Annotated in this window: 98 protein-coding genes and 1 pseudogene (2 of these 99 running past the window's edge); 42 read left to right on the top strand and 57 right to left on the bottom strand. The window is 71.3% G+C overall.

Translation table 11 applies throughout. From position 1 onward, the window contains the following. The 3 genes from hmgA to ACWGIH_RS15820 form a co-directional block, all read left to right on the top strand. Positions 1–435 carry the 3' portion of a homogentisate 1,2-dioxygenase gene (gene hmgA / locus ACWGIH_RS15810; protein WP_453445103.1) on the top strand. Its footprint begins 912 nt before the window's first position, so only the last 435 of its 1,347 coding nucleotides appear in the window; its start codon lies off the left edge, out of view; the stop codon is at positions 433–435. Positions 436–504: 69 nt separating this feature from the next. Next, positions 505–1,254: a GntR family transcriptional regulator gene (locus ACWGIH_RS15815; protein WP_453445105.1), complete on the top strand. Its 750-nt coding sequence runs from the start codon at positions 505–507 to the stop codon at positions 1,252–1,254. Between the two features lie 15 nt (positions 1,255–1,269). Continuing rightward, positions 1,270–2,478: a type ISP restriction/modification enzyme gene (locus ACWGIH_RS15820; protein ID WP_453445106.1), complete on the top strand. Its 1,209-nt coding sequence runs from the start codon at positions 1,270–1,272 to the stop codon at positions 2,476–2,478. 13 nt (positions 2,479–2,491) lie between these two features. Here the strand turns inward: ACWGIH_RS15820 and ACWGIH_RS15825 are convergent, their stop codons facing one another. After that, positions 2,492–3,883, bottom strand: coding sequence for an MFS transporter (locus ACWGIH_RS15825; RefSeq protein ID WP_453445107.1), 1,392 nt, complete (start codon positions 3,881–3,883; stop codon positions 2,492–2,494). A gap of 209 nt (positions 3,884–4,092) precedes the next feature. Between ACWGIH_RS15825 and ACWGIH_RS15830 the strand changes: the two genes are divergently transcribed. The 3 genes from ACWGIH_RS15830 (at position 4,093) to ACWGIH_RS15840 (ending at position 8,892) form a co-directional block, all read left to right on the top strand. Further along, complete coding sequence (locus ACWGIH_RS15830) at positions 4,093–5,076, top strand: zinc-binding dehydrogenase (protein ID WP_453445109.1); 984 nt, start codon at positions 4,093–4,095, stop codon at positions 5,074–5,076. Positions 5,077–5,111: 35 nt separating this feature from the next. Further along, entirely contained in the window at positions 5,112–6,044 is a 933-nt protein-coding gene (locus ACWGIH_RS15835; protein WP_453445111.1) for an NADP-dependent oxidoreductase, read from the top strand. Between the two features lie 85 nt (positions 6,045–6,129). Continuing rightward, positions 6,130–8,892, top strand: a complete 2,763-nt coding sequence (locus tag ACWGIH_RS15840) for a helix-turn-helix transcriptional regulator (RefSeq protein ID WP_453445112.1) — start codon at positions 6,130–6,132, stop codon at positions 8,890–8,892. A gap of 13 nt (positions 8,893–8,905) precedes the next feature. Here the strand turns inward: ACWGIH_RS15840 and ACWGIH_RS15845 are convergent, their stop codons facing one another. After that, positions 8,906–9,616: a TetR/AcrR family transcriptional regulator gene (locus ACWGIH_RS15845; RefSeq protein WP_453445114.1), complete on the bottom strand. Its 711-nt coding sequence runs from the start codon at positions 9,614–9,616 to the stop codon at positions 8,906–8,908. Between the two features lie 63 nt (positions 9,617–9,679). On the opposite strand from ACWGIH_RS15845, the gene ACWGIH_RS15850 reads away from it, so the two are divergent. Together ACWGIH_RS15850 and ACWGIH_RS15855 are read left to right on the top strand one after the other, a co-directional pair. Continuing rightward, on the top strand, positions 9,680–10,612 hold the full coding sequence (locus ACWGIH_RS15850; protein ID WP_453445115.1) for an ATP-binding cassette domain-containing protein: 933 nt from the start codon (positions 9,680–9,682) through the stop codon (positions 10,610–10,612). Between the two features lie 69 nt (positions 10,613–10,681). Continuing rightward, a complete protein-coding gene (locus ACWGIH_RS15855; protein WP_453445117.1) occupies positions 10,682–11,476 on the top strand; it encodes an ABC transporter permease in 795 nt (264 codons plus the stop codon). Positions 11,477–11,491: 15 nt separating this feature from the next. Here the strand turns inward: ACWGIH_RS15855 and ACWGIH_RS15860 are convergent, their stop codons facing one another. From ACWGIH_RS15860 to sigK, 4 genes are all read right to left on the bottom strand, one after another. Next, positions 11,492–13,219, bottom strand: coding sequence for an amidohydrolase (locus ACWGIH_RS15860; RefSeq protein WP_453445118.1), 1,728 nt, complete (start codon positions 13,217–13,219; stop codon positions 11,492–11,494). A gap of 196 nt (positions 13,220–13,415) precedes the next feature. Then, entirely contained in the window at positions 13,416–13,682 is a 267-nt protein-coding gene (locus tag ACWGIH_RS15865; protein ID WP_453445119.1) for a hypothetical protein, read from the bottom strand. A gap of 116 nt (positions 13,683–13,798) precedes the next feature. After that, positions 13,799–13,993, bottom strand: coding sequence for an anti-sigma factor domain-containing protein (locus ACWGIH_RS15870; RefSeq protein WP_453445221.1), 195 nt, complete (start codon positions 13,991–13,993; stop codon positions 13,799–13,801). 216 nt (positions 13,994–14,209) lie between these two features. Continuing rightward, complete coding sequence (sigK, locus tag ACWGIH_RS15875) at positions 14,210–14,752, bottom strand: ECF RNA polymerase sigma factor SigK (RefSeq protein WP_453445120.1); 543 nt, start codon at positions 14,750–14,752, stop codon at positions 14,210–14,212. A 209-nt stretch (positions 14,753–14,961) separates the two neighbouring features. Between sigK and ACWGIH_RS15880 the strand changes: the two genes are divergently transcribed. From ACWGIH_RS15880 to ACWGIH_RS15895, 4 genes are all read left to right on the top strand, one after another. Further along, positions 14,962–16,518, top strand: coding sequence for a DUF4331 domain-containing protein (locus ACWGIH_RS15880; RefSeq protein WP_453445122.1), 1,557 nt, complete (start codon positions 14,962–14,964; stop codon positions 16,516–16,518). A 97-nt stretch (positions 16,519–16,615) separates the two neighbouring features. Continuing rightward, positions 16,616–17,926 carry a tetratricopeptide repeat protein gene (locus ACWGIH_RS15885; protein WP_453445124.1) on the top strand — a complete coding sequence of 437 codons (1,311 nt, stop codon included), beginning with the start codon at positions 16,616–16,618 and terminating at the stop codon, positions 17,924–17,926. After that, a complete protein-coding gene (locus tag ACWGIH_RS15890; RefSeq protein ID WP_453445126.1) occupies positions 17,923–19,335 on the top strand; it encodes an urease accessory protein UreH domain-containing protein in 1,413 nt (470 codons plus the stop codon). Before ACWGIH_RS15885 ends, ACWGIH_RS15890 begins: the two co-directional genes overlap by 4 nt. Positions 19,336–19,445: 110 nt before the next feature. Continuing rightward, positions 19,446–21,062, top strand: a complete 1,617-nt coding sequence (locus tag ACWGIH_RS15895) for a serine/threonine-protein kinase (protein ID WP_453445223.1) — start codon at positions 19,446–19,448, stop codon at positions 21,060–21,062. Positions 21,063–21,108: 46 nt separating this feature from the next. Here ACWGIH_RS15895 and ACWGIH_RS15900 read toward each other — a convergent pair whose 3' ends face one another. Continuing rightward, the gene (locus tag ACWGIH_RS15900; RefSeq protein WP_453445128.1) at positions 21,109–21,933 is read right to left on the bottom strand and encodes an SGNH/GDSL hydrolase family protein; all 825 of its coding nucleotides are present in this window, start codon (positions 21,931–21,933) and stop codon (positions 21,109–21,111) included. Positions 21,934–22,167: 234 nt separating this feature from the next. Between ACWGIH_RS15900 and ACWGIH_RS15905 the strand changes: the two genes are divergently transcribed. The 6 genes from ACWGIH_RS15905 (at position 22,168) to ACWGIH_RS15930 (ending at position 30,770) form a co-directional block, all read left to right on the top strand. Continuing rightward, positions 22,168–22,599, top strand: a complete 432-nt coding sequence (locus ACWGIH_RS15905; protein ID WP_453445130.1) for a hypothetical protein — start codon at positions 22,168–22,170, stop codon at positions 22,597–22,599. A gap of 1 nt (position 22,600) precedes the next feature. Beyond that, positions 22,601–23,701 carry a GNAT family N-acetyltransferase gene (locus tag ACWGIH_RS15910; RefSeq protein WP_453445131.1) on the top strand — a complete coding sequence of 367 codons (1,101 nt, stop codon included), beginning with the start codon at positions 22,601–22,603 and terminating at the stop codon, positions 23,699–23,701. Between the two features lie 378 nt (positions 23,702–24,079). Next, positions 24,080–24,913, top strand: a complete 834-nt coding sequence (locus ACWGIH_RS15915) for a glycosyltransferase family 2 protein (RefSeq protein WP_453445133.1) — start codon at positions 24,080–24,082, stop codon at positions 24,911–24,913. Beyond that, a complete protein-coding gene (locus ACWGIH_RS15920; RefSeq protein ID WP_453445134.1) occupies positions 24,910–25,941 on the top strand; it encodes a glycosyltransferase family 2 protein in 1,032 nt (343 codons plus the stop codon). The genes ACWGIH_RS15915 and ACWGIH_RS15920 overlap by 4 nt, the downstream gene beginning before the upstream one ends. Before the next feature lie 31 nt (positions 25,942–25,972). Continuing rightward, complete coding sequence (locus ACWGIH_RS15925) at positions 25,973–26,773, top strand: polysaccharide deacetylase family protein (protein ID WP_453445135.1); 801 nt, start codon at positions 25,973–25,975, stop codon at positions 26,771–26,773. After that, positions 26,766–30,770: a lipopolysaccharide biosynthesis protein gene (locus ACWGIH_RS15930; protein WP_453445136.1), complete on the top strand. Its 4,005-nt coding sequence runs from the start codon at positions 26,766–26,768 to the stop codon at positions 30,768–30,770. Before ACWGIH_RS15925 ends, ACWGIH_RS15930 begins: the two co-directional genes overlap by 8 nt. A 36-nt stretch (positions 30,771–30,806) precedes the next feature. On the opposite strand, the gene ACWGIH_RS15935 is transcribed toward ACWGIH_RS15930, so the two are convergent. Then, positions 30,807–32,231, bottom strand: a complete 1,425-nt coding sequence (locus ACWGIH_RS15935) for a GH39 family glycosyl hydrolase (RefSeq protein WP_453445137.1) — start codon at positions 32,229–32,231, stop codon at positions 30,807–30,809. A gap of 183 nt (positions 32,232–32,414) precedes the next feature. Here ACWGIH_RS15935 and ACWGIH_RS15940 point away from each other — a divergent pair, with 183 nt between their 5' ends. Further along, positions 32,415–33,509, top strand: a complete 1,095-nt coding sequence (locus ACWGIH_RS15940) for a DUF5925 domain-containing protein (protein WP_453445139.1) — start codon at positions 32,415–32,417, stop codon at positions 33,507–33,509. Positions 33,510–33,596: 87 nt separating this feature from the next. Here ACWGIH_RS15940 and ACWGIH_RS15945 read toward each other — a convergent pair whose 3' ends face one another. Continuing rightward, positions 33,597–33,983 carry a GntR family transcriptional regulator gene (locus ACWGIH_RS15945; protein WP_453445140.1) on the bottom strand — a complete coding sequence of 129 codons (387 nt, stop codon included), beginning with the start codon at positions 33,981–33,983 and terminating at the stop codon, positions 33,597–33,599. A gap of 70 nt (positions 33,984–34,053) precedes the next feature. On the opposite strand from ACWGIH_RS15945, the gene ACWGIH_RS15950 reads away from it, so the two are divergent. Further along, positions 34,054–34,983, top strand: a complete 930-nt coding sequence (locus ACWGIH_RS15950; RefSeq protein ID WP_453445142.1) for an N-acetyltransferase family protein — start codon at positions 34,054–34,056, stop codon at positions 34,981–34,983. Then, on the top strand, positions 34,964–35,539 hold the full coding sequence (locus tag ACWGIH_RS15955; protein ID WP_453445144.1) for a DUF402 domain-containing protein: 576 nt from the start codon (positions 34,964–34,966) through the stop codon (positions 35,537–35,539). Before ACWGIH_RS15950 ends, ACWGIH_RS15955 begins: the two co-directional genes overlap by 20 nt. Here the strand turns inward: ACWGIH_RS15955 and ACWGIH_RS15960 are convergent. Continuing rightward, a complete protein-coding gene (locus ACWGIH_RS15960; RefSeq protein WP_453445146.1) occupies positions 35,488–36,972 on the bottom strand; it encodes a methyltransferase domain-containing protein in 1,485 nt (494 codons plus the stop codon). The two genes, ACWGIH_RS15955 and ACWGIH_RS15960, sit on opposite strands and share 52 nt — an antisense overlap. Before the next feature lie 108 nt (positions 36,973–37,080). Between ACWGIH_RS15960 and ACWGIH_RS15965 the strand changes: the two genes are divergently transcribed. Then, positions 37,081–37,221 (top strand): hypothetical protein, encoded by a 141-nt coding sequence (locus ACWGIH_RS15965; protein ID WP_453445147.1) that lies wholly within the window; start codon positions 37,081–37,083, stop codon positions 37,219–37,221. 21 nt (positions 37,222–37,242) lie between these two features. Here ACWGIH_RS15965 and ACWGIH_RS15970 read toward each other — a convergent pair whose 3' ends face one another. From ACWGIH_RS15970 to ACWGIH_RS15985, 4 genes are read right to left on the bottom strand one after another with little or no spacing between them, the layout of a single operon-like run. Continuing rightward, a complete protein-coding gene (locus ACWGIH_RS15970; protein WP_453445149.1) occupies positions 37,243–37,716 on the bottom strand; it encodes a GNAT family N-acetyltransferase in 474 nt (157 codons plus the stop codon). Beyond that, positions 37,713–39,221 carry a tripartite tricarboxylate transporter permease gene (locus tag ACWGIH_RS15975; RefSeq protein ID WP_453445150.1) on the bottom strand — a complete coding sequence of 503 codons (1,509 nt, stop codon included), beginning with the start codon at positions 39,219–39,221 and terminating at the stop codon, positions 37,713–37,715. Before ACWGIH_RS15975 ends, ACWGIH_RS15970 begins: the two co-directional genes overlap by 4 nt. Position 39,222: 1 nt before the next feature. Continuing rightward, complete coding sequence (locus ACWGIH_RS15980) at positions 39,223–39,777, bottom strand: tripartite tricarboxylate transporter TctB family protein (protein ID WP_453445151.1); 555 nt, start codon at positions 39,775–39,777, stop codon at positions 39,223–39,225. Beyond that, positions 39,774–40,757 carry a Bug family tripartite tricarboxylate transporter substrate binding protein gene (locus ACWGIH_RS15985; RefSeq protein ID WP_453445225.1) on the bottom strand — a complete coding sequence of 328 codons (984 nt, stop codon included), beginning with the start codon at positions 40,755–40,757 and terminating at the stop codon, positions 39,774–39,776. Before ACWGIH_RS15985 ends, ACWGIH_RS15980 begins: the two co-directional genes overlap by 4 nt. A gap of 216 nt (positions 40,758–40,973) precedes the next feature. On the opposite strand from ACWGIH_RS15985, the gene ACWGIH_RS15990 reads away from it, so the two are divergent. Together ACWGIH_RS15990 and ACWGIH_RS15995 are read left to right on the top strand one after the other, a co-directional pair. Continuing rightward, positions 40,974–41,660 (top strand): response regulator, encoded by a 687-nt coding sequence (locus ACWGIH_RS15990; protein ID WP_453445153.1) that lies wholly within the window; start codon positions 40,974–40,976, stop codon positions 41,658–41,660. Between the two features lie 255 nt (positions 41,661–41,915). Continuing rightward, positions 41,916–42,929 (top strand): lytic polysaccharide monooxygenase, encoded by a 1,014-nt coding sequence (locus tag ACWGIH_RS15995; RefSeq protein WP_453445154.1) that lies wholly within the window; start codon positions 41,916–41,918, stop codon positions 42,927–42,929. An 80-nt stretch (positions 42,930–43,009) separates the two neighbouring features. Here ACWGIH_RS15995 and ACWGIH_RS16000 read toward each other — a convergent pair whose 3' ends face one another. The 5 genes from ACWGIH_RS16000 to ACWGIH_RS16020 form a co-directional block, all read right to left on the bottom strand. After that, the gene (locus tag ACWGIH_RS16000; protein ID WP_453445156.1) at positions 43,010–43,882 is read right to left on the bottom strand and encodes an esterase/lipase family protein; all 873 of its coding nucleotides are present in this window, start codon (positions 43,880–43,882) and stop codon (positions 43,010–43,012) included. A gap of 185 nt (positions 43,883–44,067) precedes the next feature. Beyond that, positions 44,068–44,736 (bottom strand): response regulator, encoded by a 669-nt coding sequence (locus ACWGIH_RS16005; protein WP_453445158.1) that lies wholly within the window; start codon positions 44,734–44,736, stop codon positions 44,068–44,070. After that, positions 44,733–46,013 (bottom strand): sensor histidine kinase, encoded by a 1,281-nt coding sequence (locus ACWGIH_RS16010; protein WP_453445160.1) that lies wholly within the window; start codon positions 46,011–46,013, stop codon positions 44,733–44,735. The genes ACWGIH_RS16005 and ACWGIH_RS16010 overlap by 4 nt, the downstream gene beginning before the upstream one ends. An 87-nt stretch (positions 46,014–46,100) precedes the next feature. Further along, on the bottom strand, positions 46,101–47,075 hold the full coding sequence (locus ACWGIH_RS16015; RefSeq protein ID WP_453445162.1) for a DNA polymerase Y family protein: 975 nt from the start codon (positions 47,073–47,075) through the stop codon (positions 46,101–46,103). Continuing rightward, complete coding sequence (locus ACWGIH_RS16020; RefSeq protein ID WP_453445164.1) at positions 47,072–50,557, bottom strand: DNA polymerase III subunit alpha; 3,486 nt, start codon at positions 50,555–50,557, stop codon at positions 47,072–47,074. Before ACWGIH_RS16020 ends, ACWGIH_RS16015 begins: the two co-directional genes overlap by 4 nt. Before the next feature lie 163 nt (positions 50,558–50,720). Here ACWGIH_RS16020 and ACWGIH_RS16025 point away from each other — a divergent pair, with 163 nt between their 5' ends. Beyond that, positions 50,721–51,767: a DUF3533 domain-containing protein gene (locus ACWGIH_RS16025; protein WP_453445166.1), complete on the top strand. Its 1,047-nt coding sequence runs from the start codon at positions 50,721–50,723 to the stop codon at positions 51,765–51,767. 52 nt (positions 51,768–51,819) lie between these two features. Continuing rightward, the gene (locus tag ACWGIH_RS16030) at positions 51,820–52,962 is read left to right on the top strand and encodes an AAA family ATPase (RefSeq protein ID WP_453445167.1); all 1,143 of its coding nucleotides are present in this window, start codon (positions 51,820–51,822) and stop codon (positions 52,960–52,962) included. A gap of 30 nt (positions 52,963–52,992) precedes the next feature. On the opposite strand, the gene adhE is transcribed toward ACWGIH_RS16030, so the two are convergent. The 9 genes from adhE to ACWGIH_RS16075 all read right to left on the bottom strand — a co-directional run bounded on the left by adhE (position 52,993) and on the right by ACWGIH_RS16075 (position 63,924). Next, complete coding sequence (adhE, locus tag ACWGIH_RS16035; protein WP_453445169.1) at positions 52,993–55,599, bottom strand: bifunctional acetaldehyde-CoA/alcohol dehydrogenase; 2,607 nt, start codon at positions 55,597–55,599, stop codon at positions 52,993–52,995. A gap of 202 nt (positions 55,600–55,801) precedes the next feature. Next, entirely contained in the window at positions 55,802–56,887 is a 1,086-nt protein-coding gene (locus tag ACWGIH_RS16040) for a S1 family peptidase (protein WP_453691654.1), read from the bottom strand. Positions 56,888–57,162: 275 nt separating this feature from the next. Further along, a complete protein-coding gene (locus tag ACWGIH_RS16045) occupies positions 57,163–58,086 on the bottom strand; it encodes a slipin family protein (protein ID WP_453445170.1) in 924 nt (307 codons plus the stop codon). 240 nt (positions 58,087–58,326) lie between these two features. Beyond that, on the bottom strand, positions 58,327–59,226 hold the full coding sequence (locus tag ACWGIH_RS16050) for a S1 family peptidase (protein WP_453445171.1): 900 nt from the start codon (positions 59,224–59,226) through the stop codon (positions 58,327–58,329). A 255-nt stretch (positions 59,227–59,481) separates the two neighbouring features. Continuing rightward, entirely contained in the window at positions 59,482–60,360 is an 879-nt protein-coding gene (locus ACWGIH_RS16055) for a DUF1684 domain-containing protein (protein ID WP_453445173.1), read from the bottom strand. A 63-nt stretch (positions 60,361–60,423) separates the two neighbouring features. Next, positions 60,424–61,398, bottom strand: coding sequence for an ABC transporter substrate-binding protein (locus ACWGIH_RS16060; protein ID WP_453445174.1), 975 nt, complete (start codon positions 61,396–61,398; stop codon positions 60,424–60,426). 38 nt (positions 61,399–61,436) lie between these two features. Continuing rightward, positions 61,437–62,198 carry an amino acid ABC transporter ATP-binding protein gene (locus ACWGIH_RS16065; protein ID WP_453445176.1) on the bottom strand — a complete coding sequence of 254 codons (762 nt, stop codon included), beginning with the start codon at positions 62,196–62,198 and terminating at the stop codon, positions 61,437–61,439. Beyond that, positions 62,195–63,070, bottom strand: a complete 876-nt coding sequence (locus ACWGIH_RS16070) for an amino acid ABC transporter permease (RefSeq protein ID WP_453445178.1) — start codon at positions 63,068–63,070, stop codon at positions 62,195–62,197. The genes ACWGIH_RS16065 and ACWGIH_RS16070 overlap by 4 nt, the downstream gene beginning before the upstream one ends. After that, positions 63,067–63,924: an amino acid ABC transporter permease gene (locus ACWGIH_RS16075; RefSeq protein WP_453445180.1), complete on the bottom strand. Its 858-nt coding sequence runs from the start codon at positions 63,922–63,924 to the stop codon at positions 63,067–63,069. The genes ACWGIH_RS16070 and ACWGIH_RS16075 overlap by 4 nt, the downstream gene beginning before the upstream one ends. A gap of 448 nt (positions 63,925–64,372) precedes the next feature. Here ACWGIH_RS16075 and ACWGIH_RS16080 point away from each other — a divergent pair, with 448 nt between their 5' ends. After that, positions 64,373–65,332 (top strand): transporter substrate-binding domain-containing protein, encoded by a 960-nt coding sequence (locus tag ACWGIH_RS16080; protein ID WP_453445181.1) that lies wholly within the window; start codon positions 64,373–64,375, stop codon positions 65,330–65,332. Positions 65,333–65,421: 89 nt separating this feature from the next. On the opposite strand, the gene ACWGIH_RS16085 is transcribed toward ACWGIH_RS16080, so the two are convergent. Next, entirely contained in the window at positions 65,422–66,687 is a 1,266-nt protein-coding gene (locus ACWGIH_RS16085; RefSeq protein ID WP_453445183.1) for a DUF5685 family protein, read from the bottom strand. Positions 66,688–66,977: 290 nt separating this feature from the next. On the opposite strand from ACWGIH_RS16085, the gene ACWGIH_RS16090 reads away from it, so the two are divergent. Beyond that, entirely contained in the window at positions 66,978–67,421 is a 444-nt protein-coding gene (locus tag ACWGIH_RS16090) for a cell division protein SepF (RefSeq protein ID WP_453445185.1), read from the top strand. Positions 67,422–67,434: 13 nt separating this feature from the next. Here ACWGIH_RS16090 and ACWGIH_RS16095 read toward each other — a convergent pair whose 3' ends face one another. Next, a complete protein-coding gene (locus ACWGIH_RS16095) occupies positions 67,435–68,631 on the bottom strand; it encodes an acyl-CoA dehydrogenase family protein (RefSeq protein WP_453445187.1) in 1,197 nt (398 codons plus the stop codon). A gap of 131 nt (positions 68,632–68,762) precedes the next feature. Beyond that, positions 68,763–70,433 carry an MFS transporter gene (locus ACWGIH_RS16100; RefSeq protein WP_453445189.1) on the bottom strand — a complete coding sequence of 557 codons (1,671 nt, stop codon included), beginning with the start codon at positions 70,431–70,433 and terminating at the stop codon, positions 68,763–68,765. Between the two features lie 230 nt (positions 70,434–70,663). Here ACWGIH_RS16100 and ACWGIH_RS16105 point away from each other — a divergent pair, with 230 nt between their 5' ends. Both ACWGIH_RS16105 and ACWGIH_RS16110 read left to right on the top strand, forming a co-directional pair. Next, on the top strand, positions 70,664–71,824 hold the full coding sequence (locus ACWGIH_RS16105; RefSeq protein WP_453445191.1) for a glycosyltransferase family 39 protein: 1,161 nt from the start codon (positions 70,664–70,666) through the stop codon (positions 71,822–71,824). 236 nt (positions 71,825–72,060) lie between these two features. Beyond that, the gene (locus tag ACWGIH_RS16110; RefSeq protein WP_453445192.1) at positions 72,061–73,077 is read left to right on the top strand and encodes a phosphatase PAP2 family protein; all 1,017 of its coding nucleotides are present in this window, start codon (positions 72,061–72,063) and stop codon (positions 73,075–73,077) included. A 114-nt stretch (positions 73,078–73,191) separates the two neighbouring features. Here ACWGIH_RS16110 and ACWGIH_RS16115 read toward each other — a convergent pair whose 3' ends face one another. Then, positions 73,192–73,407, bottom strand: a complete 216-nt coding sequence (locus tag ACWGIH_RS16115) for an I78 family peptidase inhibitor (RefSeq protein WP_453445193.1) — start codon at positions 73,405–73,407, stop codon at positions 73,192–73,194. Between the two features lie 417 nt (positions 73,408–73,824). On the opposite strand from ACWGIH_RS16115, the pseudogene ctaD reads away from it, so the two are divergent. Then, positions 73,825–75,396, top strand: a pseudogene (ctaD, locus tag ACWGIH_RS16120) (aa3-type cytochrome oxidase subunit I); the annotation flags it as partial. Between the two features lies 1 nt (position 75,397). Here ctaD and ACWGIH_RS16125 read toward each other — a convergent pair. The 5 genes from ACWGIH_RS16125 to ACWGIH_RS16145 all read right to left on the bottom strand — a co-directional run bounded on the left by ACWGIH_RS16125 (position 75,398) and on the right by ACWGIH_RS16145 (position 80,717). Next, positions 75,398–76,468 (bottom strand): helix-turn-helix transcriptional regulator, encoded by a 1,071-nt coding sequence (locus ACWGIH_RS16125; RefSeq protein ID WP_453445195.1) that lies wholly within the window; start codon positions 76,466–76,468, stop codon positions 75,398–75,400. A gap of 74 nt (positions 76,469–76,542) precedes the next feature. Further along, positions 76,543–77,418, bottom strand: coding sequence for a hypothetical protein (locus tag ACWGIH_RS16130; RefSeq protein WP_453445196.1), 876 nt, complete (start codon positions 77,416–77,418; stop codon positions 76,543–76,545). After that, a complete protein-coding gene (locus ACWGIH_RS16135; RefSeq protein ID WP_453445197.1) occupies positions 77,415–78,695 on the bottom strand; it encodes a glycosyltransferase family 4 protein in 1,281 nt (426 codons plus the stop codon). Before ACWGIH_RS16135 ends, ACWGIH_RS16130 begins: the two co-directional genes overlap by 4 nt. A 164-nt stretch (positions 78,696–78,859) precedes the next feature. Continuing rightward, positions 78,860–80,140 carry an ABC transporter substrate-binding protein gene (locus ACWGIH_RS16140; RefSeq protein WP_453445198.1) on the bottom strand — a complete coding sequence of 427 codons (1,281 nt, stop codon included), beginning with the start codon at positions 80,138–80,140 and terminating at the stop codon, positions 78,860–78,862. After that, positions 80,115–80,717 carry a hypothetical protein gene (locus ACWGIH_RS16145; RefSeq protein ID WP_453445227.1) on the bottom strand — a complete coding sequence of 201 codons (603 nt, stop codon included), beginning with the start codon at positions 80,715–80,717 and terminating at the stop codon, positions 80,115–80,117. Before ACWGIH_RS16145 ends, ACWGIH_RS16140 begins: the two co-directional genes overlap by 26 nt. A 123-nt stretch (positions 80,718–80,840) precedes the next feature. Here ACWGIH_RS16145 and ACWGIH_RS16150 point away from each other — a divergent pair, with 123 nt between their 5' ends. Genes ACWGIH_RS16150 through ACWGIH_RS16160 form a run of 3 tightly spaced genes read left to right on the top strand, consistent with a single transcriptional unit; the run spans position 80,841 to position 85,286 of the window. Then, positions 80,841–81,353 carry a hypothetical protein gene (locus ACWGIH_RS16150; RefSeq protein WP_453445229.1) on the top strand — a complete coding sequence of 171 codons (513 nt, stop codon included), beginning with the start codon at positions 80,841–80,843 and terminating at the stop codon, positions 81,351–81,353. A 4-nt stretch (positions 81,354–81,357) separates the two neighbouring features. Further along, positions 81,358–84,600 carry an ABC transporter permease subunit gene (locus ACWGIH_RS16155; protein WP_453445200.1) on the top strand — a complete coding sequence of 1,081 codons (3,243 nt, stop codon included), beginning with the start codon at positions 81,358–81,360 and terminating at the stop codon, positions 84,598–84,600. After that, the gene (locus ACWGIH_RS16160) at positions 84,597–85,286 is read left to right on the top strand and encodes an ATP-binding cassette domain-containing protein (RefSeq protein ID WP_453445202.1); all 690 of its coding nucleotides are present in this window, start codon (positions 84,597–84,599) and stop codon (positions 85,284–85,286) included. Before ACWGIH_RS16155 ends, ACWGIH_RS16160 begins: the two co-directional genes overlap by 4 nt. Here ACWGIH_RS16160 and ACWGIH_RS16165 read toward each other — a convergent pair. Next, on the bottom strand, positions 85,264–86,178 hold the full coding sequence (locus ACWGIH_RS16165; RefSeq protein ID WP_453445204.1) for a transglycosylase family protein: 915 nt from the start codon (positions 86,176–86,178) through the stop codon (positions 85,264–85,266). The two genes, ACWGIH_RS16160 and ACWGIH_RS16165, sit on opposite strands and share 23 nt — an antisense overlap. A 111-nt stretch (positions 86,179–86,289) precedes the next feature. After that, positions 86,290–86,943 (bottom strand): LysM peptidoglycan-binding domain-containing protein, encoded by a 654-nt coding sequence (locus ACWGIH_RS16170; protein WP_453445206.1) that lies wholly within the window; start codon positions 86,941–86,943, stop codon positions 86,290–86,292. A 526-nt stretch (positions 86,944–87,469) separates the two neighbouring features. Here ACWGIH_RS16170 and ACWGIH_RS16175 point away from each other — a divergent pair. Continuing rightward, complete coding sequence (locus ACWGIH_RS16175) at positions 87,470–88,276, top strand: hypothetical protein (protein WP_453445208.1); 807 nt, start codon at positions 87,470–87,472, stop codon at positions 88,274–88,276. Positions 88,277–88,454: 178 nt separating this feature from the next. Then, complete coding sequence (locus tag ACWGIH_RS16180; RefSeq protein WP_453445210.1) at positions 88,455–88,754, top strand: hypothetical protein; 300 nt, start codon at positions 88,455–88,457, stop codon at positions 88,752–88,754. A gap of 89 nt (positions 88,755–88,843) precedes the next feature. Here the strand turns inward: ACWGIH_RS16180 and der are convergent, their stop codons facing one another. From der to ACWGIH_RS16210, 6 genes are all read right to left on the bottom strand, one after another. Continuing rightward, positions 88,844–90,316, bottom strand: a complete 1,473-nt coding sequence (gene der / locus ACWGIH_RS16185; protein WP_453451845.1) for a ribosome biogenesis GTPase Der — start codon at positions 90,314–90,316, stop codon at positions 88,844–88,846. 70 nt (positions 90,317–90,386) lie between these two features. Beyond that, positions 90,387–91,073: a lysophospholipid acyltransferase family protein gene (locus ACWGIH_RS16190; protein ID WP_453451846.1), complete on the bottom strand. Its 687-nt coding sequence runs from the start codon at positions 91,071–91,073 to the stop codon at positions 90,387–90,389. Continuing rightward, positions 91,031–91,714 (bottom strand): (d)CMP kinase, encoded by a 684-nt coding sequence (gene cmk / locus ACWGIH_RS16195; protein WP_453451879.1) that lies wholly within the window; start codon positions 91,712–91,714, stop codon positions 91,031–91,033. Before cmk ends, ACWGIH_RS16190 begins: the two co-directional genes overlap by 43 nt. Before the next feature lie 180 nt (positions 91,715–91,894). After that, a complete protein-coding gene (locus ACWGIH_RS16200; RefSeq protein ID WP_453451847.1) occupies positions 91,895–92,980 on the bottom strand; it encodes a prephenate dehydrogenase in 1,086 nt (361 codons plus the stop codon). Beyond that, entirely contained in the window at positions 92,977–93,339 is a 363-nt protein-coding gene (gene aroH, locus ACWGIH_RS16205) for a chorismate mutase (protein WP_453451848.1), read from the bottom strand. Before aroH ends, ACWGIH_RS16200 begins: the two co-directional genes overlap by 4 nt. Positions 93,340–93,459: 120 nt before the next feature. Further along, positions 93,460–93,912, bottom strand: a complete 453-nt coding sequence (locus tag ACWGIH_RS16210) for a YidB family protein (RefSeq protein WP_453451849.1) — start codon at positions 93,910–93,912, stop codon at positions 93,460–93,462. Positions 93,913–94,100: 188 nt separating this feature from the next. On the opposite strand from ACWGIH_RS16210, the gene ACWGIH_RS16215 reads away from it, so the two are divergent. Genes ACWGIH_RS16215 through ACWGIH_RS16230 form a run of 4 tightly spaced genes read left to right on the top strand, consistent with a single transcriptional unit; the run spans position 94,101 to position 96,601 of the window. Then, positions 94,101–94,778 carry a hypothetical protein gene (locus ACWGIH_RS16215; protein WP_453451850.1) on the top strand — a complete coding sequence of 226 codons (678 nt, stop codon included), beginning with the start codon at positions 94,101–94,103 and terminating at the stop codon, positions 94,776–94,778. A gap of 50 nt (positions 94,779–94,828) precedes the next feature. Continuing rightward, positions 94,829–95,422 carry a DUF6529 family protein gene (locus ACWGIH_RS16220; protein WP_453451851.1) on the top strand — a complete coding sequence of 198 codons (594 nt, stop codon included), beginning with the start codon at positions 94,829–94,831 and terminating at the stop codon, positions 95,420–95,422. Beyond that, positions 95,419–95,880, top strand: a complete 462-nt coding sequence (locus ACWGIH_RS16225) for a Rieske (2Fe-2S) protein (protein WP_453451852.1) — start codon at positions 95,419–95,421, stop codon at positions 95,878–95,880. The genes ACWGIH_RS16220 and ACWGIH_RS16225 overlap by 4 nt, the downstream gene beginning before the upstream one ends. 22 nt (positions 95,881–95,902) lie before the next feature. Continuing rightward, positions 95,903–96,601: a nucleotidyltransferase domain-containing protein gene (locus ACWGIH_RS16230; RefSeq protein ID WP_453451853.1), complete on the top strand. Its 699-nt coding sequence runs from the start codon at positions 95,903–95,905 to the stop codon at positions 96,599–96,601. Here the strand turns inward: ACWGIH_RS16230 and ACWGIH_RS16235 are convergent. The 11 genes from ACWGIH_RS16235 to ACWGIH_RS16285 form a co-directional block, all read right to left on the bottom strand. Next, on the bottom strand, positions 96,598–97,614 hold the full coding sequence (locus ACWGIH_RS16235; RefSeq protein WP_453451854.1) for an ADP-ribosylglycohydrolase family protein: 1,017 nt from the start codon (positions 97,612–97,614) through the stop codon (positions 96,598–96,600). The genes ACWGIH_RS16230 and ACWGIH_RS16235 overlap by 4 nt on opposite strands. Beyond that, a complete protein-coding gene (locus ACWGIH_RS16240) occupies positions 97,611–98,339 on the bottom strand; it encodes an NUDIX hydrolase (RefSeq protein ID WP_453451855.1) in 729 nt (242 codons plus the stop codon). Before ACWGIH_RS16240 ends, ACWGIH_RS16235 begins: the two co-directional genes overlap by 4 nt. A 123-nt stretch (positions 98,340–98,462) precedes the next feature. Next, positions 98,463–99,686 carry a pseudouridine synthase gene (locus ACWGIH_RS16245; RefSeq protein ID WP_453451856.1) on the bottom strand — a complete coding sequence of 408 codons (1,224 nt, stop codon included), beginning with the start codon at positions 99,684–99,686 and terminating at the stop codon, positions 98,463–98,465. A gap of 10 nt (positions 99,687–99,696) precedes the next feature. Continuing rightward, on the bottom strand, positions 99,697–100,362 hold the full coding sequence (scpB, locus tag ACWGIH_RS16250; protein ID WP_453451857.1) for an SMC-Scp complex subunit ScpB: 666 nt from the start codon (positions 100,360–100,362) through the stop codon (positions 99,697–99,699). Then, positions 100,359–101,336 carry a segregation and condensation protein A gene (locus tag ACWGIH_RS16255; protein ID WP_453451858.1) on the bottom strand — a complete coding sequence of 326 codons (978 nt, stop codon included), beginning with the start codon at positions 101,334–101,336 and terminating at the stop codon, positions 100,359–100,361. Before ACWGIH_RS16255 ends, scpB begins: the two co-directional genes overlap by 4 nt. Before the next feature lie 17 nt (positions 101,337–101,353). Continuing rightward, on the bottom strand, positions 101,354–101,941 hold the full coding sequence (locus ACWGIH_RS16260; protein ID WP_453451859.1) for a hypothetical protein: 588 nt from the start codon (positions 101,939–101,941) through the stop codon (positions 101,354–101,356). Then, positions 101,926–103,128: a ParA family protein gene (locus ACWGIH_RS16265; protein WP_453451860.1), complete on the bottom strand. Its 1,203-nt coding sequence runs from the start codon at positions 103,126–103,128 to the stop codon at positions 101,926–101,928. The genes ACWGIH_RS16260 and ACWGIH_RS16265 overlap by 16 nt, the downstream gene beginning before the upstream one ends. Positions 103,129–103,452: 324 nt before the next feature. Next, complete coding sequence (gene ald / locus ACWGIH_RS16270; RefSeq protein WP_453451880.1) at positions 103,453–104,568, bottom strand: alanine dehydrogenase; 1,116 nt, start codon at positions 104,566–104,568, stop codon at positions 103,453–103,455. Between the two features lie 144 nt (positions 104,569–104,712). After that, positions 104,713–106,812, bottom strand: a complete 2,100-nt coding sequence (locus ACWGIH_RS16275) for a tetratricopeptide repeat protein (RefSeq protein ID WP_453451861.1) — start codon at positions 106,810–106,812, stop codon at positions 104,713–104,715. 171 nt (positions 106,813–106,983) lie between these two features. After that, positions 106,984–107,610 carry an NUDIX hydrolase gene (locus tag ACWGIH_RS16280; RefSeq protein ID WP_365820718.1) on the bottom strand — a complete coding sequence of 209 codons (627 nt, stop codon included), beginning with the start codon at positions 107,608–107,610 and terminating at the stop codon, positions 106,984–106,986. A gap of 86 nt (positions 107,611–107,696) precedes the next feature. Beyond that, a complete protein-coding gene (locus ACWGIH_RS16285) occupies positions 107,697–109,370 on the bottom strand; it encodes a CTP synthase (RefSeq protein ID WP_453451862.1) in 1,674 nt (557 codons plus the stop codon). 409 nt (positions 109,371–109,779) lie between these two features. Between ACWGIH_RS16285 and ACWGIH_RS16290 the strand changes: the two genes are divergently transcribed. Both ACWGIH_RS16290 and ACWGIH_RS16295 read left to right on the top strand, forming a co-directional pair. After that, on the top strand, positions 109,780–111,591 hold the full coding sequence (locus ACWGIH_RS16290) for a glycoside hydrolase family 15 protein (RefSeq protein WP_453451863.1): 1,812 nt from the start codon (positions 109,780–109,782) through the stop codon (positions 111,589–111,591). A gap of 209 nt (positions 111,592–111,800) precedes the next feature. Continuing rightward, a complete protein-coding gene (locus ACWGIH_RS16295; RefSeq protein WP_453451864.1) occupies positions 111,801–113,444 on the top strand; it encodes a PucR family transcriptional regulator in 1,644 nt (547 codons plus the stop codon). Positions 113,445–113,489: 45 nt separating this feature from the next. On the opposite strand, the gene ACWGIH_RS16300 is transcribed toward ACWGIH_RS16295, so the two are convergent. Continuing rightward, positions 113,490–114,149, bottom strand: the 3' portion of a protein-coding gene (locus tag ACWGIH_RS16300) for a glycosyltransferase family 4 protein (RefSeq protein WP_453451865.1). Its footprint extends 486 nt past the window's final position; the window shows 660 of its 1,146 coding nt (coding positions 487–1,146); its start codon lies off the right edge, out of view; the stop codon is at positions 113,490–113,492.

A 114,149-nucleotide genomic window follows, 5' to 3' on the forward strand; every position in this document is an offset into this window, starting at 1 on the left:
GACCACCCGGACCCGTCGATCTTCACGGTGCTCACCTCACCGTCGGACACCCCGGGCCTCGCGGGTGTCGACTTCGTGGTCTTCGCGCCGCGCTGGCTGGTCGGCGAGAACACCTTCCGGCCGCCGTACTTCCACCGGAACGTGATGAGCGAGTACATGGGCCTGATCGAGGGCGCGTACGACGCGAAAGCAGAGGGTTTCGTGCCCGGCGGTGGCTCGCTGCACAACATGATGTCGGCGCACGGTCCCGACCGCGACACCTTCGAGAAGGCATCGGCCGCCGAGCTGAAGCCGCAGAAGATCGACGACGGGCTTGCCTTCATGTTCGAGACGCGGTGGCCGGTGACGGCGACCGAACAGGCAGCTCAGGCCGCCCATCTGCAGCGCGGATACGACGATGTGTGGGAGGGTCTGGAGCGCCATTTTCGAAACTGATCGGCACCCGATCGGCAACTGATCCCGTTTCGATGCCGCTGCGGACTGATTGACTGATTCGGAGAGACCGTGACCGCTTTCGCCCCGGACTCGATCGTCCTGAATCGTAAACTGCCGCTCTGGTATCAGGTGTCGCAGTCCCTGCGCGCCTCGATACTCGGCCGTACGCCCGATGCCCCGCTCCGGCTGCCCACCGAGGAGCAGCTGGCGGGGCACTACGGCGTGAGCGTCCTGACCATGCGCCAGGCGCTCAAGGAGCTGGAGGACGAGGGTCTGATCACCCGGCACCGGCGGCGCGGCACGTTCATCGAGCCCAGCGCCCAGCGCGGCTCACCGGTCCGGCTGCTCGGCTCGGTCGACGCGATCGTGGCCCAGCAGTCGGGCATGAGCACGCACCTGCTCGCGCACGGCACGGCACCGGTCTCCGGCGAACTCGCCGAGCATTTCCCCGACCTGACCGAGGTGGCGACCTACCACCGGCTGCGCAGCGACGAGAAGACGGGCGAACCGACCAATCACGCCCACAACTACATACGTCCCGAACTCGCGGACCGCGTCGACCTCGACGACCTGGCGCGCTGGCCCATGACGAAGGTGCTCCGCGACGTCGTGGGCGTCCGCATCAGCCGCATCACCGACACCGTAGAGGCCACGCTCGCCGACCCGGAGACGGCCCGCCTCCTCGAAGTGCCGCTGCTCAGCCCGATCCTGCACTACACGGGCATCACGTACGACGAGGACGGCCGTGCCCTGGACGTGGCGCGCATCCACTACCGCGGGGACCGCTTCTCCTTCACGGTCACCCTCGACGCGACGTAAGGGTCTCGACGTACGATGCCGGGCGTGACGCACGACGAAGCGCCGCTGCTCGCGGACCTCATGCCGTGGTCCGTCGCACCGCTCCGGCCGGGCCGCGGGTGGCCGATGGGACCGGACGCCGCATCCCTCAGAGCCCGTTGGGCCGCGTTCGTCCGGGCGGACCCGGCGGAACGCGAGAAGCTCCTCTCCCCCTCGCGCTCGCGCACGCTGCACACGGCGGTCGCCCAACTCCCGGGCCACCCGGGCGGCACGGTCCCGCTGGCCGCCGAGTCCGGCCCCTGCCCCGAGCCGGTGCGCGTCCTGCACGGCCCCTTCGACGAGCAGTGGCTGATCCCGGACCACCGGCTCATCGACGCCGCGCGCCCGGAGCTGTGGCGGGTCGCGGGCGAGGGTCAGCTGTTCCTCGTCGAGCAGGGGTACGTCACCGGTTCCGCGGGCCCCGCGGTCCTCGCCTCGGCCGTGCTGCCGGACGGGCGCTCCCCCGCCGGGCGGCCGGGGCGGATCCGCCCGCTGTTCCGCCGCCCCGGAGGCGTCGAACCCAATGCGGCGCCCGGCCTGCTCGCCCACCTCTCCGAGTCACTCGGCACGGACATCGGCGCCGGTGACCTCCTCGCCTGGACGCTGGCCGTCGCGCGGGCAGCACCGGCCGGGTGCCGGGTACCGCTGACGTCCGACGCCGGGCTCTGGGCGCGGGGCACGGAGCTGGGGCGCCGCATGCTCGTGCTCCAGGCCCGCGGTGACGGCGCGCGACCGAAGCTTCCCGGTGGCCAGCGGCCCTACGTCCGGGCGCCGCTGCCCGCCCGCCCCGCCGAGGTCTCGTACGACGCCGATGAGGAGGCCCTGTGCGTGGACGAGGGCCGCATCTCACCGGTGCCGCGGGAGGCGTGGGACTTCGAGGTGAGCGGTGTTCGTGTCCTCGAGCTGTGGTTCGCGCGGCGCACGGAGCCGGGTGAGGCGGGCTCCCTGGCGGCGATCCGTCCGAAGGAATGGCCACAGACCTGGACGTCCGAGCTCCTCGAGCTGATCACGGCACTCGCGCTGCTGTCGGAACTCCGGCCGCTCCAGGACGCATTGACGCGTTCGCTCGAGTCGGCCGGCCCCGGCATCTCCGCGGACGTGCTGCACCGGGCCGGCGTACTCCCCGCCCCCGACACGGCCCGCCGCCCGGCATCGGTCCTCGATCACCACGAGGAAGGACCGGGCGGCCAGTTCGCCCTCATCTGACGTCGGCCAGGGGTCACTCGGCCCGCTCCTCGCGCGGGCCACCGCCGGAGGCGAGCAACGCCACCAAACCGGCCACCTGCAGCACGGTCAGAGCGGCGACCCCGGCCCGGAAACCACCCGCCCCTCCGCCGCCCAGGCCGTACGCGAGGGCCGCCACCGCCGGGCCGATGGTGAAGCCCAGGGTGCGGAACGTGTTGCCGACGCCTCCACTCGTGCCCACCAGGCCGGGGGGTGCCGCGGCCAGGATCGAGGCGTTCACCGGTGTGCCGAACAGCGCCTGGCCCACGCCGATCACGGCCAGCCGCCAGCCGATGTCGAGCAGCCCGGAGCCGGGTCCGAGGGTCAGCGTGCTCAGCAGGCCGCCGATGACCAGGAGCAGTCCCGCGGTCCCGAGGAACCTGCCGGGCAGCCGGTCGGCGAGCTGACCGCTGAGCGGCGAGCACACGGCCACGGCGCCGATGAAGAAGACCATCGCGAGGCCGGTCATGGCGGCGCTCCCGTGCAGGACGTCGGCGACGTAGAACGGCAGCAGGAAGTAGGAGAGCCCCACGAACGTGCCGGTCAGCAGGAGCGAGAGGACCGGAAGGCCGACGGCCCTGCGCCGCAGGAGACCGATCACCGGGCTCGCCGACCGCAGCCGCGTCCACCACAGCGAAAGCGCGGCCGCGGCCACCGCGAACAGCGAGGCGACGACCGGCTGTTCGGCGTCCACCCGGTCGAAGGCCACCAGGAGTGCGGTCACCGAGCCGCCCAGGACCAGTCCGTCTCCCACCAGTGACCGGTCGGGCCGGGAGAGCCCGCCGCCGGTCGAGGGGATGTGCCGCGCCCCCAGCCAGATCACGAGGATCAGGACCGGCACCTTCATCAGCATCACGGGCCGCCAGCCGTACGCGTCCGCGACGATCCCGCCGAGGGACGAGCCGCCCATCGAGCCGATCGGCATGATCGTGGCGATGTAGCCCATCGCGCGGCCCCGCTGCTCCGGCCGTACGACGGCGGCGACCACCGGCAGGTAGACCGCGACGGCGAGCGCGCCCGCGACACCCTGGAGAACGCGGGCGGCAAGCAGCACCGGAAGGTTCGGCGCGGCCGCCGCGAGCACGCTGGTGAGCCCGATGGCCGGGACGGAGAAGAGGAACACCGCGCGGAGGTCGACGCGGTCGGCCCACCGCCCCGCGGGGATCGCGAGGGCGGCCGTCGGCAGGGCGTAGGCGAGGAGCACCCACTGGGTCGCGGAGGTACCGACCCCGAGGTCGGCGCCGATCGCGGGCAGCGTCACGGAGGAGAGGCTCAGCTCCAGGGTGACCATCAGCATGGCGAGCGCCATGACGGCGACCGGCGTCCAGCGGGTCTTGGTGAGGGCGGTCCCGGCAGGGGGCGTGGTGTCACGGGTCGCGTGCGTCATGGGGTCGACGCTAGGAACCGGGGCCCGTGCGCCGCCTCTGTCGTACGACTGGGGTGACCGGCCGGGGCCACCCCGGTCATCACCCGGTCAGGGCCCGGTCATGAACCCGGTCACTCGACGGAGGCCCCGTCGCATGGCCGCTCCGTAGCTTTCTCGGTGCCGGCGGACCATCCGCCGCCGCAGCCGCGTACGACGAAAGCGAGTTGACCATGCGAGCGATCCGACTGCATGCCTTCGGCGGGCCCGAGAACCTGCTGTACGAGGAGGTCGCCGACCCGGAGCCCGGCCCCGGACAGGTCCGTGTCGCCGTGAAGGCCGCCGGAGTCCATCTCCTGGACACCGCGCTCCAGAAGGGTGCGGCCGACGAACTCCCCTTCCCGATGCCGGAGCTGCCGATGACCCCCGGCCGGGAGGTGGCAGGCGTCGTCGACGCCCTGGGCGAAGGAGCGGACGAGGAGTGGCTCGGCAGGCGGGTGGTGACTCATCTGGGCCTGGTCAACGCGGGCTACGCGGAGCTGGCCGTGCGGGAGACGGACGCACTGTTCCCTCTGCCCGACCGGCTCTCCTACGAAGCCGCGATCGCCATGGTCGGCACCGGCCGGATGGCGCTGGGCGTCCTGCACGTCGCCGCGCTCGAACCGGACGACGTGGCCCTGGTGACGTCCGCCGCGGGCGGCATCGGCACGCTGCTCGTGCAGGCCGCGAGGAACGCGGGCGTGACCGTGGTGGGCGCGGCGGGAGGCCCCGCGAAGACCGCGCGGGTCCGGGAGCTCGGCGCGGACGTGGCCGTCGACTACAACGAGCCCGACTGGCCCCAGAAGGTGCGCGCGGCGCTCGGCGGCCGCGAGGTGAGCGTCGCCTTCGACGGCGTGGGCGGCGACGCGGGGCGGGCCGCGCTCGAACTCCTGGGCTTCGGGGGGCGGTTCGTGATGTACGGCTGGTCGTCGGGCGCGCCCACGGAACTGGGCACGAAGGACCTTCAGAGCAGGCTCCTGACGGCGACGTACGCGCTTGGCCCCCGGATCGCGCGGATTCCCGGCGGCCTGCGGGGCCTTCAGGAGCGGGCGCTCGACGAGGCGGCACGCGGCACGCTCGTACCCGCGGTGACGACGTTCCCGCTGCGGGACGCGGGGGCGGCGCATGCGGCGCTGCTGGGGCGGGAGACGGTGGGAAAGGTGGTGCTCACGCCGTGAGCACCGGACGACACGGAACCCCGAGGGGAACTCTCATGAACGCTGACACGGCGAAGACGATGCGAGCCGCCGCGTTCGCGGCCCACGGCCCGGCGGAGGTGCTGCGCCCCCTCGCTCTGCCCGTCCCCGAGCCCGGCCCTGGCGAGGTCCGGGTGCGGGTGCGGGCGGCCGGTGTGATGCCCTTCGACATCGGGCTGCGGAAGGGCGAGATCCGGCCGCCGGGGGCCGTGTTCCCCGTCGTGCCGGGCAACGAGTTCGCGGGCACCGTCGACGCGACAGGCTCCGGGGTGACCGGTTTCGGACCCGGTGATCCGGTGCTCGGCTTCTCCTTGCTCGGCTCGTACGCGGAGTACGTCGTCGTCCCGCAGGAGAACCTGGTCGCCAAGCCGGACGCGATGGAGTGGGCGGTGGCGGGCGGCTTCTCGGGCAACGCGCAGGGCGCGCACATGGCGCTGAGCGCGATGCGGGTGGGCGCGGGCGACACGGTCCTGATCAACGCGGCGGCGGGCGGACTCGGCACGCTGGCGGTGCAGTTGGCGCGGGCGTGGGGTGCGACGACGGTGATCGGCACGGCGAGCGAGGCCAACCACGACCATCTGCGGTCGCTGGGCGCGATCCCCGTGACCTACGGCGAAGGCCTGGAGGAGCGGGTGCGCGCGATCGCCCCTGAGGGTGTGGACGCGGCGCTCGACGGGGCGGGAGGACAAGCGCTGCGTGCGTCCGCGGCGGTGGCGAGAGACCCCGAGCGCGTGATCACGATGGTGGACACGGAGGAGGCCCGGCGCCTCGGCCTGCCCGAACTGACCGGCACGAGAACGGCGTCCCGCCTCGCGGAGATGACGGCCCTGTACGCGAAGGGCGCGCTGCGGGTCCACATCCGCGCCCAGTATCCACTGGAGCGGGCGGCGGACGCGCAGAGAGAGGTGGAGCGTGGACACGGGCGGGGCAAGGTGGTTCTGACGGGGTGAGGGGTGTGGGAGCCGGGGCGGGTGGCGTGTGGTTCTGGGGCCGGATTCGCGGGGCAGGGGCGAAGGCTCCCGTTAGGGTCAAGTCATGCTCTACGGACGCGGCAGTGAAATCGCCCGGCTGGACGCCCTGTTGGACCAGGCCCGGCAGGGACACAGCGCTGCCCTCGTCGTGCGAGGAGAGGCCGGGATCGGCAAGTCCGCGCTCCTCGCGCACGCCGCGGCCACCGCCAGGAGCCACCGCACCCGCCTGCTGCAGGCAACCGGGATCGAGGCCGAGAGCGAACTCCCCTTCGCCGGGCTGCACTTGCTCCTGCACCGCGTGACCGACCGGATCGACGCCCTGCCGGAGCCGCAGGCCAAGGCGTTGCGCGCGGCACTCGGTCTCGCCCCGAGCGCGCAGGCCGACCGCTTCCTCATCGGCCTGGCCGTACTGACCCTCCTCGCGGACCTCTCCGACGAGGCAGGCTCCCTCCTCTGCCTCATCGACGACGCCCAGTGGCTCGACCAGGCCTCCGCGGACGCCCTCCTCTTCGCCGCCCGGCGCCTTTCCGCCGACGGTGTGGTGATGGTGTTCGCCGCGCGCGACGCCCACGCACCGCCCTTCCCCGCGCAGGGCCTGCCCGAGCTGCGGCTCACCGGGCTCGACGACGCGACCGCCGGGGATCTGCTCGCCGAGCACGCCGGCGATCTCCCCCGCTACGTACGCGAGCAGATCCGCGCCGAGTCCGGCGGCAACCCGCTCGCCCTGCGCGAGCTGCCCGCGGCCCAGCGCGAGGGACACATATCCGTCTACGGCCACCACGTGAGCTCGCTGCCGAGCCACTCCCGCCTCCTGCGGACCTTCGCGGACCGGATGTCGGCGCTGCCCCGGGCCACCCGCACCCTGCTCGTGATCGCGGCGGCGGAAGGCACCGGCGACCTGACCGTGACGGCGGCCGCGGCGAGCCGGCTCGGCGCCACCGTCACCGACCTGGAGCCCGCCGAGCGCAAGGAACTGCTCAGCCTGGACGGCGGGCGCCTCACCTTCCGGCACCCCCTGATCCGCGCCGCCGCCTACCAGAGCGCCCCGGTCGGCGACCGGATCGCCGCACATCGCGCACTGGCCGACGCGCTGCCCTGTGTGGGCAACGTGGACCGCCGCGCCTGGCATCTGGCGGCCGCCACGACGGAGCCCGACGAGTACGTCGCCGGTGTCCTGGAGCAGACCGCCGAGCACGCGAGATCCCGCGGCGGTTACGCGGCCGTCGCCGCCGCCTGCGAGCGCGCCGCCCAGCTCAGCCCGGACGGCGCGCACCGTGCCCGGCGCCTCGCGCTCGCCGCGTCGGCCGCCGCTGACGCGGGCCACAACGAACGCGCCGCCGAACTGGCCCTGCGCGCCGCCCCGCACCTGACCGACCCGGCCGTCCTCGCGCAGCTGGCGCAGGTGCGCGCCGCCGTGGCCCGCGAGCAGGGCCGCCTGGAGGCCTCGTACTCGGTGCTCCTGGACACGGCCGCCGACATCGCCCCGCACGCCCCTCAGACGGCGGCGTTCATGGCGTACGAGGCGATGACCGCCGCCTGGCTCTCCGGGCACCGGCAGTCGATCGACGAGATGAGCCACCGGATCGGCGGACTCGACCTCAAGACTCCCCCGCACGCCCTGCCCTATCTGCCGGCCGCCGAGGGTCTCGCCCGGCTCGCGGCGGGCGATCCGGGCAGCGGACTCCCGCCGCTGCGCGCGCTGTTCGACAGCCTGCGGGCCGAGCGGCACGACCGCGGGCACACCTTGCGCGAACGCGTCTCGATCGCCTCCTGGTTCTCGCCGCTCGGCGCGCTGGAGGCCGGCAACGACCTCGCCGCCGAGCTGGACCGCGAGTGCCGTGAGCAGGGCGCTCTGGGCCCGCTGCCGCTCGTGCTCCTCCTGCGCACCCGGGCGCGGATCTTCCTGGGTCGCCACAGTTGTGCCCTGATGGGCGCGACCGAGGGCCTGCGGATCGCCCAGGACACCGGACAGCCGCACTACGTGGCCCAGTTGACGGGCGTCCTCGCCTATCTCGCCGCGCTCGACGGTGACGAGGAGCGCTGCCGCGAGCTCGCGGCCAAGGGTGATCTGCGGCAGGTGATGCCCGGGCAGGTGTGGGGCGGGGCCGCGGTCGCCATGCTGGAGCTCGGCCTCGGCCACCACGAGGCCGCGCTGCGGGCGTACGAGGACGTGGCGGCGAGCCCGTCCGGCCACACGATCGTCGTCCTGTACTGCGTGCCGGACCGGGTCGAGGCCGCCGTACGGACCGGGAAGGCCGATTCCGTACGGGAGCCGGCGAGGACGTTCGGCGAGTGGGCCGACCACACGGGTGCGGCCTGGGCGCGGGCGCTGGCCGCCCGCTGCCGTGCGCTGCTCGCCCCCGAACCGGAGGCGCAGGCCGCGTACGAGGAAGCCCTCGCGCTGCACACCGACGACGGCCGCCCCTTCGAACGGGCCCGCACGGAGCTGCTCTTCGGGGAGTGGCTGCGCCGCGCGGGCCGCCGGAGCGAGGCCCGTGCGCCGCTGCGCTCGGCCCTCGACACCTTCGAGCTGCTGGCGTCGCCGCCGTGGGCCGAGCGGGCCCGCGCCGAGCTGCGGGCCACCGGCGAGAGCAGGGCGCGGCACGTCGCCGACGAGTCGCCCCTGGAACGGCTCACCCCGCAGGAGCGGCAGGTGGTACGCCTCGCGGCGACCGGCATGACCAACCGGGACATCGGCGCCCAGCTGTTCCTGTCGCCGCGCACGGTGGGATACCACCTTTACAACGCCTATCCGAAGCTGGGCGTGGCATCGCGAGGCGAGCTGGCCCGCCTCCGGTTCCGGGACCAGGAGGAGGCCACGGCCTGAGCGGCACCGGCGCTCAGGCGAACGAGTCCAGGAGCCGGTTCAGCATCCGGTCGAAGAGCTCGTCCGCGTCCCCGGGCGCGGGCCCCTCCGTCAGCGCCGCCGCGAGCCGCGGATAGGCCCCGCCCGCGACCTGCCCCGCGAGGTACGCGAACCGCGCCTGCTGCTCCTGCTCCTCCGTCCACGGCAGGGCCCGCGCGCGCTCGGCCATGGCGAACTCGTTGACGACGTACGTCATGACCGAGCCGTTGACCATCCCGATGAGTTCCATCTTGGTGCCGTAGGGCGCGTCGAGCCCTTCCAGAACGCCGAGGCAGTGCTCCAGGTAGCGCAGGGCGTTCGGGCTGAAGCCGTAGAGCGCGGACATGATCCGCGGCAGCCACGGGTGGCGCCTCATGATGGCGCGCGTCTGGCGGCCGAGCGCCAGCATCTGGGCACGCCAGTCGCCGCCCCGTGGTCCCGCGGGCAGCTCGTACTCGCCGCTCACCGCGTCGACCATCAGTTCGTTCAGGTCTTCCTTGCGCGGCACGTAGTTGTAGAGCGACATGGTGCCGCAGCCGAGTTCGGCGGCGACCCTGCGCATGGAGAGCGCGTCGATGCCGTCCGCGTCGGCGATGCGGACGGCCGCCGCGGCGATGTCCGCCCTGCTGTACGCGGGCTTCGGGCCACGGCCCGCACGCTCGGGGCGCGCCCAGATCACTTCCGGTTCGGCCGCTCGGCCCGCCATTGATCATCACCTCGCTCACCATGTTAGTTACGTACAGCGTACGTAGTGAGGTACCGTGCCGACATGACTTCTACGTACGCTGTACTAAGTGAGGGTCTGGAGAAGCGCTTCGGTGACGTCCACGCCCTGCGGGGGCTCGACCTCGCCGTCCCGGAGGGGACCGTCTGCGGGCTGCTCGGCCCCAACGGGGCGGGCAAGACGACCGCCGTGCGCCTGCTCACCACGCTGCTGACACCGGATGCCGGGAGGGCGTTCGTGGCGGGGCACGACGTGGTGCGGGAGGCCGCAACGGTGCGGCGGCTCATCGGCGTGACCGGGCAGTACGCCTCCGTCGACGGGGAGCTGACCGGGCGGGAGAATCTGCGGCTCTTCGCCCGGCTGCTGCGGGCCCCGCGAGCCAGGGCTGATGAGTTGCTCGACCGGTTCGGCCTCTCGGACGCGGCCGGCCGGCCCGCCCGGACGTACTCCGGTGGCATGCGGCGGCGGCTCGACCTGGCGGCGAGTCTGCTGGTGCGGCCGCGGGTGCTCTTCCTCGACGAACCCACCACCGGGCTCGATCCGCACAGCCGGAACGGCATCTGGGACGCCGTGCGGGAGTTGGCCGCCGAGGGGACGACCGTGCTGCTGACCACGCAGTATCTGGAGGAGGCGGATCAGCTCGCCGACGACGTCGTCCTGATCGACGGCGGGCGGGTCGCGCAGCGCGGGACCCCCACCGCCCTGAAGGCGCAGATCGGGAGTTACGTCGAGGTGGTCGTCACCGAGGACGCCGCGCTGCACGCCGCCGCGGTCGTCCTCGATCAATTGACGGGCTCCGAGCCGGTGCTCGACTCCGGGCGGCGGGCCGCGGGGTCGATCACCCTCGACGCGACGCTGACCCTGCCCCGGATCGTGCGGGAGCTGGACTCGGCCGGGGTGCCTGTCGTCGACGCGACGCTTCGGGCGCCGACTCTCGACGAGGTCTTTCTGCGGCTCGTCGACGCTCGCGTTTCCTAGACCGCCGCTTCGCGGCGGTTCTTCCCGCCCACCCACCTTTGCCCCGTCGCGAGCGGGTGGGGTCCACCCATGGAGTTTCCCTTGAGCGCCATCCTCTACGACGGCACCGCCGTTCTCGGCCGGCATCTGCGGCGCATCAGGCACGCGCCCGCCATCCTCGTCATGACGCAGACGATGCCCATCGTCTTCCTGCTCTTCTTCGGCTACGTCTTCGGCAGCGCCCTCGCCATGCCGGGCGCCGACTACCGCGCCTTCCTCGTCCCCGGCATGCTCGTCGCGACCGCCGCGAACGGCATCATGACCGGCATGTTCACCGCCGCCCAGGACTCCCATCGGGGCGTCATGGACCGGTTCCGCACGATGCCCATGAGCCGCTCGGCCGTGCCGCTCGGGCAGGCCGTCGCCGATCTGCTGACCACCGCGGTGGGGCTCGTGCCGCTGATGCTCGTCGGGCTCGCGATGGGCTGGCGGATCGAGGGCGGACCACTCCAGGCGCTCGCCGCCTTCGGCCTGTTGCTGCTCTTCCGGTTCGCGACGACCTGGATCGGCATCCTGCTCGGCCTCGTCTCGCAGAGCGAGGAGGCGGCGGGACAGCTGGGCGGCGCGACGTTCATGCTGCCGCTGCTCTCGAACGCGTACCTCCCCGTGGACGGACTCCCCGGGTGGCTGCGCACCGTCGCCGAGTGGAACCCGATCAGCGCGGTCGCCACGGCGGTGCGCGACCTCTTCGGCAACGCGCCCGTCCCGGCCGACGCCGCCTGGCCGGTGGCCCATCCCGTGGCCGGCGCGGTCCTCTGGTCGCTGGCGCTGCTCGCCGTGTGCGTGCCGCTCGCCGTCCGCCGGTACACGCGCGGGGGACGGTGAGCGGACGGCCGCGCCCTACTTCTGGGGCGCGAGCTCGGGGCCGAGCGAGGAGAACTTCTCCTGGGACACCACGCGCTTCGGCGGCCACGTGATGTTCGACGGCGGCCACTTCTGGCCCGTCTTCTTCAGGAACCACGCCGGGGGTTCGTACATGGGCGGCTCATAGCCGTCCGGCAGCGCGGTCTTCCAACTGACGTCCTTCGTACGCTCCTTGAACTCGTCCTTGACCGCCTTCAGGCGTTCGGGCTGCGTGATGAGGTCGACCGCCGTCGCCGCCAGATACTTCGCGGCGGCGATCACCGCGGCCTGGCCGGGGGCGGCCGCCGCGCAGGCGGCGGTGGACCAGGTGTGCATCTTGGTGCCGATGGGGGCGAGGGCGGCGCCCATCGAGACGGTGGGGACGTTCCAGCTGATGTCGGCGACATCCGTGGAGCCGCCGCCCATGAACACCGGGTTGGGCGGGGTGAGTTCGCCGATCTTGTCGTGCATGCCCTTCTGGGGCAGGCCCAGGGAATCCTGGAGCTCCTTGGCCAGCTCATGCGCCTCGGAGGTGAAGTCGGGCGGGCCTATCTCGCGCATGTTCGCGTGCAGGAGCTCGGCGAACGCCTTGGCCGGGAGCTGGTTCCAGCAGGCCGAGGTGACGCGGTGGCGCACGGTCGTCTGCGACGCCTTCGCGGCCGCCTCGGAGACCGCGATCACCTTGTCAAGGAGGACCCGGACGCGGGCGGGGCTGCCTTCGCGCACGTAGTACGAGATCTCGGCGATCTCCGGGGTGACGTTCGGGATGTCGCCGCCGTTGTTGATCACCCAGTGCAGGCGGCCGCTCGGCGCGAGGTTCTCCTCGCGCAGGAACTCCGACATCGTCGCCATCATCACGGCGGCGTCCAGAGCCGACTTGTTGCCGAGCGGGGTGCCACCGTGTCCTGCCACGCCGAGGAAGGTGAAGGTGACGGCGGTCATCGCGGTGGTGGTGCCCCAGCCGGTCGCGTTGGCCGTCGAGGGGTGCCAGTCCAGGAACGCGTCGAGCCCGTCGTACACGCCCTTGCTGACGGCGTACGTCTTGCCGATCAGCGTTTCCTCGGCCGTGGAGCCGAAGAACTTCACGGTGACGGGAAGGCGGTGCTTCTTCGCGGCCTGGGCGACGGCCGCCGCGGCTGCGGCCGCCGCCGTGCCGAGCGCGCTGTGACCGCAGCCGTGGCCGGGCCCGTAGCTGGGGGCGAACGGGTCGTGGATGTACTCGCGGGGGTCATGGTGGCCGACGCCCTTGTTCTGCGAGAGGCCGGGCAGCGCGTCGTACTCGCCGCTGAAGCCGAGGACCGGTCCACCCTTGCCGTGCGTGTACGTCGCGGTGAAGGCCGTCGGGAAGCCCGCGGTGCCGAACTTCACGTCGAATCCGGCCTGTTCGAGGAAGTCGGCCTCCGCGATGGAGGACTTCCACTCCCGCAGGGACAGCTCGGCGTTGTCCCAGATCTCGGCGTTCAGCCCGGTGATCCGGTCGTCGTGGGAGGTGATCCAGTCGAGCGCCGCGCGCTTGGCCGGGGTGTCGGCAGCGAGACCTTCGGGCGCCGCGTAGGCCGCGGGGCTGTCGTCGGCTCCGGCGGCCATCGCCGGGTCCGCATCGGCGGTCATGACGCCGACGGTGACACCGGCCGCGCCGAGGAGCTGCATGATGTGGCGGCGGCTCAGGGACGGACCGCTCGCGGGGAGTGCTTCATGCTCATGCTGGTCGTGCAGGTCACACACGCGCACCTCCGGGGGTGAGGTTGGGTGTATCGGCCAATCAACCAGCCACACTGGGGCCGGAAAGTTGCGGCGTCAACAGGTGCGCATGACAAGGGCGTTACACGGGGTGCGTGATGAGTGACGTATCCGGAGGGAAGGGGCGGGTGGGTGGAGGCAATCCGCCGCTGGCGGCGGCCGAACCCCCGACCACCCGTGGTCAGCGACCCCCAAAGAGGGACCGACGCAGCCTGCGCAAGGGGGCGAAGAGGGAGACCCTCCGCACACGTGCACCGTGGCCGCTGCGGTCATGCGCGCCCCGTGAGGTGAGCTCACGCATCAGCAGCGTCGCCTCCGCCGTCTCACCCTGCGGAACGGCGGGGCCGCCCAGCACTGCGAGATGGCGGTCGAGACGCGAGCTGGTCGCGCTGCTCCCGCAGGTGATCGCAGGGACACGCGCCCTGCTGCGCACCGTTATCTGTTCCATGTCACTCCCCACCCGTACGAGGGCACCCGGCCCAGGGCAGGTTAACCCTATCGCCCCGTCCCGACACTCGTGTATCCCGGTCACAGGATTCACCTACCCCGTAAGGAGGTTGACGATTACTCTCCGAATCCAACTGATTCCAGGGCGAGTTGGACAAGAGGGGTAGAAATGGGCCTCTCTGAGCCACTGTCGGGTTCGATGGTCACGGCCAGTGACGCGGCGGACCCGCGCAAGCCTGCGGCGATCACGGGCGTTTCGCCGTCCGGCAGGCCCAGGGCCCGGGGCTGCGCGGCGGGACGCAGCAGCCACAGTTGGTGTGCGCGGCCTTGGAACGGCGCCCCGAGCCCGGTGACGCGCCACGGACGCCCGGGGCGGCCAGGACGTGGGTGATCTCACGTAAGGAGCGTCCGGGTGCGAGGGGGGCGCGCTCTCGCTGACTGGCGCCCGCGGGGGCGGCTCCTGCTCCGTCGCGCGTACGGCGCCCTCGCCCGGCGGTGGGCCATCCCGCGCCCGGTTCGCGTCGCGCCTCACGCGGTGGCGCCCAGGCAGTCCCGCAGCCGCAGCAGTCCGTCCCGCATCCGCGTCTTGACGGTGCCCAGGGGCACGGAGAGGCGCAGGGAGACTTCCCGGTACGTGTAGCCGTCGTAATAGGCGAGGACCACGGCCTGGCGCTGGAGGTCGGTGAGGCGGCGCAGGCAGCGGCGCACCCCCTCGCGCTCCAGGTTGTCCTCGACCGCCTCGGCGACCTGGTCGTAGGCGGGCCCTTCGCCGCGCTCGGCCACGCGCCGTTCGCGCCTCCTCGCCGCGCGGACGCTGCGTACGCGGTCCACCGCCCTGCGGTGGGCGAGCGTGAGGATCCAGGAGAGGGCGCTGCCGCGCGCCGGATCGAAGCGGGCCGCCGTACGCCAGAGTTCGAGCAGCACCTCCTGGACGACCTCCTCGGACTGGGCGGGGTCGCGGAGCACGCGGCGGACCATGCCGTAGACCGGCCCCGACACCTGGTCGTACAGCTTCTCGAACGCCTGCTGGTCGCCCCGGGCGATCAGCGGCAGCAACGCGTCGGACTCCATGCGCGTCCCCTCCCCCTCTTCCCGCCCGGGCGGCTCACGCCGTCCCGGCCGGGGTGCCGCGCTGTGCGGTCGCACCGGGATTCGGGGCGACAGAAGGCACCGGATTGGGAACGAGGCCAATCCGCCGGGCCCTTCGGCCCGAATGGGGTTCGTCAGGCGGCTCGCGCGCACCGCGCGGGGTCGCGCGAAGGACAGTAAGGACGGACGCGATGACAGCTATCGCCAGGAGTGGGTCGGGGCGCCGCGGCAAGCGCGGCCTGGCCGCGCTCGTGTGTGGCGCGCTGGCCGCCGGGGGGCTCGCAGCCGCCGGCGTGACGGCACTGGCACCGGAGGCGGCCGACGCCTCCAGCCACCGGGAGGCCCCGCTGATCTCGGGGCAGCCCCAGTACGACACCACGGACGTGTACGCGTTCGTGAGCCCGGACAAACCCGACTCCACGACGATCGTGGCGAACTGGCTGCCCTTTGAGGAACCCACGGGCGGGCCGACCTTCTATCCGTTCGCCGATGACGCGCAGTACGACGTCCACATCGACAGCGACGGGGACGCGCAGGGCGACCTCCTCTACCGGTGGACGTTCGACACCCGGACCAAGAACGGCGACACGTTCCTCTACAACACCGGGCCCGTGACGAGCCTCGACGACCCCGACCTGAACGTGACGCAGACGTACGACCTGGAACTGCTGCGGCTCAAGGACCAGAAGGTCACCTCGACGACGAAGCTCGCCGACGACGCGCCCGCCGCACCGTCGCACGTCGGCAAGGCGTCCATGCCGAACTACAAGAAGCTGCGTGATCAGGCCGTCAAGCAGGTCAAGGGCGGCGGCTCGACGTTCGCCGGACAGGCCGACGACCCGTTCTTCGCGGATCTGCGGGTGTTCGACCTGCTGTACGGCGGCGACCTGTCGGAGGTCGGGAACGACACCCTCAAGGGTTACAACGTGAACTCCGTCGCCCTTCAGGTGCCGACCTCCGAGATACGGCAGTCGGCGAAGCAGCCCACCGTCGGAATCTGGTCGACCACCCAGCGCAAGAACGCCAACGGCAAGTGGTCCCAGGTCTCGCGGCTCGGCAATCCGCTGGTCAACGAGGTCGTCGTGCCGCGGAAGGACAAGGACAAGTTCAACGCGTCCTCGCCGTGGAACGACGCGGACTTCCTGAAGTACGTGACCAAGCCCGAGCTGCCGAAGCTCCTGGAGAAGATCTACAAGCTGAAGGCGCCCGCCGAACCGCGCAACGATCTCGTGTCGGTGTTCCTGACGGGCGTGAAGGACCTCAACCAGCCGCCCGGCGTCAGGCCGGCCGAGGCGCTGCGGCTCAACACGTCCATCAAGCCCGCGGCCACGCCCAAGCGGCTCGGGGTGCTCGACGGCGACAACGCCGGGTTCCCGAACGGGCGGCGGCTCGCGGACGACGTCATCGACATCGAACTGCAGGCCGTCGAGGGCGAACTCATCGGGAACAAGAACGACTTGGGTGACGCGGTGAACGCCAATGAACAGAAGTTCGGCGACACCTTCCCGTACCTGGCGCTTCCCACGTCCGGCTCCCGGGGCCCGCTGGCCAAGGGCGGCGGGGGCAGCGGCACCTCGGCGCGCGACGCGCTGAACGGCGGTGCCGCGCCAGGCGGTCCGGCGTCCGGCGGCGATGACACCGACGCCGTGCTGATCGCCTCGGCGGCCGCGGGTGCGGCAGGGGTGCTCCTTGTCGGGCTCGGGCTCGCGTGGTGGCGCAGGCGCGGCCCCTCCGGGATCGCGGGCTGAGCCCGTTCCCCGACCGGCGCGGCCCGCACCTATCCCCCTGCGGGCCGCGCCCTCTTCCTTCTTCCCGGCTCCGCAACTCCTTCCGGAAGGTTCCGTGATGGCACTGCCTCGTCCTGTCGGACGGTCCGTCGTGGCCGCCGTCGCTCTCGCGCTCGCGATCACCGGGGGCGCCGTCGTGGCCGGCGGCGAGGACGGTCCCGACCGGTCGCCGTCGTCGTCCGCCGCCGTGGCGCCGGGTGCGCTGCGGGGCGCCGATCTCGATCGTGGCGTCGAGGCGCTGCAGTCCCACCTGCGGGACCAGCCCGAGGACTTCGGAGGGTGGGCGACGCTGGGGACCGCCTACGTCGAGCAGGCCCGTACCCGGGGTGACCCGTCGCGCTACCGCGAGGCGGAGCGCGCTCTGGACCGCTCCCTCGAACTGCGGCCCCGCAATGACGCGGGGCTCGCGGGGCGGGCGGCGCTCGCTGCCGCCCGCCATGACTTCACCGGGGCGTTGCGCCACGCGGAGGCCGCGCTGGAGGTGAACCCCTACAGCGAGGGCGCGCTGGCCTCGCGGATCGACGCGCTGGTCGAGCTGGGGCGGTACAAGGCCGCCGCGCGGGCCGCTGACGAGGCCGATGCCCGGCGGCCCGGGGTGCCGGTGTTCACGCGGTACGCGTATGTGCGGGAGCTGCGGGGCGATGTGGCGGGGGCCCGGCGGGCGCTGACGCAGGCTGTCGGGACCGGCTCGGGGGCCGGTGGGGATCTCGCCTATGTCACCACCGCCCTCGGGCAGCTCGCCGGGCGGCAGGGCCGGTACGGGGAGGCGCTGAAGCAGTGCGGCACGGCGCTGCGGGCCGACGCCACGTATCTTCCGGCGCTGGAGTGCCGGGCTCGGGCCTGGGCCGGGCGGGGCGAGACGGAGCGGGCCATACGGGCGCTCCGGGACGTGGTGGCGAGGGCGCCGTTGCCCGGACCGCTGGTCGCGCTGGGCGAGTTGTACGAGGCGCGGGGCGGGCCGGGTGACAAGGCGAAGGCCCAGGAGCAGTACGCGCTGGTGTCCGTCTGGGTGTCGCTGGCCCGGGCGAACGGGGTGAACGCGGACCTGGACGCGGCGGTCGCGCTGACCGACCACGGGGACCGGGACGAGCGCAAGGCGGCGCTGCGGGCGGCACAGGCGGAGTGGGGACGGCGCCACACGGTCCACACGGCGGACGCGCTGGCCTGGGCCCTGCACGTCGACGGCCGCTCCGAGGAGGCGCTCCCGTACGCCCGCAGGGCCACGGCCACCGGCTTCCGTGAGGCGTCGTTCCTGTACCACCGGGGTGTGATCGAAGGGGCGGCCGGTAACGCGGCCGCCGCCCGGCGCTGGCTGTCGGCGGCGCGGGACCTGAACCCCGGGTTCGCCTTGCCGACGGAGGAGCGGTGAGGCGGCGCGCCCTCGCTCACGGGGGTGTCCTGCTCGCGGGTCTCGCTCTCCTGCTGCTGCCCGCCGCCGAAGCGCACGCCCATCCGTTGGGGAACTTCACCGTCAATCGGTACGACGGACTCGTGGTGGGCCCCGGGCAGGTGCGGGTCGACCACGTCGAGGACCTCGCCGAGATCCCGGCCACTCAGGCCATGTCCCGCATCAAGCGTGTGGGCATGGGGAGTTGGGCCACCGAGCGGTGTGCGGACGCCGCCCGTGACAGCCGGATCCGGGTGGACGGGCGGGCGACGGAACTCCGCGTGCGGGAGGCGAGGGCGGTCACCCGGGACGGGCAGGCCGGCCTCCCCACCCTGCGCGTGGAGTGCGAGCTCGGTGCCCCGCTCCCCCGGGGCACCGAGCTCGCGGCGCGGTTCGAGGCCCCGGGAGACGCGGGTCCGGGGTGGCGGGAGGTCACGGCGCGGGGGGACCGGATGACCTTGCGCGCGTCCGACGTACCGGAGGCGTCCGTGTCGAAGCGCCTCACCCGCTACCCGGAGCGGCTGCTCGACTCACCGCCGGGCGAGGACGCCGCCACGCTGCGGATCGCTCCCGGGGGCCCCGCGCTGAGCGAGGAGAAACCGGAAGCGCCCGCCTCCGTGCTGCCGCGCGGGGCGGACCGGTGGACGCAGGCCCTGACGGGACTCGTGGCGCGCCACGACCTCACCCCCGGCTTCGCCGGACTCGCCCTGGCCATCGCCCTGTTGCTGGGCGCGCTGCACGCGATCGCGCCGGGGCACGGCAAGACACTGATGGCCGCGAGCGCCGCCGCCAGGGGACACGCATCCGTGCGGGACGTCCTGCCGCTGGCCGCGTCGGTGACCGTCACGCACACTCTGGGCGTGACCGCGCTGGGAGTGCTGGTGGCCGGGGGCTCGGCCGCCGCCCCGTCGGTCATCGCCTGGCTGGGTGTGGTCAGCGGCGTGCTCGTCACCGGGGCGGGGGCGCTGCTGCTGCGCAGGGCGTGGCGGCGGCGCGGGCACCCACGTCACCACCACCATCACCAACACCAACACCCGCACGAGCACCCGCACGAGGCGCCGCCCACGGTGCGCGGCGCGCTCTTCCTCGGCTTCGCGGGCGGCCTGGTGCCCAGCCCCTCCGCCGTGGTCATGCTCGTCGGCGCCGCCGCGCTCGGCGAGGCGTGGTTCGGGCTGCTGCTCGTCCTGGCGTACGGGGTGGGGCTCGCCGTCACCCTGACGGCCGCCGGGTTCCTGGTGGTGCGGGTCGGGTCCCTCGCCGGGCGGCGGGTGCGCGGGCCGCGGTGGCTGCACCGGGCCACGCATCGGTTCCTGCCGTTGGGCTCCGCCTTCGTCGTGGTGGCCCTTGGGTGTGGATTGGTGTTCAAGGGGGCCGCAACCGCGCTCGGTTGAGGTAATTTTGTGGAGAATCGCACTGCTGCGGATGGGGGACGCCCGTGAGCGCGAACGAGCGTGTGATCGCGGGGCGCTACCGCCTGCTCGCCCCTTTGGGCGAGGGCGGCATGGGCACGGTCTGGCGGGCTCGCGACGAAGTCCTGGGCCGTGAGGTCGCGGTCAAGGAGGTACGTGCGCCGGCCGGGCTGCCGGCCAGCGAGGTCGACCGGTTGTACGCCCGCCTGGAGCGCGAGGCGTGGGCCGCCGCGCGTATCCCGCACCGCAATGTGGTGACGGTCTATGACGTGGCGAGCGAGGACGGGCGCCCGTGGATCGTCATGGAGATCGTGCGGGGGCTCTCGCTGTCCGATGTCCTGGACGCGGAGGGGCCGATGGCGCCGCAGCGGGTCGCCCGCATCGGTGCCGAGGTGCTCGCCGCCCTCCGCGCCGCCCACGACGCCGGGGTACTGCACCGCGATGTGAAGCCCGGCAACGTACTCATCGCGAACGACGGCCGGGTCGTGCTCACCGATTTCGGGATCGCCATGGTGGAGGGGAGTTCGGCCCTCACCATGACGGGTGAGGTGGTCGGCTCGCCCGAATTCCTGGCCCCGGAGCGGGCGTTGGGACAGCGGCCGGGGCCGGAGTCCGATCTCTGGTCCCTTGGGGTGCTGCTCTACGCGGCCGTCGAGGGCAGTTCGCCGTTCCGGCAGGACACCCCGCTGAGCACGTTGCGCGCGGTCGTCGACGAGCAGCTGCCGCCGCCCCGGAACGCGGGTCCGCTGGTCCCGGTCATCGAGGGGCTGCTGCGCAAGGACCCCGCCGCCCGGATCTCCGCCGCCGAGGCCGAGAACCAACTGCGGCTCGTCGCGGCGGGCGGCACACCGCAGGTGGCGACGCCGCTGCCGTACATGCCGACGGTGACGTCACAGCAGCAACAGCAGACACCCTCGCCCTATCCGCCGTCTCCGGGCGGGCAGGAGCCCGTCGTCACCACGACCACCACCGTCCCCCCGACCCGCTCACGGCGCACGGCACTTGTCCTCACCGCGGGCCTGGTCGCGCTCGCGCTCGCGCTGGGCGGACTCGTGTACGCCCTGGTCAACCGCGACGGCGGCGGAGGGGGCGGCAACAACAGCGGCGCGTCGGAGGGAAGCGGGAGCGACGGCGGGGGGACCGGCGACGGCGGCTCTGACGGCGGCACGGACGGTGGCAGCACATCCGGCGGCAACGACGGCGGAGGGTCGGGCGACGGCGGCGGCAGCGACGGCGGCTCCACCGGCGGGGGCTCCACGGACGGCGGCGGAGGCGGCGGCAACGACGGCGGTGGCGGCAACGGCGGTGCGACCACGCACCCGGCGCAGTCCGTCAAGGTCACGGTCACCGGTGCGAACACGCAGTACAGCGGCGCCTGTCCGCCGGGCGCCGGGCAGGCCCCGGCGTTCACGGCGACCTTCACCGTGGGGCGGGTCCCCGTCACCGTCGACTATCGCTGGGTGACCAAGTCCGGGGAGCCGAGCGACGCGGGCTGGAAGACGCTCGGCTTCGCCTCCGGCGGCGGGAAGACCAAGCAGGTGCATCACACGGAGACGGTCGACGGGGAGCCGGGCTCGACCCATCAGAACGAGATCAGCGTGGAGGTGCGCAGTCCGGTGAAGGCCGACTCGAACGCGGTCGCCTACTCCGTGACGTGCGAGGAGGAGACCCCGACGGGCGGGGTCTCCTCCTATGCGCCGAACGAATAGGGCCGGACGAACAGGGCCGGACGGAGCGGGTCAGGGACGGAGCGGGTCAGGATGCCGCGGCGCTGAACACGGGGAGGTAGCCGCCGGACTGGCCCGCGGCCTTGGGGTGGTAGGACTCGCCGATGTTGGTCCAGTTCACGCTGTGCAGCCACGCGTCGCCGGAGCAGATCTCATGGCCGCTGAAGGTGGAGGTCACATCGCCGAAGGTGAAGCCGTGGTCGGCGGCACGCTTGGCCGTCGTGGAGTTGAGGAAGTCGGCGGCGCTGTTGATGGCACTGCGTTCCTTCTCGGAGAGGCCGGCGAGGCAGCCGCCGCCGAGCTTGTAGAAGCGGGGGTATCCGAGCACGACCACCTGGGCGGCCGGTGCCTTGGCGCTGATCGCCGAGTAGACCCGGTCGAGGTTGCCGGGCAGCGTCGTCTCGACGTAGCTGCGCGCCTGTGCGATGCGCGCGAGGCAGTTGCTCTCGGACTGGAGCACGCAGGTCGTCATGACGTCGGCGAAGCCTGCGTCATTGCCGCCCACGGAGAGGCTGACCAGGCCCGTTCCGGAGTTGAGCGGGCCGAGTTGGCCGGCCACGACATCACCCGTACGAGCGCCCGAGCAGGCCGTGAAGTTGAAGCTGGAGGGTGAGTTGGCGGCCGCCCACAGTGCGGGGTACGCGCGGGGGGTGCGCTTGCAGTTGCCGCTTCCGCTGTCGTAGGCGCCGGCTCCGACACCGGACGAGTAGGAGTCGCCGAGCGCCACGTAGCCGGTGGCCGCGGCCTGCTGGTCGGATCGCTGGTCCGCTTGAGCCGCTGTGGCCCCGGTGAGGGCGAAGGCGGTGGCGAGGAGGAGTGAGGAAGCGTATGCCGTGAATCGGGACAATCTCATGGAACCTCCCTTAGCAGGATTTCTGCCTCGACTGTGGTACCACTCCCCTCAGGGCGTCGATAGTGTTCATGTCAATAAGTTTCCCGGCAATTCCCTTGCTCACGCCGGGAGTTCCGCTCGGGTTCAAGGGTGTATCTGCGAACATCTGCACACTCCCTCCGCATCTTGACGCGCTGCCGCAGACTGCGCGACATTGAAGCCCGGCATCCGGCGCTTCGGGGGGCAAAGTCGCCAATGCAGACGATCAGGATCAAGGCACCTTCATCAGACACCGGGCGCGAGCCCGGGGAGCGGCCAAGACGCCACGAGGACGCGCCCGCGCTGCTCGCGGGCACGGCGGTGGCGGTGGGCGCGGTCGGCGCGATGCTGGCGCTCACGGACATCGATTCGCCGCTGCGCGCGCCCTTCACCCTGTTCTTCCTGCTGGCCGCCCCGGGCGCCGCGATCGGCGCCGCCCTCAAGGGACTTGACCCATGGGGCCGGATCATTGCTTCCGTTTCCGGGGCCGTCGCGGTCAACCTGTTGGTGGCCCAGGCGATGCTGGCCCTCCACATGTGGTCGGTGCGCGGCGGGGTGGTCACCATCACCGTGATCGCGTCGCTCATCCATCTGCTGGTACTGGTACGGCGACTGAGACGCCGTACCCCGACGAGGCGGACCTCCTGACGTGGACATCACCGTGCACCGCCCCGGAGAACTCACCGCCGCGGACCGGGTGGCCTGGACGGCGCTGCAGTCCAAGGCCCACCTCAACGGCGCTCCGGAGCTGGGCAATCCCTTCCTCTCCCCCGAGTTCACCCTCGCGGTGGGCCACTGGCGGCGCGGGGTGCGGATCGCGGTCGTACGCGAGGCCGGTGAGCCCGCGGCGTTCTTCCCGTTCCAGAGATCCATCACCGGCGTCGGCCGGGCCATCGGCCTCGGCGTCTCGGACTGCCAGGGCCTCGTGCACCGGCCCGGCTTCACCTGGGACGCCCGGGAGCTGCTGCGGGCCTGCGGGCTCGCGATGTACGAGTTCGACCATCTGGCCGGCGGCCAGGGGCCGTTCGAGGCGGCCGCCTCCGGCTCCTTCGCCTCCCCCGTCATGGACATCGACCAGGGGTACGAGGCCTATCTCGCCCAGCTCAAGGCGAAGTCGCCGAAGTTCACCCGCACGACCCACGCCAAGGAGCGCAGGCTCAGGCGCGACCACGGCACCGTGCGCTACGTGCACGACGAACGCGATCCCACGGTCCTTCGCACCCTGATGGAGTGGAAGGCCGCCCAGTACCGCAGGACCGGCCGCAGCAACCGCTTCGCGCAAGCCTGGATCACCCAGCTCGTGCACCAGCTCTTCCACACCAGGTCCGACCAGTTCGCCGGCCTGCTCTCCGTCCTTTACGTGGACGATGTGCCGGTCGCCGCGCACTTCGGGCTGCGCTCCGAGCGGATCATCGGGCAGTGGTTCCCGGCCTACGACCCGGCGTTCGCCAAGTACTCCCCCGGCCTGATCATGCATCTGCACATGGCGGAGGCGGCCGCCGCCGACGGCATCGCGTACCTCGACCTCGGTCGCGGCCAGAAGCAGTACAAGGACTCCCTGAAGACACGCGAACTCACCGTGTACGAGGGGTGGGTGGCTCTGCGCCATCCGGCGGCGATCGGCCATCGGGCGCGGCGCGCTCCGGCCAGGGCGCTGCGCAACACCGTCTTGTCGAGACCGGAATTCTTTGAACCGGCCGACAAGCTGCTGAAACAGGTGGGAAAAATACGATCAAGAAAGAAGGAATAAAGACCGAAGACAGGAACAGGGCGCTCCATTTGTGCCCGCCAAGACTGGCCAAATCATCGAAAACGTGAGGCCACGTTCCAGGTCTTGCCATACGGTCTCAATCATCAATACCGTCTTACATCCACCCGCATCGGTCCATCACGCAATGCGATCTAGGGGAGGGCTCAAGATCGCGGTGGTTCCGGCGCGGGGCGCGGTAGGGGGGTGCCGTGCTCGGCGACTGAATTCTTGCCGGGTCACGTCCCGCGCGATGCCAGCTCACTCGGCATGTACGGAGATCTATTTCGTCATGCGCAAGTGACAACCCCCCTTTCGAACCGGATACAAAGCCGGACCGCCCGGGGGTGGGCGATCCACCGGACGAGAGGGATCAGACTCATGAGTTCTGTTGTGCGCCCGGCCACCGAGCCGGGCCCAGATCCATTGGACAAGCCGACACTGTCCGCCGCCTACCGGCCGATTTCCTCACACCTGGCGATCACTCCGCCGGTGAGCGTCGTGATTCCCGCCATGAATGAGGCGGAGAATCTTCCCTACGTTTTCAAGACACTTCCCGACTGGGTCCACGAGGTCGTTCTCGTCGACGGGAATTCCACCGATGACACCGTGGCGGTGGCACGCGAACTGTGGCCGGACGTGAAGGTCGTGAGACAACTCGGCAAGGGGAAGGGCGACGCCCTGATCACCGGATTCGAGGCGTGCACCGGCGACATCATCGTGATGGTCGACGCGGACGGCTCGGCCGACGGTCACGAGATCGTCAGCTATGTCTCCGCCCTCGTCTCGGGCGCGGACTTCGCCAAGGGATCACGCTTCGCCAACGGCGGCGCCACGGACGACATGACACCGATCCGCAAGCTCGGCAACCACGTCCTGTGCTCCGTCGTGAACGCCAAGTTCGGCGCCCGCTACACCGACCTGTGCTACGGCTACAACGCCTTCTGGCGGCACTGCCTCGACAAGATAGAGCTCGACTGCACGGGGTTCGAGGTGGAGACCCTGATGAACATCCGGGTGGTCAAGGCAGGGCTCAAGGTGCAGGAGATTCCCAGCCACGAGTATCTGCGCATCCACGGCGTCAGCAATCTCAGCGCCGTGCGCGACGGTCTGCGCGTCCTGAAGGTGATCCTCACGGAGCGCTCCAACCGCCGTGGGCAGCGCCGCGGCTCCCGTGGTGTCCCCTTCCGCACGCGTCAGGGAGAGGCGTCTTGAGCGGTCCCCACCACCACGGGGGAGGCACGGTCGCGGACATCTCCGTCGTCATCTGCGTCTACACCGAGGACCGCTGGGAGGACATCCTCGCGGCGGTCGCCTCGGTGCGGGCGCAGTCCCTGGCGGCGCTTGAGACGCTTCTCGTGGTGGATCACAACGCCTCGCTCCTGGACCGCCTCGGCAAGGAGTACAAGGAGACCGAAGGGGTGCGTGTGCTCGCCAACGCGGGCCCCCGCGGCCTCTCCGCGGGGCGCAACACCGGGATCGCCGCGTCCGGCGGCGAGATCATCGCGTTCCTCGACGACGACGCCGTCGCGGAGCGGGACTGGCTGCGCCACTTCGCCGAGGGGTACGCCGACCCCCTGGTCTTCGCGGTGGGCGGGCGCACCATGCCGATCTGGGAGTCCCGGCGCAGGCCCGCCTGGTTCCCCGAGGAGTTCGACTGGGTCGTCGGCTGTACGTACAAGGGGCTGCCCGAGGGGCGCGTGCGGGTGCGCAACGTCCTGGGCGGCAACGCGTCCTTCCGCCGCAGCGCCTTCGAGGTGGCGGGCGGCTTCGCGACCGGCATCGGGCGTGACGGCGACAAACGTCCGCTGGGCTGCGAGGAGACGGAGCTGTGCATCCGCCTCACCCGCGCCAGGCCGGACGCGATCCTGCTCATCGACGACCGCGCGGTGATCCACCACCGCGTCCCCGCGGCGCGGGAACGCTTCCGGTACTTCCGCACGCGGACGTACGCGGAGGGCCTGTCCAAGGCGCTCGTGGCCCGTAGTGTCGGGGCGGAGAAGGGCCTTGAGTCCGAGCGGCGGTACGCCACGCGCGTCCTGCCGGCCGGTGTCGGGCGCGGGCTGCGGGACGCGCTGCTTGCCCGCCCCGGCGGCGCGGGCCGCGCGGGGGCCATCGTGGCGGGCGTGGTCACGGCGGCCGGGGGGTACGTCCTCGGGAGCGTCCGTGCCCGCAGGGCAGGTGCCTCGTTCTCGGTCGTGGAGATCGGGACGGGCGCGGACGGTGAGGGGGCTGCGGCATGAGGACGGCACCGATCGGCCGAGGGGGGCCGCCATGAACGCCTCCGTGCCGATACTCATGTATCACTCGATCGCGCATGAACCGACCCTGGAGACACGGGATCTGTCGGTCTCTCCGGGTGCGTTCGCCGAGCAGCTCGAACTGCTCGGCGAGCGGGGGTTCACGCCGCTGACCACGGCCGGGCTCGCCGCGATCTGGCGTACGCCCGGCCGCGCGCTGCCCGCGCGACCCGTCCTGATCACCTTCGACGACGGCTACGAGGGCGTGCACCGGCACGCGCTGCCGGTGCTCGCCAAGCACGGCTTCGCCTCGACGCTCTTCGTCTCCACGGGCTGGCTGCGCGGGGCGCACGACACCGGCGGCGGGCTCGACGTGATGCTCGACTGGGACCAGGTGCGCGAACTGGCCGCGTCGGGCACGGAGATCGGCGGGCACAGCCACACGCACCCGCAGCTCGACCAGCTGGACGACGACGACCTCTGGTCCGAGCTGCTGCGCTGCAGGGAGATCGTCACCGACGAACTCGGCACCCGCCCCGCCTCCTTCGCCTACCCGTACGGCTACTCGAGCCGCCGGGTGCGCAACACGGTGCGCGGTGCCGGATTCTCCCAGGCGCTCGCGGTCGGCAACGGCCTCGCGCGGCGCGCCCAGGGGCCGTACGCCCTGCAGCGGGTGACCGTGCGCCGCTCCACCGGCATCGAGGAGTTCGCGCGGCTCGTCGAGGGCCGTTCGATCGCCCTCAACTTCGCAAGGGACCGTGCCCACACCAAGGGGTACGCCGTGGTCCGCAGAGCACGACAGGCCCGCCGGAAGGCAACTCGTACCCGTGTCTGACACGTCGACCGCCCAGGCAGACGTCTCTGGGACTCCCGGCACCGAACAGCAGCCGACGTCCGGCAAGTCGGGCAGGCCGCGCAGACTGCGCCTGCCCGGCGGCGGTTCGGGCGGTTCGGGCGGCTCCGGTGGCGGAAGCCCGCTGTTCCGCAACGCCTACGCGCTGATGCTGAACACCGGCATCTCGGGTGTGCTCGGTGTCGGCTTCTGGCTGGCCGCCGCTCGCTACTACTCCGAGTCGGCGGTCGGCCAGGGCTCGGCGGCGATCGCCGCCATGAAGCTGCTCGCGGGGCTCACCGCCCTCACCCTGACGGGGGCCCTCGCCCGCTTCATCCCCATCGCGGGGCGCGCCACCGGCAGGTTCATCTTCCGTACGTACGCGGCCAGTTCGGTGATCGTCGCGTTCGCCGCGCTGATCTTCCTGTTCACGCTCGACCTGTGGGGACCTTCGTACAAGTTCCTGCACGGCCCGCTGAACGGCCTCGGCTTCATCGCCGCGGTCATCGCCTGGTCGCTGCTCACCCTTCAGGACGGAGTACTGACCGGGCTGCGCAGCGCGCTGTGGGTGCCGGTCGGCAACACGATCTTCTCGATCGTCAAGCTGGGGCTGCTCATCGCGGTGGCCGCCGCGATCCCAACGGCGGGCGTCTTCGTTTCGTGGGTCGCCGCGATCGCCATGTCCGTCGTCCCGCTCGGCTGGCTGGTGTTCCGCCGGCTCGTGCCACGGCACGTGAAGGCGACCCAGGACAAGACCAAGCCGCCCACACTGCGCGAGATGGGCCGCTTCCTGGCCGGCGACTACACGGGCTCGCTGTTCTCGCTCGCCGTGGTCTATCTCGTGCCGGTGCTCGTCGCCTCGCAGGTCAGCTCGGTCGACAACGCGTACTTCTACATCGCCACCACGATCGGCGGCACGGTCAATCTGCTCGCCATCAACATGGGCGCCTCGCTGACCGTCGAGGGCGCGCACGACCCGGCGCGGCTCGCCGCGAACACCCGGGCCGCGCTGCGCCGCATGGCCCGCCTCATGCTGCCGGTCTGCGGCCTGCTCTTCATCGGCGCGCCCTACGTCCTGCGGGTCTTCGGCCAGGAGTACGCGGACGCGGCGACCCCGCTGTTGCGCTGGTTCGCGGTGGGCGCGGCGTTGCGGGTGGTCATGGAGACGTACTTCGCGGTGCAGCGCGCGCAGAGCCGTACGTCCGGGATCGCCTGGATGCAGGGCCTGTTGTGCTTCCTGGTGCTCGGCCTGACGTTGCTTCTGCTGCCGCGGATGGGCCTGACGGGGGCCGGCGTCGCGGAGATCTGCAGCCTCGCGGTGATCGTGGCGATCGCGGCGCCGAAGCTGTACCGGGTGGCGCGGGGGGCGGGGCCGTCCGCGCCGGACGGCGGCGGGGCGCCGGACGGCGATCTCGCGGATCTGGGTGCGCCCGAGGACGCGCCGGTGCCCGACGCCGGGGAGGCGGACCGGAAGAAGGAGCGGCGGGGGCCCGCCTGGGCGCTGCGCGAGTCGCTCGACTCGGACACGCTGCAACTGGCCGTGCAGCCCGACTTCGAGCACCCGGAGCGCAGACCCGACATGCGGCCGGGGCCGGGGACCCCCGCCGCCGGGACGCCCACTTTCATCGCCGCGGCGGGAAGGCCCGGGGGCGGGAAACCCGCGGGCACGGGGGACGAGGGGGACGACATGGAGCACCGGCCGACCTGGGCACTGAGAGCACCGCTGAAGACACCCGAGCCCGACGACTCCGAGGCTGGCGGGGCTGCCGACGACCCCGAGGATGTCGGGGCCGTCGAGGATGAAGCCAAGGCGGGTGCCGAGGACGCGGCGGCGCGGCCGTCGCCGCTGTCCTCCTCGGTGTCCTCTTCGGTGTCCTCCTCGGTGTCCTCTTCGGTGTCCTCCGCCGTCACGCCGCCCGCCGAAGAACCGGCCACGGCCGTGCGCACGAGCGAGGCACCGCCCGAGCACGTCGGCGAACCCGGACCGCTCCCCCGCCGCCGCACCGTCTTCATGGCGCTGTTCCTCGCCCTCGCGCTCGCCCTCTACTGGCTGCCCGCCCTGGACATCACCGAGGCCGACCTGGACACGATGGGCGGGCTCGGGCTCATCTCGGTGCTGCCCACGGCGACCCTCCTCGGGGCCGCGCTGCTCGTCGTCGCCTTCGCCTCGCTGCTCTGGGCGGAACGCCCGCACCAGGCCCTGCTCCTGGTGACACTGCTCGCCACGGTGGTGTGCCTGCACGCCCTGCCCGCCGTCCTCGAGGACGAGCCCCGGTTCGCGACGGCCTGGCAGCACCTGGGCTTCATGGAGTACATCGACAGGACCGGCTCCGCGGTGCCCGACCTGGACGCGCGCTGGAGCTGGCCCGGGTTCTTCGCCGCGGCCACGTTCGTGGCGAAGGCGTGCGGAGTCTCGGACATGACCGAGGTGATCCGCTGGTGGCCGCTGGCCATGCAACTGCTCTACCTGGCACCGATGCTCCTGCTGGTGCGCTCCATGCGGGCGTCGTGGCGCGCCAAGTGGGCCGGTGTGTGGATCTTCGCGCTGAGCGGCTGGGTCGGCCAGGACTACTTCTCCCCGCAGGGCTTCACGTATCTGCTCTACCTGGTGTTCGTCGCGGTGCTCCTCGTGTGGTTCCGCGCACCGCACGTGCTGTGGGCCAAGCGGCGCCCGGGTGAGCTGGAGGTCGAACCCGCCGACCGGCACCGGCGCGCCGTGCTGCTCGTGGTCCTGATCGCCCTGTTCGCGGCGACGGTCCCGGCCCACCAGCTCACGCCGTTCGTGATGCTCGGCGTCCTTGCCGTGCTCGTCATGGTGGGCCGCTCGGAGCTGCGCGGCCTGCCGATCCTCTTCGCGGTCCTGGTCGCCGTCTGGGTGGGCTTCCTCGCGGAGCCGTACTGGTCGGGGCACTTCGACGAGCTGTTCGGCGGGCTCGGCGGCGTCGGCGGCAATGTGTCGTCGTCGGTGTCCGGCCGGATCGAGGGCGGCAGTTCGACCCATCAGCTCGTGCTGTACGCCCGCGTGGCGCTGGCCGGCGGTGTCATGGCGTTCGCCTGCTGGGGCTGGTGGCGGCGGCGTGAGCACAAGTACACGGAACGGTCGCTGCTCGTCCTGACCTTCGTCCCGTTCCTGGGCTTCGGCATGCAGTCGTACGGCGGCGAGATGGCCCTGCGGGTCTTCATGTTCGCGCTGCCCGGCGCCGCGCTCCTCGCCGGTCTCGCGCTCTTCCCGCGCGCGGGCATCACCGCGAAGGAGCGGGACCGCGACCGGGTGAGTCTGGCGCCCCTGGCCGCGCTGATGGCGGGTCTCGTCCTGATGGGCGGCTTCCTGGTGGCGCGCTGGGGCAACGAACCCTTCGAGCGGACCCGGGCCGGCGAGGTCGCCGCGATGGAGTTCGTGTACGAGCACGACGACCCGACGGTGCGGCTGCTGTGGATGAGCGACGACACGCTCAACAACGTGACGCCCGCGATGCCTTGGGGCGCACGGGACATGGAGAAGGTCCAGTACGTCCCGACCCTCGCCCCGGCCGATCCGGTCCTGGTGTCCGGCCTGGTGAAAGCACTCAAGGACGCGGGACCCCACTCGTATCTGATGATCAACAAGAGTCAGACGGTCTATCTCCAGATGGACGTGGGTTACTCCGGCACCTGGGACACCCGGTTGCTCACGAACCTCGACAACCGCCAGGAACTGAAGAAGGTCTTCACTAACGACGACGCGACCCTCTACACGCTGCGCAAGCAGCCGGACGGCAAGGTCGAGAAGGCCGAACCGGGCCCGATCGGCCCGCAGGTCACCTGGACGCCGTGGTCCGTGATCGGCGCCCTCGCGGCGATCGCCGTGGTCCTGCTGCTCCTCACGCGGGAGGTCGTGCGGGTGGCGGTGGAGCCTAGCGTGCGGCAACTGCGCTGGCTGCAGAGCAGTTTCTGGTTCTCGCTGCCGTTGCTCGCGGTGCTGCTCGCCTCGCTGGTCCAGCGGTTCCTGACGATGGTGTGACGCGCCTCGCGGCGGGGAGTGTGTGGCTGAGGCGGATCACCGCTTCAGCCACTTCACCTCGTACCCCTTCATCCCGAACCGCTTGCCGTCGACCTTCGCGTCGATCGGGCGGTCCAGGGTGTTCACGACGAGGACGGTCTCCTTGTCGGCGAGGACACGTACGTTCGGTACGTCGTCGTCGGCGACCGAGACCTTCTCGTACCGCGTACCGGGCGGGAACGCGTCGCTGAACCGGGAGAGCATCGTCAGCATCGGCAACTCCGTTCCCCCGTCGTCGAGTTCGGTGGAGCGCCACAGGCAGCCCGCGCAGCTCTCGCCCCTCTTCTGCGGGTTCCAGTAGAAACCGCTGCTCGCGCCGCCGCGGGCCATCGCCATCAGCCCCGAGGCCTGGACGGCGACGCGGTGCGGCTCGGACCAGTCGTCCCGGTTGTCCTCGCTGTCGCCCGGCTCTACGTAGTACTCGGCCCACCACAGGGGCAGGTCACCGGTGCGCTCCCGCACCCACTTGCCGACCGCCGTGAGCTTGTCGGTGGCCTTGAACTCGTCGGGGAGCATCTCGTCGTCCACGGTGTAGCTGGAGCCGTCCACGACGACGAAGTCCGCGCCCGTCTTGTTCTTGTTCCAGTGGTCGAAGGCGTCAAGGACACGCTGGTCCATGCGTCCCCAGGGGCCCTCGACCGTCTTCGACGCGCCCTCGGTCTGGCGCGGGTCGACGCTGTCCATGACGAGGTAGGGACCGCCGACCATGATGTCCTCGTTGACCTTCTTGAGCTCCTTGTAGACCAGGTTGTAGAGCTCGGTGTAGCCCTCGTAGTCCCAGCGGGCCTCCTCGTTGTTCCAGAAGCCCTTGAATTCGTTCCAGACGATGAAGTGCCGGACGTCCGGATAGCGTTTGGCGACGGTCGCCGCGAGCTTCGCGAAGTCCTTGTAGTGGGCACGCTCCGGGGCGGTCTCCAGGGACTGCTGGCTCCAGTCGGTGTTGTCCGCGCCGGGCTTGCCGCCCTTCATCCAGTCCGGGGCACAGCACAGGGTGACGACCGGCGTGCCGTCGGTGGCGCGGATGAAGTCCATCCGGCTATCCATCGCCGAGAAGTCGTAACGGCCCTTGACGGGCTCGGGGTTGCCCGCGCCCCAGCCCATGATGTGCTGGATCTGCGGCAGCGGGCGCGGCTGGTCCGCGAGCAGTTCCTCGGCACGCTCCGTGGCCGCGGCGCCGCCCTCGTCCGCGCTGTACTGGGTGTGGGTGAAGCCCCAGCCGACGGCCGGATCCGCGTCACCGGGCGGGACGGCGGGGGTGCCGTGCACCTTGTCGCCGTCGCGGGTGGTGCCCTCGGTGCCCGTGTCGTCATCGGGGAGCGTGGTGATGACGGTCAGGATCAGGGCCAGTGCGGCCACAGCTACGCCGAGCAGCGCGGTGAGCCGCCACCGCTGTGCCCCCGAATTCCACCCATGACGTCCCATCAGGGGCAATCGTAACCGGGTCGGTTGGCGGTAGCACAGGTTCCGTCGCCATGGGTTCGGGGCATTCCGGTGGCGCCTTCAAGCCTTCCCGTACCCGAGGGAGTACGCCGGAGTGCGGTGTCGTAGCGGTGGAGTACGTAAACCAGGATGCACAAGGGCACGTGCGTGCCGGATCATGGCGGCATGTCTGCGAACCCTCAGGACACTCTGCCGATCCGGCTCAACGTAGACGACAGCGACTCCCCGTCGGATGTCGTGGACGCCCTCTTCCTCGGCCGCTTCGCCACCGGTGAGCAGCCCTTCTCGCACAGCTCCAACATCGACCGCGTCAAGTCCGGCTGCACGCTGCTCCCGCCGGGTGCGACGGTGCTGCGCGCGGCCCGCGACGACGACCGCAGCGCGACGCTGGCCGAGGGCGACGGCTGGACGCTCCTGGTCTCGCGCTGGAACCGCGGCGCGGACGTCACGGTGACGGCGACGAGCGCCGACCTCGCGCAGAAGGTCCTGAAGCAGGCGACGGACGGCGCGCAGGACGAGCCGGAGCCGCAGCCGGACAACGTGACCATGGGGTTCTGGTACGTCTCGCCCAGGCGCGGCCCGCACCGCACCACGCGGCAGATCGCCGCGGGTACCTGGGAGGAGGTGCGGGAGAACTACACCGCGCCGGTCGCCGAGGCCATGGACTCCCTGATGAAGACGGTGCCCGAGGACATCGCGGGCCGCCTCCTGCTGCTGCACGGCCCGCCGGGCACGGGCAAGACGTCGGCGCTGCGGACCCTCGCGCGGTCCTGGCGGGACTGGTGCCAGGTGGACTGCGTACTGGACCCGGAGCGGCTGTTCAACGACGTCGGCTATCTGATGGACATCGCGATCGGCGAGGACGACGGCACGTCCAAGGGCCGCTGGCGGCTGCTGCTCCTGGAGGACTGCGACGAGCTGATCCGCGGGGAGGCGAAGCACACGGCCGGGCAGGCGCTCTCGCGGTTGCTGAACCTCACGGACGGGCTGCTCGGGCAGGGCCGCAACGTCCTGGTGGGCGTCACGACCAACGAGGACCTGGAGCGGCTCCACCCGGCGGTGGTCCGCCCCGGCCGGTGCCTCGCCCGGATCGAGGTGGGCGGCCTGACCCGCGCCGAGTCGATCGAGTGGCTCGGCACGGACGAGGGGGTCTCCCGCGAGGGCGCGACGCTGGCGGAGCTGTACGCGTTGCGTCGCGGGACCTCCCCCACGTCGGTCCCGGATCCCCGGGAGGGGGCGGACGGAGGGCTCTACCTGTAGCCCGGCGGGCGGCTCACAAGCCGCCGCTCGGCAGCGCCCCTCCCCCGCCTGCCCGCCCATTCCGCCCATTCCGCCCGCGGCGCAAGCTCACCCCGACTCCCCGTATGCGGCCCGCAGCGCGTCACGCGCGGCGGCCAACGCCCCCGCCTCGGAGAGGCCAAGCCGCCGAGCCCGCTCGGCGAAGGCCTGGGCCGCGGCCGAAGCCTCCCGCGCCGCCGCGTCCCCGGCGGCGGCCACGAACGTCCCGTGGCGCCCCCGCGTCTCGATCACCCCGTCCGCCTCGAGCGCCCGATACGCCTTGGCCACGGTGTTGGCGGCGAGCCCGAGGTCCTGGGCGAGGCCCCGCACGGTCGGCAACTTGTACCCCACCGGCAGGGTCCCGCCCCGCGCCTGCTCGGCGATCTGGGCCCGCACCTGTTCGTAGGAGGGCACGCCACCGGTGGCGCCGCCGTCGATCTCGATCTTCAAAGTCACGCGGCGATTGTCCCGCACCCCCGGAAAATAAGAGGCACCCCGACGCGCCCCGCGCGTAGCGTGCGGCCCCATGACCGTCCTAGTCCGCGCCCTGCGCGCCGGTGACACGTCGGACGCCGAGGCGTTCGCCGTCGTGCGCCGAGCCTGCGTACCCGCCATGCTCGCCACTGCCGGTTCCGTCCGGTTCGACCTGGCCCACGCCCATCCCGCCGCGCGGTACCGCCAGTTGGTCGCCGAGACCGACGGCGAGATCATCGGCACGGCGCAGGTGGGCGTCGCCCACGACAGCCCTGAGCCGGGCCAGGGCTTCGCCAACGTCTACGTACTCCCGGAGCGGCGCGAGCTGGGCGCGGGTTCGCTGATCCTGCGGACGGCGGAGGAGCACCTGGCGGCGGAAGGCGCCACCACGGTCTTCTCCTGGGTCCTGGACGAGCCCGCGAACCGCGCCTTCGCGGCCGCGCGCGGCTACCGCGCGAGCCGCTCGGCCCACTTCCTCCGCCTCGACCTGGCAGGCGGCACCCTGCCGCCCCGCCAAGAGCTGCCCGCCGGGGTGGAGTTGTGTACGGGAGCGGCGTTCGGGGACGACCCGCGCGCCCTCTTCGACCTGGACGCGGAGACGGTGGCGGACGAACCGGGCGATGTGGCCGCGGAGTTCACGGACTACGGGCACTGGCTCGCCGAGACCTGGAACCACCCCCTGGTGAACCGCGAGCTGACCTCGGTGGCGGTGGTGGACGGCACGCCGGCCGCGTTCACCCTGGCCCGCACGGACGACGCGTCGCGCTACGCGAGCGGCATGACCGGCACCGGACGGGCGTTCCGCGGGCGCGGTCTTGCCAAGCTCGCCAAGAACGACTCCCTGCACCGGGCGCGGGCCGCCGGATACACGGAGGCGTTCACGGGAAACGACGCCGGCAACGAGCCGATGCTGGCGATCAACAAGTGGTTCGGCTACGAGATCTGCGCCACGGAGGTACGCCATGTCCGAGACCTCGGCTGAGACGCCGCCCGACACGGTGGACGTCGTCCTGATGAAGGCCGGCCGGCTGAAGATCCGCTACCCGGCGGAGGTCGTCGCGGACGACGGCACCGTGGTGACGGTCCGCGCGCCGTGGGCGGCCGACGGGGTACGGGACTTCGGCTTCGTACGCTTCGAGCCGGGCGACGTCTTCACGGAGCACTACTGGCGTGACCGCTGGTACGCCGTGAAGGAGGTCCGCACGTCCACGGGCGTCCTGAAGGGCTGGTACTGCGACGTGACACGCCCCGCGGTACGGAACGGCACCACGCTCACGGTGGAAGACCTGGACCTCGACCTGTGGTGCTCGGCGGACGGCACAACAATCCTCCGCCTGGACGAGGACGAGTTCGCCGAGAGCGGCCTCGCCGAGCGCGACCCCGCCGCCGCGACGGCGGCTCTGTCCGCCCTCGACGCGTTGGAGCTCCTGGCGCGCGGGGCAGGCTCCCTCTCCCCCGCCCCGCCCCTCCCCGGCCCTGGCTCGCATCAGCCCCCGGCCACCAGCTCCACCTCGAACCCCGCCCCGTCCTCCAAGTAGCCCGCGCAGTGCTCCTCCCCTCCCGCGAACGGATGCCGCTCCGGGAAGAGCAGGGACCACCCGTGCTCCGGAGCCTGCGCCACGAGTCGGTCCAGCTCCATCCTGCTCGTCACGTGGAACGCCAGGTGGTTCAGGCCGGGCAGCAGCCGGTCATGTGCCGCGTCCCGCATGTCCGGCGACTGCTCGAGCACCACGTACGTCGCACCACGCCGCCAGCTGCCGCCGCCCTCCCACCGCTGCTCACGGACATGCCCCAACTCGCCCAGGAGCCAGCCCCACGACGCCTCCGCGGCAGCGAAGTCCGGTACCCAGAGCTCCACATGGTGCGCGCCCCGCGCGGGTGCGAGGGCGACCGCCCGCTCGGGCCCGCCCGCCTCGTACCGCACGGCGTCCCCCTCCTCCTGCCAGTGCAGAGCGAACCGCTCCCCCGCCCGCCACGCCTCAAGTGCCGCCCTGCAGTACGCCACCATGTCGTCCGGCAGCGCGTCCGCCCTGTGCCAGCTCAGCTCGTCGCACTTGTCCGGCTCCGCGTTGAAGGGCTCGCCGCCCGCGCCGTACATCGCTTCGAAGAACCAGCCGATGCGGGGGTTCCCGCCCGGTCCCCGGTGCTGGAGGACCAGTTCGGCGCTCACGTCATCGGCGGCGAGGTCGAGGCCGATCTCCTCCCTCGCCTCGCGGATCACGGCCGTGCGGACGTCCTCGCCGGGTTCGACGTGGCCGGAGGGGAGGTTGAACAAGCCGTCGCCATAACCGGTGTCGGCGCGGCGGGCGAGGAGCACCTCGTCGCCGCGGCGGACGATGAGGTGGACGTCCACCACCTCTGTGTGGCGGCGGGGTGCGGGCGCCGTGGGGAGGACCGCCACCAGTGCGTAGCGCTCGTCCGCCACCTTTTTCCCCCACAGCCGCTCGTCTCCCGACAAGCGCTCGGAGTGCAGACGGAAGGCGAGCGGCGTCAGGGCGGCGATCAGGCGGCTCGCGGGGATGCCGGACGGACTCGTCGTGCCCCATACGCCCTCGACGAGGACCAGACGGCCGCCCGGCCGCAGCAGCCCGCACCAGTGCCGCAGCGCCTCCTCCGCATCCGGCAGCGCCCACAGCACATGCCGGGCGAGAACCACGTCGAAACGGCGCCCCTCCACCGGAGGCGCGGCCGCGTCGCCGACCAGCACCTCCGCCGCGTGCCCCGAGAGCTTCTCGCGGGCCCGTTCCACCATGGCCGGCGAGAGATCGACCGCCGTGACGCGATGCCCTCCCTCAGCGGCCAGCAAGGACAGGCTTCCGGTGCCGCAGCCCAGGTCGAGTACGTCGCCCGGGACATCCGGCAACCAGTCCCGCAGGCGCTCCGCCCACACGTCCCGCACCACCGCGTCCCGCAGCCCGTGGTCCGGCTCCTCGTCGAAAGTGGCGGCCTCGGCATCCCAGTCGATCGTCATCCGGCGATGGTGACACTCACCACTGACAATCCGACTTCGATGAGAAACCCTCCCGGCAGAGGTCTACAGACGTCCCACCTTGGACATCGGTAGTACAGGGAGGCAGCCATGCGCCGTGTGACCGTGCACAAGACCGTCGGTAAGCCCACCAATCGACAGATCCGGGAGAAGTCCGAGGAGCGGGAGCGTCCTCACGAGCGCCCCGAGGTCCGCAAGGACATCCAGCGGACCTGGTGGCCGGACGGGTGAGTCCCGGGGGCGAGGAGCGAGCTAGATCCTCTTCCGGTAGTGGTAGCGGTCGTACGGCCCGTCCACCCTGCGCTCCACCATCTCGTAGCCGTATCGAGGGTAGATCTTCTGGTTCTCCCACATCAGCGCGTTCGTGTAGAGCCGGACCTCCGGCAGTCCCAGTGACCGCGCCCGCTCGTCCACGAAGGCGAGCAGGCGGCGGCCCACCCCTTGGCCTGCCGCCTCGGGGTGGACCGCGATGCTGTCCAGGAACAGATGGTCCTCGTGCGGGACGAGGACCAGGACACCCACCACCGGGTCCCCGGTGACATACACCCGCCCCGCCGCCACGTCCGCCGCGTGATCCGCCTCCATGGGGACGGGCACGACACCGATGCGCTCGATGTAGGGGTGGTACGCCGCGTCCGTCACCGCCTTCACGGCGGGGACGTCGGCGGCGGTGGCAAGGCGGATACGGATGTCGTCGGTCGTTTCCGGAGGCGTGTCCTGGGTCATGCCTTTACGTCTACGTCAGTCCTCCTGCCCCGCACCAGCAGTTTCTTCAGGAGCGGCCAGAGCACGATCAGCGCGATGATCACGTACACCGTGATCGAGAAGGGCGTGTCGATCAGGCCGCTGACGCTGCCGTCACTGATCTGCAGGGCGCGGCGCAGCTGCTGCTCGGCGTTCGGGCCGAGGATGACGCCGATGACCGCGGGCAGGACGGGCAGTCCGTAGCGCCGCATGCCGAAGCCGATCAGGCCGATGATCAGCAGGATCACCAGGTCGAGGGCCTCGCCGCCGACCGCGTACGCACCCACCGCGGCGAAGAAGAGGATGCCCGCGTAGAGGTAGGGCCTCGGGATGCGGAGCAACTTCGCCCAGACGGGGGCCAGCGGCAGGTTCAGCGCCAGGAGCAGGACCATGCCCACGAAGAGGGACGCGATCAGACCCCAGACCAGGTCGGGCTCGCGTTCGAAGAGGAGCGGGCCCGGCTGGATCCCATACTGCTGGAAGGCGGCCAGCATCACGGCGGCCACCGCCGTCGTGGGCAGACCGAGCGTCAGCATGGAGACCAGGGTGCCCGCGGCCGATGCGGAGGACGCCGACTCGGGTCCCGCCACTCCCTCGATCGCGCCCTTGCCCCACTCGTCCTTGTGCTTGGACAGGCGCTTCTCGGTGACGTACGAGAGGAAGGTCGGGATCTCCGCGCCGCCCGCGGGAATCGCACCGAACGGGAAGCCGATGAGCGGGCCGCGCAGCCAGGACTTCCAGGTGCGCTTCACGTCGGACCTGCCCAGCCAGGGGCGGCCGACCGGGATCGCCTCGCCGCTGGTGCGCCGCAGATGGGCGGCGACCCACAGGGCCTCGCCGATCGCGAAGAGACCGACCGCGACGATCACCACGTCGATGCCGTCGGCGAGTTGGAGCGAGCCGAAGGTCAGGCGCTGCTGCCCGGTCATCTGGTCGAGGCCGACAAGGCCGAGGGTGAGGCCGATGAGGAGGGACGCCAGACCTCGCACGCGGGACGAGCCCAGCACGGACGTCACCGCGATGAACGCGAGGACCATGATGGCGAAGTAGTCGGGCGCCCCGATGTCGACCGCGAGCTCCGCGACCTTCGGCGCGAGGGCCACCAGGAGGATCGTGCCGATGATGCCGCCCGCGAAGTGCCCGATGGCGGCGGCCGCGAGCGCTTGTGCGCCCCGGCCTGCCTTGGCCATCGGGTTGCCTTCCATGGCGGCCACCACCGCCGCGCTCTCACCCGGTGTGTTGAGCAGGATCGAGGTCGTCGAGCCGCCGAACATCGCTCCGTAGTAGATGCCAGCGAACATGATGAACGCGCCGGTCGGCTCCAGGCCGTACGTCACGGGCAGCAGCAGTGCCACGGCCATCGCGGGGCCGATGCCGGGCAGGACGCCGATCGCGGTGCCCAGGAGCACGCCGATGGCCGCCCAGAGCAGGTTCATGGGGGTGAGGGCCGTGCCGAAGCCGTCCATCAGGGAGTTGAAGGCGTCCATGTCACAGCACTCCCATCAGTGGTCCGCCGGGCAGCGGCACCCCGAGCAGGTTGTTGAAGACGACGTACGTGAGGAGGGAGAGCCCTGCCGCGATGAGCGGGTCGCGGTCCAGGTGGCGGCTGCCGAGCGCGTACGCGGCACCCCAGAAGAGCAGGGCGCCCGCGACGGGGAAGCCGAGCGGTTCGATGAGGACGGCGGCGCCGAGGAAGACACCGGCGAGGAGCAGCACGGTGCGCCAGTCGGCGGGTTCGGACAGGTCGATGTCCTCGCCGCCCTCGGCCTCGCCGCGGCCGCCGCGCAGGACGTCGATCGCCAGGATGACCGCGACGACGAGAAGGCCGATGCCGACGGCTATCGGGACGGTCTTGGGGCCGATCGGTCCGCGCTGGGCGATCTCGACGTCCATCGTGAGCGCGTCACTGAGAACGAGCACGCCGAGGGCCAGGAGCATGACGCACACGCCGAGTTCGGAATGCTCGCGCAGCCAGGTGCGGCGGCCGCTCCCGCTCTCCTCGGGCGGGGGCAGCGGGGTCGGCGGGGTGTCGGTCGTCGTCACAGTCCCAGCTCCTTCAGCACGGACACCACGCTCTTGTCCTGGGCGGCCAGGAAGTCGCCGAACTTGTCGCCGGTGAGGAAGGCGTCGTCCCAGCCGTTGGTCTTGAGGGACTTGCGCCACTGCGGGGAGTCGTGGAGCTTCCTGACCAGGCCGGTGAGTTTCTTGCGTTCGGCGTCGGAGAGGCCGGGCGGGGCGACGATGCCGCGCCAGTTGGTGAAGTTCACGTCGTAGCCGGACTCCTTGAGGGTGGGGCCCTTCAGGCCGTCGACCCGCTCGGGTCCGGTGACCGCGAGGAGGCGCAGCTCGCCCGACTTGATCTGGTCCAGGTATTCGCCGACGCCGGAGACGCCGAAGGCGACCTTCTTGCCGAGGATCGAGGCGAGGAGTTCGCCGCCGCCGTCGAAGGGGACGTAGTTGACCTTCTTCGGGTCGATCCCCGCGGCGCGCGCCATCAGCATCGGGGCGAGGTGGTCGGGGCCGCCGGGGGACGAGCCGCCGCCGACAGGAAGCTTGCCCGGGTTCTTCTTCCAGGCCGCGACAAGCTGCTTGATGTCCTTGTACGGGGAGTCCTTGGCGACCACGACGACGTCCGGCTCCTCGGTGAGGCGGGCGATCGGGGTGGTGTCGGCGAGGGTCTTGGCCGAGTCGTTGGAGCGGGCCGCGCCCACGACTCCGAGGCCCATGGACATCGCGAGCTTGCCGTTGCCGTGCTCGCCGACGAGGCGGCTGAGGCCTACGGTGCCGCCGGCGCCGGGCAGGTTGAACACCTCGATGTTGTGGGTGAGTCCGGCGTCCTCGGCGTTCTTCGCCGCGGTGCGGGCGGTGATGTCGTAGCCGCCGCCCGGGGTGTTGGGGACCATGAGGCGCAGGCCGGGGATCTGCGTGCCGGTCTCGGCGTCGCTGCCCGTGGAGAGCAGCGGCGGCCCTGCGAGCACGAGCAGCGCGGCCCCGAGCAGGGCAAGGGGTGTGCGCAGACGCACGTGTGCCACCACCTGTCGGTACGTAGTCGGGTACCTGGTCGGTACGGGGGAATTGACGCGGCCGGGCTCCCCGTGGGGGAGGGAACCCGGCCGCCGTCCGCGGGGACGGGGATTCCTGTGAGGTGGCCCACATGTTGCCTGCGCGTTAAGAAGCTGTCTCTCTTCCGGAATCAACGGACGTTGTGGTCGTTGTGGTCGCGCCCATAGCCTGCGGCGATGACAAGGGTGCTGGTCGTGGACGACGACTTCATGGTCGCCAAACTGCACAGCCGTTATGTGTCCGCGGTGGACGGATTCTCGGTGGTGGGAGTGGCGCACAGCGGCGCGGAGGCGCTGGCTGCGGTGGAGCGGCTGCGCCCCGATCTCGTGCTCCTCGACGTCTATCTGCCCGACATGGACGGCATCGCGGTGCTACGGGAGTTGCGGGCGGTCGAGGAACGCGACCGGGACCGGCAGCCGCTGGACGCGCTGTTCATCACGGCCGCGCGGGACGCGGAGATCGTGCGCGCGGCGCTGCGGGCCGGGGCACTGCACTACCTGATCAAACCGTTCAACCAGGCGGCGCTGCGCGAGCAGTTGCTGCACGTGGCGGCGGTGCGGGCGCGCCTCGACGGTCTCGACGAGGCACGCCAGGAGGACGTCGACCAGATCTTCGGCACCCGCCCGCCCGGCTCCCGCGAACTCCCCAAGGGCCTGGCGGCGCACACCGCGGACCTGGTGGAGCAGACGCTGCGGGGCCACCCCGGGGGCCTCTCCGCCTCTGAGTGCGCGCAGGAGGGCACGCTCTCCCGGGTCAGCGCGCGCCGCTACCTGGAGTTCTTCGCGGACACGGGTCGCGTGGAGGTGACGCTGCGGTACGGGGGGACGGGGCGGCCGGAGCGGCGGTATCGATGGATCCGCTAGCAGCCGGTCCTGCGGGCTCCCACCGGGGCAATTCGGGCACGACCTGAGCGGAGCCTGAGGGCTCCCTTAACCGCACCATAAGGATCGCCATCACCCCCTCCCAGCAGGCGAATCCGGGGATTTCAGCGGCTAGTTTTCTCGTCGCCGGGGCGGTTACGAACCGTCGGCGCCGCACGTGATCGGGGGGCGGCACCGGCCGTTCGCAACCGTCTCGTGTCCCCACCCCCCTTGAACCGCCGCTGAGGAGAACCACTCATGACCGCACGCCGAAGCAAGGTCGCCGCGATCGCCACCGTCGGCATCGCCCCGCTCGCCCTGACCGCCCTGGCGGCCGCTCCGGCCGCCGCGCACGGTTCGATGACGGACCCGGTGAGCCGTGTCTCCGCGTGCTTCCAGGAGGGCCCCGAGGCTCCGAAGTCGGCCGCCTGCAAGGCCGCCGTGGCCGCGAGTGGCGCGCAGGCCTTCTACGACTGGAACGGCGTGAACATCGCCAACGCCGCCGGCAAGTCGAAGGAGATCATCCCCGACGGCAAGCTGTGCAGCGCGGGCAACGACAAGTACAAGGGCCTCGACCTGCCGCGCGCCGACTGGCCGTCCAGCAAGATGTCCGGCGGCAACCACACCTTCCACTACAAGGGCACCGCCCCGCACAAGGGTTCCTTCGAGCTGTACATCACGAAGGACTCGTACGACCCGACCAAGCCCCTGAAGTGGTCGGACCTGGAGGAGAAGCCGTTCGTCGACGTCGCGGACCCGAAGATGGAGAACGGCGACTACGTCTTCGACGGCAAGGTCCCGGCCAAGTCGGGCCGCCACCTGATCTACTCGGTCTGGCAGCGCTCGGACTCCCCCGAGGCCTTCTACACCTGCTCCGACGTCGTCTTCGGCAAGGACAGCGGCGGCGGCGAGGCGGCGGCTCCGGCCCCGACCGCCTCCGCGCCCTCCGAGCAGGACATCGCCGCGGGCGCGGACAAGTCCACCGTCGAGCACCACGGCCACGGTGACAGCGACGCCAAGACCGGCGCCGAGTCCTCCGCGGCGGCCCCGGCCGCAGGAGACGACACCCCGGCGGGTGACGACGCCCCCGCCAACCAGCCCGAGGTGAACGGCGGTGACGCGAAGCCCGTCGCCGCCGACGAGAACCTCGCCGAGACCGGCGGCGACAGCACCACCCCGTACATCGCGATCGGCGGCGCCGCCGCCCTCGCCATCGGCGCCGCGGCCATGTTCGGCACGGCCCGCCGTCGCACGGCGCGCCACGGCCGCTGACTCCGGCCGGCACGTGTGAGGGCCGCCGTCCTCCCGTACGCCACGGGAAGACGGCGGCCCGCTGTCGTCGGCGGGGTGGTTCAGGAGAAGCAGGTGCTCGGTGTCGCGTGCGCCGGGTCGAGCGCGTTCGCGACCTCGTGGTGCGCCACGCGGTCGAGGATCCCGATCGCCACGTGCTCGGACACGTCGACGGGGCACAGGTCCTGGACCAGGACATTGCGTACGCCGGGGCCGTTCAGGAACTGCGAGCGGTACGGGGTGACGACCTCGTCGTATTTGGTGGCGATGACGGTGTAGCGCACGCCCGGGACGGTGTCGCCGCCTTCGTTGAGCTTGGTCAGGAACGGCGATCCGGCCACCTGGTCGGCGAGGCTCGGGGTCTTGGTGGTGAGCAGATCCTCGATGCCGGGGAAGTAGGGCAGCAGCCTGGTCAGGCCGAGCAGGGTGGTGCCGTGGTTGTCGGGCGCGAGGCCGATCAGGGCGTTGACCTTCTGCGCGCCGCCGAGGAACTTCAGGTAGTGGCGGGGCATCATGCCGCCCTGCGAGTGGCCGACGAGGTCCGCCTCGGGCGCGCCCGTCGAGGCGAGCACCTTGTCGACGAAGCCGTCGAGCTGCTCGGCCGACTTGTCGATCGGCCCGAGTCCGTTGAAGAACGGCACGCCGGGCAGTTGGCCGTAGTCGAGGGAGTAGACGCAGTAGCCGCGCTTCACCAAGTAGGGCGCGAGGACGAGCCAGTTGTCGATGGAGTTGCCGAAGGTGCCGTGGACGAGGACCACGGGGCGGGGGTGGGCGGCGGACGGCTCGCAGTCGTAGTCGTTCCAGCCGCGCGAGGAGGCGGCGGGGGCGGCGGAGGCCGTGGTGGCGGCGGGGGTGAAGGTGAGCACGCCCGTCACGAGAAGCGTCATGAGGAGGGCGGCGGTGAACGCTCTGAGCGCTCGTCTCCAGGGCAGCATCGTGTGATCTCCTTGCGGCTCAAGGGAGGTGCGATGAGTGAGCCCTGTGATCCGGATCACGAGGATGCCGTGCACACGACAAATTACGGGCGAGTAGTAAAAGTGTGAAGTTGCGCGTCGGCAAAACTTCCAGCAGGCACTGGCAGGGTCGCCCGGGAACGGCCGCCGCCCTGGGCCCCGCGGGCCTACCGCGGCGGAGAGACCAGCCCCACCTCGTACGCGATGATGACCAGTTGGACCCGGTCGCGGGAGTCCAGCTTGGCGAACAGCCGTGCCACGTGCGCCTTCACCGTGGCCACGGTGATGAAGAGTTCGGCCGCGATCTCCGCGTTCGACAGACCACGGCCGACCAGCGTCAGCACCTCGCACTCCCGGTCGGTGATGCCGTCGACCGTCCGCCGCGCCCGCTGCTCCAAAACGGGCCGCGCGGCGAACTCCGCGATCAGGCGCCGGGTCACGCTCGGCGCGATCAGGCAGTCTCCGGTGGCCACCACCTGGATCGCCGCGAGGATGTCCTCGAGTGCCATGTCCTTGACCAGGAACCCGCTCGCGCCCGCGCGCAGCGCTCCGTACACGTACGCGTCGTCGTCGAAGGTGGTGAGGACGAGGACGCGTGTCGAGTCCATCTCCGCCGTGATCCGGCGCGTCGCCTCGATGCCGTCCATGCCGGGCATGCGGATGTCCATCACGACCACGTCGGGGCGTGCGTCGCGCGCCAGTCGGACCGCGTCGGCGCCCGTGCCCGCTTCCCCCACGACCACGACGCCGGGGGTGTCGGCCATCAGGACGCGCAAGCCCGCGCGGACGAGAGGCTGATCGTCGGCGAGGACGACCCTGACGGCGGGGGCGGTCATCGGGCCTCCATCGACGGCAGCGGCAGCAGCGCCGTCACCCGGAAGCCGCCCTCGGGGCGCGGCCCCGCGGTGAACCGGCCGTGCAGCAGGGCCACTCGCTCACGCATGCCGACGAGGCCGAAGCCGGTGCCGGCGGGCAGGCCACCGCGCCCGTCGTCCTCGACCTCCAGGGAGAGTTCGGCCTCCCGCCGCTCGACGGTCACCCGGCAGTCGTCCGTCCCCGCGTGCCGTACGACATTGGTGAGGGACTCCTGAAGGATGCGGAACGCGGCCAGGTCGATGTCGGCGGGCAACGGCCCGCGCTCCCCCCGCCGGCGGATCTCCACGCGGACCCCGGCGTCGCGTGCCGCCGCGGCGAGGCGGTCGACGTCGGCGAGCCCGGGGGCGGGTTCGCGGGGCGGCGCGGACGCGTCACCGGCAGCGGCCCCGTCGGCGGCTCCCGGACCCGGCTCGGGCCTGCGCAGCGCGACCAGCGTCCTGCGCAGGCCCGCGAGGGTCTCCCTGCTGGTGGCCTCGATGGTGCTGAGCGCGTTGCGGGCCTCCGCGGGCTGGGTGTCGATGACCCGGCTGCCGACCCCCGCCTGGATGGCGATGACCCCGATGCTGTGCGCGATCATGTCGTGCAACTCCCGTGCGATGCGCAGCCGTTCGGCGGTGACGGCGCGGGCGGTGGCCTGGGCGCGCAGCGCGTCGGCGTGCGAACGGCGCTCGCGGGCCGAACTGCCCGCCATCCAGGCGGCGATGAGGGCGACGGCGACGAATGCCACGGTCTCGGCGTTGTTGGTCGCCCAGCCCGAGGACTGGCAGCCGTTCGCCCGATACGGGGCGGGGGGCCGGCAGTCGCCGTCGGGCGGGAAGGCGAAGAGGGTGGCGGCCTGGGTCGTGAAGGCCATGAGGGCCGCGGTGACGGAGACGCGGCGCGAACGCGTGGCGGCGAGATAGCCGACGGCGCAGACCCCGGCCAGCGTCTGGAGGTAGCTGACCTCGGTCTTGCGCATCTCCATGGTGGCCGCCATCGCGCCCAGGAGCAGGAAGGCCAGCGCGGGCAGTGGCCTGCGCCTGAGGAGCGAGGCGACCAGGGCCGTCAGCGCGATCGACGCGAGGACCATCAGGACGTCGAAGCCCTGCTGTCCATGGTCGAAGGTCACGTAGGTGACGGACGGATAGACGACGGCTCCGCTCCAGGCCAGGCCCGTGCGCAACGGCGGCCACAGGCGCCGGTGCGAGCGCCTGCTGCGTCCCTCCTCGGCCACGGGCTGACCTGCGTCGATGTCCATGCGCCGATCGTATGTGCCCTTCGCGCACAGGGGTATTGGCCTGCGGTCCTACGCCCGTGGGCTACCGGGTCACCAGGGGCGCGGTGGCTACGCCGCCAGTGTCCCCGGCACGATCGCGCCCGGGCCGAACTTCGCCCGCGCCCGGTCGGCCACCGCCTCGATCTTGCGGGCTCTTTCGTCCACCGGGTCGAACATCAGCTGGTGGGCGGCGTGTTCGGCGGGGGCGAGCCCTTCGGCGCGCAGCGAGATGCCGCGCACCCGGGCCCGCTGGAGGCCGAGCGCCTCGTACATGCGGTACGCGGATCCGGTCAGCGCGGAGGAGTGCGCGGTCGGCTCGGGCAGCGCTCGCGTGCGGCTCGTCGTGGAGCGGTCCGCGTACCGCACGGTGAGGGTCAGGGAGCGGCAGACCTGGTCCTCGTCGCGCATCCGCGCGCCGAGTTCCTCGGTGAGCGAGAGCAGCGCCCTGCGATGGCGCGTGGGGTCCAACTCGTCGCGGGGGAAGGGGCGTTCGGAGGCGAGCGAGCGGGCAGCGGCGTTCGGCACGACGTGCGCGCGGTCGACGCCGTTCGCCTTCTCGCGCAGTTCGCGGCCCGCGCGGGCGCCGACGAGGCGCTGCAGCGTGGACAGTGGCGCGGCGGCCACCTTGCCGACGGAGTCGAGCCCGTACGAGCAGAGGGTGCGGGCGGTGGCGCGGCCGACCCCGGGCAGTTCGGCGACCGGCTTCGGCCCGAGGAACTCCGCGACGGCGTCCGGCCCCGGGCCCACGACCCGGGTCACGCCCGGCGCGGCTGCCCGCACGGCCATCCGCGCCAGCATCGGCCCCGGCCCCGCGCCGATCACGCAGTCCACCCCGTACAGGGCGAGCGCGCGCACCCGGATGACCGAGGCGAGCTCGACTGCGTCCCGCCCGAAGTAACGCATCGCTCCCCGTACGTCGACGAGCGCGGCGTCGGGCGGCAGGGCCTCGACGACAGGGCTGAACTCGTCGAGCAGCGCGAGCAGCCGGGGCAGGGCGGCCTCATACATGGGCGGCAGCAAGAACCGTACACAAAGAGTGCTCATCCCGCGCTCCCCGGACTCTGGTGCCACAACTTCCGTCCGGTGGCCGCGCGTTCGCCGGGCGGCCGGAGGTCGGCCCAGGGGTGCATCTCGTACCCCGTGGACATCCGGATGCGGCGGCCGTCGTCCGCCGGGGTCCGTCGACCGTCGCCCGCCGGAGCCCCGTCGGGCTCCCCCTCGGGTCCCGGCTCGGCGAGGCGCGCCCCCACCGCTTCGAGCCCGCCCTCCTGGCGCAGCTCCACCAGTTCGGCCAGGTTCCACGCGGCGGCGCCGACCACGCTGAGGCTGCGCGGCCCGCGCCGCTGGACCACTCCGCGGACCAGGAGCAGCCAGGAGTGGAAGACGGTGTGCGCGCACCGTTCGTGGGCGTCGTCGAAGAAGGCCAGGTCGACCAGGCCCGTGCCGTCGTCCAGGGTGGTGAAGATGACCCGTTTCCCGGAGCGGATCGGCGGGGTCTGGGTGGCCGCCTTGGCGCCCGCGACCAGGACGGTCGCCCCGTGTTCGGCCTCCCGCAGGCGGCGGGCCGTCAGCACGCCGAGCTCCCGGAGGAACTCGGCGTGGTCGCCCATGAGGTGGCGCGACGAGTCCATGCCGAGGACGCCGAGCTCGGCGCTGAGCCGTTCCGCGTCGTCCAGGTCGGGCAGCCCGGCGGGTGCCGTCTTGCGCCCTCCGGACAAGGGGAGTTGGGCCCCGGACAAGCCCCGCAAGCCCCGCGAGCCCCGCGAGCCCCGCCGGAGTTCCGTCAGGTGCAGTTGCAGATCGCGGCGGTTGGCGCCGAACGCGTCGAGCGCGCCGACCTGTGCGAGCCGCTGCGCGAGCGGCGCGCCGGGCCTGGCCCGCTCCCAGAAGTCCAGGAGCGAGGCGTAGGGCTGCCCGGCCGCGATCCGCTCGGCCTCGGCCTCGCCGATGCCGTGGACGTCGCGGAGTGCGAGGCGCAGGCCCCAGCGGTCCGGAGCCGAGCCGGAACCAGACACCAGTTCGATACGGTGAGCGACCGCGGACCGGTTCACGTCCAGCGGAAGGATCGGCACCCCTCGCCGCCGCGCGTCCGCGAGCAGCAGCCGCTTGGGGTACATCCCGGGGTCGTGCGTGAGCAACCCGGCGTAGAAAGCGGCCGGGTGATGGGCCTTCAGCCACGCCGACTGGTACGTCGGCACGGCGAAGGCCACCGCGTGCGCCTTGCAGAATCCGTACGAACCGAAGGCCTCGATGATCTCCCAGGTGCGGGTGATCGTCTCGGCGTCGTAGCCCCTCGCCGCCGCCTGCTGCGCGAACCAGAACCGGATCCGTCCCTGCGACTCGGGATCGGAGAGCCCGCGCCGCACCCGGTCCGCCTCGTCGCGTCCGCAGCCGGTCATGATGTCCACGATCTGGATGATCTGCTCGTGGAAGACGACGACGCCGTACGTCTCCTTGAGCGGTTCCGCCAGGTCCGGGTGCGGAAAGCGGACGGGCGCGCGGCCGTGCCGGGCCTCGATGAAGGGCCGCACCATGTCGGCGGCGACCGGTCCGGGACGGAAGAGCGAGATGTCGACGACCAGGTCGTGGAAGGTGGCGGGCTGCAGCCGCCCGACCAGGTCCCGCTGGCCCGGCGACTCGATCTGGAAGCAGCCCAACGTCTCGGTGGACTTGATGAGTTGATACGTCGCCGGGTCATCCGGCGCCGCCGCGTCCACGTCCACCCGCTCACCCGTGGCCCGCTCGACCTCCCCCACCGCGTGCGCGATCGCCGACTGCATCCGCACGCCGAGCACGTCGAGCTTGAGCAGCCCGAGGTCCTCCACGTCGTCCTTGTCGAACTGGGACATGGGCAGGCCCTCGCCGCTGGTGGGCATGACAGGCGTACGCGCGAGCAGCGAGGCGTCGGAGAGCAGCACTCCGCACGGGTGCATGGCGACCCCGCGCGGCAGCGCGTCCAGGGCCTCGACGAGTTCCCACAGGCGGCCGTGGCGCTCCTTCTCCCCCGCCACCGCCCGCAGTTCGGGCAGTTCCTCCATCGCCGAGCGGGCGTCCCGCGCGCGGATGTGCGGGAAGGATTTGGCGATCCTGTCGATCTCGGCCGGGTCCATGGAGAGGGCGGCGCCCACGTCGCGGATGGCGTGGCGGACCCGGTAGGTCTCGGGCATGGCGACGGTCGCGACCCGTTCGGTGCCGAAGCGGTCGATGATCGCGCGGTACACCTCGATGCGGCGGGCCGACTCCACGTCGATGTCGACGTCCGGCAGGACGGCCCGGCGCGTGGAGAGGAACCGCTCCATGAGCAGACCGTGCTCGACGGGGTCGGCGTGCGCGATGCCGATGAGGTGGTTGACCAGGGACCCGGCGCCGGAGCCGCGCGCCGCGACGCGGATGCCCACGTCACGCACGTCGTCCACCACTTGGGCCACGGTGAGGAAGTAGGAGGCGAAGCCGTGGTACGCGATGATGTCCAGCTCGTGGTGCATCCGCTCCCAGTAGCCGCGGGCCCGGGGGCCACGGTCGTATCCCCGCAGCACCATGCCCGCCGCCGCCCGCGAGGCGAGCACGCGCTGCGCGCTGCGGCGCCCCGCGCCCACCAGGTGCGGCTCGGGGAAGCGGACGGAGCCGATGCCGATGTCCTCCTCGGGGTCGACGAGACACTCGGCGGCGGCCGAGCGGGTCTGGTCGATGAGCCGGCGGGCGGTGTCGCGGCGGAAACCGGCCGCCTCCACGATCCGCTCGGCGTTGCCCAGCATGGCGTCGGCGCCCTTCAACCACCGCTCCCCGCTGTCGAGTTCCTTGGTCGGGTCGACGGGTACCAGGCGGCGCGCCGCGTCGAGGACATCGGCGACCGGGCCCATGCCCGGATCGGCGTAGCGGACGGCGTTGCTCAGGACGGGGCGGACACCCTGCTCGGCGGCGAAGCCGACGGTACGGGCGGCGAGCCGGAGCGAACCGGGTCCGGTGCCTTCGCGGCCGTGCCACACGGACTCGAGACGCAGCGCGTCCCCGTAGCGCTCGCGCCAGGGTGCGATGAGGCGGGCGGCCCGGTCGGGGCGCCCTGCGGCGAGCGCGCGCCCCACGTCGGACGCGGGGCCGAGCAGCACGGTCATGCCGTCGCCGTGGTTCTCCTCCCACGGAAGCACGGGCCGGCCCTCGCCGCTCCGGTGCGCGGCGGTGATCAGGCGGCACAGGGCGGCCCAGCCCGTGGCGCCGTCGCGGGCGAGGAAGGTCACGCGGGGCATCGACTCGTCGATGAAGGCGCCTCCGCGCACCGGTGTCCGCCGCCGCGCACCGTGCGGCGGCGCCGGCTCCCCCACCGCGAGCTCGGCCCCGAACAACGGCCGCACCCCCGCCTTCGCACAGGCCTTGGCGAACCGGACGGCCCCCGCGAGGGTGTCCCGGTCGGTGAGCGCGAGGGCGTCCATGCCCCGCTCGGCGGCGCGCTCGGCGAGCCGCTCCGGGTGCGAGGCCCCGTACCGCGGGGAGAACCCGGAGACGGTGTGCAGATGCGTGAACCCGGGCACACGCACCTCCTGAAACCCTGAATCGATCCGTTCTCACATCCCCCACCTCCACCATAGACCAAGTTTCGAACGTACGTACGACACCCGAGTCGAACGGCACTCCGTTTCGCCCATTCGGCCCCGCCCACCTGCGGGAACGACCAGGGGCACGGAGCGTGGGGGCATGAGTTTCACCGATGAGTTGAAGAGCGCCGTCACCCCGCGAGCAGCCCTGCTGGTCATCGGTGTACTGGCCCTGCAGCTGCTGTTCATCGCCTCCTACGTAGGGGCCCTGCACGACCCGAAGCCGAAGGACGTGCCCTTCGGAGTCGTCGCTCCGGGACCCGCGGCCCAGGAGACCTCGGACAAGCTCGGGAAACTCCCCGGCGACCCGCTCGACCCGCGCGTGGTCGAGGACGAGGCCGCCGCCCGGCACCAGATCATGAACCGCGACATCGACGGCGCCCTGATCGTGGACCCCCGGGGCACCACCGACACCCTCCTGGTCGGCTCGGGCGGCGGCACCGTCCTCGCCACCGCCCTGGAGAAGATCGCCACAGAGGTCGACGGGGCCGAGAAGCGGACGGTCAAGACCGTGGACGTGGCCCCGGCGTCCAGCAAGGACTTCGACGGCCTCTCGTCCTTCTACCTGGTCGTCGGCTGGTGCGTCGGCGGCTACCTGTGCGCCTCGATCCTGGCGATCAGCGCGGGCGCCCGGGCCACCAACCGGCAGCGCGCCCTGATCAGGACCGGCGTCATGGCGCTCTACTCGATCGCGGGCGGTCTGGGCGGCGCGCTCATCATCGGGCCGATCCTGGGCGCCCTGCCCGGCAGCATCATGGGCCTGTGGGGCCTCGGCTCGCTCGTCGTCTTCTCGGTCGGCATGATCACGCTCGCCCTGCAGTCGCTCACCGGCATCGTGGGCATCGGCCTCGCCGTCCTGCTCGTGGTGATCGCGGGCAACCCGAGCGCGGGCGGAGCCTTCCCGCTGCCGATGCTGCCGCCGTTCTGGAAGGAGATCGGCCCCTGGCTGCCGCCGGGCGCCGGCACCTGGGTGGCCCGCTCCATCGCGTACTTCAAGGGCAACGCGATCACCGGACCGATGCTGGTGCTCGCCGCCTGGGCGGTCCTCGGCACCGTCATCACCCTGGTCATGTCCGCGCTGCGCGGCGACCGCCAGCCGGGGCAGAGGCCCGCGATGGAGGAGGGCTCCGGCGCCCATCGCGGGTGAGCCCGAGCGGCGGCCCGGGGCCGTTGTCAGACCCGGGTGCGAGGCTGGAGCGATGATCACCACCCTGGCGGTCGAGAACTACCGCTCCCTGCGCAAACTGATCGTCCCCCTGAACCGGCTGAACGTCGTGACGGGGGCGAACGGCACCGGCAAGTCGAGCCTGTACCGCGCACTGCGGCTGCTCGCCGACTCCGCGCAAGGCGGCGCGGTCTCGGCCCTGGCCCGCGAGGGCGGACTCCCCTCGGCGCTGTGGGCGGGCCCCTCGAAGGCGGAGGCCACCAGCCTCCGTCTCGGCTTCGCGGGCGACGAGTTCGGGTACGCGGTCGACTTCGGACACCCCATCCCCACCTCGGGCTCCGGCGCGGCCCCCTCCCTGTTCAACCTGGACCCGGAGATCAAGCGCGAGTGCACCTGGGCCGGCCCCGTTCTGCGCCCCGCCGCGCTGCTCTGCGACCGCGCGGGCCCCGCCGTGCGCACCCGCACCGCCGACGGCGGCTGGCACCGCACCCAGGGCATTAGGCCGTACGACAGCATGCTCGGCGAGCTTGCCGACCCGCAGCTCGCCCCCGACCTGCTCAGGCTTCGCGAACTGATCCGCTCCTGGCGGTTCTACGACCACGTGCGCACCGACGCCGAAGCGCCGGCCCGCGCTGCCCGCATCGGCACCCGCACGCCTGTCCTCGGCCATGACGGCGCCGACCTGGCCGCCGCGCTCCAGACCATCCGCGAGATCGGCGACCCGGCGGCCCTCGACGCCGCGGTGGACGACGCCTTCCCGGGCAGCCGGGTGCGGATCGTCGACAGCGGACGCTTCGAACTCCAGCTGCACCAGCGCGGGCTGAACCGCCCCCTGGGAGCGGCCGAGCTGTCCGACGGCACGCTGCGCTATCTGCTGTGGACCGCCGCCCTCCTCACACCCCGGCCGCCCTCGCTCCTCGTCCTGAACGAGCCGGAGACGAGCCTGCACCCCGACCTCCTGCGCCCCCTCGCGGACCTGATCCTGACCGCGACGAAGGACACGCAGATCGTCCTGGTGACCCATGCCCGCCCCCTCGCCGAAGCCGTGGCCAAGGGGGCGGTGCGCCACCGGATGGACGTCAACTCCATAGAACTGGTGAAGGAGTCGGGCCAGACGGAGGTCGCAGGCCGGGAAAGCATGCTCGACGAGCCACTCTGGTACTGGCCCAAACGATGAGGCGCCCCGCAAGGGGCGCCTCAAACCAGATCAGGCCCCCGCCCCGTTGCCGTAGTACGCCTGCCGCATCAGCCCCTCCATCTCGGAAAGCATCGGCATCCGCGGGTTGGCAGGCGCGCACTGATCGGCGTACGCGTTCATGGCCTGCTCGGGCAGTGCCTCGATGAAGGCCGCCTCGTCCACACCCTCCTCGGCGAAGGAGGCAGGAAGGCCGCACTTGGCGCGCAGCTCCTCGACGGCGCGGGCGTAGGACTCGACCCCCTGCTCCGGGGAAGCCGCCGGCAGGCCCAGCATCCGGGCGATCTCCTGGAACCGCTCAGGGGCACGGTAGACCTCGGCCTTCGGCCACGGCGTCGCCTTGCCGGAGACCGTGCCGTTGTGCCGGATGACGTGCGGCAGGAGCAGCGCGTTGGTGCGGCCGTGCGAGACGTGGAAGGTGTTGCCGAGGGTGTGGGCCATGGCGTGCACCAGGCCGAGGAAGGCGTTGGCGAAGGCCATGCCCGCCACGGTGGAGGCGTTGTGCATCTTCTCGCGGGCCTCGGGGTCGGCGGCCCCGTTCACGACGCACCGCTCCAGGTTCTCGAAGATGAGCCTGATGGCCTGGAGGCAGAGCCCGTCGGTGTAGTCGTTCGCGTACACCGAGACGTACGCCTCGGTGGCGTGGGTCAGTGCGTCAAAACCGGAGTCGGCGGTGACCGTCGCGGGCAGCTTCATCGGCAGGACCGGGTCGACGATCGCGACGTTCGGGGTGAGCGCGTAGTCGGCGAGCGGGTACTTCTGCGCGGCCTTCGGGTCGGAGATGACGGCGAAAGGGGTGACTTCGGAGCCTGTGCCCGAGGTGGTGGGGATGGCCACCAGCTGCGCCTTCTCGCCGAGTCCGGGGAACGTGAAGGCCCGCTTGCGGATGTCGAAGAACTTCTCCTTGGTGTCCGCGAACTCGATCTCCGGGTGCTCGTACATCAGCCACATGATCTTGGCCGCGTCCATCGGCGAGCCGCCGCCGAGCCCGATGATCGTGTCCGGCTCGAAGTCCCGCATGCGCGCGGCCCCGGCCCGCACGGTCGCGAGCTCCGGGTTCGGCTCGACGTCGTCGATGACCTGGACGGTGACGGCTCGGGGGCGCGCCTGGAGTATGTCGGTGACCCGGGCGACGAAGCCGAGCGCCGACATCGTCTTGTCGGTCACGATCGAGACCCGCTCGATGCCGTCCATCTCGCCCAGGTAGCGCAGGGAGTTGCGCTCGAAGTAGATCTTCGGCGGGACCTTGAACCACTGCATGTTGGTGTTGCGCCGTCCGATCCGCTTGACGTTGATCAGGTTGACCGCGGAGACGTTGTTCGACACCGAGTTGTGCCCGTAGGAGCCGCAGCCCAGGGTGAGCGAGGGCAGGAAGGCGTTGTAGACGTCGCCGATGCCGCCGAAGGTCGAGGGAGCGTTGACGATGACGCGGATCGCCTTGACGCGCCTGCCGAACTCCTCGGCGAGTTCCTCGTCCTCGGTGTGGATGGCGGCGCTGTGGCCCAGGCCGTTGAACTCGACCATCCGCGCGGCCAGTTCGAGGCCCTGCTCGGTGGATTCGGCCTTCAGGGCGGCCAGGATCGGGGAGAGCTTCTCACGGGTGAGCGGCTCTCCTTCGCCGACCTCCGCGCACTCGGCGACGATGACGGAGGTGGACTCGGGGACCTCGAATCCGGCCTGCTCGGCGATCCACCGCGGGGACCTGCCGACGACGGCCGCGTTCAGCTTCGCGCCCGAGCAGTCGGCGCCGAAGGCCGTCGTCCCGAAGACGAACTCCTCCAGCTTGGTCTTCTCGGCCGCCGTGACCACGTACGCGCCGAGCCGCTCGAACTCCGCGAGCCCCTCGTCGTAGATCTCCTTGTCGAGGATCACGGCCTGCTCCGATGCGCAGATCATGCCGTGGTCGAAGGACTTGGAGAGCACGATGTCGTGCACGGCGCGGCGCAGTTTGCCGCTGCGGGCGACATACGCGGGTACGTTGCCCGCGCCGACGCCGAGCGCGGGCTTTCCGCAGGAGTAGGCGGACCTGACCATGGCGTTGCCGCCGGTGGCGAGGATGGTGGAGACACCCTCGTGGTTCATGAGCAGTCCCGTCGCCTCCATCGAGGGCTCCTCGATCCACTGCACGCAGTCCGCGGGGGCGCCGGCCTCGATCGCGGCGTCGCGCACGACGCGGGCGGCCTCGGCGGAGCAGCGCTGGGCGCTGGGGTGGAAGGCGAAGATGATCGGGTTGCGGGTCTTCAGGGCGATGAGCGCCTTGAAGAGGGTCGTCGACGTCGGGTTGGTCACCGGGGTCATGGCGCAGACGACGCCGACCGGTTCGGCGATCTCGGTGATGCCGTTCAGCTCGTCGCGGGAGATGACGCCCGCGGTCCTCAGGCCGCGCATCGAGTTGACGACGTGCTCGCAGGCGAAGAGGTTCTTGACGGCCTTGTCCTCGAAGAGCCCGCGGCCGGTCTCCTCCGCGGCCAGCCTCGCCAGGTCCCCGTGCCGGTCCAGTGCGGCGAGGGAGGCCTTCTTGACGATGTGGTCGACCTGCTCCTGGTCGTACGACGCGAACCGGTTGAGCGCGGTGAGCGCTCCCGTGACCAGTCCGTCCACCCTCTCCTTGGCCTCCATGGCGGGGCTCCTTCGGTGAGACTTTTCGCTTATGCCTCAATTGCACACCTGCGCACCCCGCTCCAGGCACCGAAAAGGGCCTCTTAGGGCGGGCCGAAGGTCCATTTGTGAAAGTTTTCACAAATGGATGGAGAAGAGGCCGGTCCGCGCGCGGCGGACCGGCCTCCTCCTGCTGTCACCCCCCGTCGGGGGCGCTACTGCCTCAGCCGATCTCCGCACCGAAGGCGCTCAGCGCCTCAGGCACCGGCTGGAAGAACGTCTCCCCGCCGGCGCTGCAGTCGCCGCTGCCTCCGGAGGTGAGGCCCAGCGCGGTGTCACCCGCGAAGAGCGCGCCGCCGCTGTCACCGGGCTCGGCGCAGACATCGGTCTGGATGAGTCCGTTGACGACGTCGCCGTTTCCGTAGTTCACGGTGGCGTCGAGACCGGTGACCGTGCCGTCGTGCAGCTGCGTGGTCGAGCCACTGCGCTGCACCTTCTGGCCGACGGTCGCGTCGCCCGCCTTGGTGATGGCCTGCGTCGAGCCGTTGTAGAGGTTCACCTCGCTCGGGTGCGCGGTGTCGCCGCTGTACTTGACGATGCCGTAGTCGTTGTCGGGGAAGCTGGAGCCCGCGTTCTCACCGATGGCCGGGCCGCCCTGCTCCTCGGACCAGCTGGTCACCGCCTCGGTGCAGTGGCCCGCGGTCAGGAAGTGCGGAGCGCCGTCCTTGACCACGTTGAAACCGAGCGAGCAGCGGCTGCCGCCACCCCAGATGGCGTCGCCACCTGCGATGAAGGGCTTGAACTCCCCCTTGCTGTGCTGGAGTTCGACCTTGGAGCCGAGCCCCTTCACGACAGAGCCGAGCTTGTCGAGGTCGGCGCCCTTGACCGTGCGGTCCGCCGTGACGACGACCTTGTTGGTGGCCGGGTCGACCGCCCACGAGGTGCCGGGGATGGACGCCTTGTCGCTCAGCGTCGTACGGGCGCTCTTCAGCTCGGCCAGGGAGTTCTCGACGACTCTCGCCTTGGCTCCCGCCGACTCGACGGCGTCGGCCGCGCTCTTGTCGAGGACGTTCACGACGAGGTTCTTGGCCTTGGCGTCGTAGTACGAGCCTGCCGCGTCCAGGCCGAGGTCCTTGCCGAGGGTCGAGGCGAGCTTTCCGGCCTTCGCGACCGAGAGGGTGTCCGGCGTGGGGGTCGGGGCACTCTCACTCGCGTTCGCAGTCTGGAAGGTGATTCCGGCGGCGATCAGTGCGGTGATGCCCGCACCTGCCACGGCGGCACGTCGCTTGGATATGCGTCGGTGCTTCAACTCACGTCCTCCTGTGGGGGGTCGGCCCGTTCGGTGTGGGGACCTGGGGACCGGAAGGCGTACCGGCACGGAGTCGCACACGCTGCGAAAGCCGCGTCCATGCCAAAGGGTGCGGCCCACTATCCCGATACCGTCAGGTAGCACACAAGGTCTACTTCAGGACGCGCACGCGACACACACCATGCGCCCCCCGGGTCTTCACCGGCGCCGGTCCCGCCACGTCGGTTCCCGCTGCAAACACCGCCTGCGAGCGGGTGATCGGCAGCGGGTAAGGACTAGTCCTGTCCGGTTTTCGACGCTCCTGGCGTGTCCCGTTCACCGGCTTCTGGATCCGGAGCACCGAAATCCGGCAGCGCGACGACGGGAGATTCGGTCACCGCGGCGGGTGGCCCGGCGACCGCCGCGGGAGGCTCGCCCCCGGTCGCGGCCGGCTGCGGCGCCGGCTGGGCCCGCTCCAGGAAGCGCAGGAGTTCCACGGGGAAGGGCAGTACGAGGGTCGAGTTCTTCTCGGCGGCGACGGCCACCACGGTCTGGAGCAGCCGCAGTTGCAGCGCGGCCGGCTCGTCCGCCATCTCGTGCGCGGCCTGGGCCAGCTTCTTGGAGGCCTGCAGCTCGGCGTCCGCGTTGATCACGCGGGCCCGCCGCTCACGGTCGGCCTCGGCCTGCCGGGCCATCGAGCGCTTCATCGTCTCCGGGAGCGACACGTCCTTGATCTCGACCCGGTCGATCTGCACGCCCCACCCGACGGCAGGAGAGTCGATCATCAACTCCAGTCCCTGGTTGAGTTTCTCGCGGTTGGAGAGCAGGTCGTCCAGGTCGCTCTTGCCGATGATCGAACGCAGCGACGTCTGCGCCATCTGCGAGACCGCAAAACGGTAGTCCTCCACCTGGATGACGGCCTCGGGGGCGTCGACCACCTTGAAGTAGATGACCGCGTCCACGCGCACCGTGACGTTGTCCCGCGTGATGCCGTCCTGCGCGGGGACCGGCATCGTGACGATCTGCATGTTCACCTTGCGGAGCCGGTCGACGAACGGCACGATCATCGTGAACCCGGGGCCGCGCACCGAGCGCTGCAGCTTCCCGAGCCGGAGCACCACGCCTCGTTCGTACTGTTTGACGACACGCGCCGCGGCCATCACATAGACCGCTCCGGCACATCCGACGGCCACTCCCGTCGCCACCAGCTCCTCGACCATGCCGGCCCCCCAGGGTCCGAATTGGGCGTGTTGGGCGTGCACTTCGAAGGTAACGCCGCAGGGCGCACAAAGGGAGACGCGAGACAGGAGAGAGCCCTCGTCCGGACGTCCGGACGAGGGCTCTCCTCAGCTGCTGGCTGCGAACTGGCCTTGCGTGGATCCTTGCGTGGATCAGTGGACCCTTGCGTGGATCAGTGGATCCTTGCGTGGATCAGTGGATCCTTGCGTGGATCAGCTGGATCAGTAGACGCTCACGCCGTACCGGCTCAGCGCCTCGGTGACCGGCTGGAAGAAGGTCGTGCCGCCCGAGGAGCAGTTGCCGCTGCCACCCGACGTGAGGCCGAGCGCCTTGGTCCCCGCGTAGAGCGGGCCACCGCTGTCGCCGGGCTCGGCGCAGACCGTGGTCTTGATCATGCCGTAGACGATGTCACCGCCGCCGTAGTTGACGGTCGCGTTCAGGCCGGTGACCCGGCCGCTGTGGGTACCGGTGGTCGAGCCGCGCCGGGTGACGTTCTGACCCACGGTGGCGTTGCCCGCACTGGTGATGTCCTGGCTGCCGACCGTGCCCGACTTGGTGATCGACGTGTTGGTGTACCTGACGATGCCGTAGTCGTTGGTCGGGAAGCTGGAGCCGTGCGTGGTGCCCAGCGTCGTGGTCTTCGCGGAGTTGGACCACCAGGTGCCCGCGCCGTCGGTGCAGTGACCGGCGGTGAGGAAGTAGTAGGTGCTGCCGCTGCGGACGTTGAAGCCGAGCGAACAGCGCCAGCTCGACGCGTAGATCGCGTCGCCGCCGGAGATCAGCTTGCTGAACTTGCCGGGAGTGCGTTCGACCTTGAGGGCGCCCGCGTTGCCGCCCGCCGCCTCCTTGATCTTGGCGATCTCGGCCTTGGAGACGGTGCTGTCGGCCGTGACGACCAGACGGTTCGTCGCCTTGTCGATGCTCCATGCGGTGCCTGCGACATCCGCGTCGAGCACCGCGTCGCTCGCCTTGGTGAGCTCCGCCGAGCTGAAGGTGGAGACGTCATTGGCGTTCGCGGCGGGGACGGCGAGCGCGCCGGCGGCCACGAGTCCGGTGGCCACGGCGAGCAGACGAGTACGTCTCGCTATGCCGCTGCGGGGGGTGGTGCGCTTGATCCTCACTTGTTGTTCCTCCCGGGGGGAAGTCAGTGGGCCCGGTGGGTTGGGGCCCGTGAGGCGCAGCCAATGGGCAAAAGGCAAGCCGGATTCCGGTTACGCCGTGCCCCTGACAAGCGCTGCTCGGGAGTATTCGGGCCAGGGACACCGCGCACAAGGGCGCCTTTCGGCCGTCGGCGGGGTACACGGCGACCGGCCCCGACGGCTGACGTGTCTGTCGTACGCCGCCGGGGCTCGGGTCATCGGCTTGTCTCTGACGTGTCAGTGGCCGACCAGGTTCCGCTCTCCCGCGGCGATGTCGGCGTCAAGGGTGTTCCCCGGGGGCGGGAAGGGGCAGATGAAGTGGTCGGCGAAGGCGCACGGGGGAAGAAGCGCGCGGTTGAAGTCCACCGTCGTGCGCCCTTCGGCGTCCGGGGCGGCGGGCCGCAGGAACCGGAACCGGTAGCTGGACACCCCGCTGCTCGCGTCGGCGAAGACCGCCCACAGCGAGCCGTCGCCCTCCACCGACACTTGGAGCGTGTGGTTCTTTCCGGCCAGGTCGAAGGCCAGCTCACCCCCGAGACCGAGCCCCCGCTCCACCCCGTCCGCGTTGCCGACCCGGACGGTGCGCACCCCGTCGGTGGTGCTCTCGGCGGCGTACGGCGTGAAGCGCCCCGGCACGGCCCAGCGCGCGTCGTGCTCCGTGGCCTCGATGCCCTTGAAGGCGCGGCGCGTGGCGGACTCCGGGTCGAAGTCGCGTACCGCCCACTGCCCTTCGCGGCGCAGCACGACCAGTCGGCGGTCGCCGAGCCCGACGCGGGCCGCGGCGACCGGGCCGGGGTCGGCGCCGAGGCGGGCCTCCCCGCTGAAGAGCTGCCCGTCGAGGGTGAGCCCGTCACCGGTCCCGGCGGTCAGGACGATCTCGTCGCCCGCCTCGGTCCAGCGCCCGGGGATGTCCGGAAGCGAACCATCCGTGTGGTCCGCGAGCCAGTGGGTGCCGGTGAGGGAGAGCGGCCCATAGGGCGCCGACACCGTCTCCGTCCGCCGCGCGTGCCATCGCTTCCAGTCGCCCGAGGCGTCCGCCGATGCGCCCGTCGATGCGTCCGCCGATGCGCCCGTCGATGCGTCCGCCGATGCGCCCGTCGATGAGTCCGTCGTCATGTGATCAACCTTTCCATACCGGTTTGCGGGCATCCCCGCACGACTCCCTGCTGACGCGCCCGCCTACGGCTTGGGCAGGCCCTTGGGGTTGATCTGCGACTCCCGCACGGCCTCGCTGGTCAGATCCCAGCGCGCCAGGACCTTGCCGTAACTGCCGTCCTTGATCACGTGGTTGAGCGCGGCGGCGTACGCGTCGACGAGTCCGCTGTCCTTCTTCGTGGTGGCGGCGATCTCGCCCTGGATGCTCGGGCCGCCGCCCGACAGAGTTCCGATGATCTTCGTCTGCCCCGATGACGCGACGTGGTAGGCGGCCGACGGGTTCGGGCCGAGGTACGCGTCGATGCGGCCGGACTGGAGGGCCAGGTAGTAGTCGGAGTCCTTCTGGAAGTACTTGATGGCGACCGGCTCACGCCCGGCCTTCTCGTTCTGCTCGCTCCAGTCGAGAAGGATCTTCTCCTGGTTGGTGCCGGAGGAGACCGCGATCGACTTGCCCGCCACGTCCGCCGGCTTCTTCGCCGTCCACTTCGCGTCCTTGCGGGCCTCGAAGGCGATGTTGTCGTGGCGGTAGGTCGCGAAGTCGTACTTCTCCTTGCGCTCCTCGGTCACCGTGACGTTCGAGAAGACGCCGTCGAACTTCCCGCTGTCCAGACCGACGAAGAGGTTCTCCCAGGAGACCTGCTCGAACTTCGGCTTCAGGCCGAGCGTGTCGGCGACCAGGCTCGCGATGTCGACCTCGGAGCCGATTCGCGTCTTGTCGTCGGTGGCGTAGAAGCCGAGGGGCGCCACCGAGTCGGCGCTGCCGCCGAGCCGCAGTGTGCCGCGCTCTCGCACCTTCTGAGGGAGGAGTTTCGCGATCGCGTCGACCTTCTTTCCGCGTACGCGGTTCTGGTCGGGCCCGATGTTGATGTTGCCGACCTTCTTGGTGCCGGGTTCGCCGCCGCCCGTCGCGGCGTCGCTGTCCCCGCCGCAGGCGCTGAGCAGGGGCGCGAGGGCCAGGGCGGCGACGGAGACGGCGAGGGTGGTACGTCGGGAAAGCATGCGGGAGCTCCTGGAGAAAGGCGGGGCTGAGGACGGGGCTAGAGAACCTTGGAAAGAAACGCGCGGGTGCGGTCGTGCCGCGGACGGTCCAGGACATCGCCCGGGGTGCCCTGCTCGACGATGAGTCCCTCGTCCATGAAGACGACGGTGTCGGCGACCTCGCGCGCGAAACCGATCTCGTGGGTGACGACGATCATCGTGGTGCCCTGGCTCGCCAGGTCCTTGATGACGTCGAGGACCTCACCGACCAGTTCGGGGTCGAGCGCGGACGTCGGCTCGTCGAAGAGCAGCAGCTTCGGTTCGAGGGCGAGCGCGCGGGCGATGGCGACACGCTGCTGCTGCCCGCCGGAGAGCTGCTTGGGGTAGGCGTCCGCCTTGTCGGCGAGCCCGACCCGGTCGAGCAGGGTCCCGGCCTGCGCGACGGCTTCCCTGCGCGGGCGCTTCAGCGCCGAGACGGGCGCCTCGACGATGTTCTCCAGGACGGTCAGATGCGGGAAGAGGTTGAAGTTCTGGAAGACGAAGCCGATCTGGGTGCGCTGCTTGAGCACGTCGCGTTCGCGCAGCTCGTACAGCTTGTCGCCGGAGCGCCGGTAGCCGACGAGCGCGCCGTCGACGCTGATCCAGCCCTTGTCCACCTTCTCCAGGTGGTTGATGGCCCGCAGGAGCGTGGACTTGCCGGAGCCGGAGGGGCCGAGGATGACGGTGACCTCGCCCTTGCGCACCTCCAGATCGAGGCCACGCAGGACTTCCAGGGTTCCGAAAGACTTGTGTACGGACCGGAGTTCGACCATCGCGCTCATCGCGATGCCCCCTTCGAGAAGTGACGTTCGACGTAGTGCTGGAGTACGGAGAGGGCGCTGGTGAGCAGGACGTACCAGGCGGTGGCGACCATCAGGAGCGGCACGACACGGCCGTTGCGGCCGTAGATGACCTGCACCTGGTAGAAGAGCTCGCCGATCGCCATCACGGAGACGATCGAGGTGCCCTTGAAGAGGGAGATGATCTCGTTGGCCGCGTTGGGCAGGATCGAGCGCATCGCCTGCGGCAGGACGATGCGGCGGATCTGCCGCAGCCGCGGGATGCCGAGCGCCGCCGCGGCCTCCAACTGCCCGCTGTCGACGGACAGGACGCCCGCACGCACGATCTCGGCGGCGTACGCGGCCTGGTGCAGGGCGAGCCCGAGGACCGCCGCACTCATCGCGCCGACGAGCCCCATCGTGTCGAAGGAGAAGAAGCCGGGCCCGAACGGGATCCCGAACTGCAACTCCTTGTAGAGATAGGCCAGGTTGAACCAGAAGAGCAGCTGCACGATCAGCGGGATCGAGCGGAACGCCCAGATGTAGGCGAAGGCCACCGCGCGCAGGAACGGGCTCGCCGAGAGCCGCATGAAGGCGATCACGATGCCGAGCGCGAAGCCGAGGGCCGTGCCGTAGAAGGTGAGCTGGAGGGTGACCCACACCGCCTTGAGGATCACGTCGGCGGTGAAGAACTCGGCGAACACCCCCCACTCCCAGCCGGAGTTGGTGGCGAGTCCGTGCACGAACTGGGCCACCAGGACGGCCGTCGCGACGACGGCCGCCCAGCGCCAGGGGTGGCGCACGGGAACGACCTTCAGCGCGCCGAAGTCGTCCTTCGCCGTGTCACTGGCCGGCTTGCGCTCCGTCAGGCTCATCGGGTGCGCTCCGAACCGCGTGCGTAGTGCCGCTCCACGTAGTACTGCCCGATGCTGAGCAGCGAGGTGATCACGACGTACCAGATGGTGGCGACCAGGAGCAGCGGGATGACCTGGTAGGTGCGGTGGTAGACGAGCTGCACGGAGTACAGGAGGTCCTGCACCGCGATCACGCTGACGATGGACGTGCCCTTGAGCGTGCCGATCAGCATGTTCCCGGCGGGCGGCACGATGGAGCGCATGGCCTGCGGAAGGACGATCCGCCGCCATCTGCGCCACCGGCTGAGCCCGAGCGCCTGCGCGGCCTCGATCTGCCCGCGGTCGACGGAGAGGATCCCGCCGCGCACCACCTCGGCGGCGTACGCGGCCTCGTGCAGGGTGAGCCCGATGACGGCGATGGTGATCGGCCCGAGCAGATTCACCGTCTTGATGCCGAAGAGGTACGGGTACAGCGCCCCGATGTTGAACCAGAACAGCAGCTGCACCAGGATCGGCATCGACCTGAAGAGCCACACGTAGCCCCAACTGACGCCGCGCAGAACGGGGTTGGACGAGAGCCGCCCCATGGCGAGGATCGCGCCGAGCGCGAAGCCGAGCACCATGACGACGGAGGTCAGCCAGAGGGTGAGCCACAGGCCGCGCAGCACGGACGCGGAGGTGAAGTAGTCGCCGACCACGTCCCACTGGAACGCGTCGTTGCGGACGACGGAGTTGACGGCGAGCGCGAGGAGCACGAGGACCGCGGCGGCGGCCACCCACTGCCCGGCACGGCGCTGCGGCACGATGCGCGGCACATCAGGTGGGGGATCTTGAGGAGGGGCTGACGCGGCTTTGGTGAGCGTGTCGGAAGACATGGCGAAGGCTCCGTGGATACGGGAGGTGATGCCTTCACGCGGACCGAGCCCCTCAGCACGATCCGCCTTGAGACTAAGGGGCGGTTCATGCTCCCTGTCAAGGCCGTCCAGGATGTGAGCGTTACGTCTCGGAGCAGTTGACGCGGAAACGGATGCCTGCTCCACTTGCCCCCATGCATTCGCAGCAGTGGCTGGTCACGCGCTCCCACATCGACTTCGGTCGCGTGTGGTCCGCGTCGTGTTCGACGACTCTCTGAGCCGACCCCCTGCGCGCTGAGCCCTTCTCTGTTCCCGGGTCTCTCCCGCCTTGCATCTCCCGTGCGCCCGCGCGCCGTTGACCCCGCCTTCACACGCGTACGCCACTGCTGTACCGCCATGAGCAGCGGCACCCCCTCCCCTCGCACGTCCGCTTCGCCCTGCCCTGCTGCCTGATGGAGACCGTCACGCCATGAGCAAGCCCCCGTACTCCCGACGCATCCCCGCCGCCTTCGCCCTGATCACCGCCGCCACCCTCGCCCTCACCGCCTGCGGTTCCGGCGGCTCAGCCGACACCACCGGCGGCGCGGCGCCCGCGGGCAACAGCGACAAGATCCCCACGCGGGACGTGGTCTCCTCGGTCGAGAAGAACGCGGCGGCCGCGAAGCTCCTGCCCCCGGACGTACGCGAGCGGGGCACCCTCAGTCTCGCGACCGCCGTCGGCGGCAGCCCGCCCGGCAACACCTATCTGGAGGACGGCAAGACGATCGTCGGGCAGGACGCCGACTTCGCGGAGGCCGTCGCCAAGACGCTCGGCCTGAAGCTGAAGCGCGAGGCCGCGAGCTTCGAGGCGATCCTGCCCGCCCTGGACAGCGGAAAGTACGACCTGGGCACCGGCAACTTCGGCGTGACCGAGGAGCGGCGCAAGACCATCGACTTCGTCACGTACATCAACGACGGCCAGGGCTTCGCCGTCCGCGACGACAGCAAGCTGAAGAAGGTCACCGACTTCGAGCAGCTGTGCGGTCTGAACGTGGCGACCGGCGCGGGCACCACCTTCGAGGTCACCTTGGAGGACAACAAGCACGTGTGCGAGGACGCGGGCAAGAAGCCCTACAGCGTGAAGACGTATGCCGAGCAGGGCGCGATCTGGGGCTCGCTCCAGCAGGGGCGCACCGATGTGGTGATGTCCACGATCAACGGCCTGCGCTACGCGGTCGAGCAGCAGGAGGGGCTGAAGTTCCTCGGCGAGTACCACCGCCTCGACGTCGGCTTCGCCTTCAAGAAGGGCACGAGGCTGGCGCCGGCCTTCCAGGCGGCGGTGAACCGCCTGATCAAGGACGGGACGTACGACCGCATCCTGAAGAAGTGGGGCACCCAGGGCTCGGCGCTCGACGAGTCCCGGATCTCACCCCCGGAGATCAAGGACTGACTGCCGGTCAGGTCCGCGCCCGAAGGGGCGCGGGGAACTGCGCGACAAGCCCCCACAAACCCGCAGACGAAGCAAATTCCGCCGAGTACCTATAGCCCGCAGTCGCAGCAGGAGCAGCACTCGCAACAGGAGCAGCACCCACTGTCACCACAGTTGTTGCAGCACCCCTCCCGCTTCTTGCGGGACCAGGGACCCTCGTACGAATCCGCACAGCACAGCTTGCAGGTGCAGCACAGCCCGATGGCAACGGCACACCCCGCCCAGAAGCCCCGCTTCCCCGGCTTCGGCGGCTGCGGCTCGGGCCCGGGCCCGCCACCGAAGCCGCCTGGACCGCCGGGGGCACCCGGCACCCCGCCTCCGTACGGATTGCCACCTCCGTACGGGGACTGCGGGCCGTACGGACCGCTGGAGGGAGGCGGCCCGTACGGCCCGCCCTGATCCGGCGGCGGTCCGAAGGAGCCGCCCTGATGGGCCGTCACCTCGTGTGCGTGTCCGCACGCGTCGGTCCCGAAGGCGCGGTCCACCGAACGTCCCAGCTCATGGGCAAGGAGCATGTGGGCGAGCTTGCCGTCGGTGAATTCGGCGTCGCGCAGCGCGAGCCGTATGCCGTGCAGGGCGTCGTCGGCGAGCCGCCGGGCCTCGGCGAGGCCGGTGCCCGTGGCCGTCAGGGGGTTCCAGGCGCCCGACGCGGCGTCAGCTTCCTTGTCCTCCACGGCATCCAGGAGATGCGCGAGCCTGCCGAAGAGCCGCCCGGCCTCGGCCAGCGGCTCGGCGTTGCCCGGCCTGCCCGCGATGACGGCGGTGTGCGCGAAGGCCGCGGCGGTCGCGGTCTCGGTCGGCTCGGTGACCGTGAGCAGGGAGGTGCCGGGGCCCGCCAAGCCCTCGATGCCGACCTGCCGTTCGACGGCGTCGAGCAGGACCGCCGTGTCGAATCCCACATCGGCGCCGGTGCGGGCGCCTGCCCGGTCCCAGCTGCGTGCGACCTTGCGGGCGGCGGCGGCCACCGGCCTGCGCGCCAAGAGGCCGTCCCCGTCCACGACGTGGTCGCGCACCTTCGCCGACGCGAGCACCAGCGAGACCGCGGCGGCGAGCCGTGCGCCCTCGCCCTGCGCGACGGAGGCGGTCCGCATGCCGCGCAGCGGACAGGGGCCCGCGGTGCGGCGCCACCCCGTCGACTCCTGCGCCTGAGCCTCCGTCAGAACCGAGATGATCAGGCCGTCGTAGTTCGTCACGACGCGGGCGAACTGCCCGTGATCACCGCGCAGTGCGAGGCAGAGGCCGCAGAGGTGCGCCATCCATTGCGTTTTGAGGCCTTCGCCCAGACGATGGCTGCAGGGCCTGACGATTCCGAACATGCGACTCCCCCGTGAGCCCGTCTTCGATCAACTCGGGCATCGTATCGAGGGGTCCGTTCACCCGTACGCACTGGTCGTCACCCATACGCCGTGAAGAATCATATTTCACTCACTGTCAGCAGCCGTACACAGCCCGACCCTTGGGGTATCACGCGTTTACGGCGTGTTGACTCTGCACCAGTACCGTCACGAAAACCCCGCGCGGCGACTATCCACTTGGCGCACTATCCGCATCATGGACGAACATGGGGACAGGGAACGCAGAAAGCCCGCTGTGAGAGGAGGCGTCCATGGGATCGGTGCGCAAGGCGAGTGCCTGGCTTGGCCTCGTCGACGACAACAACAATGACGAGCGTTACTACGACGGCTACGACGACGACGGGGCCGAGGGGCCCGGCGAAGCCTGGGTGACCGACCCGCGGGTGCGGGTGGTCGCCGAGGCCGCCGAAGAGGAAGGACGCCGGATCGGGACCGTGACCCCGGACAGCTTCCGGGACGCGCGCGGCATCGGCGAGCTCTTCCGGGACGGTGTCCCGGTCATCATCAACCTCACGTCGATGGAGCCCGGCGACGCCAAGCGCGTCGTGGACTTCGCGGCGGGCCTGACGTTCGGACTGCGCGGCTCCATCGAGCGCGTGGCGACGCGGGTCTTCCTGCTCACCCCCGCCAACACGCAGATTGTCAACGGGGAGGCCACGAGCCGTCCGTCGGACGGCTTCTTCAACCAGAGCTAGCGGGCGAGGCCGCTCACCGGAAGGCGTCAAGACCGGTGAGCGCCTTGCCCAACACGAGTTGATGCATCTCGACGGTGCCCTCATAGGTGAGCACCGATTCGAGATTCGTCGCATGCCGCATCACGGGGTACTCCAGCGAGATCCCGTTCGCGCCCAGGATCGTCCGGGACGTGCGGCAGATCTCGATCGCCTCGCGCACGTTGTTGAGCTTGCCGAAGCTGACCTGTTCGGGACGGAGCCTGCCCGCGTCCAGGCGCCGGCCGAGGTGATGCGCGAGCAGGATGCCCTTGTGCAGCTCGACCGCCATGTCGGCGAGCTTGGCCTGGGTGAGCTGGAAGCCGCCGATGGGCCTGCCGAACTGCTCGCGGGTCTTGGAGTACTCGACGGCCGCCTCGAAGGAGGAGCGGGCGGCGCCCATGGCTCCCCAGACGATGCCGTAGCGCGCGTGGGAGAGACAGCTCAGCGGGCCCTTGAGCCCGGTGACCTCGGGAAGCACCGCGTCGGCGGGCAGCCGTACCTCGTCCATCACCAGCTCACTGGTGACGCTCGCGCGCAGCGACCACTTGTGCTTGATCTCGGGCGCCGAGAAACCGGGGGTCTCGGTGGGGACGACGAAGCCCCTGATCCCGTCGTCGGTGTGCGCCCAGACGACGGCGACCCCGGCCACCGAACCGTTGGTGATCCACATCTTGCGCCCGCTGAGCACCCAGTCGGTGCCGTCCTTCTTGGCGAAGGTGCGCATGGACGCCGGGTCGGAGCCGTGGTCGGGCTCGGTCAGACCGAAGCAGCCGATGATCTCGCCCGCGGCCATGCCGGGCAGCCAGCGCTGCTTCTGCTCCTCGGAGCCGAAGCGGTGGATGGCGTACATGGCGAGGGAGCCCTGCACGGAGACCAGCGAGCGGATGCCGGAGTCGGCGGCCTCCAGCTCCAGGCAGGCGAGTCCGTACTGGACGGAGCTCGCCCCCGCGCAGCCGTAGCCCTCCAGGGACATGCCGAGCGCGCCGATCGAGCCGAGCTCCCGGGCGAGCTCGCGGATGCCGGGCAGCTCGCCCTTCTCGTACCAGTCGGCGATGTGCGGCAGGACGCGGTCGGCCGCCCAGGTCCGGACGGTCTCGCGGATCGCGAGGTCCTCCGGCTCCAGGAGGTCGTCGAGGCCGAGGGGGTCGGTGGGGTCGAAGGGCGGCAGGGGCGTACGGCTGCGTGCGGACATCTCGGGCCTCCGGCGGCGCAAAACTAGCAGTGGTAGTTACTACGGCTCGCGTTGACGTTACGACGCGGGGTCACGCAGGAACAAGGGCCGACGGATGAGGGAATTCCCCGGCCGAAGGACGCGGAAGCACGTCAGCGGACGGATTCCGCCGGGACCCCCGCCTCGCCCCGGGGAGCGGGCACCCCCTGCTCGGGCGCTCCCTTCTCGGACGCCCCCTTCTCGGGCACCTCCTGCTCGGGCAGCTCCGCGGACGCCCCGCACTCCATGGTCCGCGGCAGCTTCAGCGCCATCAGCGCGCCGAGCAGCAGCAGCCCGGCGCTGACGAGCAGCGTCACGTGCAGCCCGTGCACGAAGGACTCGCGCGCGGCGTCGCGCAGCGCCGCGCCCGCCCCGCCACCGAGGCCCGACGCGACCTCGTACGCCTCGCCGAGCGAGTGACTCGCGGCGGCGCTCTCCTTGGCGGGCACGCCCTGGACGGACGAGAGGCCCGGCGCGTATGCGGCGTTCATGACGCTGCCGAGCAGCGCGATGCCGATGCCGGCGCCCAGCTGGTAGGAGGTCTCGCCGATCGCGGCGGCGCCGCCCGCCTGCGCCGGGGGCGCCTCGCTGAGCATCGACTCGTACGAACCGAAGAGCGTGGTCTGCAGACCGAGGCCCAGCAGCACGAAGCTGACGAGCAGGAGCGGATCGTTGGCCTGGTCACCCATGCCGGTGAGCACCACCACGGCCACCGCGGTCAGCGTGAAGCCGGAGGCGACCATCGTGCGCGGGCCGAAGCGGTGCAGGAGCTTCGATCCGGCGAGGCCCGCGGCCATGGCGGCGACGGTGAGCGGCACGAGCCGCATGCCGGTCTCCAGCGGGGAGAGGCCGAGCACCAGCTGCAGATACTGCGCCGCGACCAGTTCGAGGCCCACCAGGGCGAGCATCGCGAGCACGATGCAGCCGAGCGAGGTGCTGAACGCAGGCCGCGCGAACATCGAGAGGTCGATGAGCGGATGCTTGCGCCGCCGCTGCCTGCGGACGAAGCCCACCAGGAGGGCCGCGCCCAGGAAGAAGGAGAGAAGGGTGGTCATGCCGAACGGCGACTCGCCGCCGCCCGCCCGCTTCACCGCGAAGACGATGCCGAAGAGGCCGCCCGCGGCCATCAGCGCGCCGATCACGTCCCACGGCCCGTCGCGGTCGCCCGTCGACTCGGGAAGGAGCAGGCGCCCGATGGGCAGGCTGACCAGCATCAGCGGGATGTTTATCAGGAAGACCGAGCCCCACCAGAAGTGCTCGAGGAGGAATCCGCCGAGCAGCGGGCCGCCCGCCGCGCCGATGCCGGCCACGGCGCTCCAGACACCGATGGCGACGGCGCGCTCACGCCGGTCGGGAAAGACCTGGCGGAGGATCGAGAGCGTCGCGGGCATGATCATCGCGCCGCCGACGCCCAGCAGGGCGCGGGCCGCGATCAGCACCTGGGCGTTGTCCGCCATGGCCGCCACCGCCGAGGCCACGCCGAACAGTGCGTAGCCGAGGAGCAGCACCCGTCTGCGGCCCACCCGGTCACCGAGCGTGCCGAAGAGGATGAGCAGCGAGGCGCAGATCAGTGGATAGATGTCCACGATCCACAGCAGCTCGATGCCACCGGGCTTCAGGTCCTCGGTGACGGCGGGCACCGCCACGTGCAGAACGGTGGCGTCGACGGCGACGAGCAACAGGCTTACGCAGAGGACGACGAGCACCAGCCAGCGGTTGGCGCCGCCCTGCGACCCGGGTACCCGACGGCCGGAAGGAGCGGTGGCCGTGGTTGAACCCGACATGTGCGATACCTCCCAGTGATCCCTCGCATCGGCGGCCCCGCGGGACGTGATCTCCCAGCTGGCGGCAACGAAAGGCGAGTGAGCCGTCAGAGTACGCGAGTTCACGGCTGTGGCGCGTGGCGGACCTCTCACGGTTGCGCGGAGACCGTGTGGCGTACGCCACGCTGCCCACGCATGGACCACGCCCCCGGCAGGGTGGCCGGTTCCCGCCTGCGCCGATAATCGAGCCCGTGACCGACCTGGACCAACGCCCGACCCCGCCGTCCTACGGCGCCCGTGCGGGCACCGCGCTGCGCCGTGCGGCGCCCGCGCTGCTCGTCTATGCCGGGGTGCGTGCCCTGGGGCTCGCGGTGCTCGCTCTGTGGAGCGCGGCCGCGGGAAAGAGCGCCCACACGCTGCTCACCGCCCGCTGGGACTCGCTCTGGTACACCCGCGTCGCCGAGCACGGCTACGGCTGGGAGGTGACGCTCCCGGACGGCAGCGTGCACTCGAACCTCGCGTTCTTCCCGCTCCTTCCGTGGCTGGAGCGTCTCGTCTCGGCGATCAGCCCCTTGTCGTACGCCGATGCCGGCCTGGTGGTGAGCTGGCTCGCCTCGCTCTGCGCCGCCGCGGGGATCTTCGCGATCGCCGACCATCTGTACGGGCGCCGGGCCGGTGTCTGCGCGGTCGCCCTGTGGGCGGTGCTCCCGGTCGGCGTCGTGCAGTCGATGGCGTACAGCGAGTCGCTGTTCACGGCGCTCGCGGCTTGGTCGCTGTACGCGGTGCTCACCGGACGCTGGGTGTGGGCGGGCGTGCTCGCCTCCTTCGCGGGCCTGACCCGGCCGGTCGGCGCCGCGGTGGTCGCCGCGATCTGGGTGACGGCCGCCGTCCGCCTGTACCGGGACCGCAGGCCTGACCCGCGCATGATCCTCGGGGCGGTCCTCGCCCCGCTCGGCGCCGCGGGCTACGTCCTGTGGGTCGGCCACCGCACCGGCGACGGCGTCCTCGGCTACCTCGACGTCCAGGCCGGCTGGGGCAACGGCTTCGACTTCGGCTACGCCTTCGCCCGCTTCGTCGGCGACAAGTTCACCGCGTTCCCCGGGGCCCTCGCGGGGGTCGGCCTGATCGTCGGGGTCGCCCTGGTGGTCTGGCTGTACGTCATCGGCGTACGGCGGAAGCAGCCGCTGCCGCTCCTCGTGTACTGCGGGATCGTCGTGGCGCTCGCCCTGTGCGCCACGGGCTATTTCGGCTCGAAGCCGCGCCTCCTGCTGCCCGCCTTCCCCCTGCTGCTGCCGATCGCGGTGGCGCTCGCCGCGCTGCGTACGTCCAGGTCGGCGCCGGTGCTCGGGGTGGTGGCGGCGGCGAGCGCGGTGTACGGGGCGTTCTGGCTGAACGGCTCGGGTCCGCCATGATCGTTTCCAGGGGTCCGGTGAGCGTCAGGAAAATTCCGCACCAGCCCCCGGTGAACGAATTAATAAGGGTCATAAAACGGTCGGGCCAATGATCAACGAATTCGGTAAGGGCCTGATCTCGGAATAGGAAAACCAAAGGAATAAACCCCCGTCTGAGATCAATGCCACATCACATCGTCATCACAAAGCCACTGATTCGGCCTAGTCCCGCACTCACTCGCTGTAACGTCGATTGGGTGCGTACCGAACGAAACCTCACCCGTCTGGACCGGGTCTTCGCCCGTCTCGACCGGGAGCCGGAACGACCGGCCGGCCTCGATCTGCCGAGGATGAGCAGGCACAGGATCGTGCTCTTCAGCGCGACCCTGGCCTTCTACCTGGCGATCGTGGTCGCCGTGCTTGCCACCTCGTGGCTGGTGCGGTTCGACTGGCAGGTCATGTTCTTCCGGCCCTACCAGCAGTGGCCCGAGATCCACGCCTTCCTCGACTACTGGGTGGTCCTCGGCCAGCGCGGCCCGACCGCCGTGATGGTCGCGGCCTGGCTCGGCTGGCGCTCCTGGCGCCAGCACACGATCCGCCCGCTCCTGACGTTCGGGGCCGCCCTGCTGCTCCTCAACGTCACGGTCGGCGCGGCCAAGATCGGCATGGGCCGCCTCGGCCCGCACTACGCCACCACGATCGGCGCCAACGAGATGTGGCTCGGCGGCGATATATTCCCCTCCGGCCACACCGCCAACGCCGTGGTGACCTGGGGAATCCTGGCCTATATGGCCTCCACCCCGCGCACCCGCCGCTACCTCTCGGCGCTCTCCGCCGTGGTCTCCCTCAGTGTCGGCCTGACCACCGTGTACCTCGGCACGCACTGGCTGAGCGATGTCTTCCTCGGCTGGGCGGCGGGCCTGCTCGTGCTGCTCGCGCTGCCCTGGGTGGAGCCGCTGCTCACCCAGGTCGAGGGCTGGATCTTCAGCCTGCGGGACCTGTGGCGCTCCCGCCGCACCGGTCGTCTCGCCGGGCCGGCCACCCCCGCACCGGCCAGGGTGCCGCAGCCCACGCCCGCCCCGGCCGACGAGCCCCCGCTGCGCGAGCCGGTCGGCGCCGCGCGCCCCGCCCGCGCCCCGGCCTACCTCGCCCCGGGCCCGCACACACCGCGCTCCGAGCGCAGCCCGGCCACCCCGGCGGGCAGCCGCCGCCCGCCGCACTCCGAGCGCGCCACACGCGCCGCCACGTCGCCCCGCCCCGTCGCGGGCGGCTGATCCCAGGACAGCGGGGGCCGGTACGCACAACCCATCCCCCGCACCGCGAAGGCCCCGGTTCCGTCCAGGAACCGGGGCCTTTCGCCGTGCCGTCGCCGTGCGCCGCCGGGGCGGTCAGCCCTTCCAGCAGCGGACCACGACGCCTTCCTTGACCTCGAAGTTGAGCCGCCCCGCGAGGTACTCCATGGTGATGATCGCCCCCGGCGGCAACGACCTGACGGTGGACCAGCCACGCTCGCGGGCCTGCCGCTCGGCGCCCTCGGCCGCGAGACCGACGTAGGCGTCCAAGCTGTCCTGGGGTTCGGCGGGAGGGGTCGGAATAGGTGCCATGGCCGCCACGTTAGGCGGCGCGAGGCGGCCGCGGAAGGCCGTAGCCGGACACCATGCGTCACCGGTACCTCTCCGGTCACGCTTCTGTCACAGGATCACGACGCCCGTTTCGCCTTAACTCCGTCACACGTACGGGCGGTTCCGGAGTTGTTCCCATGCCATTAGCGGATTTCCCGCGGGCTCTTCCGTGGGGCCCCGATAGCACCTCAATAGCGCGGTGGACAGGTCACCGGCACGCCATTTCGTGACCCCCTCATTTTCCGAATCCAGGGCGCTCGGCGAGATGTGACGACACATAGGGAATTCAAGATTCCAGCACAGCGGGCCCGTACGCCCCCTGTCGGATCCGGGTGTGACGCGAGCATCATGGCGGGTGCTTCGAACAGGACCGGCGGCGTGACGGCGAAGGGGCGAGCGATGGGGACTGAGACCGCAAGCGCGGCGGCACCGCCGGTCCGGCAGAGGACTCCGGGCCGGGTTCTCGTGGACTGGCTGACCACCACCGACCACAAGAAGATCGGTCACCTGTACCTGATCACGTCGTTCGTGTTCTTCCTCGTCGCCGGTCTGATGGCCCTGATGATGCGGGCCGAGCTCGCCCGTCCCGGGCTGCAGCTGATGACCAACGAGGAGTTCAACCAGGCGTTCACCATGCACGGCACGATCATGCTGCTGCTGTTCGCGACGCCGACGTTCGCGGGCTTCGCCAACGAGATCATGCCGCTCCAGATCGGCGCCCCGGACGTGGCCTTCCCGCGGCTCAACATGCTGTCGTACTGGCTGTTCCTCTTCGGCGGCCTGATGGTGCTCGGCTCGCTCCTGGTGCCCAGCGGCCCCGCGTCGTTCGGCTGGTTCGCCTACGCGCCGCTCAACAGCATGGAGCGCTCGCCGGGGGTGGGCGCCGACCTGTGGATCATGGGGCTCGCGCTCTCCGGGTTCGGCACGATCCTCGGCTCGGTGAACTTCCTGACGACCATCATCGGGATGCGGGCGCCGGGGATGACGATGTTCCGGATGCCCGTCTTCACCTGGAACGTACTGTTCACGTCGATCCTGGTGCTGCTCGCGTTCCCCGTCCTTGCCGCCGCGCTGCTCGTCCTGGAGGCGGACCGGCGCCTCGGCTCCATGGTCTTCGCATCGGAGAACGGCGGCGCGCTGCTGTGGCAGCACCTCTTCTGGTTCTTCGGGCACCCCGAGGTCTACATCATCGCGCTGCCGTTCTTCGGGATCATCTCCGAGATCATCCCGGTGTTCAGCAGGAAGCCGATCTTCGGCTATCTGCCCCTGATCGGCGCGACGATGGCCATCACCGGGCTCTCCGTCGTCGTGTGGGCGCACCACATGTTCGCGACGGGCGCGGTCCTTTTGCCCTTCTTCTCCTTCATGTCCTTCCTCATCGCGGTCCCCACGGGCGTGAAGTTCTTCAACTGGACGGGGACGATGCTCAAGGGGTCGCTGTCGTTCGAGACCCCGATGCTCTGGTCGGTCGGCTTCCTGGTGAGCTTCCTCTTCGGCGGGCTCACCGGCGTCATCCTGGCCTCGCCGCCACTCGACTTCCACGTCACCGACTCGTACTTCGTCGTGGCGCACTTCCACTACGTCGTGTTCGGCACCGTCGTCTTCGCGACCTTCGGCGGCTTCTACTTCTGGTGGCCGAAGCTCACCGGGAAGATGCTCGACGAGAGACTCGGCAAGATCCACTTCTGGACGCTCTTCGTCGGCTTCCACGTGACGTTCCTCGTCCAGCACTGGCTGGGCGCCGAGGGCATGCCACGGCGTTACGCGGACTACCTGTCGGCGGACGGCTTCACGGCGCTCAACACCGTCTCGTCCATCGGGGCGTTCCTGCTCGGCATGTCCACGCTGCCGTTCCTCTACAACGTCTGGAAGACCGCCAAATACGGCAAGAAGGTCGAGGCCGACGACCCCTGGGGCTTCGGCCGCTCCCTGGAGTGGGCCACCGCCTGCCCGGCGCCCCGCCACAACTTCGTCACGCTGCCCCGGATCCGCTCCGAGTCCCCGGCGTTCGACCTGCACCATCCGGAGTTCGCGGCGTTCCATCCGCCCCAGGCGCAGTATCCGGACCCGCAGACCGAACACCCCGGTCCAGGGCCCGGCTCAGGAGGTCCCTCGCCGAGCTGATCCGCTCGGTGAAGTCCGCGGGCTCGACGACCTCGAACTCGAAGCCCATCAGCAGCACATGGATCACCATGACGTCCAGACTCATGGCCCCCGTGCGCAACAGACAGCTGCCCTCGGTCTCGGCCTCCAGGGTGCCGTCCGAGGGGGTGACCCGCTGGGCCGCCTCCTCCAGGGGCACCAGGAGCCGGAACACCGCCTGGGCGGCGTACCCGCGGGTGGAGACGCCCTTGGAGACGTACGCGGCGAGGTCGTCGGCGGGCGGGGTGCGCGGCGCGAAGCGCGGTCCGTGCGGCGGCCTCGGCGTGATGCGGTCCGCGCGGAACGTGCGCCAGTCGTCGCGGTCGACGTCCCAGGCGACGAGATACCAGCGGCGCTCGGTGCAGACGAGGCGGTGCGGTTCGACCGTGCGGCGGGTCGTACCGCCGCCGTGGTCGACGTAGTCGAAGCGCAGGCGCTCCGCGTCCCGGCAGGCGTGGGCGAGTTCGGTCAGGACGGAGGGGTCGACGGCCTGCTGACGCGGGGTCCGCAACATGGGCACGGTGAACGCCGTCAGCGCTCCCACCCTGCGCCGCAGCCTGCTCGGCAGGACCTGCTCCAGCTTGGTCAGGGCGCGTACGGAGGTCTCACCGATGCCCTCGATGCCCTGCCCCGCGGCGGTGCGCAGGCCGACGGCGACCGCGACCGCCTCGTCGTCGTCCAGGAGCAGCGGGGGCAGCTCCGCGCCCGCTCCGAGCTGGTAGCCGCCGCCCGTGCCGGGGCTGGCGTTGACGGGGTAGCCGAGCTCGCGGAGCCGGTCCACGTCACGCCGTACGGTGCGCGGGGTGACGCCGAGCCGGTCGGCCAGGTCCGCGCCCGACCAGTCGCGGTGGGCCTGCAGCAGCGAGAGCAGGCGGAGCAGCCGTGCGGAGGTCTCCAACATGGGGCCGATTGTGCCCGGCGTCGCGGACAGCCACGGTCCGCGATGACATCAGCTCTCGACGACGTGCCCCTGGTTCAGTCGGCGACGGCGTTCGCCTCGCGGATCCGGACCGAGAGGTCGTTGTCGTTCGTGTAGTACGGCCCCGCCTCCAGCGGGCCGTGTGCCACGGTGTCGAGCCGGACCGCCGGGTAGGTGAAGATCTGCTTCTTGTCCGGGATGTCGTCCAGGAGCCGGGCGAGCCGGATCCGGGGCCCGCTCTCCCCCGCCGGGCGCAGCCAGAGGTCCCAGGGGCCCGCGCCGCTGTCCGCGAGCACGTCACACCGCAGCCCGAAGCTGAACTGTGCGCCGTCCGCGGTGAGTTCGTACCGCTCGGCCTCGGCGGGGTCGGCGCGGCGGGTCGCCTCCGCGTAGGCGGCGCCGGTCAGCGCGGTGCCGTACACGCGGCCCTGCGCGGTCATCGCGGCGCCGGCGATCTCCAGTTCGCCGATCTCCGCGTGCGGGGCGCGCAGCCAGCTGCGTACGGAGAGGTTGCCCTGCTTGGTCGCGTAGGGAATGCGGACGGCGATGTGGCCGCGAGCGCCGCTGGGGGCGCGGTCCACCAGCGAGCGCAGGTCGTTGACGCCGGGCGCCAGGCGGCGCGGGGTGGCGCCGCCGACCTCCGCGTAGGCGTTCCAGCGGCCCTCGGCCAGCTCGACGCTGCTGGGCAGCGCGGCCCGCAGCCGGCCGTCGGCCGCCGGGGACAGCGGCAGTCGTACGTCCTCGTCGGCGGAGGCCGCGTCACGGCGGCGCAGCAGCAGGTAGGCGGCGCCCTCGCCGCCGGGGTCGGTGACGTCGAAGGTCAGACCGCCCGCGGAGTCGGCTATGCAGTCGGCGCGCGGGGCCGCGGCGACGTCCTGATCGGCACCGGTGTCGCAGGGCGATGAGGCGTCCGAGGTGGCCAAGGCCGTCATGCGGTGGATCCTTTCGTCTGTATGCCGCTGGTCGGTGCCCCATGTCCCATGTCCCGTACCGCGTAGGCGCCGTTCAGGAGGGCGCCGCGGGTGCGGTGCAGCGAGCCGCGCATCCGGCCGCCGAAGGAGCTGCCGCGGGCGATCATCCCGGTGAACATCGCGTCGTAGCGCTCGGCTATGCGGACCGGGTCGAAGCGCTCGGAGTCCTCCAGGGCGGCGCCCGCCATCTGCCTGCGCAGCGTGTCGTTGTTGATCAGTTCGAGCAGGCCGCCCGCTATCGCGTCGGGGTTGCCGACCTCGACGAGGCGCCCGTCGACGCCGTTGTCGATGATCTCGCCGGGTCCGTGCGGGCAGTCGGTGGCGACGACGGGCAGCCCGCAGCGCATCGCCTCGACGATGGTCATGCCGAAGGACTCGAGGCTGGAGGTGACCGCCGCGATGGAGCCCTTGGCCCACTCGGGCTCGATGGGGTGGGCGGGTCCCATTAGGAAGACGTGGTTGTAGAGCCCGAGCTCGTCGATCAGGGCACGCAGCTTGTCCTTCTGTTTGCCGCCGCCGTATATCCGCAGCCGCCAGTCGGGGCGCTGGGCGCGCACCTGGTCGAAGGCCCGGATCAGCAGGTCGTAGCGTTTGACGGGGGCGAGGCGCCCCGCCGCCACGACCCACTTCTGGTTGCCGTCGGCGGGCTCTATGCCGGGCGCGGGGACGGGGTTGGGCACGGCCTGGACGTGGACTCCGGGCAGACGCATCATGCGGCGGTAGGCGCGGGCGTCGGCCTCGGTCGTCGTGGTCAGGACGTCGAGGCGCGGGTAGACGCTGCGCAGCTGGCGGCGCAGTTCCTTGGAGTGGCTGTCGAGGGTGAGGTGCTCCTGGCCGACCCGCAGCGGGCCGCGCGCGGTCTCGCGGGCGAGGTGCACGTTCAGGCCGGGACGCGTTCCGATCACCACGTCGGCGCTGACCGAGGAGAGATGCTCGGCGATGCGCCGGTCGGTGAGGGCGCTGTACTGGTCGTAGCGACCTTCCGCACTGGGGAAGGTCCTTGCGGGCCGCAGGGCGTCGGCGGCCGCCCCCTCGTAGCCGGGGCTTTCCTTGCGCATGTCGACGAGGTGACTGAGCCTGACGCGGGAGTCGGGCGCGAACACGGGATCGTCGCGGTGCCGGAAGACGGAGACGATCTCGACGTCGTGCTGCTCGGCGAGCGTGTTCGCCAAGTTGTACGTCGTCCGGATCGTCCCGCCGATGCCGTACGCGTTGTGAATCAGGAAAGAGATGTGCATGCGTCCCCGTATCCCACGCTTCCCCGCGGACAGTCCTTCTCGTCCGCCTACCGCAGGGTTAGACGGGGATTACGGCCAGAGGGTTGGGTTTCATCATCACCTTGTTCTTGAACAGTTGTGCCATCGATATCCGCTTCCGGGAACTTTCCTGCTAGCTACACGCATCATGGCTGGTAGGAGAGCTGCGGCACGTCGAAGCAGTTGTCGTCCATGTCTCCCTGTGTGACCCAGCCCTCACTGTCCTTCCAGCGGGCCACCGACACACAGGTCCTACGGGTGCCGGGCGGCCGCGCCCTCTCCTCGTACCTCACCGGGAGCAGCAGCCCACGCGCCGTGTAGGACTCGTCGCGGTTCATGAAGCGGTCGACACATGCGCGCGTGACGTCGTCCCGGCACGACTTCGCCGCGTCCGTGAACCACATGGCGGCGGCCCAGCCCTCCAGTTGCCACTGCGAGAGCTCCTTGTACCCCTTCATGGCGTCGCGGAACTCCCGTACGGCGGGCCTGCCCGTGTCCTCGTAGTTGCGGCTCGCGCCGGTGGCCCACAGGGCGTTGCGGCAGCGCGGGGCGTCCTTGTAGTCGTCCGCGACCGTCGAGGTCCAGTTCTGGATGTTGGTGACCTTGGCGGTGACGTCGGCACCCACGTCGTCCATCGCCTCGCACAGCTGGGCGTTGCCGTGGGTGTCCATGGCGTCGAAGACGAGGTCGGCGCCCTGCTCCTTCAGATCGGCCGCCGCCGCGCGGAAGTTGGGCAGCGCGAAGTCGACCTGCTCGGTGACCACCTTGTAGCCCTCGGCCTTCAGGCCACGAGTGACGAGACGGGCGTACGCGGCGGACGCGGCCTGGTTGTAGGAGACGACGGCAGCCGTCCGTGCCCCCTGCTCCCGCTTGAAGTAGCGGTAGACCTCGGTCCCGCCGATCAGCCTGCCGTCCCAGCCGGGCTTCCCGTCGCGCGGGGCGAGGCTGCCGTAGATCCCGTACAGATGCGGATAGGTGTCGTACGCGGACCCGATCGGCTGGCCGCCGATGTCGGGCACGCGTGCGCGGGAGACGCGGGAGGCGCCGGCGTAGTCGAGGGAGCTGGTGGCGACGAGCGCGACGACGTGCTCCTCCTCGACCAGCTCGTGCACGCACTCGTTGTTGCCGACGCCGCTGCCGCCGTCGTCGCACGTGCGCACCTCGACCTTGCGTCCGTCGATCCCGCCGCGCGCGTTCAGCCGCTCGAAGTACGCCTTGGCCCCGTCCCGGGGCCCGGTGAAGGCGGAGCCGCCGACCGGGCTCGTCGCGCTGGTGATGATGCCGACCCGGACCGGCGCCCCCGGCGGGGCGGGCGCCGTGCTCCTGCCCTCGAAGTCGCTCTCGGGGAGCCGGCTGCCGCACCCCGCCACCGCCACGAGCAGCGCGGCTACGGCACAGGCCTCAACAGCCCGGACCGGGCGACTCATTGCCGCTCAGCTTCACCAGGGCGCAGAGAGTCTTGACGGACACCTTCCAGGTGTCGTCCTCGTTGACGGACGTGCCCGAGGCGTCGGGCAGCGCGGTGGCGCCCTTCAGGGTCAGGGCGTACGTCACGTCCGCCTCGGTCGCGGAGCTGAACTCGACCTTGTTGACGTCGGCGCTGACCTGCTTGCCGCGCTCGTCGCCGTTGAAGCTCTCCAGGACGCCCCGCATCTTCGCCCCGTCCTCCAGGACGGCCTCCTTCTCCTTCAGGGGGACGGAAGGGTCGAAGAACTTCTCGAAGTTCTCCTTGACCTCCTTCTCGGCCGCCGCCGGATCCTCGGGCGCGTCCCCTGCGGGCTCGTCCTCTTCGGGCGCCTCCGAAGAGGCCTCCTGGCTCGTCCTGTCCGTGGACGGCTCGGGCGGATCGCTGTCGCCGCCACCACCGCTGTCGTCACCGCATGCCACGGCGGCCGGGGCGACAAGCAGGACCGCGGCTGCCGCGAGGGCCGCGCTCCGCACCCTTCCCCGCCTGAGATCGCTCCCCCGCTTGGGGCTGGTCCAGAAAACCATCTGGCTCACCACCGGGTGTCGGTCCGGGCCGTCCTCGCCCGGAGCTTTCAGGGTCAGCTTGCAGAAGGCATAGTGCAAGCCATCGGCTGACATGGACAGCCCACCGACGCTACGAACGTGTCCCAGGGGGCGCAGATGCGGGCGGCTCAACCGGATCAGACAGTCCGTTCGGCCCGGCTCCGTGCGGTGCGCCCCGTGCTCTGGGTGGCCTTCGCCGCCCTCGCCGCCGGTGCGGTGCTCTGCGTGGTCGGCTGGTACGGCACGTCCGGCGAACGCTTCGCCGAACGGCAGCTCCCATATCTGGCGTCGTGCACCGTGCCCGGCGCGGCCCTGATCGTCGCCGGGACGGTGCTCTTCGCGCACGGCAGAAGCACGTTGGCCACGGCCCGCGTCGAAGAGCTGTACGAGCTCCTGGTGACGGCGGGTTCGCCTGCCGCCACGACGGAGCGACCGGCCACGGTGGCGACCAGCGGCGACCTGCTGATGGTCCCCGGCGGCACCCTCTGGCACCGCGCGGACTGCCCCTTGGTGGCGGGAAAACCCGAAGCGGTCCCCGCGGACGCCCACATTCTCGCGACCGGCGACCTGAGCCCGTGCCCCATCTGCGAACCGCAGCAGACCCCGATCGCCCCGTCTCCGGAGCGATGACCCGGTGGCCTCCCTGAGCTACGACCTGACGCTGGCCGGGCTCGCGGTCGGCAGCGCGGCGGCCCTCACCGGCATCGGCCTGATCGTCACGTACCGCGCGACCGGTGTCCTCAACTTCGCGCACGGCGCGATCGCCATGATCTGCGCGTACGTCCTGCGCCAGCTGACGGTGGAGTGGAACTGGCCCCTGCCGGCGGCCACCGCGGTCACCCTCCTCCTGGTCGCTCCGGCCATCGGCCTGCTCCTGGAGAAGGCGGTCTTCCGCCCCCTGTCCGTCCTGGGCGGCGACCCGGCCCAGACCCTGGTGGCCTCCATCGGCGTCTTCATCCTGCTGGTCGGGGGCGCCGCACTGATCTGGGGCCCGGGAGCGAGAGCGGACGCGCCCGCCCTCGTGTCGGCGGACCCCTGGGCGCAGTTGGCGGTGACGGCCGCCCTCGCCGCGACCGTCTGGGCGGTCACCCGCTGGACACGCTTCGGCGGCCGGCTGCGGGCCGTGGTCGACAACCGTCCCCTCGCCGTCCTCAGCGGCATCGACGCGGACCGGGTGGCGTCGGCGGGCTGGGCGTTCGGCGCCTTCACGGCGGGACTCACCGGCGTACTGCTCGCCCCTTTCGTACGCCTGGACCCCTACGGCATGCCGCTCCTCGTGATGGAAGTGGTGGCGGTGGCGGTGGCGGCCCGTATGCGGAGCCTGTTCGTCGCGATCGCCGTGGCCCTCGGACTCGGCGTGGCGCAGAGCCAGTTGACCCGCCTGCATCCGTCCGGCTGGGCGGAACCCCTGCTCCAGGCGCTGGGCGCGAACCTCTTCGTGGTGGCCCTGCTGGTCGCGGCCCTCGTGCTGCCGGGCATCGGCTCGCACAGCACACTCCCCCGCACGGCGACGGCGCGCTTCCCGACGCCGCCGGGCGCGTGGATCGTGGCGGCGGTCCTCTTCCTCATCCCCCTGGGCTTCGCGGGCTCGGACCTCACGACCTCGGTGCAGGTCCCGGCCCTTGCCGTCGTCCTCCTCTCCCTGGTGGTCGTCACCGGCCGGGGCGGCCAGATCTCCCTGGGCCAGGCGGCGTACGCGGGTCTGGGCGCCCTCTTCACCGCGCTCCTGGCGGCGGGTCGCTTCCCCGGCCTGCCCGAACTTCCCCACCTGCCCGCCCTGGCCGTGGCCGTCCTCCTGGTGGCTCCCCTAGGCCTCCTCACCGGCTGGCCCGCGATCAGCCGCCGCGGCCTCGCGCTCGCCCTGGCGACGTTCGCGGTCGGCGTCGGCGTCAGCCGCTTCGTCTTCGCCCAGCCGTACGCGACGGCGGGCCTCGCCCTCGACCGCCCTGCGGGTTTCGACGGCGACCGCGCGTACTACGTCCTCGAACTGCTCCTGCTGGCCGCGGCGTTGCTCTTCGCGGCCGGTATGCGCCGGGGCCGCATGGGGCGCGCGCTCGCGGCGATGCGGGATCACGAGGCGGGGGCGTCGGCCGCGGGGGTTCCGGTACGCAGCCTGAAGCTCACGGCGTTCGTGGCCGGCGCGGGCCTTGCGGCCCTGGGGGGCGGGATGCTGGGCATGGGCCTGCGGGCCTTCGACCCCGCCGCGTACGACCCCGTGCGCGGGCTCCTCTGGTTCGCTGCGGTGGTGGTCCTGGGCGCCGACAGCCTGTTGGGCGCGTTGGTGGCGGCGGCGCTTCTGGTGGGCCTGGACGCGGGCACGCAGGGCGGGGTGGCCGCCGCCCTGATCGGCGTCCTCGCGGTCCTGACGGGCCGTTTCCCCGGCGGCCCCTACGAAGCGCTGCGAACCGCCACCGCGAGCCTGGACCGGCGCCCGTCCCTGACCCCCCTGGCACAACGGACCCACACCGCCCTCACCCCCCACGGGCCCCCCACCCCATCACTTCGCGACACGCCGACGACCGACGAGAGCACCGACGGCATCCGGGGAGGCGGCACTGGACCGCCGACGCTGGTCCGGCCTGGGGGGAGGGCTCGGCCCGAGGGGGCGATCCGGTCCGGGGGGATGGCTCGACCCGAGGGGACGACTCGGCCCGAGGGGGCGATCCGGCCCAAGGGGACGGCTCAGCCCGAGGGGGCGGCTCAGCCCGAGAAAACGAGCCAGCCCGAGGACACGACCCGACCCAAGGAGACGGCCCGACCCAAGGAGACAGCCCAGCCCAAGGACACGACCCGACCCAAGGAGACGGCCCAGCCCAAGGGGACGAGCCGGCCCGAGGGGACGAGCCAGCCCGAGGGGACGACCCGGCCCGAGGAGACAGCCCAGCCCGAGCAGACGCCCCGCCCCAAAGGGACGACCCAGCCCGAGAAGACGCCCCGACCCAAAGGGACGACCCGCCCCAAGGAGACGGCTCGGGCCGAGGAGACGAGCCGACCCGAGGACACGGCCCAGCCCAAGGGAACGCCCCGACCCGAGAAGACGCCCCTGTATGTGCGCCCGGAGCGCAGCTCGCCGCACTCCAGCGCCGGAGCAACCCCGCAGCCGCCGGACGACCGCGAGGGCGGGCCTACCGGGACGGTCCCTTCGCCGAGCGGCCCTGTCCGCACGGGGCCGCCCCCGCAGCACCCCCTCACGGCCCACGGCATCACGGCCGCCTACGACGGCTTCATCGCCCTCGACCGCGTGGACCTCACCGTGCCCCCCGGCCGCATCACCGCCGTGGTGGGGCCCAACGGCGCAGGCAAGAGCACCCTCTTCCACTGCCTCGCGGGCACCCTCCGCCCCGCCACGGGCCGCATCACCTTCGCGGGCCGGGACATCACCCGTACACCCGCCCACGCCCGCACCCGCCTGGGCCTGGCCCGCACGTTCCAGCAGCTGGCGGTGTTCCCGTCCCTGACCATCACGGAGAACGTGCAAGTAGGGGCGGACCAGACGAGGTCCACGTACCCCCGAACGGCCTCCCCCGCCACCGACCAAGCCCTGCGCCTCCTCTCCCTCCACCACCCCGCGACCCGCCATCACCCCGCCGCGGACCTCCCCACCGGCACCCTCAGACGGGTGGAGCTGGCCCGAGCCCTGGCGGGCCGCCCCCACACCCTCCTCCTCGACGAACCGGCAGCAGGCCTGGACACCGCCGAGGTGGCAGCGCTGGCCCGCGTCCTGCGCGCCCTGGCCGCCGACGGCATGGCCCTCCTGGTGGTGGAACACGACATCGACCTCATCGCGGACCTGGCCGACACCGTCCACGTCATGGCGGCGGGCCGCATCGTCGCCTCAGGCCCTCCGACCGAAGTCCTCCGCGGGGCGACCCCATGAGAACCGGCATCGAACTGCACGCGGCCCGGGTCCGCTACGGCCCCCTCGAAGCACTGCACGGCGTGACCCTCGCCGCCCCCGCCCCCGGCCTCACCGTCCTCCTGGGCCGCAACGGCTCGGGCCGCACCACGGTGCTGCGCGCCCTGGCAGGTACGGCGCGCCTCACCGCCGGGGCCGTCACATGGGACGGAGCGGACGTCACCCGGCTCACCGCACACGAACGCGCGACGCGGGGCCTGTGCTTCGTACCGGACGGGCCGGCCGTGTTCAGCCACCTCACGGTCTCCGAGAACCTCGGTCTCGCAGGCCCCCAGGCCGCCCCCGACCTCACCCCGGCCCTGGACGCGTACCCCGAACTACGCCCTCTCCTCTCCCGCCGCGCGGGCACCCTCTCCGGCGGCGAGCAACGCATGCTGGCGCTCTCCCGCGCCCTCCTGACGACCGACGCCCGGGTGATCCTCATCGACGAACCCACCCAGGGGATGTCCTCCTCCGTCGCCTCGCGTACGTACGACCTCCTGCTGGGCCTGAGCGCGCACGCCTGCGTACTGACCGCTGAACAACGCCTGCCGCCCGGCCTGCGCGGGAACGCGGGCCGGACGGCAGTGGTGGTGCACGAACTACGCCGTGGCGAGGTCGTGTTCAGCGGCGAGGCAACGGAACTCAGCCGACGGAGGCGGTCTTGACGGGCTCAGCACTCGCGGCAGGCTCGGCAGCCCCGCCGGGCTCAGCGGCCTTCGAGGGCTTGGGGGTCGCTGAAGGCTTGGGGGTCGCTGCGGGCTTGGGGGTCTTCGCGGGCCTGGAGGTTTCCGACGGCTTGGAGGGCTCCGACGGCTTGGGGGCCTCCGCAGACTCCGAAGGCTTGGCCGCCTCTGACGGCTTCGCGGGCTCGGCCGTCCCCCCGGGCTTCGCAGTGCCTCCGGGCTTCGTCGGCTTGGCCGGCTTCTCCGGCTTGGCCGGCTTCGTGGCCTCGGGCTTCGCCGGGGACTTCCCCGGAATGACCAGCCTGGTGCCGACGCCCAGCCTGTCAGGCCGGCTTCCCACGGCCTTGCGGTTGGCTTGATACAGAGCTTGCCAGCCGCCCCGCACCTTGTGCTTCCGCGCGATGGAGCTCAGCGTCTCCCCCGCCTTCACGACGTGCACGACGACGTAGCCGTCCCGGATCTCCTTGGGGATCTTCTTGGAGCAGACGGGCCAGGCGTTCCACCCCTGGTTGCGCAGCACGGCCTCGGCGACCTTGATCTGCTCCTTCTTGGTGGCGAGATCGGCACGCGGCGCGTACTTGAGCCCGCCGTGCTCCTCCCAGGTGGACTGCCGGAACTGCAGCCCTCCGTAGAAGCCGTTTCCGGTGTTCACATGCCACCGGCCGGTGCTCTCGCAGTGCGCGAGGCAGTTCCAGGGGCCCCCGGTCCGGGAGCAGTCGAGCGCCTCGGCGGTACCGGCGCCTGACAGGGGCGCGGGCCGGGCCGGAGCGGGGTGCGCGGTCGCGGACGCGGGCAGCAGCAGCGAGGTGACAGCGGCGATGACCAGACCAGCGGGCCACAGCGACCTAAGACTCTTGATCGGCATCGGATGCATCCGCCCAAGCTAGGCAGCGCCACCGCGGCGAGGAGCCGTGCCGCGCCGCCACCGGGCGTGGCCCCACCCGGTCGGACGACCAGGTGGGGCCACGCCTCGGAGGGACGGAACTCAGAGGTCGAGCCGCTGCCCGGGCAGGATCACGTTCGGATTCCCGCCGATGACCGCCTTGTTGGCGGAGTACACCTTCTGCCAGCCGACGCCGTGCGCGGCCGCGATCCGGCTGAGGGTGTCCCCCTGCCGAACGGTGTAGTCACCTCGCCCGGATCCCCGGTCGGCATGACTCGGCGTACGGTTCTGCGGCTTCGCGGGCCGCTGCTCGGCCGCCTTGGGTGCCTTGGGTGCCTTGGGGGCCTGCGGGGCCTTGGCCGCCTTGGGGGCCGCCGGAGCGGCTGCCGCCCCCGGCGCGCCGCCGGACGCGCCCGCCCGCGCCGAGCAGCTTGGCCAAGCGCCCCACCCCTGGGCCCGCTGGACCTTCGTGGCGACAGCGATCTGCTGCGCCTTGGACGCCTTGTCGGCGGTCGCCGCGTAGGCACCTCCGCCGTACGCCCGCCAGGTGGACGCGGAGAACTGCAGTCCTCCGTAGTAGCCGTTCCCGGTGTTGATGCTCCAGTTTCCGCCGCTCTCGCACTGCGCGATGCGATCCCACACTCCGCTGTCCGCCGCTCCGGCCTGGCCGGTGGCGGTGAGCAGTCCCAGCGGGGCGAGCAGAGCCGCTCCGCCGATCACTGCTGTCCTGCGAACGCACTTGGGACGTGCGGACATGAATATCCCTCTCGAAGGACCCGGGGTCCCCCAGGTGACCCGGACCTCCGCGCGCGTCTGGCGCCGGAGGCCCGCTCACCCCGTCCGCCGGAGTTCGGCACGTTCGTGCCGTGGTGCTTGAGCTGGCTGCCTGGTGCGGCCGGCGGACGTACCCGAGCGGTGCTCGCTGCACACGGCGGTGGAATCTAGGTGCCTCCTCGCCCCGATATCAACCAACTCCTTGTCATTCCAGGCCAGTTGGCCGTTACCGGGAGTATCAGCCAATTCAAGCCAGCCATTTAATTCACTGATTTCATGATTTGTCGACCTGTCCACATGGTGATCTGTGACCCAGCTCACCGACGTAACTTGCCTGTACGCGGCAGATGTTGTCGCGGAGTGACAGATTCCGTCGGGCAACTCACCCTCCGCTGCGGATGGTTCGATTCCGTTCGCCTTCGCGCGTGACTTGCGCCACTGATCGCCCGTTGTCTCCTTATGAGCCGGGCACCCCCGGTCCGCACGCAACGATTCCGAGGAGCCCCCCGTGCCGCGCATGCTCGACGTCGGCGACGACGTACGCGCCGAGATCGGCGACGAAGAAGCAGACCGGCTGCTCGCCGGAGAGAACGCCCCGGGCAGTTACGACTGCACGTCCTGCCGGACCCCGGGCGACACGGAGCAGGAACGCACGAGCACCGTCCTGTTCATCGGCGACGAGACCGCCGTGCTCGCCTTCGCGCACGCCACCTGCCTGCCCTCCCAGATCGTCCAGGTCTCCGAGGAGCAGTTGCAGGGTGCCGTGCGCTCGATCACCGGCGAGGAGGGCACCGGCCTCGCCGGTGTCGCGGGACCCGCTCCCGCCGAAGGAGTGCCCGACCAGGCGGTCCTCGGCGTGACCAGCGGTCTCGTTCTCATCGAGGGCGAGCTGTGGCCCGCCCTCGTCGTCGAGCCGACCGGCGCCATCGCCCGCCCGGGGTCCGCCCCCGGCGGTGGCGACGACTTCCTGCAGCTCCTGATCGAGCAGGGATTCACGCCGGCGGCCTCGCTCGACGGCGTACCTCCCGTGCTGCACGGCTGGTCGGTGCTGCTCGCCGCGGGCCAGCTGCACGCGGTGCTCCAGCCCGCCGCCGGCGGCGGCTCCCCCGTCGCCTGGTGGCAGGCCCACCACCCGCTGCAGGTCACCGAGGCGTGGCGATCCGCGGCGAACAAGCTGCAGTCGGTGCTCCTGTTCGCGGCGCCGGTCGGCTCCATCGGCCGCCAGCCCCGCGAGGACCTGCTGCGCGGCGCCCTGGACAAGGCGGCGACGCACGGGCGTCTGGTCGCGGCCGCGATGCCGCTCGCGGGCACCTGAGCCCGTGCGGGCCGCGCCGCCGTCACGCCCCGGGTCCCGGCTGCGCCGGTCATGCCCCCGGCGCCCCGTGAAAGCGGCGCGGCCCCCGCATCCGTACGAGCACGGGGTCGTTGGCACATACGTGCACACATACGACCCCTCCCGTCCCCGGCCCGCGTACCAGACCCCCATCCCGTCCATGCGCTCGGCGCAGGACCCGGGGGGCGACCACTCGGCCACACCGATCTACGACGCGCTCTACTCGGAGTACCGCAGGTCGTTCAAGGCCCTTCCGGGAGACCGGACCGGCGAGGAGGACCTGGGCTTCACGTCGTTCGGCGGCTCGCCGTACGGCATGCACCGCGTCGGTGACCGGCATGACCCCCGGAACAACACCTTCAGCCAGCTGCACGTCTCCCGTTACGGCCACGAGCAGCACGGCACGGTGCACCAGCAGTTCCCCGCTGCGCTGCCGCCGGGGCCGCGCAGGGGGCTCTGAGCCACCACCGCACCACCCGCACCACGTGCAAGGGGCCGGGCCCCGCCTTCTCTGCGAAGGCGGGGCCCGGCCCCTTGGTCCATCCGTGCCTACTTCTTGCGGCCGCGCTTCTCGCGCACGCGCACCGAGATGTGGATCGGCGTGCCCTCGAAGCCGAACTCCTCACGGAGCCTGCGCTCCACGAAGCGGCGGTAGCCGTGCTCGATGAAGCCGGACGAGAACAGCACGAACCGCGGCGGCTTCGTGCCCGCCTGCGTGCCGAAGAGGATGCGGGGCTGCTTGCCGCCGCGGATCGGGTGCGGGTGGGAGGCCACGAGCTCACCGAGGAAGGCGTTGAGGCGGCCCGTCGGGACGCGCGTCTCCCAGCCCGCGAGAGCCGCCTCGATCGCCGGAACGAGCTTCTCCATGTGGCGGCCGGTCTCGGCGGAGACGTTCACCCGGGGGGCCCACGCGACCTGGAGGAGCTCGGTCTCGATCTCCCGCTCCAGGTAGTAGCGGCGCTCCTCGTCGAGGGTGTCCCACTTGTTGTACGCGACGACGATGGCGCGGCCCGCCTCGACGGCCATCGTGACGATGCGCTGGTCCTGGACGCTGATCGACTCGCTGGCGTCGATCAGGATGACCGCGACCTCCGCCTTCTCGACGGCGGCGGCCGTGCGCAGCGATGCGTAGTAGTCGGCACCCTGCTGGAGGTGGACGCGCTTGCGGATGCCCGCGGTGTCCACGAACTTCCAGACGACGCCGCCGAGTTCGATGAGCTCGTCGACCGGGTCACGGGTGGTGCCCGCGATCTCGTTGACGACCACGCGGTTCTCGTTCGCCACCTTGTTGAGCAGCGACGACTTGCCGACGTTCGGACGGCCGATGAGCGCGATGCGCCGCGGGCCGCCGATGCCGCCGCCGAAGGACTGCTCGGGCGCCTCGGGCAGGGCTTCCAGGACGGCGTCCAGCATGTCGCCGGTGCCGCGGCCGTGCAACGCGGAGACGGGGTACGGCTCGCCGAGGCCGAGCGCCCACAGAGCGGTGGCGTCGGCCTCGCCGGAGGGGCCGTCGACCTTGTTGGCGCACAGGACGACGGGCTTGCCGGACTTGCGCAGGAGGCGCACGACGGCTTCGTCCGTGTCGGTGGCGCCGGTGGTGGCGTCCACGACGAAGACGACCGCGTCGGCCGCCTCGATCGCGTACTCCGCCTGGGCGGCCACGGACGCGTCGATGCCGAGGACGTCCTGCTCCCAGCCGCCGGTGTCGACGAGCTTGAAGCGGCGGCCCGCCCACTCCGCCTCGTACGTCACGCGGTCGCGGGTCACGCCGGGGCGGTCCTCGACGACGGCCTCGCGGCGGCCGATGATGCGGTTGACGAGAGTCGACTTGCCGACGTTCGGGCGGCCGATCACCGCGAGGGCGGGCAGCGGGCCGTGGCCCGCGTCGCCGATCGCGCCTTCGACGTCCTCGGGGTCGAAGCCCTCTTCCGCGGCGAGCTCCATGAACTCCGCGTACTCGGCATCGCCAAGCGCCCCGTGCTCGTGTTCAGGCGAGCCTTCGGGCTGGATCTGGTCGTTCATGAAGTCCGTACCTCTGTCGTATTCGTGATCGGTGGCCCGCCTCGCGACGGTCCACTACTGAAAGTCTCGCTCAGCGCCCGGTCAGGCGCCTGGCGTCCGCCAGGTGCGCGGTGAGGCGCTCCTGGATGCGCACGGTCGCCTCGTCCAGCGCCTTGCGCGTACGCCGTCCGCTGTCGTCGCCCGCTTCGAAGGGGTCGCCGAAGACGACGTCGACCCTGCTGCGCAGCGGGGGCAGCCCCTTCAACAACCGTCCGCGCTTCTCCGTGCTTCCCAGGACGGCGACCGGGACGATCGGCGCCCCGCTCCGTACGGCGAAGTACGCGAGGCCGGCGCGCAGCGAGGCGAAGTCGCCCTCGCCCCGGGTGCCCTCGGGGAAGATCCCGAGGACGCCGCCGCCGTCCAGCACGCCGAGGGCCCGGGTGATCGCCGTGCGGTCGGCGATCTCACGGTCCACCTTCACCTGCCCGATGCCGCTCAGGAAGCGGTCCAGGGGGCCTATGAAGGCTTCCTTCTTGATGAGGAAGTGCGTCGGCCTGGGTGCCGTACCCATCACCATCGGGCCGTCGACGTTGTGGGAGTGGTTGACGGCCAGGATCACCGGGCCGGTCACGGGAACCTTCCAGGCGCCGAGGACGCGGGGCTTCCACAGGCCGTACATGAGGCCGACGCCGATGCGGCGGCCGACCTCCGCACCCCGTTCCGACGGCGCCGCGGTCACTTCCCCGCCCGCTTCTCCTCGACGAGGGTGACGACGCACTCGATGACCTGCTGCAGCGTGAGCTCGGTGGTGTCCACCTCGACGGCGTCGCCCGCCTTGGCCAGCGGGGACGTCTTGCGGCTGGAGTCGGCCGCGTCCCGCTTGATGAGCGCCTCTCGCGTCGCGGCGACGTCGGCGCCCTTGAGCTCGCCGCTGCGGCGGGCGGCGCGGGCCTCCGGCGAGGCCGTGAGGAAGATCTTCAGGTCGGCGTCGGGCAGGACGGTCGTACCGATGTCACGCCCCTCGACGACGATGCCCTTCTCGGCGGAGGCGGCGATGGTGCGCTGCAGCTCCGTGATGCGGGTACGCACCTCGGGGACGGCGCTGACGGCGCTGACCTTCGAGGTGACCTCGGTGGTGCGGATCGGCCCCGCGACGTCCGTGCCGTCGACCGTGATGGTCGGGGCGAGCGGGTCGGTGCCGGAGATGATCTCGGGCTTGCCCGCGACCGCGGCGATGGCGGTCGGGTCCGTCAGCTCGATGCCGTTGTGCACCATCCACCACGTGATCGCGCGGTACTGGGCACCGGTGTCCAGGTAGCTGAGGCCCAGCTGGGCGGCGACGGCCTTGGAGGTGCTCGACTTGCCCGTGCCGGAGGGCCCGTCGATGGCGACGATCACTGATGCCGGGGCGGTTTCCACGGTTTCCACGGGGTGCGGGCACCTTTCTGTGTGCACGGGGCTGGAGCGGGGCGGCGTTCCTTGCCCCGGACAAGGTTACTGGCTTCCGCCACTGCCTCTTACTGCCCGGTGGGCTGCTCCTGTCCCGCCCGCTCCGCGGCGGGTCCTTTCCCGCCCACCGGCCCGAAGCCCTGCGGCAGGCTACTGGCGGATCGACCAGCCTCGCTCGCGCAGGCCTGCCGTCAGGGTCGGGACCGCCTTCGGTTCCACCAGGAGCTGTACGAGCCCCGCCTGCTGGCCCGTCGCGTGCTCGATGCGGACGTCCTCGATGTTCACCCCGGCCCGCTCGGCGTCGGCGAAGATCCTCGCCAGCTGCCCCGGCTGGTCGTCGATGAGCACCGCGACGACCTCGTACGCGGTCGGTGCCGCCCCGTGCTTGCCGGGCACCCGGATCTGTCCCGCGTTTCCGCGCCGCAGGACGCTCTCGACGCCCGCGGCGCCCTCGCGCCGCTTCGCGTCGTCCGCCGACTGCAGCGCACGCAGCGCGGTCACCGTCTCGTCGAGATCGGTGGCGACGGCGGACAGCAGATCGGCGACGGGCCCCGGGTTGGCCGACAGGATGTCGATCCACATCCGCGGGTCCGACGCGGCGATGCGCGTGACGTCACGGATGCCCTGGCCGCACAGGCGTACCGCTGTCTCCTCGGCGTTCTCCAGACGGGCGGCGACCATGCTGGAGACCAGGTGCGGCATGTGCGAGACGAGCGCGACCGCCCGGTCGTGCGCGTCGGCGTCCATGACGACCGGCACGGCACGGCAGAGGGCGACGAGCTCCAGGGCGAGGTTGAGTACCTCGGTGTCGGTGTCGCGGGTCGGCGTGAGGACCCAGGGCCGCCCCTCGAAGAGGTCCGCGGTGCCGGCGAGCGGGCCACTGCGCTCACGGCCCGACATGGGGTGCGTGCCGATGTACGGGGTGAGGTCGATGCCGAGCGCTTCCAGCTCACGGCGCGGGCCGCCCTTGACGCTCGCCACGTCGAGGTAGCCGCGGGCCGCGTCGCGCCGCATGACGTCGGCCAGCGTGGCCGCGACGTGCGCGGGCGGCACGGCGACGACGCACAGGTCGACCCGTCCCTCGGGGGCTTCGTCGGTCCCGGCGCCGAGCGCGGCCGCCGTGCGGGCCTGACCGGGGTCGTGGTCGGCGAGGTGCACGGTCACGCCGCGCGACGCCAGGGCCAGGGCGGCGGAGGTGCCGATCAGGCCGGTGCCGATGACGAGGGCGGTTCTCACTGGGCGATGTCCTTGCGCAGGGTGGCCGCGGCACCGAGGTAGACGTGCGTGATCTCGGCGCGGGGCTTGGGGGACTCTATGTGCGCGAGGACGCGGACGACCCGTGGCATGGCGCCGTCGATCTGCAGCTCCTGCGCGCAGATCAGCGGGACGTCCACGATGCCGAGCTTGCGCGCGGCCGCCGCGGGGAAGTCGCTGTGCAGATCGGGTGTCGCGGTGAACCAGATGCTGATCAGGTCGTCCTGGGTCAGCGCGTTCCGCTCGAGGATGGCGGTGAGCAGCTCGCTGACCTGCTCGTCCATGTGGTCGGCCGCGTCCCGCTCCAGTTGGACGGCGCCCCGGACCGCTCGTACCGCCACTGTGCTGCTCCTCGCTCGCGTGTCATGACTGCTGTGCGGACCAAGGGTAGTCAGCGCCCGGAGGACGAGTGCGCGGCGCCCGTCTGCCGAGACGGGCGCCGCGTTCCTGACCGGGTGGGCTCAGAGCTTCTGCTCCCTGATGATGTCCTCGAGCGAGCCCGTTGGTACCTGTCCGTCCGGGGTCATCTTGTCGACGGCCTCGGGCAGCTGCCGCGCGATCTGGTCGGCGGCCTCGTCGCGGCTGACGCCCGCGTCGCCGGCCACCTGGTCCAGGGTCTCGTCGGGGACGGCCTGCTTGACCTGGTCCGGGCTCAGCGGCTGGTTGTCGCCCGTGCCGACCCAGGAGTCCAGTTGCTCCTGGTTGACCAGGCCCGACTTCGTGATCATGTCCATCAGACTGCCGAGCGGGTTGCTGCCGCCGGATCCGCCCTGACCGCCGGCCGCGCCGCCGCCGCCGAGGAGGCCGCCGATCAGCGAGCCGAGGACGTTGCCGCCTCCGGAGCCACCGGCTGCGCCGCCTTGGCCGCCGCCGAGGAGACCGCCGAGAAGGCTTCCCAGATCGTTACCCGCCATGGTCGCGCCTTTCGAGTGAGTGGCCGGGTCGGCGCCTCGAAGGGCGCGGACCTCAGACCATGCCAATGTCACCCGAATCGCCCCCTGTCGCCACTTGGCCCGATTGGTGGACGTTCAACTATGGACGCCGGGGGCCCGGTCCGCTTGCATGGAGGGGCCGGCAAGGCCCACGCCTCGGGGGAGGCCGCATGAAGCGCTCAGGTCCGCTCTACACGCTTCTCGGGGGGCTGCTGCTCGCCCTGTTCATGCTGTCGCTCAACGCGACGACCGGGACGGGCAATTCGTCGTACGGAGGGGACTCGCCCGGCAGCGCGGCATCCCCCGCGCCCACTCCCGCGAAGCCCACCAAGAGCACGCCCGCGCCCACCAGGGGTCCGTCGAAGAGTCCCGCTCAGAAGCCGGAGGGCAAGTCCGAGTACGCGGGCCGCACGGCCGACGACGCCGCCGCGATCTCCCTCTCGATCCGTGACGACAAGGCCATCGCGTACTACTGCAACGGCCGCGACGTGGAGTCCTGGCTGAAGGGCGAGGTCGAGGACGACGGCTCCATGCGCCTCACCGGCAAGAAGGGCGCGAAGCTGGAGGGCACGCTCGCCGGCAACGCGGTCACCGGCGAGGTCGAGATCGGCGAACAGCCACGGGACTTCACCGCCGCCAGGGCGAAGAAGCCGTCCGGTCTGTACCGCGCGACCACCGAGGTGCGCGGCGCCGAGATCGACGGCGGCTGGATCGTCCTGCCCGACGGGCGGCAGGTCGGCATCGTCAAGCGTGACGGCAAGCCGCAGCCGGCCCCGCGCCTCGACCCGGAGACCGGCGTCGTCATCGTCGACGGCGACCGTCTCACCGCCCGTCCCGTCGAGCCCTGAGAAGCCTTCACAAGCCCTGCCCCCCGCTCCGCCCCGACCAGGGAGCCGCCATGAGCGTCGATCCGAACGCCGCGACCCAGGGCGGCTTCGGCCCGCCCCCGGGCGCGGGTGACCACCGCCGTCCGCATCCGGCGCGCTATCTCGTCCCCGCTCTGGTCGCCGGGGCGGTGGCAGTCGGCCTCGGGGTGTACGGCAAGTCGCACGACCCCGCGGGCACCGCCTTCAACCTGTCCGGGTTCAGCAGCACCAGCGCGGTCAAGGCCTGGCTGGGCACCACGGCGTTCGCCTTCGCGCTGGTCCAGATCGTCTCGGCGCTCATGGTGTACGGGCGCCTGCCGGGGCCGTCCTGGTCGTCGGTGCTGCACCGCTGGTCGGGCCGGATCGCGTTCCTGGTGTCGGTCCCCGTGGCCGTCCACTGCCTCTACGCCCTCGGCTACCAGACGTACTCGTCCCGGGTGATGTGGCACTCGCTGCTCGGCTGCTTCTTCTTCGGGGCGTTCAGCGCCAAGATGCTGCTGCTGCGTTCGGAGAAGCTGCCGGGCTGGCTGCTTCCGGTGATGGGCGGTCTGGTGTTCGTGGTCCTCACGGTGGTCTGGTGGACGTCGGCCCTGTGGTTCTTCCGTACGTTCGGGGTGACGACATGAGCGACACACCGCCGTCACGGCGCACCGTCCTCGCCGCGGGCGGCCTGGTCGCGCTGACCGCCGGCTGCAGCAAGTACGGCGACGAGGGCGCGGAGCCGGAGCCACCGAAGTCGGAGGCCACCTCTGCCGGGCCCTCGAAATCCGGCGGGAAGGACGAACCCCCGCCCAAGGCGGAGGAGTTGGCCAAGACCTCCGACATCCCGGTCGGCGGCGGCAAGGTCCTCAAGGACAAGAAGATCGTCGTGACCCAGCCCGAGGAGGGTGATTTCAAGGCCTTCTCCGCGGTCTGCACGCACTCGGGCTGCACGGTCAGCGAGGTCGCGGACGGCACCATCAACTGCGCCTGTCACGGCAGCAAGTACCGCGTGGCGGACGCCTCGGTGGCGGGCGGTCCCGCACCACGCCCGCTCGCCCCGCAGAAGATCAACGTCACCGGAAAATCGATCACCCTCGGCTAGGGCCCCGCCGTACGCTCACCGCATGAACCGCCCCACCGGCCTCGACCTCGTACGCGACCACACCCTCTACGCCTGCGTGATGGGTTCGCGCGCCTTCGGCCTGGCCACGGACGGCAGCGACACCGACCGCAGGGGCGTCTTCCTGGCCCCCACACCGCTCTTCTGGCGCTTCGAGAAGCCGCCCACACACGTGGACGGACCGGCGGAGGAACAGTTCAGCTGGGAGCTGGAGCGCTTCTGCGAACTGGCCCTGCGCGCCAACCCGAACGTCCTGGAGTGCCTGCACTCCCCCCTCGTGGAACACGTGACGGACACCGGCCGCGAGCTCCTGGCCCTGCGCGAGGCGTTCCTGTCCCGCCAGGCCCACGACACGTTCGCCCGCTATGCGCTGGGCCAGCACAGAAAGCTGGAGGCGGACGTACGCCTGCACGGCGCGCCCCGCTGGAAGCACGCGATGCACCTGCTGCGCCTCCTCACGAGCTGCCGCGATCTGCTGCGCACCGGGAAGCTGACGATCGATGTCGGCGCCGAACGCGAGCCGCTGCTCGCGGTCAAGCGGGGCGAGGTCTCATGGCGGGATGTCGAGTCCTGGATGCACCGCCTCGCGGACCAGGCGGAGGCGGCGGCCGCGCGCACCCCCCTGCCGCCGGAGCCGGATCGCCGCCGCGTCGAGGACTTCCTGTTCCGCGTACGCCGGGCGTCGGCGGTGGCAGCGGTCTAGGCGTTCGTGGCCGCCCCGTCCCAGAGCGCCCCCAGCTCCAGCAGCTCCCCCCGGTACTCGATGCGCTCGGCCCACTCGGCGGGCCAGGCGTCCGCGCCCAGGTGGGCCCCCGCGAAGGCGCCGGCGAGGCAGGCGATCGAGTCGGAGTCGCCCGAGGTGCAGGCTGCTCGGCGCAGGGCGGTCACGGGGTCGTCCACGAACTGCAGGAAGCACAGCAGCCCAGTGGCGAGCGCTTCCTCGGCGATCCAGCCCGCGCCCGTGGCCAGGCAGGGGTCCGTCTCCGGGTTGGCATGCTTCAACGCGGCCTCCAGTCGCTCGAGGACGGCCAGGCACTCGTCCCAGCCGCGGGCGATGAACATCCTCGGCGTCGGGTCGTCGTCCCGCGTCCACAGCTCGCCGAGCCAGCGCCCGTGGTAGGTCTCCCGGTTCTCGTACGCGTACGAGCGCAGCAGTCCGACGAGCCCCGTCGGCTCGGCGCCCTCCGCGAGCAGCCGCACGGCGTGCGCGGTCAGGTCGGAGGCGGCGAGCGTCGTCGGGTGGCCGTGGGTGAGCGCGGACTGCAGCTGGGCCGCGCCTGCCCGCTGCTCGTCGCTCAGGCCGGGGACGAGCCCGATGGGCGCGACGCGCATGTTGGCGCCGCAGCCCTTGGAGTGGATCTGGCTTGCCTCCTCCCAGGGTTTGCCGGTCTTCAGGAGGTAGCAGGCCTTGAGGCAGGTGTTGCCGGGCGCGCGGTTGTTCTCCGGCGACTGGTACCACTCCACGAACTCCTCGCGCACCGGCCGCTCCAGCCGCTTCGGCCCGAGCAGTCCTCGCTCCATGGCGGTACGCAGGCCGCGGCCGAGCGCCAGCGTCATCTGCGTGTCGTCCGTGACGATCGCGGGCCTGGGCAGCTCCATCTCCCGCCAGGGACCGCACTTGGCGAGGATCGAGGGCACGTCGTTGAACTCGGTCGGGAAGCCGAGCGCGTCCCCCAGGGCGAGGCCTATGAGGGATCCGGTGGCGGCACGCTTCATGAGGGCTTTCCTTCCGAGGGGACGGTCGAAGGGCGCAGGAGGGGCGGGTGCAGGGAGGTGGCGGGGCCGGCCCGGTAGACGGCGGCAGGTTTGCCCCGGCCGCCGGTCAGGCGCGCGGCGCCGGGGATCGCCTCGACGAAGCCGGACGTGCCGAGCACCTTGCGCCGGAAGTTGGCCGGGTCGAGTTCGGCGCCCCACACCGTCTCGTAGACCTGCCGCAGCTCGCCGAGGGTGAACTCGGGCGGGCAGAAGGCGGTGGCGAGGCCGGTGTACTCGAACTTCGCGCGGACGCGGTCGTGGGCGTCGGCCAGGATCCGGTCGTGGTCGAAGGCGAGCGGGCCATGGGTGCCGTGCGGCAGCCATTCCGCGCGGGCCGCATCGCTGCCGGCGCGCACCGCGGGCGGATCGGGGACGAGGGCCGCGTAGGCGACCGAGACGACGCGCATCCGCGGGTCGCGGTCCGGGTCGCTGTAGGTGCGCAGCTGTTCCAGATGGAGTCCGGCGCTGTCGGTGAGGCCGGTCTCCTCGGCGAGCTCGCGTCCCGCCGCCGTCTCGGCGGACTCGTCGGGCAGCACGAATCCGCCGGGCAGCGCCCAGCGTCCGGCGTACGGCTCCTGGCCGCGCTCGACGAGCAGCACGTGCAGGCGGCCCGCGCGGACGGTGAAGACGGCGAGGTCGACGGTGACGGCGAACGGCTCGAAGGCGTATTTGTCGTAGCCCTGCATGGCCCCTCACCCCCTTAATGGTCAGCACGACTATAAAGGGAGGGGTGTCGGCCCCGCAAGACACAAAGGCGGCCGGCCCCCGCGTATGCGAGGACCGGCCGCCCGGTGCGACTTCGGTGGGGCCTAGAGGTCGACTTCCTGCATCAGCATGCCGACCTCGGTGTTCGAGAGCCTGCGCAGCCAACCCGACTTCTGGTCGCCGAGCGCGATCGGCCCGAAGGACGTCCGCACCAGCTTGTCGACCGGGAAGCCGGCCTCCGCGAGCATGCGGCGCACGATGTGCTTGCGGCCCTCGTGCAGCGTCACCTCGACCAGGTAGTTCTTGCCGGTCTGCTCGACGACGCGGAAGTGGTCCGCGCGGGCGTACCCGTCCTCGAGCTGGATGCCGTCCTTGAGCTGCTTGCCCAGGTCACGCGGGATCGGGCCGACGATGTGCGCGAGATAGACCTTCTTCACGCCGTACTTCGGGTGCGTGAGGCGGTGCGCCAGCTCACCGTGGTTGGTGAGCAGGATGACACCCTCGGTCTCGGTGTCGAGCCGCCCCACGTGGAACAGCCGCGCCTCGCGGTTGTTCGTGTAGTCCCCGAGGCACTGCCGCCCCTCGGTGTCCTCCATGGTGGAGACGACACCGGCGGGCTTGTTCAGCGCGAAGAACTGGTACGACTGCGTCGCCACCGTCAGGCCGTCGACCTTGATCTCGTCCCGCTCGGGCTGGACCCGCAGGCCCTGCTCGAGGACGATTTCGCCGTTGACCTCGACGCGGGCCTGCTCGACCAGCTCCTCGCAGGCACGGCGCGAGCCGTAGCCCGCACGGGCGAGGACCTTCTGCAGCCGCTCGCCCTCCTGCTCGGCGCCGGGGAACGTCTTGGGCGGGCTGACCTTGGGCTTGCCCGCGTAACGCTCGCGGTTGCGCTCTTCCTGCCGCGCGTCGTACTCACGGGACGTCGCGGGTGCTCCCGCGCCGCGCCGCGTGCCCCGGTCCGAGCTCTGAGGCGCCCTGGGGCCGCCCTTGGCGCCACCGCGCGCGGCAGCGCCACGGCCCTTGCGGGAGGCGTCGCCGCCTACGTCGTAGCGACGCTCCTCGGGACGGGGCTTGCTCTCGCGCTTCGGCGGCTGGTCGTCACGCGCGCCACCGGCGCCGCGACCCTGCCGGTCGGGGCTGTTGCCGGAGCCCCGGTAGTCGCGGCCGCCACCGCTGTTGCCGCGGCCGCCACCGCTCGGGCGGCCACCACTGCTCGGTCGGCCACCGCTGCTGGGGCGCCCACCGCTGCTGCCACGGCTGCCGCTGTTGCCACCACGGCTCCCGCCGTTGTTTCCGCTGCTGTTCCTGCCGTTGCTGCTTCGCATCAAATTTCCGTTAGTCGTCTGTGCTCTCGGTGTACTCGTCACCCGGCGCATCGGGTGCGTCCGGATCGAACGACGGAACGCCTTCCAGCGTCTCGGCCTCGATCGCCTCCGCCTCGGGGAGGAAGGGCGCGAGCTCCGGGAGCTCGTCCAGGCCGCGCAGGCCCATCCGCTCCAGAAAGTAGTTCGTCGTCCTGTACAGGATCGCACCTGTTTCGGGTTCCGCGCCCGCCTCCTCCACCAGACCCCTCTGGAGGAGCGTCCGCATCACGCCGTCACAGTTCACTCCGCGCACCGCGGAGACCCTGGAACGGCTGACCGGCTGGCGGTACGCGACGACCGCGAGGGTCTCCAGGGCCGCCTGGGTGAGCCGTGCCTGCTGCCCGTCGAGCACGAAGCGCTCCACGGCGGCGGCGTACTCGGGCCGGGTGTAGAACCGCCAGCCGCCCGCCACGAGCCGCAGCTCGAAGCCCCTGCGCTGCACGGTGTACTCGTCGGCCAGCTCCCGCACGGCGTCGGCGATCTGCCGCCGGGGCCGGTCGAGGATCTTGGCGAGGTGCTCCTCGGTGGCGGGTTCGTCGACGACCATGAGGACGGCCTCCAGGGCGGGCCGCAGCTCCAGATCGGCGACGGCGCCCGCCAGGTCGCCCGCGGGGCTCTCCGCGCTCGTGGGGCTCATGTGGCCTTCTCCTCACTCACCGGCTCCGGGGCGCGGTCGAACTCGTCGGTCACCGTCGGCTGTCCGTCGCCGTCCCCGCCGGTCCACCGCACCAGCAGCTCGCCCAGGGCGGCCTCCTGGTCCAGTTCCACGGCCTTCTCGCGGTACAGCTCAAGGAGCGCGAGGAAGCGGGCGACGACGGTGAGGGTGTCCCCCGCGTCCTCCACGAGGACCTGGAAGCTGAGCTCGCCCCGCTCCCGGAGCCGGGCCACGACCACCCCGGCCTGCTCCTGCACGGACACGAGCGGGGCATGGATGTGGTCGACGTACACCTGCGGCTTCGCACGGGGCTGCATCGCCTTCACGGCCAGCCGGGCGAACCCCTCCGCGCCGATGCTGATGACGACCTCGGGCAGCAGATCCGCGTGGTGGGCCTCGAGCCCGACGGTACGCGGATAGCGCCGCGCCTCCTCCTCGAGCCGCTCGCTGAAGATGTCGGCGATCCGCTTGTACGCGCGGTACTGGAGCAGCCGCGCGAAGAGCAGGTCCCGCGCTTCGAGCAGCGCGAGATCCGCCTCGTCCTCGACCTCGGCGGAGGGCAGCAGCCTGGCCGCCTTGAGGTCGAGCAAAGTGGCGGCGACCACGAGGAACTCGGTGGTCTGATCCAGGTCCCAGTCGGGTCCCATGGCACGGATGTGCGCCATGAACTCGTCGGTCACCGTGGACAGCGCCACTTCGGTGACGTCCATCTTGTGCTTCGAGATGAGCTGGAGCAGCAGGTCGAAGGGGCCCTCGAAGTTGGCGAGACGGACCTTGAACCGCCCGTCGTCGGGCTCGGGCTCCGGCTCGGGGGCCGCCTCCGGCTCAGGCTCAGGCTCCGGCTCCGGCACGGGAATCGGATCCGGCTCCGGCGCGGGCTCCGCGGGAGGCGCGCCGGGCCCACGCCCCAGGGCACGCCGACGCGCGGCCGGTGCGGAATCGTCGTTCAGGGGCATCGGCGGGAACGCTACCGCTACCGCCCGCGCAACCGTCGTACGAGAATGCTCGCGTCCCCGCGCGACTCCAGATCCGCGAGGACCACGGCCACCGCCTCGCGGACGATGCGCCCGCGGTCGACCGCGAGCCCGTGCTCGCCCCGCAGCACGAGACGCGCGTGCTCCAGGTCCATCAGCTCCTCGGCGGACACGTACACGGTGATCTTCTCGTCGTGCCGCTCGCGCCCGCTGGGCCGCCGGTTGGCCGCCCGTGCGCGCCGCCGCGCCTGTGCCGTGGAGGAGGAGTTCGCGGACCGGCCGCCACCCGACGCGGCGGCGCCTTCCTGGCCCTGCCCCTGGGCGGTACGGCCCTCGGCGGGGGCCGACCGGCTGCGGGATTCTCCCGACTCCGCGTCGGCGGCGCCGTGTTCGGCGGCGTCGCCGCCGTCTCCCTCCGCGCCGCTGCCGAGCGCGTCACCGGCAGCGGTCTCGTCGCTCTCGCCGGCCGGCGCCGGCACCCGTGCCTCGCCGTTCGCCTGGCGGCGCGGGGACGACGACTGCAGCGCCATCCCCCCGGTCGTACGGAACAGTTCGTCGGCCCCCGGCAGACTCACTCGGCGTGACACCGGGCGAGCACCTCCCTGGCGAGCTGGCGATAAGCGGCCGCGCCGACCGAGTTCGATGCGTACGTCGTGATCGGCTCACCGGCGACCGTGGTCTCCGGGAAGCGGACCGTGCGTCCGATCACCGTGTGGTACACGTGATCGTCGAAGGCCTCGACCACCCGCGCGAGCACCTCACGGCTGTGCACCGTGCGGGAGTCGTACATGGTGGCCAGGATGCCGTCGAGCTCCAGGTCGGGGTTGAGCCGCTCCTGGACCTTCTCGATGGTCTCCGTCAGCAGGGCCACACCGCGCAGCGCGAAGAACTCGCACTCGAGCGGCACGATCACCTTGTGAGCCGCCGTCAGGGCGTTCACGGTGAGCAGACCGAGCGAGGGCTGACAGTCGATCACGATGTAGTCGTAGTCCTGCATCAGCGGCTTCAACGCCCGCTGCAGCGTGGACTCGCGCGCGACCTCGCTCACCAACTGCACCTCGGCGGCGGACAGGTCGATGTTGCTGGGCAGCAGGTCCATGTTCGGGACCGCCGTCTTCAGCAGCACCTCGTCGGCCGACATGCCCCGCTCCATGAGCAGGTTGTAGACCGTCAGGTCCAGCTCCATCGGGTTCACCCCGAGGCCCACCGAGAGGGCGCCCTGCGGGTCGAAGTCGACCAGCAGGACCCGGCGTCCGTACTCCGCGAGCGCGGCACCCAGGTTGATGGTCGACGTGGTCTTGCCCACGCCGCCCTTCTGGTTGCACATCGCGATGATCTTCGCGGGACCGTGATCGGTCAGCGGACCCGGGATCGGGAAGTACGGCAGCGGGCGTCCGGTGGGACCGATGCGCTCACGGCGCTGACGGGCCGCGTCCGGGGCCAGCGTGGCCGCGTACTCGGGATCGGGCTCGTACTCGGCGTCAGGGTCGTAGAAGTGCCCCTGGGGCAGTTCCTCGTAGTCGGCGAGTTGGGTGTGGGTGGTGTTCTCGCCACTCCGGTCGCCGGCCATGGCGTTCACGTGATGGCCATCCATGCTCTGGGGTGCAGACGGTGTCGACTGGGTCGCTCCAGTCGGCTGTGCCTGCTGGGGGTTCTGGCGGGCTGCGAAGGTGCGGACAGCGACGGAGCCGACAGCCTCGAGCCCCACGGGTCCTTGGCCCCGCTCAGAGGTTCCTGGTTGACCACCCCCGGGAGCAAATGTCGACTCATTCACAAGTCGTCTTACCTCCTTGGTGACCAGGAAATTTCTCGATAGGTCAGCGTGGCACCATGCCGACGGTTGGCGACTCTATGGCGTGTCACCGGTCCGCAGCAACACAATCCGCCGGACCCGGCCCGATGTGTCGGCAATCGAACGCCCCCATGTCAAGGGTGTGCGGCGTGTCTTCGGCGCGATTCCGGGGTGTGCGAATCGGTTAAAGGGTTACGTTCAAGGCGAGTTGACCATGTCCACGGACATACGCATACGGCCGGACCCCTCTCAAGGTCCGGCCGTGGGCGTGAGATTGACGACTTTCGTTGACGAAAGCGGTCAGGTTCAGCCGAGGAGCGTCTCCAGCTCGACGTGCGCGAGGCCGTGCGACTCGGCGACCTCCTTGTAAACGACCTGGCCATCATGGGTGTTGAGACCCAGGGCGAGCGCGTGGTCACGGCGCAGCGCCTCGACCCAGCCGCGGTTCGCCAGCTCGACGATGTACGGCATCGTCGCGTTGGTCAGCGCGTACGTCGAGGTGTTGGGCACCGCGCCGGGCATGTTGGCGACGCAGTAGAACACCGAGTTGTGGACCGGGAAGGTCGGCTCGGCGTGCGTCGTCGGGTGCGAGTCCTCGAAGCAGCCACCCTGGTCGATCGCGATGTCGACAAGGACACTTCCCGGCTTCATGCGCGAGACGAGCTCGTTGGTGACGAGCTTCGGGGCCTTCGCACCCGGGATGAGGACGGCGCCGATGACGAGGTCGGCGTCGAGGCAGGCCTTCTCGAGCTCGAAGGCGTTGGAGACGACGGTCTGGATCTTCGTGCCGAAGATCTTGTCCGCCTCCTTGAGCTTGTTGATGTCCTTGTCGAGCAGGGTCACGTGGAAGCCCATGCCGATGGCGATCTGCGCGGCGTTCCAACCGGAGACGCCACCGCCGATGACGACGGCCTTGCCGGCCGCGACACCCGGGACACCGCCGGGCAGGACACCGCGGCCGCCGTTGGCGGCCATCAGGTGGTAGGCGCCGACCTGCGGGGCCAGACGGCCCGCGACCTCGGACATCGGGGCGAGCAGCGGGAGGGCGCGGCCCGCGGTCTCGACTGTCTCGTACGCGATGGCGGTCGTGCCGGACTCCAGGAGCGCGTCCGTGCACTCCTTGGACGCGGCCAGGTGCAGGTAGGTGAAGAGGGTCTGGTCCTTGCGGAGGCGGTGGTACTCCTCGGCGATGGGCTCCTTGACCTTCAGGAGGAGGTCGGCGGTGGCCCAGACCTCGTCGGCGGTGTCCAGGATGACCGCGCCCGCGGAGACGTACTCCGCGTCCGTGATCGAGGAGCCGACACCGGCGTTCCGCTCGATGACGACCTGGTGGCCGTGGCGCACCAGCTCATGCACACCGGCGGGGGTGATGGCCACCCGGAACTCGTTGTTCTTGACCTCGCGGGGGATGCCGACCTTCACGTCGATCACGGTCCTCTTGGCTCAGGGATTCTTCGGGCAAAGCACTGCATACCGATACACAAGAGGGCGCATCGGAGACACCACGGAAGTACGCGGCGGAGCCAGTCTAATGAAGGACTTCTCTCTGTCTAGCCTTTCAATGCATCAATCTTCTGCGGAAGTGCTACGGATTTCGTAGGCGGAAGGTGTTGCTCCAGCTTGTGATGCAAGCCCGGTGACCTCCTCCGATCCCGTTCCCAGCATGCGTTCGGCGGCACTGCGGTGCAGCCGGGCGGCCGCCGGGTCGCCGAGCCGGTCCAGGGTGTCGGCCAGCCTGAGCTGCAGCGCGGCCTGGAGACGTACGTCACCGGCCTGCCGCGCCCAGTCGACGGCCTCCTGGCAGGTGCGCAGCGACTCCTCGGGCCGCCCCGCGTACTCCTGCACCCGCGCCAGTTCGCTCAACGCCCTTGCCTGGCCCGCCACATCACCGGCCTTGCGGTAGCCGGTGACCGCCGAACTCCAGTTGCGCAGCGCCTCGCCGTAACGGCCCGCGTACGTGTGCGCGGTCGCGATGCGGCCGTACAGGCGGGCGGCGTCGGTGCGCTCGTCCCGCGCGAGGCGATGGGCGAGCGCGCGCCCGAACCAGTCGGAGGCCCGCGACCAGTCCCCCAGCTCCTGGTAGGCACCGCCTACGGATTCCATCGCGCGACCGGTCGCGTACGGGTCATTTGCTTCCCGTCCCGCGTCCAGGGCGAGCCGATATCGCGCCAGTGCCTCGTGTGTCCGTCCCGTCCGCGCGTCCAGATCCGCGAGATTCAGCAGGGCCGCCGCCTTCTCGCGGGGCAGGTTCCGCCGCTCGGCGACATCGAGGACGAGCCGGTGCACGCCGTACAGCTCCGGAGCCGCGTCCTCCGTGCCCCGGTGGGCGACCAGGGCCCGCGTCAGGGCCGCCATCAGGCGCCGTGCGAGGGTGTCGAGCTCCCCGTCGGCGACCGCGAGGCGGGCCGCGGCGAGCAGGGCGGGCTGCCGGATGCGCAGCCACTCGGCGGCGGCCGCCGGGTTCGGGAACCGCAGGGCGCGCGGCAGTCCGGCGAGCTTTTTGCGGGCGCCCGAGCCGTCCGGCTCCGTGACCGCCCGGCAGGACTGGAGGAGACGTACGGTCCGCTCCAGCATCCTGGCCCGCGCGAGCTGCACCTCGGCGGGCCGGTCCTGGCTCTCGGTGCGCGCCCGGAGCAGCGGCAGCAGGCAGGCCGGCAGCTCGTACTGCGGAAGAGGCGAATCCACGGCCCTGACCAGGCCGAGCTTCACGAAGTCGTCCAGGGTCGTGCGGGCCGCGGAGACCGAGCAGCCCGCGAGCGCGGACGCGGTGTGCGGGTCGAGGTAGCCGGCCGGGGCGAGGGAGAGATAGCGCAGTATCCGCGCGGCCGCCCCCGGCAGCGAGGTGTACGAGAGCTCGAAGATGCGGGCGAGGGCACCCGCGGTGGACTCGTCCTCGGGCCGGTCGTGCACCTGCTTGGCCAGGTCGGCGACGGCCGCCTTGGGCCGCCCGGAGAGCCAGCCGCCGGCCAGGACGAGCGCGGCGGGGTGCGCGGCGCAGGCCTCGACCAGGCTCTCCGCCGAGCGCGGGTCAACGGTGATGCGCACCGGGCCCGCCGCGCGGGAGAGCAGTTCGACCCCCGCGGCGGTGTCCAGCCCGCCCAGCGTGCAGGGCCGCACGTCCGGGATTCCGGTGAGCGGGCCCTCCGACACGGCGACGACCAGGCACTCGGGGGCGTCCGGCAGCAGCGGGTCGACCTGTTCGGCGTCCGCGGCACCGTCGAGCAGCAGCAGGGCCCTGCGGCCCGACAGGGCTTCGCGGAGCACTTCGGCGAGCTCGTCCTCGTCGGCACCCGGCGGGGCGGGGACGTCCAGGGCGTCGAGGAGTTCCCGGGCGGTGCGTTCCGTGGGCACGCGCGTGCCGTCGGGTTCGGTGAGGTGGGCGCGCAGCACCCCGTCGGGGTAGTCGTCGGCGACCTGCCGGGCGAGTTCCTCGGCGAGCGCGGAGCGGCCCGATCCGGGACGGCCCGCGATGAGGAGCACGCGTGCCCGGGGTGCCTTGCGGCCCGCGATGGTGTCGAGCCCGGCGCGGTCGATGTCGGCGCGCAGCTCTTTCAACTCTCTGCGCCGGCCGACGAATTGACTGTCCTCGGGAGTCCGGGCCGGAGCGGGCCGCGGCACCGCGCCACCCACCGCCGCACCGTCCGTGTCGACCGCCTGATCCGTCACGGGTCATGCTCCGTCCGCCTGCGCGCGAACCCGCCGGGACTCCGGTCGGGACGCTTCCAGAGCCTAGTTCAGGCCCTGGTGTCTCCCCTGGCGAGCGGCACGCACAAGTCCCCCGATCGGATCAGCAGATCGTCACACCGGAGGGCTTTGCCGGGTGGCAGCGGAACCTTCTCAGGCCTCGAAGGGGCGCGCGGGCCAGGGCGCCTCGGCGGGACGCAGCGCGTCGACGCCGTCGCCGCTCAGCGCGGCGGTCAGCGAAAGGGCGCCCACGACCAGGCAGTTGTTGTGCAGCTCACCGGCGAGCACACCGCGTACGAGCTCTTCGAGCGGTACGCGTGCCAGCTCCATGTCGGCCTCCTCCTCGGAGACCTCGAAGCGCTCGCCCTCGGCTTCGGAGAGGTCGCGGGCCAGGAAGATCCGCACGGCCTCGTCGCAGCCGCCGGGCGTGGTGTAGACGTCGGTCAGGACACGCCAGTCCTCGGCCTTGACGTGCGCCTCTTCGTAGAGCTCGCGCTGGGCGGCGTGCAGGGGGTTCTCGCCGGGGATGTCGAGCAGGCCTGCCGGGATCTCCCACAGCTTGTGGCGGACGGGGTGGCGGTACTGGCTCAGGACCAGGACGCGGCCCTCGTCGTCCAGGGCGAGCACCGCGACCGAGCCGGGGTGCACCTGGTAGTCACGGTGGACGACGGACCCGTCGGGCATGACCACGTCGTCGGTGCGAACCGAGGTCTTGTTCCCCACGAAGGGCGTCTTCGTCGCCGTGACCTGCCATTCCTCGGCGGTGTCCTTGATCGTCATGTCGCCCTGTCCTCCCACACGTGCAAACAGAAACCGGGGCACGCGCCTCTGCAGGCTCGTACCCCGGCAACCGTATCGCTCTTGTGTTACTTGCCCGTCTGGCGCGCTTCTTCCTGCCGTGCGACTGCCGCCTTCACCAGGCCCGCGAAGAGCGGGTGCGGGCGGGTCGGGCGCGAGCGCAGCTCCGGGTGCGCCTGCGTGGCGACCAGGTAGGGGTGGACCTCGCGGGGGTACTCGACGTACTCGACGAGCTTGCCGTCCGGGGATGTGCCGGAGAAGAGGATGCCGGCCTTCTTCTCGAGCTCGGCGCGGTAGGAGTTGTTCACCTCGTAGCGGTGACGGTGGCGCTCCTCGACGTACTCCTTGCCGTCGTACACCTCGCGGGCGATGGAGCCCTCGGCGAGCTTCGCGGGGTACATGCCCAGGCGCATCGTGCCGCCCATGTCGCCCTCACCGGCGACGATGTCCAGCTGCTCCGCCATGGTCGAGATGACCGGGTGGGCGGTCGCGGCGTCGAACTCCGTGGAGTTGGCGTCGGGGATGTCCGCGAGGTTGCGGGCGGCCTCGACGACGATGCACTGCAGGCCGAGGCAGATGCCGAGCAGCGGCACCTTGTTCTCGCGGGCGTACTGGATGGCGCTGACCTTGCCGTTGACGCCGCGCTCGCCGAACCCGCCGGGGATCAGGATGCCGTCGACGTCACCGAGCTGCTTGGCGGCGCCGGCCGGGGTCTTGCAGTCGTCGGAGGTGACCCACTTGACCTTGACGCGGGCGCGGTTGGCGAAGCCGCCGGCGCGCAGCGCCTCGGTCACCGAGAGGTAGGCGTCGGGCAGGTCGATGTACTTGCCGACCAGCGCGATGGTGACCTCGTGGTTCGGGTTGTGCACCCGGTCCAGGAGGTCCTCCCACTGGGTCCAGTTCACGTCGCGGAACGGGAGGTCCAGCTTGCGGACCACGTAGGCGTCCAGGCCCTCGGTGTGCAGGACCTTCGGGATGTCGTAGATCGACGGCGCGTCCTTGCAGGCCACGACCGCGTCCTCGTCGACGTCGCACATCAGCGAGATCTTGCGCTTGATGGCGGTCGGCACGTCGCGGTCGGCGCGCAGCACGATGGCGTCCGGCTGGATACCGATGTTGCGCAGGGCCGCGACCGAGTGCTGGGTCGGCTTGGTCTTCAGCTCGCCGGAGGGGCCGATGTAGGGCAGCAGCGAGATGTGCACGACGAAGACGTTGTCGCGGCCGACCTCGTGGCGGACCTGGCGGACGGTCTCCAGGAACGGCAGCGACTCGATGTCGCCCACCGTGCCGCCGACCTCCGTGATGACGACGTCGACGTCGTCGGTGGCCATGCGGCGGATGCGGTGCTTGATCTCGTTCGTGATGTGCGGGATGACCTGCACCGTGTCGCCGAGGTACTCGCCGCGCCGCTCCTTGGCGATGACCTGCGAGTAGACCTGGCCGGTGGTGACATTGGCCGTGCCGTCGAGGTCGACGTCCAGGAAGCGCTCGTAGTGGCCGATGTCCAGGTCGGTCTCGGCGCCGTCGTTCGTGACGAACACCTCACCGTGCTGGAAGGGGTTCATCGTGCCGGGGTCGACGTTGAGGTACGGGTCGAGCTTCTGCATGGTGACGCGCAGGCCGCGCGCCTTGAGGAGCGCACCCAGGCTCGAGGCAGTCAGACCCTTGCCGAGGGAAGAGGCGACACCCCCGGTGACGAAGATGTGCTTGGTCGTCGATGACGCAGAGGATCGAGTCTGCATGGCCAAGAGGGGGCTCCCGTGGTCGCGGTTCGAAGGGTGCGTACCGGCCTCGTCCCAGGATGTGGAGGAGGTGCCGTCGCTGCGGTTCGGGGGTTCGATGACCACCGGCTCACGGGCTACCAGGGTATCAGCGACCGGACGAGGCTGCTTCCGGCCACGCTCGGACACCCCCGTCACACCTCCCTCACCAGCCGCTCACCCGTTCGGCGCAGGCTGGTTGCCGGGAGCGGCGCGCAGATCACCGGGGTGCGTCGTATCCTGCTCGGACACTCGCTGCCGAGCCGGACCGACTAACGGCAATCACCCCCTACCGTTCTTGGAACAAGAGGCTCGCGCAGTTCGTTTCACAGCGAACCCTTGACCGTAGTAGCGAGCGCCCCGAGAGGGCGACGTGGCCGTTTGACTGGAGATGCACGTGGCCGGGCGCATCGAGGATTACGCACTCATCGGAGACATGCAGACCGCTGCCCTGGTCTGCCGGGACGGCACAGTCGACTGGCTGTGCCTGCCCCGCTTCGACTCTCACGCCATCTTCGCCGGATTGCTCGGCACGGAGGAGCACGGATTCTGGCGGCTCGGGCCCGCTCACAGCCCCGACGCGCCACCGCCGACAGCCGCGCGGCGCACGTACCGCGGCGACTCGCTGATCCTGGAATCCGAGTGGGACACCCCGCGCGGCACGGTCCGCGTGACCGATTTCATGCCGCCGCGCGACACGGACGCCCCGCAGCTGGTGCGGATCGTCGAGGGCGTCAGCGGCCGGGTGCCGATGCGTTCCGCCCTGCGGATGCGTTTCTCGTACGGCCGGGTCGTGCCCTGGGTGCACAAGGTCGACGAGCGGACCGTGGCCGTCGCGGGGCCCGACTCCGTGTGGCTCGACACGTCGGCCGAGACCTTCGGCAAGGACCTCACGACGTACTCGGACTTCACGGTCTCGCCCGGTGACCGGGTCGCGTTCACCATCTCGTGGCAGCCCTCGCACAAGGAGCCGCCGCCGCCCGCCGAGCCCGAGAACGCCCTCGTGGCGACGCAGGACTTCTGGCGGGAGTGGGTGGACCACTGCACGTACCACGGTCCGTACCGCGAGGCCGTGGTCCGCTCGCTGATCACCCTGAAGGCCCTGACGTACGCCCCCACGGGCGGCATCGTCGCGGCGCCCACGACGTCGCTGCCGGAGGACATCGGGGGCTCCCGCAACTGGGACTACCGCTACACCTGGCTGCGCGACGCCGCCATCACGCTCTCCTCGCTCCTGCGCACCGGCTACCGCGAGGAGGCCCGCGCCTGGCGCGAGTGGCTGCTCCGCGCGGTGGCGGGCGACCCCGAGAACCTGCAGATCATGTACGGCATCGCGGGCGAGCGGGAGCTCGGCGAGGCCGAGCTCGACTGGCTGCCGGGGTACGAGGACTCGACGCCGGTCCGGGCCGGCAACGGCGCCGCGCACCAGCTCCAGCTCGACGTGTACGGCGAGGTCACCGAAGCCCTGCACCTGGCACACATGACGGGCCTGGCCCGCAGCGACTACGCCTCGCTGCTCCAGCTCAAGCTGATCCGGTATCTGGAGACGCACTGGGACCAGCCCGACGAGGGCATCTGGGAGGTCCGCGGACCGCGCCGCCACTTCGTGCACTCCAAGGTGATGGTGTGGGTCGCCGTCGACCGCACGATCAAGCTCATCGAGTCCGGTGACGCGGACGGCCCCCTGGAGAAGTGGCGCGACCTGCGCGACGACATCCACCGGGACGTCTGCGAGAAGGGCTACGACAAGGAGCGGAACACGTTCACGCAGTCGTACGGCTCGAAGGAGCTGGACGCCTCGCTGCTCCTCATCCCGCAGATGGGCTTCCTGCCGCCCGACGACAAGCGTGTGATCGGCACGATCGAGGCGATCCAGCGGGAGCTCTCGACGTCGGACGGCTTCATCCTGCGCTACCCCACCGCCGGTGACGACGCGGGCGTGGACGGCCTCGAGGGCGACGAGGGCGCCTTCCTCGCCTGTTCGTTCTGGATGGCGGACGACCTGGCGATGATCGGCCGGGTGGACGAGGCCCGCAAGCTCTTCGAGAAGCTGCTCGCGCTCCGCAACGACCTGGGTCTGCTCGCCGAGGAGTGGGATCCGCGGCTGCAGCGCCAGGTCGGCAACTTCCCGCAGGCGTTCAGCCACGTGCCGCTGATCGACACGGCACTGCGGCTGACGGCCAGCGGGGCGTACGGCGGCTAGCGAGGACCTTCAGGTCCGGACGGCGACGGGTTCCCCCGTCGCCGTCCGTGCGTTCGGCACCCTGCCGCGGCGTGATGGACGCCACAGCCGACAGGGGGTCGCGCAATCTGCTTTCCGGGACGCCGAGTTGTCGGGGTATGAGCGGGCCTGATCATTCCCGTGACCGGTCGGAGATGTTCCCCGCGCGTGTGCGCAGGTACCGTCCGCCCATGGAAAGTCAGGGTACGCAGGGGACTCAGGGCGGCATCACCGTGCAGCGTGCCCTGGAACTTCCGGGTCTTCGCGGCGGGCTGCCCGAGGTGGTCGCGGGCGCCGAGCGGCTGCAGCGCACGGTGCGGTGGGTGCACGCCGGCGAGGTGCCGAACATCGCCTCGCTCCTCAAGGGCGGCGAGCTGCTCCTGACCACGGGCCTCGGTCTCGGTGCGCGCCCCGCCGAGCAGCGCGTCTTCGTGCGCAAGCTCGCCGAGCGCGGCATCGCGGCCCTGGTCGTCGAGCTGGGCCCGCGCTTCACGCGGCTGCCCGCGGCGATCGTGGAGACGGCGCGCGCCGCGGGTCTTCCGCTGGTGCAGCTGCACCGGGAGGTGCCCTTCGTGACGGTCACCGAAGAGATCCACACCGAGATCGTCAATGGCCACTACGCGCTGCTCCAGCGGGCCGAGGAGGTCCACCGGCGCTGCACGGAGGCGCTGCTCGGCGGGGGCGGGGTGCCTCAAGTGCTGCGCGTCCTCGCGGACTTCAGCGGTAATCCGGTGTTCCTGGAGTCGCCGGACGGGCAGCTTCTGTACGCCGCGGGGGCGGGCACGGAGTGTGCCGATCCGCTCCAGGTGTGGGAGGGGCTGCGGGGCCGGACCGTCGACCGGGCCGGGCCGCCCGCGGGCGCGCTGCTCGTCGACGTGCCGGGCGGCGGCCCGGGGTCGGGCTCGGTGCGTGCCCGCCTCGTGCTGCTCGCCGTGGAGTCCGCGCTGCTTCCGGTGCACCGGATCGCGGCGGAGCGGGCCGCGGGCTCGCTCGCGGTGGTCCTGATGCAGGCGCGCCAGGAGGAGGAGCTCGCCGCGCGGGGCAGGGGCGACTTCCTGACCGATCTGGCGGAGGGGCGGATCCTGGCCGACGACGCGCCCGCCCAGGCGCGGGTGCTCGGCTTCAAGCCCGGCGAGAGTCCGCTGCTGCCGGTCGTGATGCGGCTTGCGGACGGATTGCCGCCCGGCGGTGGCTGGGCGGTGCTCGCGCGGGCGGTGGCGGAGGAGCTCGCGGCGGTGGGGGTGCCGGTGCTGCTCGGCGTACGTCCGGTCGAGGGGCGAGTCCCGCTGCTTCTGGGGCTGCGCTCGGAGTCCGAGCGCACCGCGGTGGCAGACCGGGTCGCCGCCGCGCTGCGGGCGGGCGTGGAGCGGGCGGGGATGCAGCGGGCCGGGGCGCTGCCGCCGGTCGTGGTGGTCGGGGTCGCGGGTGGCTGGGCGGCGGCTTCGGCGGGGCTCCGGCACGCGGCGGAGACGGCGACGGCCGCGCAGGGCCTCATCGACCGCCCCTGGTACGACGCGCGGCGCCTGGACATCGACCTGCTCCTGTGGCGCCTGCACAACTACGACGACTCGGCGCTCGCGGCGTTCGTGGACCGTGCGATCGGCCCGCTGCGCGCCCATGACCTGCGCTCGAAGCCGCCGCTGCTGCCCACCCTGCAGACGTATCTGGCGCATGCGGGACGCAAGGCGGAGACGGCGCGCGAACTGCACCTGAACCGTCAGACGCTCTACAACCGTCTCGCCCGGATCAGTGAGCTCCTCGGCACGGACCTGGACGACCCGCAGACGGTGCTCGCGCTGAGCCTGGCGCTGCGGGCACGCAGGCACGTGGCGTAGCGGACCGGCCCCGCGCCAGGCCTACCGGTCTACAGGTCTACTGGTCTACAGGCCGAACGGCCGCGTCAATTCGTCGTAGACGCTGAGGACTTGGGTGACCGTTTCGTCCTCGGTCGGCCACGTCGCCGCCTGTGCCGTGCCCTTGTCCTTGAGCCGCTCCCTGAGCCCGGGGTCGGCGAGGAGGCGTGCGACGGCGGTGGCCAGGGCCTCGGCGTCGCCGTACGGGACGAGCACGGCGGCGTCGCCGACCAGTTCGGGGATGCCGCCGACCGCGGTCGCGACGAGCGGCACGCGCGCGTGCAGGGCCTCCTGGGCGAGCACGGAGCGGGACTCCCAGCTGCTGGGCAGCACCACGAGGTCGGCCGCGGCGAGCATCTCCGGTACGTCGTCGCGCCGCCCGACGAGCCGGACCGGCAGGCCCTCGTTCTCGATGCGGCGCTGCAGGGCGCCGCGTTCCGGCCCCTCGCCCGCGATGACGAGGAGCGGCAAGGGGTCGAGGTGGCGCCACGCGCGCGTGGCCTGCAGGAGGACGTCATAGCCACGCTGCCGTTCGAGCGTGCCGAGCGTGACGATCAACGGCCTTCCGACGGCGCCGAGTTCGGCGAGCGCCTTGTGGCGCAGTCCCTCGGCGTCCTCGGCATCGTCCCCCGCCCCGGTGACCGGTCGCGGCGCGGGGAACGTGACGGGAGCGAGTCGGGCGTCCCG

The sequence above is a fragment of the Streptomyces sp. NPDC054872 genome, from assembly GCF_053610705.1.

Bases quoted from the DNA above. Each gene is read 5' to 3' on its own strand.
- ACWGIH_RS15820 (WP_453445106.1), top strand. From the start codon at position 1,270: ATGCCGGGCGTGACGCACGACGAAGCGCCGCTGCTCGCGGACCTCATG.
- ACWGIH_RS15825 (WP_453445107.1), bottom strand. From the start codon at position 3,883: ATGACGCACGCGACCCGTGACACCACGCCCCCTGCCGGGACCGCCCTC.
- ACWGIH_RS15830 (WP_453445109.1), top strand. From the start codon at position 4,093: ATGCGAGCGATCCGACTGCATGCCTTCGGCGGGCCCGAGAACCTGCTG.
- ACWGIH_RS15835 (WP_453445111.1), top strand. From the start codon at position 5,112: ATGAACGCTGACACGGCGAAGACGATGCGAGCCGCCGCGTTCGCGGCC.
- ACWGIH_RS15840 (WP_453445112.1), top strand. From the start codon at position 6,130: ATGCTCTACGGACGCGGCAGTGAAATCGCCCGGCTGGACGCCCTGTTG.
- ACWGIH_RS15845 (WP_453445114.1), bottom strand. From the start codon at position 9,616: ATGGCGGGCCGAGCGGCCGAACCGGAAGTGATCTGGGCGCGCCCCGAG.
- ACWGIH_RS15850 (WP_453445115.1), top strand. From the start codon at position 9,680: ATGACTTCTACGTACGCTGTACTAAGTGAGGGTCTGGAGAAGCGCTTC.
- ACWGIH_RS15855 (WP_453445117.1), top strand. From the start codon at position 10,682: ATGGAGTTTCCCTTGAGCGCCATCCTCTACGACGGCACCGCCGTTCTC.
- ACWGIH_RS15865 (WP_453445119.1), bottom strand. From the start codon at position 13,682: ATGGAACAGATAACGGTGCGCAGCAGGGCGCGTGTCCCTGCGATCACC.
- sigK (WP_453445120.1), bottom strand. From the start codon at position 14,752: ATGGAGTCCGACGCGTTGCTGCCGCTGATCGCCCGGGGCGACCAGCAG.
- ACWGIH_RS15880 (WP_453445122.1), top strand. From the start codon at position 14,962: ATGACAGCTATCGCCAGGAGTGGGTCGGGGCGCCGCGGCAAGCGCGGC.
- ACWGIH_RS15885 (WP_453445124.1), top strand. From the start codon at position 16,616: ATGGCACTGCCTCGTCCTGTCGGACGGTCCGTCGTGGCCGCCGTCGCT.
- ACWGIH_RS15895 (WP_453445223.1), top strand. From the start codon at position 19,446: ATGGGCACGGTCTGGCGGGCTCGCGACGAAGTCCTGGGCCGTGAGGTC.
- ACWGIH_RS15900 (WP_453445128.1), bottom strand. From the start codon at position 21,933: ATGAGATTGTCCCGATTCACGGCATACGCTTCCTCACTCCTCCTCGCC.
- ACWGIH_RS15905 (WP_453445130.1), top strand. From the start codon at position 22,168: ATGCAGACGATCAGGATCAAGGCACCTTCATCAGACACCGGGCGCGAG.
- ACWGIH_RS15915 (WP_453445133.1), top strand. From the start codon at position 24,080: ATGAGTTCTGTTGTGCGCCCGGCCACCGAGCCGGGCCCAGATCCATTG.
- ACWGIH_RS15925 (WP_453445135.1), top strand. From the start codon at position 25,973: ATGAACGCCTCCGTGCCGATACTCATGTATCACTCGATCGCGCATGAA.
- ACWGIH_RS15935 (WP_453445137.1), bottom strand. From the start codon at position 32,231: ATGGGACGTCATGGGTGGAATTCGGGGGCACAGCGGTGGCGGCTCACC.
- ACWGIH_RS15940 (WP_453445139.1), top strand. From the start codon at position 32,415: ATGTCTGCGAACCCTCAGGACACTCTGCCGATCCGGCTCAACGTAGAC.
- ACWGIH_RS15950 (WP_453445142.1), top strand. From the start codon at position 34,054: ATGACCGTCCTAGTCCGCGCCCTGCGCGCCGGTGACACGTCGGACGCC.
- ACWGIH_RS15955 (WP_453445144.1), top strand. From the start codon at position 34,964: ATGTCCGAGACCTCGGCTGAGACGCCGCCCGACACGGTGGACGTCGTC.
- ACWGIH_RS15960 (WP_453445146.1), bottom strand. From the start codon at position 36,972: ATGACGATCGACTGGGATGCCGAGGCCGCCACTTTCGACGAGGAGCCG.
- ACWGIH_RS15965 (WP_453445147.1), top strand. From the start codon at position 37,081: ATGCGCCGTGTGACCGTGCACAAGACCGTCGGTAAGCCCACCAATCGA.
- ACWGIH_RS15970 (WP_453445149.1), bottom strand. From the start codon at position 37,716: ATGACCCAGGACACGCCTCCGGAAACGACCGACGACATCCGTATCCGC.
- ACWGIH_RS15975 (WP_453445150.1), bottom strand. From the start codon at position 39,221: ATGGACGCCTTCAACTCCCTGATGGACGGCTTCGGCACGGCCCTCACC.
- ACWGIH_RS15990 (WP_453445153.1), top strand. From the start codon at position 40,974: ATGACAAGGGTGCTGGTCGTGGACGACGACTTCATGGTCGCCAAACTG.
- ACWGIH_RS15995 (WP_453445154.1), top strand. From the start codon at position 41,916: ATGACCGCACGCCGAAGCAAGGTCGCCGCGATCGCCACCGTCGGCATC.
- ACWGIH_RS16000 (WP_453445156.1), bottom strand. From the start codon at position 43,882: ATGCTGCCCTGGAGACGAGCGCTCAGAGCGTTCACCGCCGCCCTCCTC.
- ACWGIH_RS16005 (WP_453445158.1), bottom strand. From the start codon at position 44,736: ATGACCGCCCCCGCCGTCAGGGTCGTCCTCGCCGACGATCAGCCTCTC.
- ACWGIH_RS16010 (WP_453445160.1), bottom strand. From the start codon at position 46,013: ATGGACATCGACGCAGGTCAGCCCGTGGCCGAGGAGGGACGCAGCAGG.
- ACWGIH_RS16015 (WP_453445162.1), bottom strand. From the start codon at position 47,075: ATGAGCACTCTTTGTGTACGGTTCTTGCTGCCGCCCATGTATGAGGCC.
- ACWGIH_RS16025 (WP_453445166.1), top strand. From the start codon at position 50,721: ATGAGTTTCACCGATGAGTTGAAGAGCGCCGTCACCCCGCGAGCAGCC.
- ACWGIH_RS16030 (WP_453445167.1), top strand. From the start codon at position 51,820: ATGATCACCACCCTGGCGGTCGAGAACTACCGCTCCCTGCGCAAACTG.
- adhE (WP_453445169.1), bottom strand. From the start codon at position 55,599: ATGGAGGCCAAGGAGAGGGTGGACGGACTGGTCACGGGAGCGCTCACC.
- ACWGIH_RS16045 (WP_453445170.1), bottom strand. From the start codon at position 58,086: ATGGTCGAGGAGCTGGTGGCGACGGGAGTGGCCGTCGGATGTGCCGGA.
- ACWGIH_RS16055 (WP_453445173.1), bottom strand. From the start codon at position 60,360: ATGACGACGGACTCATCGACGGGCGCATCGGCGGACGCATCGACGGGC.
- ACWGIH_RS16060 (WP_453445174.1), bottom strand. From the start codon at position 61,398: ATGCTTTCCCGACGTACCACCCTCGCCGTCTCCGTCGCCGCCCTGGCC.
- ACWGIH_RS16065 (WP_453445176.1), bottom strand. From the start codon at position 62,198: ATGAGCGCGATGGTCGAACTCCGGTCCGTACACAAGTCTTTCGGAACC.
- ACWGIH_RS16070 (WP_453445178.1), bottom strand. From the start codon at position 63,070: ATGAGCCTGACGGAGCGCAAGCCGGCCAGTGACACGGCGAAGGACGAC.
- ACWGIH_RS16075 (WP_453445180.1), bottom strand. From the start codon at position 63,924: ATGTCTTCCGACACGCTCACCAAAGCCGCGTCAGCCCCTCCTCAAGAT.
- ACWGIH_RS16080 (WP_453445181.1), top strand. From the start codon at position 64,373: ATGAGCAAGCCCCCGTACTCCCGACGCATCCCCGCCGCCTTCGCCCTG.
- ACWGIH_RS16085 (WP_453445183.1), bottom strand. From the start codon at position 66,687: ATGTTCGGAATCGTCAGGCCCTGCAGCCATCGTCTGGGCGAAGGCCTC.
- ACWGIH_RS16090 (WP_453445185.1), top strand. From the start codon at position 66,978: ATGGGATCGGTGCGCAAGGCGAGTGCCTGGCTTGGCCTCGTCGACGAC.
- ACWGIH_RS16095 (WP_453445187.1), bottom strand. From the start codon at position 68,631: ATGTCCGCACGCAGCCGTACGCCCCTGCCGCCCTTCGACCCCACCGAC.
- ACWGIH_RS16100 (WP_453445189.1), bottom strand. From the start codon at position 70,433: ATGTCGGGTTCAACCACGGCCACCGCTCCTTCCGGCCGTCGGGTACCC.
- ACWGIH_RS16115 (WP_453445193.1), bottom strand. From the start codon at position 73,407: ATGGCACCTATTCCGACCCCTCCCGCCGAACCCCAGGACAGCTTGGAC.
- ACWGIH_RS16125 (WP_453445195.1), bottom strand. From the start codon at position 76,468: ATGTTGGAGACCTCCGCACGGCTGCTCCGCCTGCTCTCGCTGCTGCAG.
- ACWGIH_RS16130 (WP_453445196.1), bottom strand. From the start codon at position 77,418: ATGACGGCCTTGGCCACCTCGGACGCCTCATCGCCCTGCGACACCGGT.
- ACWGIH_RS16135 (WP_453445197.1), bottom strand. From the start codon at position 78,695: ATGCACATCTCTTTCCTGATTCACAACGCGTACGGCATCGGCGGGACG.
- ACWGIH_RS16140 (WP_453445198.1), bottom strand. From the start codon at position 80,140: ATGAGTCGCCCGGTCCGGGCTGTTGAGGCCTGTGCCGTAGCCGCGCTG.
- ACWGIH_RS16150 (WP_453445229.1), top strand. From the start codon at position 80,841: ATGCGGGCGGCTCAACCGGATCAGACAGTCCGTTCGGCCCGGCTCCGT.
- ACWGIH_RS16160 (WP_453445202.1), top strand. From the start codon at position 84,597: ATGAGAACCGGCATCGAACTGCACGCGGCCCGGGTCCGCTACGGCCCC.
- ACWGIH_RS16165 (WP_453445204.1), bottom strand. From the start codon at position 86,178: ATGCATCCGATGCCGATCAAGAGTCTTAGGTCGCTGTGGCCCGCTGGT.
- ACWGIH_RS16170 (WP_453445206.1), bottom strand. From the start codon at position 86,943: ATGTCCGCACGTCCCAAGTGCGTTCGCAGGACAGCAGTGATCGGCGGA.
- ACWGIH_RS16180 (WP_453445210.1), top strand. From the start codon at position 88,455: ATGCGCTCGGCGCAGGACCCGGGGGGCGACCACTCGGCCACACCGATC.
- der (WP_453451845.1), bottom strand. From the start codon at position 90,316: ATGAACGACCAGATCCAGCCCGAAGGCTCGCCTGAACACGAGCACGGG.
- ACWGIH_RS16210 (WP_453451849.1), bottom strand. From the start codon at position 93,912: ATGGCGGGTAACGATCTGGGAAGCCTTCTCGGCGGTCTCCTCGGCGGC.
- ACWGIH_RS16215 (WP_453451850.1), top strand. From the start codon at position 94,101: ATGAAGCGCTCAGGTCCGCTCTACACGCTTCTCGGGGGGCTGCTGCTC.
- ACWGIH_RS16220 (WP_453451851.1), top strand. From the start codon at position 94,829: ATGAGCGTCGATCCGAACGCCGCGACCCAGGGCGGCTTCGGCCCGCCC.
- ACWGIH_RS16225 (WP_453451852.1), top strand. From the start codon at position 95,419: ATGAGCGACACACCGCCGTCACGGCGCACCGTCCTCGCCGCGGGCGGC.
- ACWGIH_RS16230 (WP_453451853.1), top strand. From the start codon at position 95,903: ATGAACCGCCCCACCGGCCTCGACCTCGTACGCGACCACACCCTCTAC.
- ACWGIH_RS16235 (WP_453451854.1), bottom strand. From the start codon at position 97,614: ATGAAGCGTGCCGCCACCGGATCCCTCATAGGCCTCGCCCTGGGGGAC.
- ACWGIH_RS16240 (WP_453451855.1), bottom strand. From the start codon at position 98,339: ATGCAGGGCTACGACAAATACGCCTTCGAGCCGTTCGCCGTCACCGTC.
- ACWGIH_RS16245 (WP_453451856.1), bottom strand. From the start codon at position 99,686: ATGCGAAGCAGCAACGGCAGGAACAGCAGCGGAAACAACGGCGGGAGC.
- scpB (WP_453451857.1), bottom strand. From the start codon at position 100,362: ATGAGCCCCACGAGCGCGGAGAGCCCCGCGGGCGACCTGGCGGGCGCC.
- ACWGIH_RS16255 (WP_453451858.1), bottom strand. From the start codon at position 101,336: ATGCCCCTGAACGACGATTCCGCACCGGCCGCGCGTCGGCGTGCCCTG.
- ACWGIH_RS16280 (WP_365820718.1), bottom strand. From the start codon at position 107,610: ATGACGATCAAGGACACCGCCGAGGAATGGCAGGTCACGGCGACGAAG.
- ACWGIH_RS16285 (WP_453451862.1), bottom strand. From the start codon at position 109,370: ATGCAGACTCGATCCTCTGCGTCATCGACGACCAAGCACATCTTCGTC.
- ACWGIH_RS16290 (WP_453451863.1), top strand. From the start codon at position 109,780: ATGCACGTGGCCGGGCGCATCGAGGATTACGCACTCATCGGAGACATG.
- ACWGIH_RS16295 (WP_453451864.1), top strand. From the start codon at position 111,801: ATGGAAAGTCAGGGTACGCAGGGGACTCAGGGCGGCATCACCGTGCAG.